Source organism: Pleomorphomonas koreensis DSM 23070 (assembly GCF_000425185.1).
Classification (GTDB): domain Bacteria; phylum Pseudomonadota; class Alphaproteobacteria; order Rhizobiales; family Pleomorphomonadaceae; genus Pleomorphomonas; species Pleomorphomonas koreensis.
In genome coordinates this window covers 111,852-210,737 of record NZ_AULH01000009.1, presented here as the reverse complement: position 1 = coordinate 210,737, position 98,886 = coordinate 111,852, and the positions used below count along the sequence as shown (strand labels likewise).

Below are 98,886 nucleotides of genomic sequence, written 5' to 3'. Positions count from 1 at the left end.
TACATGACCTTTCCCAGGCAGCACTGGACCAAGCTTCACAGCACAAACCCCATCGAACGTCTCAACGGCGAGATCAAACGACGGACAGAGGTCGTCGGCATCTTTCCCAACGATGACGCAATCGTCAGACTCGTCGGGGCGCTGCTGCTCGAACAAAATGACGAGTGGGCCGTCCAGCGGTCCCGCTACATGACACTTGAGACCATCGCCACGATGAGCGATGATCCGCTCATCAGCCTGCCAGCGGCAAGCTGACACGTTCCCGGCTCTGTCCGGAAGGCACGGCGAGCGCCGAAGCTACACCACGCCCTGGGACACGATCCTGCCTTGGAACACAGGTGATCCACATCGGAGACTTCAATCTGAAGGTTGATGCCCCTTCCAAATGGATATTCCAGCAGGGCGGTACGAAAACGCCGCCCCGGTCCCTGCGCTTCCTGCAGCATCAAATGCACCTCGCCGCGCAAGAGATAGGCAAAGCGCTCTTCCGGCCTTTCGGCATGGATCCGGAAGCCGAGAACCGTTTGATAGAAGGACAGGGAACGGTTCAGGTCGGAAACATCGAGTTCCGGAACGACGGGTGGAGTGACGGATGTCATTTCGTATTCCATCTCCGAGCCATGCGATCATGGATCAAAAGCCAAATCGCAAGCCATGACCACCCCCTTCCCTCCCGGCCTTGACGCCGCCATAGATTGGTCCCACACAATCGGCTTCGGGCGGGCCAGAGCCGCCCCATCGCAGGACCCTCCGTGCCCCACCGTTCCCAAGAGCTTGCCCGCATCGAAGCGGCGACCGACGCGGCGATCCGCCTTGCCGCCGATCACATTCGGCGGGGCGATCTCGTCGCCTTCCCGACCGAGACCGTCTACGGCCTCGGCGCCGACGCGACGCGCGGCGAGGCCGTCGCTGCCATCTACGAGGCCAAGGGCCGGCCCTCCTTCAACCCGCTGATCGCCCATGTGGCCGGTGTCGACATGGCCGCAACTCTGGTCGATTTCGATCCGCTGTCGCGGCATCTGGCCGAGACCTTCTGGCCGGGGCCGCTGACGCTGGTGCTGCCGGCGCGGCCGGACTGCCCGGTTTCCTCGCTGGCCACCGCCGGTCTCGACACGCTCGCCGTGCGCATGCCAGCGCACCGGGTGGCGCTCGACCTGATCGTCGCCGCCGGCGTGCCAATCGTCGCGCCGAGCGCCAATGTCTCCGGCCACGTCAGCCCGACCTCCGCCGCCCACGTCTATGGCGACCTCTCCCGCCGCATTCCGCTGATCCTCGACGGCGGCCGCACCGAGGTCGGCCTCGAATCGACCATCCTGCAGGTGCAGGGCGGCATTCCCTATCTGCTCCGGCCGGGCGGGCTGGCCCGCGAGGAGATCGAGGCGGCGGCCGGCCTCACCGTTGTCCGCTCGGAAGGCGACCCGTCGGCCGCGCCGGTGGCGCCCGGCATGCTCGCCTCCCACTACGCCCCCCGCGCCCGCGTGCGACTCGACGTGCATCGCGTCGAGCCGGGCGAGGCGCTGCTCGCCTTCGGCGGCGCGCCGGTCCGCGGCGTCGGCGAGGCGGCGCGCGTCCTCAACCTCAGTCCGTCGGGCAACCTGCGCGAGGCGGCGGCCAACCTGTTCGACATGCTGCGCCGCGTCGACGGCGACGACATTTCCGGCATTGCCGTGGCGCCGATTCCCGCCAATGGCCTCGGCGAGGCGATTCGCGACCGTTTGACCCGGGCGGCGGCGCCGCGCGACCGGAACGGCTTCGGTTCCTGATCGTTCCGTTGCGGAATCGGAACGCCGGTCTCCCGCTGGCCGGCGCGCGGCATACCGCCGTGGTCGAAACTCGGCATCGCCGCCAGGGAAGCTGCACGCCTTCTCGACGCCTACATCCATCTGACGGCCCGGCTGTCCGTCTCCGGTTGGCACACCGCTAAGCCTTCCCGCCACTTGACGGCGCGGCGCCGGCGGGGTCCTCTGTCTCCGGATTTTCACGGACACCAGAGGCGTCCCTCCGGAGACCGTCGCACCTTGCGGACACTTTTTCTGAGCCACCCGCGCTATCGCGACCACCTTGCCCCGCCCAACCATCCCGAGCAGCCCGAGCGCATTGCCGCCATCGAGCAGCGGCTGGAGGGCGAGGCGTTCCAGCATTTGATCCGCGATCTGGCACGGCCGGTCACCGACGAGGAGATCCAGCGCGTCCATCCGGCCGCCTATGTCGACCACATCCGCATCCAGGCGCCGCACGACGGCCTGATGTCGATCAGCAACGACACCATCCTGTCGAACGGCACCTACGAGGCGGCACGGCTGGCGGCCGGCGCCGCCTGCCTTGCCGTCGACGAGGTGATGACCGGCCTCGTCGACAACGCCTTTTCCGCCGCCCGGCCGCCCGGCCACCACGCCAGCGCCCGGCACGCCATGGGCTTCTGCTTCTTCAACCATGCCGCCGTCGCCGCCCGCCATGCCCAGGCGGCGCACGGCGCCGAGCGCGTCGCCATCGTCGACTTCGACGTCCATCACGGCAACGGCACGCAGAACATCTTCCAGGCCGACGCAACGGTGTTCTACGCCTCGATCCATCAGGCGCAGTTGTTCCCCGGTACCGGCGAGGCGTCGGAAACCGGCGCTGCCGGCAACATCCTCAATGTGCCGCTCAACGCCGGCGCCAACGGCGCCGTGGCGCTCGCCGCGTTCAACGATCGCATCCTGCCGGCCGTCGCGGCCTTCCGTCCCGACCTCCTGGTGCTGTCGGCCGGTTTCGATGCGCATTTCCGCGATCCGCTTGCCGATCTCAACTTTGTCGAGGGCGATTATGCCGTCCTCACCCGCGCACTGATGGAGGTCGCCGACCGCGTCTGCGGCGGCCGCATCGTCTCGCTGCTCGAGGGCGGCTACGACATCGACGCGCTCGGCCTGTCGGCCGCCGCCCATGTGTCCGCGCTGATGGGGCATTGAAAGGTGCGAAGAACGTTGACCGGCGGGGAGAGGAATTGCGTTTACTTCCGGCTGCCGCGAGTCCTCGCGACGGCGCCCGACGTTTTCGCCCTGCCCTGCCGGACGACGATTTTTACCGTGCGATCGATGATTTCTGCATTCCGCTGGTGGCCGCCGCGCCAGTAGGCAGGCGTTCCAGGCGACCGAACAGCTTTTGCTTAAATTGCCGTTAAGTTTTTCTTGCTATTGTCAGGTGCTTTGCAGAGAGCTGAATACTTGTTCAGCTTTTGACCATGATGAGGGGCAAAGCAAATGTCGCATTTTGGTCACGCCTCTGAAAATCTAGTCCGACGTAGTGGGAAACCCGAAGCGTGCGAATGCTGCCTGCCCTTGTTCGGCCTCATTCGCGGGCTTAATATATGACCGTCGAAGGCGTGATTTAAACACGACGCTCCCGAACGAATACATAATACAAACCACGTATCCCGGTGACCGGGCAGGACGGAACCCAGATGGTCAAGCAGGCTGACGCTGTCAACAAAGGTCAGATCCAACAAGGCAGCGAAATCGAACTCGATGCTCAGTATCATGAGATCGGCATTCCCGCGGTGAATGCTGCCGCGCGCGCCATGCGCCGCCAGGTGCAGCAGAAGGACTACACGACCGGTCAGCAGACCGCGCCGATGTTCTCTTACGAGGACTGATCGATCGGCTTTCCGGGGCCGGCGCCCTCCGTGGCCGGCCCGGCGGGCGACTTTCTTCCAGCTTGGTCCGAAGGCTTGGCGCGATTGGCCGTCTGCGGCTTGTCGCGTGAGGTGGGTTTATGCCCTCGGAACACAGGCGGACGACTACGAAAACGGCCGGAGCGGCGTGCTCCGGCCGTTTCGCTTTCAGGCGGCGGGTGATCCGCGGTCCCGTGGTCAGCCGCCGTGGCCGGCCTTGCCCATCTCGCCGCCGTCCATCGGCATGGCGCCATGGCCGCCGGTCTTGTGGCCCTTGGCCGTGGCGTCGATCGCCTCGACGGCGAACTCCACCGGCACCTCGCCGGCCTTCTCGAACACCAGCGAGCCCTTCACCTTGGCGCCAGCCTCGAGCGGGGCGCTCAGTTCCATGAACATCAGGTGGTAGGAGCCCGGCTTCAGCTCGACGGTGCTGCCGGCCGGGATGTCGAGGCCGCCGTCGAGCTTGCGCATCTTCATGACGTCGCCTTCCATCTTCATCTCGTGCACCTCGGTGCGGCCGGCCAGCGCGAAGCTGCCGCCGATGAGCTTGTCCGCCTCGCTGCCGGCGTTGACGATGGCGACGAAGCCGCCGCCCATCTCGGCGCCTTTCGGCGTGGCGCGCGTCCACGGATGCTTCAGGGTCAGCTCCCCGGCCTTGAACTCGTGGGCGACGGCCGGTTCGGCCGCGAAGCCCGAGACGGCGGGCAGCGCCGCGAGGAGGCCGGCAACCAGCGCGGCGCGGAATAGTTTGCGGGAATTCTGCAACATGGGAAACCTCTGTCATTGACGGCCGATCGCCTGTGGCGCCGGCGGGCCGGCGCTTCAGGCCGGCGCGATGCACGCGAAGACGGCCTCCGCATCCTGTGGCGTGGCCGGTATCGGTCAGGCGAGGCGGGGCGGCGCCCGTTGCGGCGGCGGCTCGCCCTCGGGCACGAGGCGGACGGTCGTCGTCGCCAGGATGCGGCGCAGCGGCAGCACGACCTCGACCGGCGCAGGCTGCGCGGCCGCCTGTGGCGGAAGGCCGGCGGCGGGAACCAGGCAGCAGATCAGGCAATCGACCGATACCGTGGACTTTTCCGGCTGGTCATCGGCGGCCTGCGGCATCGCGGAACAGAGGGAGTGAACGATCACCGACGGCGCAGACGCCTCGGCGCGGACCAGCGCGACCGGCACCAGCATCGGCAGCAGCAGCGTGTAGGCCAGCAGGACGCGCAGCACGTCGCGTCCCAGTCCCGCCAGTTCCCGTCGCCAGCCGCCGCGCGCCATGCTCTCCTCGCCTCTCCATCCGACGAAACACTTATCAGATCGCCTAGGCGGCGCAAGGCTGCAACGGCGCGGAAAGCCCGAGGGGCGGCGGCCGACGCGGAACAGAAAACAGCCGGGCAATCGCCTGAAGACCATTGCCCTGTGCAAGGATAGGCGGGAAAGACTCGACCGCCGCCGTGCCCCCGTATAGACAGACGAACGGCGGCGCTTTCCTTCGGGGGAGACGCGGCCGCATTCGGAGACATTGCCCATCGCCAAGCGAACCGGCCTCGCGAAGGCCGGAGATTCCGGACGTTGCCCATGCTCAACGCCTTCCATCCCGTCGGCGACAAGCTCGAGTACGCGCCCAACTGCGGCGCGCTGGTGCCGGATCAGCACACGCTCTGGATCGACCTGATGACGCCGACGCGCGACGAGGAGCTGGCGGTGGAGCGGTTCATCGGCGCCGAGCTGCCCACCCGCGCCGAGATGGAGGAGATCGAGCCGTCGAGCCGCCTTTCGGCGGTGAACGACGTCCTCTATCTCACCGCCGCCCTGCCCTGCCGCGCCGGCGGCAACGATCCGGGCATCACCGTCGTCACCTTCGTGCTCACCGAAAAGCACCTCGTCACCGTCCGCTACGACGAGCCGGGCACCATCCCGCTCGCCATCAAGAACGTGACGACGGCGGGCGCCAACGTGACGACCTCGCACGGCGCGCTACTCACCATCCTGGAGGCGGCCATCGACCGGCTCGCCGACGTCATCGAGCAGTCGGGCGCCCGCATCGAGACCATTGCCCGCCGCGTGTTCGAGGACGATTCGCGCACCTCGCCGACCGGCGACCGCTACAAGAGCTCGCTGAGGCGCATCGGCCGCGAGGGCCTGCGGCTCGGCCATTTCCAGGAGAGCCTGATCTCGCTCTCCCGCCTCCTGCTGTTCCTCACCGCCAAGATGGAAGGGACGCGCTACTCCAAGGAGGATGTCGCCCGCCTGAAGCCGATGAAGAGCGACGTCACCGCGCTGGCCGACCATTGCCGCGGCCAGGAGGAGCGCATCACTTTCCTGCTCGACGCGACGCTCGGCCTGATCTCGATCCAGCAGAACGACACCATCAAGATCTTCTCGGTTCTCGCGGTGATCTTCATGCCGCCGACGCTGGTGGCCAGCTTCTACGGCATGAACTTCAAGTTCATGCCCGAACTCGACTGGAGCTACGGCTATGTCTGGGGCGTCGCGGCAATGATCCTGTCGGCGGCCGGCACCTATGGCCTGTTCCGCTGGAAGCGTTGGCTGTGAGCGGCGCGAAACCGGGGGACAACGCTGCCATCGGTTGATTCAGATTAAGGTTGCATCCACGGGGCTGCTAGAACGGGATGTCTTCGATATCCGGGGAACATCCATGTCCATCCCATTGAAGCAACTCGCCATCGGCGCGTTCGCCGTTCTCTTCGCCATGGCCGGCGTGGCTCGGGCCGAAACCTTCACCAAACTGACGCAGCAGGGCTACACGCTCGGCAAGCTCACCACGGGAAGGTCGGGCCTGCCCGGCTGGATCGCTTCGAACGGCACAAAGCAGTATTTCTGCAAGATGAACGCCTACCGCGCCTATGTCGGCACGACGGGCATGATCATCTTCTCGACCAGCGGGCGGCCGATCGAGGTGAACCGCACCATCTACGAGGCGGGGACCGGCGGTTTCGATCCGACGGTCCCACAGTTGAGCGACCTCAAGGCGGGCCGTGTCAAGCCGGCCGCCGTCGGCAACTGCCTGCCGCTGTCCTGATCCGGTCGCAGGCGACATTCGCAGGGCCGGAAAGAAAATCGAGGCGGTTGCGCCGGGCGGGTCTGCCGGAGTTTAAAATTGCCGTTACTAGGATTTGTCCGAAAGACTTGAAAACGCCTGATGAAAATTGCTTGCCGCCAGATCGCCGCCGGTCAACCGCCTCGATGAGCCCGATCGTCTCGGGACCGCCGTTTCATCGCATGCGGCGCGACGGATTCCTATGGCTTACTACGTAATGGCGCGGAAATGGTCATTCCGTGCCACGCATCCCGCAGCCCGTGTCACCGCTTCTCAGGTTAAGGAAGACGGCCGCCGGGTCAGCGGCCGGCGCTGCCGATCCAGCGCGTCCATTCGGTCTCCGGCAGGGCGCCGGCCACCTCGGACAAGCTGCGGCCGGTGGCGGCAAGCTGCCGCACCTCGCGCGGCGACAGGCCGTATTCGCGGCGGAACGCCCGGCTGAAATTCTCGGCGTTGGCAAAGCCGTGGGCGCTGCCGATCTCCGAAATCGTCAGGTGCCGCCACTCGGGCGCGCGCAGCGCCAGCAGCGACCGTTGCAGCCGGCGGCGATTGACGTAGGTGGCAAAGCCGCCCACCGGCTCGAACAGCCGATAGGCCTTGCGCCGCGACAGGCCGAAGGCGGCGAGCACGCCATCGAGCGTCAGGCCGGGATCGAGCAACCGTTCCTCGACATGCCGCCGCACGGCGACGAACTGCGCCAGATTGACGCCGGCCATGCTGCGTTCGTCGACATGGCCGTTGATGGCGGCGGCGGCGAGGTCGAGGAGCGGCGGCAGCGCCGCCTCGGCCTCGCGGCGCGACATGCCGTCGATCTGGCCCTGGAAGCTCTTCAGGCTGTCGCGGAACAGCGATACCAGCGGCAGCCCGGCCGGAATGACGCGCATGTGGACGCCGTCCGGGCCGTCGAGCCGCGGCGTCATCAGCCGGCGCGGCACGACGAGGCTGATCTGGTCGTGGTCGCTGGTGGAGGTCGCCAGCGGCTGGGCCATGTCGATGACATAGAGATCGCCCTCGCCCGCCACCTCGGCATTGCTGCCGCGCGTGGCGCTCTGTCCGCGCAGGTAGAACTGCAGCAGATAGCCGTCCATGCCGTCGCGGGCGATCTTGTAGCGGGAGCGGTCGAAATCCTGCGCCGTCGCCTTCAGCCGGCCGAGCGCCACCTCGCCCATGAAGGCGGCGTCGACGCTGGCGAAAAAGCCATCCTCGACGCCTTTCCGCGAGCGGGAATCGAAGATGACGCCGATCGCCTCGTTCCAGGTCGGCAGGGCGAGATGGGCCGGCAGGGCGCGGCTGTCGAAACGGGACCGCAACAGCTTCGGTTCGGGCGAAACGGCGCTCATCTGGGATTGGCGCTCCGGTCGGCAAAAAGGAACCGATAATCGGGGCAAATACTTACAGAGAATTCGGCCGGATGCAAGCAGGCGCCCGGCGGAAACGCCGGGGGCCTGTCGCCTTTCGCCATTCGCGCGAGCGGCTTACCCCACCCTGAGGCGATATTTCGCAAATCCCTCGCCGGCGTCGCCGACCTTCTCCACCGTTACGCCGGCCGGCACGGTGTCGAGCGTGGCGTTGGGCGAATCGGGGAACACGAGGTTGACGCCGTCGGGCAGTTTGGCGATCGACCAGTTGCCGTCGGCCGACGGATCGATCGTCTTGTTCTCGACGATGTAGCGGACGATGACGTCGCGGTTGGTGTCCGGTCCCTGGAACACCACCGTCGAGCCGTCGGCGCCGGGGAAGTGGCCGCCGCCGCCGGCCCGGTAGTTGTTGGTCACCACAAGGAATTCCTGGCCCGGTTCGACCGGCTTGCCCTTGTAGGCGAGATCGACGATGCGGTGGGCATCCGGCGCCACCAGCTTGCCGTCGTTGTCGTAGCGCTTCGCCTCGGTGACGTCGATACGGTAGGTGACGCCGTCGATGACATCGTAATTGTAGGAGGGGAAGGACGTGTCGATCAGCGCCTGCTCGTCCGTCCTGGTCGGATCGATGCGGTTGAAGATGCCGGCCGAACGCTCCAGCCACTCGCGCACCTGTTCGCCGGTGACCTTCACGATGCGGATGGTATTCGGATAGAGGTAGATGTCGGCGACATTCTTGATGGCGATCGGCCCCTTGGGCACGAAGGTATAGTAGTCCGGCCCGGACCGGCCGCCGCACTTGAAGGGCGCCGCCGCCGACAGGATCGGCAGGTCGGGCAGGCCGGCCGCCCTCGCCTGCCGGGCGCCGTACCAGAGTTGCGCCTGGGAGACGATCTGCACCGACGGATCGTCGGCGACCAGCGCCCAGTAGCTCGATATGGCGGCCGAGGTCTCGCCCACCGGCCGGCGGACGTAGTCGAGCGTCGCCTCGTGGTCGTCCTTGACGGCGGCGAGCACGGCCGGCACGGCATCGACCTTGGCGAAGATCTTCTTGTCGGCCGTGCGCTCGTAGATCGGCCGGGCCTCGACCCGGAAGCCGCTGACCTTCCAGCCGTCGCCGGCCTTGGCCAGATCGAGGTCGATGACGCCGAGGTGACTGCCCCAGAAGCCGGGCATCACCGCCGGCACGCCATTGAGCGTGCCCTTGTCGATATCGGCGCCGTCGATGCCGGCGAAGTCCTTGCCGGGGAACACCAGATGCTGGTGGCCGGTGAAGATGACATCAATGCCCGGCACCCTTGAGAGGAACAGCGCGGCGTTCTCCTCGCGGCCCGCCCGCTCGCCACCGGCGATGCCGGAATGGCAGAGCGCCACCACCACGTCGGACTGCTGACGCAGCTCCGGCAGGTATTTTCCGGCGGCATCGACGATGTCGATGGTGGTGGCCTTGCCGTCGAGGTGGTCCTTGTCCCACTCGGCGATCTGCGGCGGCACGAAGCCGATGACGCCGATGCGCAGCACGTGCTCGGCGCCGGTCGAGTCGGTCACCTTGGCGTCGAAGACGCGCGTCGGTTCGACCAGCGGCGTGCCGTCGGTCTTCAGCACGTTGGCGCAGACCACCGGGAACTCGGCGCCGGCCAGCGCCTTGCCGAGGAAGTCGAGGCCGTAGTTGAACTCGTGGTTGCCGAGCGTGCCGCAGAGATAGCCGAGGCCGTTCATCGCCGCGACGATCGGGTGCTTGGCGCCCTCGGGGATGCCCTTCTCGTAGGCGACATAGTCGCCGAGCGGGCTGCCCTGGATCAGGTCGCCGTTGTCGAACAGGATCGTGTTGCGCACCTCGTCGCGGGCGGCGGCGATCAGCGCCGCCGTCTTGGCGAGGCCGACGGTGTCGTCCGCCTTGTCGCGGTAATAGTCATACGGGTAGACGTTGACGTGGAGATCGCTGGTCGCCATCAGCCGCAGGCGGATGGCCGGCTCTGCGGCGAGGGCGAAACGGGGCGCGAAGGTGGCGAGCGCGCCGGCGGCGGTGGCCAGCAGCAGGTCGCGGCGGCTGAGACGGTGGATCGGCATGGCGGCGAGTCTCCGGGATTGACGGCTTGCCGTCTAGCCAACGCTCTTGTCGTTGCCGTGACAAGGGCCGAGATGCCGGGCCAGCTGAAATCACCGCAAATCTTCGAGCCGCCGCTTCTGCCGGCCGTCGGCGTCGAAGTTGTCCGGCCTCAGCCATGCCTCGAAAGCGGCCTTCAGCGCCGGCCATTCGCCGTCGATCACCGAGAACCAGGCGGTATCGCGGTTGCGGCCCTTGTTGATCACCGCCTGCCGGAAGGTGCCCTCGTAGGTGAAGCCCAGCCGCTCGGCCGCCCGCATCGACGGCGCGTTCAGCGCGTTGCACTTCCATTCGTAGCGGCGGTAGCCGAGGCCGTCGAAGGCGTTTTTCATCAGAAGATACTGCGCCTCGGTGGAGACGGCCGACCGCTGCATCAGCGGCGACCAGGTCACCCAGCCGACCTCGATGACGCCGTTCGCCGGATCGATGCGCAGATAGGCGAACACACCGACCGCCTTGCCGCTCGCCTTGTCCACCACCGTGAAGAACAGCGGGTCCTCGGAAGGGATGATCGCCCCGATCCAGCCGGCCAGCTCCGCCTCGGTGGCGAAGGGGCCGACGCCGAGATAGGTCCACATGCGGCCGCTTGCATCAGTCGAGAAGGCGGCGAACAGGTCGGGGACATGGTCGAGCGACGGCGGCTCCAGCCGCACCGTCCGGCCGTCCAGCACCATTCGCGACGGCCGGGGACGCGTCGTCCAGCCTTCGACCACCGGTCCGACTGGCGCACTGCCGCCATCCGATTCCAGAATGCCCATCACCCGGCCCCCCAAACCCAGCTACTTGCCGACGGCGCCGGCCAATTCGACCCGGTCGCGGCCGAGCGCCGCCAGCACCGCCTGGACGATGCCGCGCGCGTCGAGGCCGGCGGCGGCATACATGCGCTCCGGCTTGTCGTGATCGACGAAGGCGTCGGGCAGCGTCAGGGCGCGGAAGCGGAAACCGCGGTCGAAGCGGCCGTCGTCGATCAGCGCCTGCGCCACCATGCTGCCGAAGCCGCCGGCCGAGCCTTCCTCGACGGTAACAAGCAGTTCGTGGTGGGCGGCGAGCCGGCGGATCAGCTCGCGGTCGAGCGGTTTCGCAAAGCGCGCGTCGGCCACGGTGGCCGGCAGGCCGAAGGTGGCGAGTTCCTCGGCCGCCTTCAGTGCCTCGGCAAGGCGGGTGCCGAAGGACAGGATCGCCACCTTGCCGCCGTCGGCGACAACGCGGCCGCGGCCGATCTCCAGAATCTGTCCGCGCGCCGGCATATCGACACCAACGCCCTCGCCGCGCGGATAGCGGAAGGCGATCGGGCCGCCATCATAGGCCACCGCCGTCGCCACCATGTGGCGGAGTTCCGCCTCGTCGCCGGGCGCCATCACCACCATGTTGGGCAGGCAGGCGAGGAAGGCGGTGTCGAAGGCACCGGCGTGCGTGGCGCCGTCGGCGCCGACAAAGCCGGCCCGGTCGATCGGCAGGCGGACGGGCAGGTTCTGCAAGGCGACGTCGTGCACCACCTGGTCGTAGGCGCGTTGCAGGAAGGTCGAGTAGAGGGCGCAGAACGGCTTCAGGCCCTCGGTGGCCATGCCAGCGGCGAAGGTGACGGCGTGCTGCTCGGCGATGCCGACGTCGAACATGCGGTCGGGGAAGACTTCGGCGAACAGGTCGAGCCCGGTGCCGGCCGGCATGGCGGCGGTGATGCCGACGATGCGCTCATCGCGCCGTCCCTCGTCGACCAGCGTTTCGCCGAACACGCGGGTGTAGCTCGGCGCGTTGGCTTTGAGCTGCATCTGGGCGCCGGTGACCACGTCGAAGCGGCCGACGCCATGATACTTGTCGGCGGCGGCCTCGGCCGGCGGGTAGCCCTTGCCCTTCTTGGTGACGACGTGCAGCAGCACCGGCCCGTCCTTGGCCTTGCGGACGTTGCGCAGCACCGGCAGCAGATGGGAGAGATTGTGCCCGTCGATCGGGCCGACGTAGTAGAAGCCCAGTTCCTCGAACAGCGTGCCGCCGGTCAGGAAGCCGCGGGCGAATTCCTCGGCCTGCTGCGCCTTCTGGCGGAGGCTGCGCGGCAGGTTGAAGGCGAGCTGCTTCATCGCCTCGCGCAGCGTGAGATAGGTGGGGCCGGAGACGAGGCGGGCCAGATAGGCGCTCATGGCGCCGGTCGGCGGGGCGATCGACATGTCGTTGTCGTTGAGGATGACGACGAGGCGGCTGTCCATGGCGCCGGCGTTGTTCATCGCCTCGTAGGCCATGCCGGCCGACATGGCGCCGTCGCCGATGACGGCGACCACCTGGTTGTCCTCGCCCTTCAGGTCGCGCGCCACCGCCATGCCGAGGCCGGCCGAGATCGAGGTGGAGGAGTGGCCGGCGCCGAACGGGTCGAACGGGCTTTCAGAGCGCTTGGTGAAGCCGGAGAGGCCGCCGCCCTGGCGCAGCGTGCGGATGTCGCCGCGCCGGCCGGTCAGGATCTTGTGCGGATAGGCCTGATGGCCGACGTCCCAGATCAGCCGGTCGCGCGGGGTGTCGAACACGGCGTGCAGCGCCACCGTCAGCTCAACGACGCCCAGCCCGGCGCCGAGGTGGCCGCCGGTCACCGATACCGCGTCGATCATCTCGGCGCGCAGCTCGGAGGCAAGCTGCTCCAGCTCGCCGAGCGAGAGCAGCTTGAGGTCGTCGGGCGACGACAGCCTGTCGAGAAGCGGGGTGACGGGACGCGGCAATCCGAATAATTCCGTGAAACTACGAGGGTGAATGCCTCTCCCCTCAAATATCAGTCAATCACAGTCACTTCAATTCGCGATGCCGGTTATCGGCGCCGATTGCGGCAAATGCGCGAGCGGCCTTGCGAATTTCGCCGGCGCCTCACTCGCGATCGAGCGGCTCGGTGCCGGCGGCCGAGCCGTCGCCGGCGATGCGGATCTTCTCCACCTTGGCCTCGGCGGCCTTCAGGAGGCCGTCGCAGTGCTTGCGGAGCGCGTCGCCGCGCTCGTAGATGGAGATGCTCTCCTCGAGCGGCACCGAGCCCTGTTCGAGGCGGGCGACGATGCCTTCCAGTTCCTTCAGCGCCTGCTCGAAGCTGAGGGCGGCGACGTCGGTGGCTTGGGTCATGGCGGCGGCCTTTCGTCGGTCAGGGATAGAGGCGGGTGCGTGTCCAGCCGCCGTTGCCGTCGGGCAGGAAGCGGACGCGGTCGTGCAGGCGGAACATCCCGTCGCGCCAGAATTCGATGGCCGTCGGCGACGCGCGCAGGCCCGACCAGTAGTCGGGACGCGGCACGGCGCCGACGCCGAACTTGAAGCCCCATTCGGCCACCGCCTTTTCAAGGGCGAAGCGGCTTTCGAGCGGGCGCGACTGCTTCGACGCCCAGGCGCCGATGCGGCTGCCGCGGTCGCGACTCTGGAAATAGGCGTCGGCCTCCTCCTTCGCCACCGCGGAAACGGTGCCGCGCACCCGCACCTGGCGCTTGAGGCTTTTCCAGTGGAACAGCAGCGCCGCCTTGCCGGTCTTCAGGATCTGCTCGCCCTTGGCGGAGCCGAAGTTGGTGTAGAAGACGAAGCCGCGCGTGTCGAAGCCCTTCAGCAGTACCATGCGGGCGTCCGGCATGCCGTCCTCGTCAACGGTGGCGAGCGCCATGGCGTTTGGATCGTTGGGCTCGCTTTTCTCGGCTTCCTTCATCCAGGCGACGAACAGCTGGTACGGCTCGGAAGCCTCGGTGAAGTCGGGTTCGGTTGCGGACATCTCTCGTCGGCGCCTCGTCGTGCTGTCCGGCCGGCGGCCAGATTCGCGCCAGCATCCGACCGGCATATAGCCTCATCCCGGCCGGCGACAACCTCCGATCCGGTCCGCCGAAAAGATTTTGTCAAAACGATCCGGCCCGTATAATGGCTCACTCTGGAACGGACCGTGATCGGGCATTACATGCTTGGCAGACCAAGGGCGCCGTTCGGCGCCGTCATCCAATCGAGAAGGGCCAACCCGCATGCGTGATCCGTATGAGGTCCTGGGCGTGCCCAGGAGCGCCGACGAAGCAACGATCAAGAAGGCTTATCGCAAGCTTGCCAAGCAGCATCATCCCGATGCCAACAAGAACGACCCGCGTTCCAAGGAACGCTTCTCCGAGATCACCTCGGCCTACGAGATCGTCGGCGACAAGGACAAGCGCCGCCAGTTCGACGCCGGCGAGATCGGCGCCGACGGCAAGCCGCGCTTCACCGGTTTCGAGGGCTTCGGCGGTGCCGGGGCCGGCGGCGGCATGGGCGGCGGCGGTTTCCGCCAGGCCGGCGGCCGCGCCACCGACGACATCCTGCATGACATCTTCGGCGACGCCTTCTCCAACTTCGCCAGCGGCTCGGCCCGCGGCACGCGCGGCAGCCGCCGCGGCGGCTTCTCCGGGTTCGAGGGCTTCTCGACCGGCGGCGCGGCCGGCGCTGGCGCGGCATCCGCCAAGGGCGCCGACGTCATGGTGACCGCCCGCGTCCGCCTCGAGGACATCGTCGGCTCCGGCAAGGTGCGCGTCACGCTGCCCAACGGCAAGACGCTCGACGCCAAGATCCCGGCCGGCTTCGAGCCGGGCCAGCAGCTCCGCCTGAAGGGCCAGGGCGGCGAGGGCACGCCGCCGGGCGACGCCATCGCCATCCTGGTCTACGAGCCGCACGCCCTGTTCCGGCCGGACGGCTACAATCTCCGCCTCGACCTGCCGGTGACGCTCGACGAGGCGGTGCTCGGCGGCAAGGTGCGGGTACCGACGCTGGAGGGCGCCGTCGACATGACCATCCCGGCCGGCGTCACCGGTTCCAAGGCGTTCCGCCTGCGCGGCAAGGGCTTGCCCGACAAGGGCGGCGTGCGCGGCGACATCTTCGTCACGCCGCGCATCGTGCTGCCGGACGGCGCCGATGCCGGCCTCGAGAAGCTGATGGAGCGCTGGCGCGAGATGCGGCCTTACGACGTGCGCGGACCGGAATTCTCCTCATGAGCCGTCTGCCGCCGCTGCCGCTGCCCCCGGCACGCGGCGCCCGAACCGCGCGTTTCTTCGCCAGTCTTGCCGTCATGGTGATGGTGGTGGGAATCGCTTCCCGCCATCTCGACTTCATTTCGAGCGGCAGCATGTATGGCGCCGTGGGCGCCGGCCTGCTGCTTGGCGTGCTGGCGATCGCCATACTGGCGGTGACGTTTCGCGACATCTGGCGCGAGGGACGACGGGGAGCGGGCAGCGCCTTCGGCACGCTGCTGCTGATCATCGTCGCCTTCTCGCCGCTGATCGGCGCCGTTGTCGCCTATGTCGCCTACCCTGCCCTCGACAGCGTCTCCACCGACACCGACGATCCGCCGGCCCCGCCGGCCGGCTTCTCGCAGGTGGCGCTGCCGATCGACCTGCGCGCCCGGCCCGACGAGGCGGCGGCGTTGCAGGACGACGCCTATCCCGACCTGACGACGCAGGCGGCCGATCTCTCCACCGTCGAGGCCTATGCCCTCGCCCGGCAGACCGTTGATGATCTCGGCTGGCCGATCCGGCTGGCCGAGGAGCCTGACACCGAGGCGGCGAGCGGCCGCATTGAAGCGGAAGCGCGGTCGCTGGTGCTCGGCACGCAGGAGGACGTCGTCGTTCGCATCCGTCCCGGCGACGGCGGCAGCCGCATCGACATCCGCTCGCTGAGCCGGGTGGCCATGCCCGACCTCGGAGAGAACGCCCGCCACGTCGGCGACTTCATCGCCCGCTTCGCCGAGGTATCGCGGCGGCAGGTGAACAACTAGAGCATTTCCGGTGAAATCAGGTTCACCGGAAATGCTCTATCTATTTGTTTCGACGCAATTCCGGACGCAAAACCGGTTCCCGCTTTTGCTGGAATTGCTCTAGCAGCGGCTCAGCCGGTCGCCGCTCCGTCTCACCAGCCCCCGCTCTTCCAGCCAGTCGGTTTGAGCCTTGACCGAGGCCGCGGCGGCATCGGCGAGCGCCGGATCGAGGCCGATGTAGACGGCGGCGACGATCTCGCGAAGGGTTCTCGCCTTACTGTCGAGCGCCCTGAGGATGGCCGCCTCGCGCGCCAGACGATGGCGCTTCAGTTCCTCGACGCGAGCCAGCCCGTCGGTCACCGGGCCGCCGTGCCCCGGCAGATAGGTGCGGGCGCCGACGCCCACGAGGCGATCGAGCGAGGCCATGTAGTCGGCCATGCGGCCATCCGGCGGTACTACGACGCTGGTCGACCAGGCCATGACGTGATCGCCGGAAAACAACAGCCCCAAGCCGGCGAGATCGAACGACAGATGGCCAGCCGTGTGGCCGGGCGTGGCGATCGCCTGGAGCAGGCCGGCCGTCGTCTCCACGGTCTCGCCGTCGGCGAGCACCCGGTTCGGTCGATAGGGCGAACGGCCGGCGGTGTTGGGCGCCGCGCCGACCACCTCGGCGCCGGTCCGCCCGGCCAGCTGGCGGGCGGCGCCGCTGTGGTCGGCATGATCGTGGGTAACGACGATGCGGCGGATCGATCCGCCGGCCACCGCCATCAGCTCATCGACATGCGCCGCATCGTCAGGACCGGGATCGACGACGGTGATCTCGCCCTCGCCGAGGAGATAGCAGTTGGTGCCGCGGAAGGTCAGCGGCCCGCCGTTGCGGGCGGTCAGGCGCCGGACGCCCGGCGCCACCGGCTCGGCGACGCCATGCACGGGATCGAAATCGGCGACCGGCTGACCGGCGCTCATGCCGCCCTCCCCGGCTGGCAACCCGGGGCATGGCATGGCGCGCCATGGTCGCCCACGCGTGCGAGTGACTCCCGTTGGTGTCGCATGAGTCGTCCTGACTCCTCCTGAACCGACATGGACCAGCGCCCGACTGTCGCCGCCGCGCCGCAGCCGGCATTCAAGCTGCCGAATATGGCCGGGCCACGCTTGCATTTCCAGACGAACTGTCCCAAACCGATTCAAAATACAAAGTTCATGGAAACGCCGTAGAGATTCGCGACCTTCCGCGTCGTGACATCCATGCCGGTTGACGTCGGCGCGACCATCGCGACGGTCCGGCCGGCAGACATTGCCTTTTTGCCCGCACGCGAGTTCGATCCTTGACCAAGACCTTTGCCCCGCTCGTCTCGCTCCTGGCCGGCGTTGCCTTCCTGTTGTGCGGCAACGCGCTGCTCGGCACGATGATCCCGCTGCGCGGCCTCCACGAGCATTTCACGCCGGTGATCATCGGCCTGATGGGGTCGTCCTACAATCTCGGCTTCGTGGTCGGCTGCCTCGCCTGCCCCTATCTCATCCTGAGGGCCGGCCACATCCGCGCCTATTCGACGCTGGTATCGCTGGCCGCCGCCACCACGCTGATCCATCCGATGGTGGTCGACCCGCTGGTGTGGATCGGCGCTCGCGCCATCACCGGCTTCTGCCTGGCCGGCCTCTACCTGATCATCGAGAGCTGGCTCAACGACCGCGCCAGCAACGACAACCGCGGCCTGATCATGAGCGTCTACATCGTCGTCAACTTCCTGACGACCACCGCCGGCCAGCTGATGGTGTTGCTGTCGCCCATCGAGCATTTCGAGCTGTTCGCCGCCGCCTCGCTCTTGGTGTCGCTGGCCGTGGTGCCGGTGGCGCTGACCACCTCGGCGCAGCCGGCGCCGATCGCCATCGTGCAGTTCCGGCCGCTTCGTCTTCTGAAGATCGCACCGGTCGGCCTCACCGGCACCTTCATGATCGGCATCGCCAATGGCGCCTTCTGGTCGCTGGTCACCGTATTCGCCATCGGGCGGGGCATGTCGCCCGGCGGCGCGGCCGTCTTCCTGTCGATCGCCGTCATCGGCGGCGCGCTGATGCAGTGGCCGGTCGGCCGGCTGTCGGATGCCGTCGACCGTCGTCTGGTGCTGGCCGGGGTGATGGTGCTGTCGGCGACCGCCAGCCTGTTCACCGTATTGCTGCCGTTCGGCATCAGCGGCCTGTTCGTGATGGCCTTCCTGCTCGGCATGGTTGTGCTGACCAGCTACTCGGTGGCCGCCGCCCATGCCTATGACCGCGCCGAAAAGTCGGCCTATGTCGAGATGGCCACCGGCGTGCTGCTGGCCAACGGCGTCGGCGCGGTGTTCGGGCCGCTGATCGCCTCCTTCGCCATGGAGCGCTGGGGCGACGGCTCGCTGTTCGTGTTCATGGCGATCGTCGAGCTGATGCTGGCCGGCTTCATCGGCCTGCGCTGGCGCATCCGTCCGTCGCGGCCGGACGACCCGAAGGAAACCTTCGAGATCTTCTCCACCGCGCCGGTCGGCGGCGCCATTCCGCCGGAAGCGCCCTCGCCAGACGATCCCATCCTGCAAACGCCGGTGGTGCCGGCTCCCGGGTCGCGAGAACCGGCCGAAGCCGATTCACCCTGACGGGCCTTGCCAAAGTCCGGCTTCTCCCGCACATCAGCGGCATGGCAAAGACCCGCCTCGATCAGCTTCTCGTCGCCCGCGGCCTCGCGGACAGCCGCGCCAGGGCGCGCGACGCCATTTTGCGCGGCCACGTCACCGTCGGCGGCCGGCTGGCCGACAAGCCCGGCCTCAGCGTGGCCGACGATGCCGACCTCGCCATTACCGATCCGGCCGGCGCCTATGTGTCGCGGGCGGCGCTGAAGCTCATCGCCGGCCTCGACCATTTCGGCTTCGGCGTGGCGGGCCGCGACTGCCTCGACGTCGGCGCCTCCACCGGCGGCTTCACGGAGGTGCTGCTCGAACGGGGCGCCGCCCGCGTCGCAGCGCTCGACGTCGGCCATGGCCAGTTGCATCCGCGCCTCGTCGACGACCCGCGCGTCACCAATATCGAGGGCCTGAACGCCCGCGACCTCGCCGCAGGCGACCTGCCCTTTCCGCCCGAGGTGATCGTCTCCGACGTCTCCTTCATCTCCCTGACCCTGGCGCTGCCGCCGGCTCTGGCGCTCGCTCGCCGGCCGGCGGTCGGCGTCTTTCTGGTCAAGCCGCAGTTCGAGGCGGGGCGGCAGGCGATCGGCAAGGGCGGGCTCGTCGACGAGACGACCGGCCGCGATGCGGCAAACCGTGTCCGCGACGCCCTGGACGGCCGTCACGGCTGGCGCGTCCACGATCTCATCGCCTCGCCCATCCTCGGCGGCGACGGCAACCACGAATATCTTCTCGGAGCCAGCCTTGACTGAACTTCTGATCGAACGCCTCGGCCATCGCGGCGATGGCGTCGCCACCGCCGCCGACGGCCGGCCGCTATTCGTGCCCTACGCGCTGGCCGGCGAGACCATCGAGGCCGACATCGAGGGCGGCAGCGCCCGGTTGACGCAGGTCGTCGCCGCCTCGCCCGACCGCATCGATCCGGCCTGCCGGCACTTCGGCACCTGCGGCGGCTGCCTGCTCCAGCATCTCGCCCCTGCCCCTTATGCCGCCTTCAAGCGCCAACTGGTGATCGACGCGCTGGCCGACCGTGGCCTGGCGCCTGAGGTCGGCGAGGCGCGCGTCGTGCCGCCGCAGTCGCGCCGCCGCGCCACCTTCGCCGGCCTCATGGCCGGCCGGCGGCCGCTGGTCGGCTTCAACGAACGCGGCAGCCATCGCCTCGTCGCCATCGAGGAGTGTCCGGTGGTGAGGCCGCAGCTTCTCGACGCCCTGCCGGCGCTGACCGCTCTGACCGGCCTCGTCGCGCCGAGGAAGGGCGGGCTCGACCTTTCCGTGACGCTGACCGCCGGCGGTCTCGACGTGGCGGTGGCCGGCATCGCCGCCCGCGACGTCGAGCGGCTGCGCCTGCCGCTGATCGAGCTTGCGGCACGCTTCGACCTCGCCCGCCTGTCGGCCGGCAACGAGGCGATCGTCGAGCGGCGGCCGGCCGCGATCGACATCGACGGCGTTGCCGTGACGCTGCCGCCGGGCGGCTTTCTGCAAGCCTCCGCGGAGGCCGAGGCGATCATGGGCGAGCTGGTGACGGCCGCCATGCCGCTGAAGGCGAAGCGCGTTGCCGACCTCTTCTCCGGCGTCGGCACCTTTGCCCTGCGTCTTGCCCGCCAGGCCGAGGTGCTGGCCGCCGAAAGCGAAGCCGGCGCCGTGGCGGCGCTCGACCGGGCGGCGCGCGGCATGACCGGCCGCCACCGCATCACCGCCGAGCGGCGCGACCTCGCCCGCCGGCCGTTCGTCGAGAAGGAGCTGGAGAAGATCGACGCCGTGGTGTTCGATCCGCCGCGCGCCGGCGCCGCCGAGCAGAGCCTGTGGCTCGCCCGCTCCAAGGTGCCGACCGTCGTCGCCGTCTCCTGCAATCCGGCGACGCTCGCCCGCGACCTCCGCACCCTGGTCGACGGCGGCTACCGCATCGAAACCGTCACGCCGGTCGACCAGTTCCTGTGGTCGAGCCACGTCGAGGTGGTGGCGGTGCTGCGGCGCTGACGCATCGGCCCGACCGGCGGTACCATGGCCCGGCTGTTGCCGGGCCACCGATGCGTCGCAGGGTCAGGCCAGCGCTTCGGCCGGATCGAGATAGGCGAGGCCGAGGGCGTCGCTCACCGCCTTGTAGGTGATCTTGCCGGCATGGACGTTGAGGCCGTGGGCGAGATGGATGTCGTCGCGGCAGGCGTCCTTCCAGCCCTTGTCCGCCAGCGCCAGCACGAAGGGCAGCGTGGCGTTATTGAGCGCGAAGGTCGAGGTGCGGGCGACGCCGCCCGGCATGTTGGCGACGCAATAGTGGACGACGCCGCTCTCGATATAGGTCGGCGCCGAATGGGTGGTGGCGCGCGAGGTTTCCGAGGCGCCGCCCTGGTCGATGGCGACGTCGACGAAGGCCGAGCCCTTCTTCATCGAAGCGATCATCTGGCGGCTGATCAGCTTGGGCGTGCCGGCGCCCGGCACCAGCACCGTGGAGATGACGAGATCGGCGCCGGCCACCAGTTCGGCCACCGTGTCCCTGTTGGAATGGGCGGTCTTGATGCGCACGCCGAAGGTGGCGATGGCGCGGCGCAGCGCGTCGATCGAGTTGTCGACCAGCGTCACGTCGGCACCCATGCCCAGGGCGACGTGGGCGGCGTTGGTACCGGCGACGCCGGCGCCGAGGATCGCCACCTTGGCCGGCGCCACGCCGGCGACGCCACCGAGCAGGATGCCCATGCCGCCGGCGGCGTTCTCCAGCGCGGCGGCGCCCACCTGCGGCGCCATGCGGCCGGCCACTTCCGACATCGGCGCCAGGAGCGGCAGCGAGCCGTTCGGCGCCGTCACCGTCTCGTAGGCGATGCAGGTGGCGCCGGACTTCATCAGGTCCTCGGCCTGCTCCGGATCGGGCGCCAGATGGAGATAGGTGAACAGCGTCTGCCCCTCGCGCAGCTTCCGGCGCTCGACGGAAAGCGGCTCCTTCACCTTGACCACCATGTCGGCCTTGGCGAAGATTTCGTCGGGCGTGTCGACGATGGCGGCGCCGGCCGCCGCATAGGCGGCGTCGTCGATACCGATGCCGGCACCGGCCTTCTTCTCGATCATCACCTTGTGGCCGGCGGCGACAAGCTCGCGCACCGACGACGGCACGAGGCCGACGCGATCTTCGTGGTCCTTGATTTCCTTCGGCGTACCGACAAGCATTTTTATGTTCCCCTGCAGGTTTTGCCACCGGGTTATTGGCCCCGGTTCGGCATGACGCATATTTGGCCAGCCTTGGCGCAATTTCTTGCAGAGATTCGGCAGACCGGCGAGGAAAATCGGCATAAAATTCGGCCGTCTGCCCCTTGAAACGCAGGAAATTCAACACATGCGCCTCGACGCGACGGATCGTGCGATCCTGACCGCCCTGCAAGACGATGCCCGACCGACAAATGCCGAACTGGCGGATCGGGTTCACCTCTCAGCTTCGGCCTGCCTGAGGCGCACGCGCCTCCTTGAGGAGAGCGGCCTGATCGCCCGCTTCGTCGCCCTCCTCGATCCGCGGATCGCCGGCGTGCCCGGCACCGCCTATGTCTCGGTGACGCTCGACAGCCAGGGCCGCGCCGCCCTCGATCGCTTCGAGGCGGCGGTGCGCGCCATCCCGGAGATCACCGAGTGCTATCTCCTCGCCGGCCAGCACGACTATCTGCTGCGCGTCGTCTATCGCGACGCCGGCGACCTCGAACGCATCCACAGCGAGATCCTGACGCCGATGCCGGGCGTGGTGCGCGTGCAGTCGCAACTGACGCTCCGCACCGTGAAGCGCTCGACCCGGTTGCCGATCTGAGAGCCGTCAGACGCCGACCGCCCCGAACCGCAGGTGCATCCCCGCGTGCCCGGCCGGGCTGGCGCGGCCGTCGAGCACCGTGCGGCCGTCCTTCAGGATCAGCCGGTGGCCGGCCCGGTCGGCGACGGCGGCGATGTCGGCGAGCGGATCGCCGGCAACGACGACGATGTCGGCGGCAAAGCCCTCCCTCAGCCGGCCGCGATCGTCGAGCCGCAGCAGGTCGGCGGCGGTCGCCGTGCCGGCCTTCAGCGCGTCGGCCGGCTTCATCCCGGCGCTTACCATGTGGAACAGCTCCCAGGCGGCATTGCCGTGCGGATTGAAGGGCGTGCCGGTGTCGGCGCCCATGGCGATGCGGCCGCCGGCGTCGTAATAGGCCTTGAAGGACTTGCGGTGGCGCTCGGAGGCCCAGCGCGCCTTCTCCATCGCCCACTCCGGCACGCCGCCGGCGTTGCTCGCCAGGAGGCGCTGGAAGGGCATCAGCGTCGGCACCAGCACGACGTCGCGCGCCAGCATCTCGTCGATGCACTCCTCGTCGAGCAGCACGCCGTGCTCGATGGAACCGACGCCGGCCCGCACGGCGTTGAGCACGCCGGCCGGCGTCATGGCGTGCGAGGCGACCGGCCGGCCGAAGCGGCGGGCCTCGTTCACGCCGGCGGTCATCTCCTCGCAGGTGAACTGGGCGTGCTCCAGCCGGACGCCGGGGGTCAGCACGCCGCCGGTGGCCATCAGCTTGACGCAGTCGCAGCCGGCGTGAATCTGCTCGCGCACCGCCTTCACCACCTCGTCGGGGCCGTCGGCCTGACGGGCGATGAAATAGTTGGTACCGCCGGTCATGCAGATGAACTTGCCGGCGGCGCGCACGGTCGGGCCGAACACCCGGCCGGAATTGAAGGCGTCGCGCACCCGCAATTCGACATGGTCGATGCCGCCAAGATCGCGCAGCGAGGTGACGCCGCCGGCCAGCGACGCCAGCGCATTTTCGAGGCAGCGCAGCGTCAGCTCGACATGGGAGATGCCGGTGACGGCGGCGGCCGGGTTGAGTTCGCCGCCGAGCACCAGATGGGCGTGGCAGTCGATCAGGCCGGGCAGGATGGTCATGCCGGCGGCATCGATCGTCGGGCCGGCATAGCCGGCGAAAGCGGCGCCCGGCGCGATGCGGGCGATGCGGCCGCCCTCGACGAGCAGCGCATGGCCAGCCGGCAGCAGCGCCTCGCCGTCGAAGATCGCCCCGTTGATGAACAGCATCGTCAGCCTCCGGGGATTCCTCAGCGCAGCGGGAACGGCAGGGCACCGTCGCGGCCGGTCTGGGCTCTGTGGCGCAGCTTGTGGTCGGCCAGCACCAGCGCCATCATCGCCTCGCCCACCGGCACGGCGCGGATGCCGACGCAAGGGTCGTGGCGGCCGCGTGTCATCACGTCGACATCCGCTCCGGCCGCCGACACCGAGCGGCGGTCGGTGAGGATCGACGAGGTCGGCTTGACGGCGAAGCGCGCCACCACCGGCTGGCCGCTTGAGATGCCGCCAAGCACGCCGCCGGCGTGGTTGGAGCCGAACAGGATGGCGCCGTCATTGCCCATGCGCATCTCGTCGGCGTTCTCCTCGCCCGACAGCATGGCCGCCGCGAAGCCGTCACCGATCTCGACGCCCTTCACCGCGTTGATCGACATCAGCGCCGACGCGAGGTCCTGGTCGAGCTTGCCGTAGACGGGGGCGCCCCAGCCGGCCGGCACACCCTCGGCGACCAGTTCGATCACCGCGCCCACCGACGAGCCGGCCTTGCGCACGCGGTCGAGATAGGCCTCGAAGCGGGGAACGGCGGCAGCGTCGGGGCAGAAGAACGGATTGTTGCCCACTTCCTGCCAGTCCCAGTTGGCGCGGTCGATTTTCTCGGTACCGATCTGGACAAGGGCGCCGCGCACCGTCACACCGTCGATCACCTTGCGGGCGACGGCGCCGGCGGCGACGCGTGCCGCCGTTTCGCGGGCCGACGAGCGGCCGCCGCCGCGATAGTCGCGGATGCCGTATTTGAGGTCGTAGGCGACGTCGGCGTGGCCGGGGCGATACTTGTCGCGGATGTCGCCGTAGTCCTTGGAGCGCTGGTCGGTGTTGCGGATCATCAGCGAGATCGGCGTTCCCGTGGTGACCGGGCCGCCGGTGCGGTCGTCCTCGAACACCCCCGACAGGATCTCGACGAGGTCGTCCTCGCGCCGCTGCGTCACGAAGCGCGACTGGCCCGGCTTGCGCTTGTCGAGGAAGCCTTGGATGAACTCGGCCGTCAGCGGCAGGCCGGGCGGGCAGCCGTCGACGACGACGCCGAGCGCCGGGCCGTGGCTCTCGCCCCAGGTGGTGATGCGGAAGAGGTGGCCGAAGCTGTTGTGCGACATCGGAGGCCCTGCGGAAAGGGATGCGGCGCCCGCCGCGATGATCGGGCGCGACGATCTGGAATTTCTCTTATGGGGCGCGAGCGCTGCCGTCAAATGCGGGAGACTTTGCCGGCCGGCCGTGCCAGGGTGGCGCGGTCGAATCATCCATTCTCCAGCCTTGCCCATGCCCCGCGCCGCCGCCCTGTCCGCCGATCTCCTCGCCGGCCTCCTTCCCGAAGCCTGCGACCGCCGCATGGAGGAGGACTTCGTCCGCCGCTGGGGCGGCCCGGTGGCCGGCGTCGATGAAGTGGGGCGCGGGCCGCTGGCCGGACCGGTGGTGACGGCGGCGGTGATCCTCACCGACGCGCCGCTGCCCGACGGGCTGATCGATTCCAAGCAGTTGAAGCCGGGTGTCCGCGAGCGGATGTACGAGGCGATCTGTCGCGACCATGTCGTCGCCGTCGCCTCGGCCTCGGCGGCGCGCATCGACGCCATGAACATCCTCGCCGCCAATCTCTGGGCGATGGAACGGGCGGTGCGGTCGCTGGCGCTGCGGCCGGCCGGCGTGCTGGTCGACGGCCGCGACCTGCCGGCCGCGCTGACCGCCGCCGGCTACCGGGGCGCCGCCATCGTCAAGGGCGACGCCCGCGTCGCCGCCATCGCCGCCGCGTCGATCGTCGCCAAGGTGACGCGCGACCGCATGATGGCGCTCTACGCCGCCGAATTCCCCGGCTACGGCTTTGCGACCAACGTCGGCTACGGCTCGGCCGAGCACCTCCGGGCGCTCGGCCAACTCGGCCCGACGCCGATCCACCGCAAGAGCTTCCGCCCGGTGCGCGACTGCATTGAGGCGCGCGGGGCGGGACAGCGGCCATGAAAAAGGGGCCATGCGGCCCCTTGTTCCTTATCGCCCGAAGACAACGGCGGCTCAGCCGAAGTGCGCCTTCACCTCGTCGATGCCCTTGGAGATCAGCTCGGCGGCGACCTCGCCCTGCGCCTTCTCGGCCAGGAGCTTGCGCGAGGCGGCAATCGCCATGTCGATGGCCACGGCGCGCACCTCGGAGACGGCCGCCGCCTCGGCGTGGGCTATCTTCAGTTCGACGGTGCGGGTGCGATGCTCGATCAGCTCCTTCAGCGCCACCTCGGCATCGGCCGTCATGCGCTTGGCCTCGGCCTCGGCATGGGCGATGATCTCGGCGGCGTCCCGTTCGGCAATGACGCGCTTCTGCTGATATTCGGCGAGCAGCGCTTCGGCTTCCTTGCGCAGCCGCTGCGCCTCGCCGAGTTCGGCGGTGACCGCCGCCGCCCGCTGGTCGAGCAGGCGACCGATCCGGCCGAACACGCCGAAATAGGCCAGCACGCCGAAGAACAGGATGAGACCGACGAAGGCCCAGGTGGTGTTGTCGAACATCGAGACCTCCCTCAGTGCCGGCCGGACGAAACGGCGGTAACGGCGGCGACGGCCTCGTCGCGGCTGATCCTGCCCATCAGCGCCTCGACGACCGCCTCTGTCGTCTCGGTGGCGATGATCGCGACGTGATCGAGAGCGATCCTCTTGACGTCGTCGATATGCTTCTCGGTGTCGGCCAGCTTGTCGTTGAGCAGCGCCTCGGCGGCGTGGCGCCGGCCGTCGATCTCGTGGGAGACCCTGGTGCGCGTCTCATGGGCGATGGCGTTGGCCTTGGCACGGGCGGCGGCCAGCGCCGCCTCGTAGGAGGCGATGGCAGCGTCGGTCTCGGCCTTGGCCTTCTCGGCCTCGACGAGATCGCTGGCGATCCTGGCGGCGCGCGCCTCCAGGATGCCGGCGATCTGCGGGATGACCTTCTTCGACATCAGGACGTAGAGCGCGATGAAGACGATGGCCAGCCAGAACAGCTGCGAGGGGAAGGTCGACGGGTCGAAGGGCGGGAAGGTGCCGCCGTGCTCGCCGCCTTCGTGGGCCACCGTGGCGACGGCGTCCGGCGCATGGCCGCCTTCCGTCGGGACGGTCGCTTGTTCCTGTGCGTTGGCTTGGCTGATGAACCAGGTCATCGGCGCTCGGGCTCCCATGGCTGAAAACATCGAGACGGCGCCCGGCGGGTGACGTTCACCTCGCGAGGCGCCGGCTTCATCTCGACCGGCGGGCCACGGAGGCCCGCCTCGGCATCGTCCGGTCAGACGGCGTAGAGCAGCAGCAGGGCGATCAGCAGCGAGAAGATGCCGAGCGCCTCGGTGACGGCGAAGCCGAAGATCAGGTTGGTGAACTGACCCTGGGCAGCCGACGGATTGCGCAGCGCGCCCGACAGGTAGTTGGCGAAGATGTTGCCAACGCCCACGCCGGCACCGGCGATTCCGATCGTGGCGAGACCAGCGCCGATGTACTTTGCGGCTTCAGCTTCCATTGTAACGCTCCTTGAGAAAACAAAGACCTGGGATGGGTTCGATGGGGTTGAGCTTCGTCGATCCGCTCTCAGTGCCCCGGATGCAGGGCGTCGTTGAGGTAGATGCAGGTGAGGATCGTGAAGACATAGGCCTGGAGGAAGGCCACCAGGAATTCGAGGGCGGTGAGACCGATCACCATGATCAGCGGCAACAGGGCGCCGAGGAAGCCGAAGGCGCCGAGGCCGGTCAGCGTCACCACGAAGCCGGCGAACACCTTGAGGGTGATGTGGCCAGCCAGCATGTTGGCGAACAGACGGACGGCGAGGCTGAGCGGCCGCGACAGGAAGGAGATCACCTCGATGGCGGTGACCAGCGGCAGGATCAGCACCGGAATGCCCTTGGGCACGAACAGCTTCAGGAAACGGGTGCCGTTCTTGTAGAAGCCGTAGATGGTCACCGTGAAGATCACCAGCAGCGCCAGCGCCGCCGTGACGACGATGTGCGAGGTGACCGTGAAGAAGTAGGGAATCATGCCGAACAGGTTGGCGACCAGCACGAACATGAACAGCGAGAAGACCAGCGGCAGGAAGCGCAAGCCCGCCTCGCCGGTGGTGTCGCGCAGCGTCTTGACGACGAATTCGTAGGACAGCTCGGCCACCGTCTGCGCCCGGCCGGGCACCACGGCCCGCGACGAACTGCCCCACAGCAGCACCAGCGCGATGACGGCGAGCGTCAGCACCATGAACAGCGAGGAGTTGGTGAAGGAGACGTCGTAACCACCGATTTTGATGTCGACGAGCTTATGGATGCCGAACTGATGGATGGGATCGGTTCTTACGTCAGCCACCTTGTTGAAGCTCCCTCGCTCGATCTCGCCCGCGCCGGCCCGCCGGGGCCGGAAAATTCACTCGTCGTCCGTCTTGCCGCTGGTTCCGCCCGAAAACGGATCGGCCGCCCTGCCCGTCGAACGCAGGATGTTGAGCACGCCGGCAGCGAAGCCCAGCAGCAGAAAGACGATCATGCCCCAGGGCGACGTGCCGAAGAGCTGGTCGATGGTATAGCCGATCACGAAGCCGACGATGACGCCGGCCACGAACTCGGAGCCGATCTTCATCGCCTGTCCGAAGCCGGAAAACCCCGGCCCTCGCGGGCCGCCACCCTGAGGTTCGGACGGAGCGCGCCGCACATTGGCCAGCTTCTCTCCCAGCGCCTTCAGGCGGGGATCGCGGCTGGCCTCGTCCGGCCGTTCATCATCCTGACCCATCGGCGGCATCCTCGAAAGCGTGGTCGCCAAGGCCCTGCTAGATCGGGGTAATCCCTGATTTGGCCGGCACCATAGTGTTCACACGGATGCCTGTCAAGATTGCCAGCGGACCATACATTTCATTGATTTCCATACCATTTCCCGAACCGGAACCATACCCCGCACCCCACTAAGACCTTAGTCGACGTCGGCGTAATCGATTAAGCTGCCTTCGCCTCGCAACAGCGTGGAAAAGCCCGGCCCGCTTCAACTCGCCTCGCGGAAGGATTCGGCGGTTTCCAGATCGACGGACACCAGCTGCGACACGCCGCGCTCGGCCATGGTGACGCCGAACAGCCGGTTCATGCGCGCCATGGTGATGGGATTGTGGGTGATCACCACGAAACGGGTCTCGGTGGAGCGGGCCATTTCCTCAAGGAGGTCGCAATAGCGCTCGACGTTGGCGTCGTCGAGCGGCGCATCCACCTCGTCGAGCACGCAGATCGGCGCGGGATTGGTGAGGAAGACGGCGAAGATCAGCGCCATGGCGGTCAGCGCCTGCTCGCCGCCGGACAAGAGTGTCATGGTCTGCGGCTTCTTGCCCGGCGGCCGGGCGAGGATTTCGAGGCCGGCCTCCAGCGGGTCCTCGGCATCGACCAGCTGCAATTCGGCGGTGCCGCCGCCGAACAGATGCACGAACAGCCGCTGGAAATGAGCGTTGACGATGCCGAAGGCGTTGAGCAGCCGCTCGCGCGCCTCGCGGTTGAGATTCTGGATGCCCTGGCGCAGCCGGCGGATCGCCTCGATCAGATCCTCGCGCTCGTTGACCAGCGTATCCAGCCGCTCCTCCAGCTCGGCCTGTTCGGTCTCGGCCTGGAGGTTGACGCCACCGAGCTTGTCACGCTCGACACGCAGGCGTTCGAGGCGGGTCTCGATGCCGGCGACATCCGGCAGCGGCGCCGCCTCGTCGATCTCGGCGAGCTGGCGCAGGGCATAGATCGGTGCGTCGAAGCGGTCGCGGATCTCGCCGGCATATTCCTCAAGCCGCTGTTTGACGGCGGAGAGCCGCTCCTCGGCGCGTACCCGGCCCTCGCGGATGGTCGAGAGGCGCGAAAGCGCCTCGGCGGCGGCGCGGTCGGCGTCGCCGGCCTCGATCTCGCGCGCCCGCAGACGGTCCGACGCCTCGGTTGCCGCCGTCTCGGCCTCGCCGATCGCCCGCATCAGGCCGCGCCGGGCCTGGACGATCTCGTCGGGGCGGTCGATCAGCTCGGCCCGCTCGTCCTCGACCTGGGCGAGACGGTCGTCCAGCTCGTCGAGATGGGCGGCGGCGCGACGGACGCGGTCGCCCCAGCCGGCCCGCTCGCGGTCGATGGTTTCCCGGCGGCGGCCGCGCAGTTCGCCCTCGCGGCGGATCAGGTCGACGGCGGCGCGCGCCTCGGAGAAACGGGCGCGCATCTCGGCCGCGTCCATGCGCAGCGCCTGCACGCGGACAGCCAGTTCGGCGGCGTCGGCGAGGTCGGCGTAGCGCTCCTCGGCCTCGGCCTTGCGGGCGGCGAGGTCTTCGGCGTCGATCGCGAGGCGTTCGCGCTGGCCGGCGGCGGCGGCGCGGCGGGCCACCGTTTCGGCCAGAGCCCGCTCGGCGAGCAGCAGGCCGTCGCGGGCGGCGGTAGCGGCGCGTTCGGCCGCCTTCACCGCCTCGCGGGCGGCGCGCTCCTCGGCTTCGGCTTCGCGCAGGCGCGCCTCAGCGCCGTCGAGCACCAGGCGACGGGCGGCGCAGAGGCCGGCTGCCGTGTCGCGCAGGGCGTCGATCTCGGCAAGGCGGTTACGGGCGGCAAGGCGGCCGGCGGCGATGGTCGGCGCATCGGCGGCGGCGGCATAGCCGTCCCAGCGCCAGAGGGCGCCGTCGAGCGTCACCAGCATCTGGCCGGCAGCGAGCCGCGGCTGCAGCCGCGCTGCCTCCTCGGCCTTGACGACGCCGATCTGGCGCAGCCGGCGGCGGATGAGGTCGGGGCCCTCGACATATTTCGACAGCGGCGGCACGCCGTCGGGCAGCGGCGGATCGTCGGCGCCATCGCCGGGCATGGTCCAATAGGCCGGGGCGCGGTCGTCCATCGGCGCCTCGATGTCCTCGCCGAGCGCGGCGGCCAGTGCCGTCTCGAAACCCTTCTGCGGCGTCAGGCGATCGACCAGCGGCGGGAACAACTGGCCGTGCTCGATGTCCAGCATCCTGGCCAGCGTGCGCGCCTCGGTGTCGAGCTTCTGCAACTCGCGCTCGGCCTCGGCGAGCGGGCCGGTGGCGGCCAGCCGTTCCGCCTCGGCGGCGGCGCGGCCGGCCTCGGCGGCGGCGACCGCTTCCTCGGCCTCGAATACGCCGGCGGCGGCATATTCCACCTCCTCGCGGGCGGCGGCGATGGCATCGTCGGCGTCGAGCCGGTCGTCGAGTTCGGCAAGTTCGGCGTCGAGCGCTTCGAGGTCGCCGAGCATGCGGTCGAGCCGGACGCCGGCCTCGCGGATTTCGCGCTCCAGCGCGCCGCGCAGAGCGGCTGCCTCGGCCTCGGCGGCGGTGGCGGCGGCAAGATCGGCGTCGACGGCGGCGAGGCGGCCGGCGATGTCGGCGACCTGCGCCTCGGCCTCCGCCCGGCGCTCCTCCTCGGACAGCGCTTCGGCGGCCAGCGCCTCGGCCTCGTCGGCAAGGGCGGCCAGCCGCTCGTCGTTCTCGGCCACCAGCGCCGCCTCGCGGGCGCGGTCGCGGGCGATCTCCTCGGCGCGGCGGGTGAGTTCGGCCAGCCGCTCGCGGGCGCGCCGCTCCTCGGCTTCCGATTCGGCCAGCGCGATCCGGAGCCGTTGCAGCGCGGCGGCGGTCTCCACCGCCCGGTCGCGCAGCGCCGGCAGCTCGGCGGCGACGATCGCCTGCCGGCGCACCGCCTCCGTCTGGGCGGACTGGGCGTCGGCGACGGCGCCGAAGCTGTCCTTCATCTGCGCCTCGGCCTCTTCCACCTGAGCGGCGAGGTCGCCGAGCCTGAGGAAGCCGACGGTGGCCTCGGCCTTGCGGATGTCGGCGGAGAGGTTGCGGTAGCGCGCCGCCTGCCGGGCCTGTTTGCGCAGCCCTTCGAGCCGGGCCTCGATCTCGCGCAGCACGTCCTCCATGCGCGTGAGATTGGTCTCGGCGGCCTTGAGGCGCAGCTCGGCGTCGTGGCGGCGGGAATGCAGGCCGGAAATGCCGGCCGCCTCCTCCAGAATGGTGCGGCGCTGGGTCGGCTTGGCGGCGATCAGTTCGCCGATCTGGCCCTGCCGCACCATGGCCGGCGAGCGGGCGCCGGTCGAGGCGTCGGCGAACAGCAGTTGCACGTCGCGGGCGCGCACCTCCTTGCCGTTGATGCGGTAGGCGGAGCCGGACTGCCGCTCGATGCGGCGGGTGACTTCGAGGAGGTCGGCGTCGTTGAAGGCGGCCGGCGCGGTGCGCTGGTCGTTCCTGAGCACCAGCGTCACCTCGGCGGCATTGCGGGCCGGCCGCTTGCCGGAGCCGGAGAAGATGACGTCGTCCATGCCGGAGGCGCGCATCGCCTTGTAGGAGCTTTCGCCCATCACCCAGCGCATGGCTTCGACGAGATTGGACTTGCCGCAACCGTTGGGTCCGACCACACCAGTGAGGCCGGGTTCGATGACGAACTCGGAGACATCCACGAAGGACTTGAAGCCCTGTATCTTCAGCCGCTCGAACTGCATCGGTGTTCCGCTTCGTCGCCACTCTATTCGTAGAGTGGGGCCGGACGATGGACCACCATATCATGAAGGCCGCGACACCGCCCCGGCAAGAGGCACGGCATCGCGGCCTTGTTGATATCCGCCCGTTATCACCAGATCAGAGCAGCGCGTCGATCTTGGCCGACATCTCGTCGACCGACAGGAAGCCCACCTCGCGCTTGCCGTTGATGAAGAAGGTCGGCGTGCCGGTGATGCCGAACTCGTCGGCGCCGCGCTTCCTCGTCTCGTTGATGGCGTCGAGCAGCTTCTGGTCGGTCAGCGTCGCGTCGAAAGTGGCGGGCGAGTAGCCGAACTGCTTGGAGACGTTGCGCAGGCCGGTAAGCGGGTCCTCGACGAAGGCCCATTCGCCCTGCGTCTTGAACAGGCGCGATACCACATCGAAATACTTGCCGCCCGGCGCGTTGCGGGCCAGCATGAAGCCGGCGGCGGCCAGCGGATCGAGCGGGAACTCGCGCAGCACGAAGTACACCTTGCCGGTGTCGATGTACTTGGCCTTGATCTCGTCGAAGGTCTTGTTGTGGAAGTCGGCGCAGTGGCTGCAGGTCATCGACATGTACTCGACGATCTTCACCTTGGCGTCGGGGTTGCCGAGCGCCATGTCGGGCAGCACGCCCGGCTTCATCAGCGCGGTCTCATCGACGGTGGCTGACGGCTCCTGGGCAAGGGCGAGGCCGGGGAAGGACGCCAGAAGGGCGAGCCCTGCCGCGGCAACGGCGGTGGTCACAAGGAAGCGGCGGCGGTTCAACATGGCGTTCCCTTTCGGATAACCGGTCCCATCGGTCCGTCATTGGCGGCAAATTATGGCAAGGCCGCGTCATTGGAAAGAGGATGTTTTTCGGCCCGCTCAGCGGCGGTCGCCGGCAACGGCGCGGCCGAGCCGCTCGACCGCCGCCTTGAGGCCGTCGTCGGCGATGCCGGCGGCGAGCGTCCGTACCTTCGCCTCAGCCTCCGGGGAGAGCGGCGCCGGCTTCGGCCGCGGCTTCGGCCCGACCTTGACCGGCGGCAGTTGCAGCGGCCGGATACGGCCGACGACGCGGTAGCCGAAGAAGGTGTTGATGCGCTCGATGATCAGCGGCGCCTCCAGCGACAGACGCATCGCCGCCGCGCCCGAGCAGCGCACGGTGAGCACCGCCGGCTCGTGCGTCTCCTCTTCGATCAGCCCCTTGGGCCGGCGCGGCCAGGTGAGCTGATCGGGCGCCGTGGTGTCGGCATAGGCGGGGCCGACGATATCCGGCCAGTGGGCGACGAGGTCGAGCGTGGCGAAGCCGCGCTTGCGGCAGGCGGCACCGAGCGGCGCGGCGATGATGTCGGCAAGCGGCCGCACCCCTTTGTAGACGAAAGCCGGTTTCTTGAGGCGCGCCATCTGGTATGGAACCTCCATCGTTCCCGCTCAGGCTCAGGTTATCCCACATGCCGGCGCCGTCCGCCACCGCCCTTCTCGACTGGTACGACGTTCATGCCCGCCGCCTGCCCTGGCGGGTGCCGCCGGAGGAGCGGGCGCTCGGCGTCGTGCCAGACCCCTATCGCGTCTGGCTGTCGGAGGTCATGCTGCAACAGACGACGGTCGCCGCCGTCAAGGGCTATTTCCTCGATTTCCTCGAACGCTGGCCGACGCTTCCCGATCTCGCCGCCGCGCCGCGCGAGGCGGTGATGGCCGCCTGGGCCGGGCTCGGCTACTACTCGCGCGCCCGCAATCTCAAGGCCTGCGCCGAGGCGGTGGCGCGCGATCACGGCGGCCGCTTTCCGGAGACGCCGGAGGGCCTCGCCGCCCTGCCCGGCATCGGTCCCTACACGGCGGCGGCCATTGCCGCCATCGCCTTCGACGCGCCGGCCGCCGTGGTCGACGGCAACGTCGAGCGGGTGGTCGCCCGCCTCAACGCGCTGGAAACGCCGCTGCCGGACGCCAAGCCGGAGATCCGCCGTCTGACCGCGACGCTGACGCCCGACGTCCGGCCCGGCGACTTCGCACAAGCCATGATGGACCTCGGCGCCACCATCTGCACGCCGAAGCGGCCGGCCTGCGCCCTCTGCCCGTGGTCGGAACCCTGCCTCGCCCGCCGGCGCGGCGATCCCGACACCTTCCCCCGCCGCAAGGCCAAGGCCGAGCGGCCGACCCGCCATGGCGTCGCCTTCGTCGCCCGCCGCCACGACGGCGCGCTGCTGGTGCGCCGCCGCCCCGACAAGGGCCTGCTCGGCGGCATGCTGGAGGTGACGGGCGGCGACTGGCGTGAGGGCGCCGCCCCCGAGGCCACGCCGCCGTTTGCCGCCGCCTGGCGGGACGCCGGCACGGTCGAGCATACCTTCACCCATTTCCATCTGGTGCTGTCGGTGCAGGCGGCCGAGGTCGGCGACCGGCCGCCGCCCGACGGCTGCTTCTGGCTGGCCGCCGCCGACGTGGCCGGCGAAGCACTGCCCACGGTGATGCGGAAGGTGGTGGAGGCGGCGACGGGCAAGCCGGCACGAAAAGCTGCGGCACGCCCGGCAAGCGGGCCGAAAAAAGGCAGCAGCAACCGCTGAGTGGCGGAAATCCGCCAATTTGCGACCATGGTCGCATGAATGTTTACTTGGAAATTAACGGCTTCGGTGTCATATTTATTGATATAGGGGCATGGCCCGAAAGTCATTTGATCGGCCGGCACCGGGTTGGGCTAACCCGATGCGGAGAGGTTGGACGGAAGCGATTTTCAAGGGCGGGAAAGCCCGGACGCCGAACGGCATGGGTTAGTACAAGTGCCGAGTTTCGGTCATCGGTAAAAGAAATGGCTCTCTGACCGGTTCGGAGGGCCTTCTTTTTTGCCTCGGCGTGCCCTGCCGGCTCAGGCACCGGCGGCGGCGAGTTCGCCGCGGATGCGGCCGCGCAGCTCGTCGATCAGCACCAGCCTATCCTTTTCCTCGACATGCCAGTAGGTCCAGCCGTTGCAGGCTTCGAGCCCTTGCAGCGCGGCGCCAACCTTATGGATCGAGCCGGCAATGGCTCCGGCGGCGATCGAGCCGTCGGCGCGGACGATGGCGGCGTGCCGGCGGCGGGCGTCGTGGAGCTTGTCGCCCGGCCGGATCAGTCCGGCCTCGATCAGCGAGCCGAAGGGAATGCGCGGCTCGGCCCGACGCGGCATGACCACGGCAAGACCGTCGTCGGGCGCTCGCTCGACCGAGGCGATGCGCGCTTTCGCGAACTCGGCATAGGTGCTGTCGCGCTCGATGCCGACGAAGTGCCGGCCGAGCTTCTTCGCCACGGCGGCCGAGGTACCGGTGCCGAGGAAGGGATCGAGCACCACGTCGCCGGGCTTGGACGACGACATCAGCACGCGCCAGAGCAGCGCCTCCGGCTTCTGGGTCGGATGGACCTTGTCGCCATCGGCGGTCTTCAGCCGCTCGCCGCCGGTGCAGATCGGCAAGAGCCAGTCGGAGCGCATCTGGAGATCGTCGTTGAAGGCCTTCATGGCCTCGTAATTGAAGGTGATGCCCTTGGCCTCCCGGTCGCGCGACGCCCAGATCAGCGTCTCGTGGGCGTTGGTGAAGCGCTTGCCCTTGAAGTTGGGCATCGGGTTGGCCTTGCGCCAGATGATGTCGTTGAGCGTCCAGAACCCGAGGTCCTGCATGATCGCTCCGACGCGGAAGATGTTGTGGTAGGAGCCGATCACCCAGAGGGTGCCGGAGGGCTTCAGCACGCGGCGGCAGGCCATCAGCCAGGCGCGCGTGAAGGCGTCATAGGCCGAAAAGCTCTCGAAGCGGTCCCAGTCGTCGTCGACGGCGTCGACCTTCGACTGGTCGGGACGGGTGAGGTCGCCGCCGAGCTGCAGGTTGTAGGGCGGATCGGCGAAGATCAGGTCGACCGACGCCTTGGGCAGGCGCTCCAGCGCGGCGACGCAATCGCCGACGATGACGCTGTCGAGCCAGTCGGGCGCCGATGCGGCAGGGGAGTGGAGAGAAACCTCGGACGACGACGTCCGCCGACGCAGAACACTCATGGCTCTCCCACTCCGACGCAAAACAGACAGGTGGGGGTCTACACGCCCCTGCCGGAAACCAATCTCCACCGGCAGGGTAAATTCGAAGTTAAGCGGCGGAAGTCGCCATTGATTAATTATTTCAATGGTTTGTTAACCTTGCAAACGGCGCCGGCCGCCGCGGTCCTCCGCTCACTCCCGCCAGAGGAAGTCGCGTTTCCCGATGGGCATGCCGAGATGACGCAGGATGTCGTAGGCGGTGGTCAGGTGGAAATAGAAGTTGGGAACGGCAAAACCCTGGAGATAGTCGATCGCCGGCATCTCCAGCGTTTCATGGCGCATCTTCAGCGTGACGGTCGTCGCCTCGCGGCCGTTGACGGCCTCGGCCGGCACCGAAGCCACGAAGGCCAGCGTCTTGTCGATGCGGGCGTAAAGCTCGGCGAAGCTCTCTTCGGTGTCGGGGAAGGAGGGAACGTCGAGGCCGGCGAGGCGGGCCATGGCGCCCTTGGCATGGTCGGTGGCGATCTGCACCTGCCGCTTCAGGTCGAACATGTCCGGAGCGAGGCGGGCGCCAAGCACCGCCTCCTCGGAGAGCCCGCGCGCGGCATATTCCGCCTCGCCGATCTTCAGCAGATGGACGAGGGACTTGAGGCGCGCGGTGAAGACCGGCGCGGCGATGGCGTGAAGTTCGATGGTCATGGGGTTCCTTCCGGCTGGACGGGAGGCTTCTGTCCGGCGCCCCGCGTTCGCAAGCGTGTCTAGCCGGCGGCGCCACGGCGCACCAGTCAACTCTCGGAGAGGATGTCAGCCGCGCTGGCCGGTGAGCCCGGCGACGAGACCGACCGGCAGGCGCACGGCGAGCAGCAGCGCGGCCAGCGCGCCGGCAAGGCCGCCACCAGCCACCGTGTCGCCCTGGCCGTCGGCGATCACCCGCACGGCCGGCGCCCTGAGGCGGACGAGGCGGCGACGCCCGACGCGGCGGACCAGATCGACGCCGGCCAGACCGTCGCGCCGGCGGAAGCCGCCAAGCTCGCGGAAATAGGCGCGGGAAATGATCAGCCCTTGGTCGGGATGGGTCATGCCGGCACAGCGGCCGAACAGCCGCCGCAGGTAGTATTTCAGGCTGCCGCCGAGCGTGTCGTCGTCGGAGGCGAGGCGGAAGACGGCGGCGAAGCGGGCATCGCCGTGCCGGAGGCGGCGCTCGAACGCTGCCTGGAAGTCATTCTCCCAGCCGGCGTCGAGCAGTACGCCGGGGCGCAGGAACATCAGGAACTCGCCACGCCGGGCGGTGGCAGCGCCAATGGCGCAGCGCGCCCAGGCGCCGCCGGTGCCGGAAATCATCTCGCAGCCGGTCCCTTCGGCAACGAGGCGGGTCTGGTCCTCCGAACCGCCGTCGACCACCACCACCTCGCGCACGGTGCCGTCGGCGGCGCCACCGATCAGCGTCGAGAGGGTGCGAACGAGGGCTTCCTCGCTGTTCCGAGTGGGTATGATGACCGAGATCATACTTTCGTTCTAGCGGGTTTCACGGAGAAGCGCGAGCCCGTCCGAATGCGGAGCCGGTTTTTGTTTCCGGCATCGATCACCGATGGGCTTCCGCTCCCACTCTGTCTTGCGCGGGAGCGGCGAGGCGCCCGCTCCGTCAGGCCGGCGCACCATACGACGCCGCGGATGCCGGACGCCGCGGCTTCGGCAATCCCCTTCACAGGCCGATTCGCCGGTGGATGCACCGAAGAATGTTCTTGACCTGTTCCCATATGCGCATAAGATCAAATCATGAACATCGCCTGTCAGCACCCTCTTGAGCCCCTTCTGACGCCGGAGATCGCCGACGCGGCGGTCGCCGCCGCCCGCCGGCGCGGCCGGGGCGCCGGCATCAACCCATCGGGCCGCTTCGAGGCCTATGCCCGTACCGTGTTCGACGACGGCTGGGGCGACGGCGAGGAACTGCCGCCGTTCCGGACGACGGTGCAGACCGAGCAGGCTCGTTCGGTGATCACCCGCAACGACAGCCCGGACATCGCCTTCGACCGTTCGCTCAATCCCTATCGCGGCTGCGAGCACGGCTGCGTCTACTGCTACGCCCGGCCGAACCACGCCTATCTCGGCCTGTCGCCGGGGCTCGATTTCGAGAGCCGGCTCTATGCCAAGATCAATGCCGCCGAGGTGCTGGAGCGCGAACTGGGCGCGCCGTCCTACCAGCCGAAGGTGATCGCCATCGGCACCGCCACCGACGCCTACCAGCCGATCGAGAAGGAGCAGAGGATCACCCGGCGGGTGCTCGAAGTGCTGGCCAAGACCCGGCATCCGGCACTGATCATCACCAAGTCGGCCCTGGTGTTGCGCGACCTCGACATCCTGCAGCCGATGGCCGCCGAGGGCCTCGTCAAGGTGGCGATCTCCATCACCACGCTCGACCGCCGGCTTGCCCGAGCCATGGAGCCGCGCGCCTCCAGCCCGCAACGCCGTCTTGAAGCCATCCAGAAGCTCAGCGCCGCCGGCATTCCGGTCGGCGTGATGATGGCGCCGGTCATCCCGGCGGTCACCGACAGCGAGATCGAGCGCATCCTGGAGGCGGCCCACACCTTCGGCGCCCGCGAGGCCGGCTACGTGCTGCTGCGCCTGCCGCTGGAAGTGTCGGAAATCTTCCGCGAGTTCCTGCTGCGCGAGCTGCCCGACCGCTACCGGCACGTCATGAACGTCCTGAAGTCGATGCGCGGCGGCAAGGACTATGACGCCGAATGGGGCAAGCGCATGCGCGGCACCGGTCCCTACGCCTGGCAGCTCGGCCGTCGCTTCGAACTGACCGCCAAGCGCCTCGGCCTCAACAAGCAGCGGCTGAAGCTCGACACGACGAAGTTCCTGAAGCCCGGCAACGGTGGCGTGCAGCTCAGCCTGTTCTGAGGAAGGACGCGGGTGGGTGCCGCTCGTCATGCGGCGGGTAACGGCATGGCGGATTGTTGCATATAGGCTTTCTCCGTCATGGTCCGCGCTGGATGGACCATCCCGGGACGAAAAGGCGCCCTGCATCGGCGCGGCAATCCATCCGTCCCGAGATTCTCCGCTTCATGCGGAGGACGGCGGGATTTATGCGCGCTTTTCGGCACCGAGCCCGCCAAGAGGGAGCGCTTCCGGCAGCAGTTCCGCGTCAACGCCCTTGACGCCCCTCCCCGTCCCCGACACTTCTGAAGTCGGGTGGATGATCGGCGGGAGACGAGGATGAGACTCTTCGGCGGCGGTGCGGCAGAATTCGACTGGAAGGAGCTGAAGGCGCCTGAGATCGACGACTTCGAGGCGATGGCCGCCGAGGCCTATGCCGCCCTGCCCGCCGACTTCCGGGCGCTGACCGGCGAGATCGAAATCCGCGTCTCCGACTTCCCCGACGAGGACGTCGTCAAGGAGATGGAACTCGAAAGCGACTTCGACATCCTCGGCCTGTTCGTCGGTACCGGCCTCGCCCACGATGCCGCCGTGCCGGAGACCGGCCGCCTGCCCAACCGCGTCTGGCTCTATCGCCGCCCCATCCTCGACTATTGGGCCGAGCACGAGGAGAAGCTGGGCGACATCGTCAGCCATGTGCTGGTCCACGAGATCGGCCATCATTTCGGCCTCAGCGACGACGACATGTACGGCATCGAGGACGAGACGCCGTGACCGACACGCGCACCTTGCGCATCCTCGAACCGGCGCCCGGCGTGTTCGCCTATTATGACGGCCGCGTGGCGGGCGTGCGGCTGCATTCGCCGGCCGACAACTGGCTCGACGACGGCGCCTACGCGCTCGGCATCGCCTCCTATGCGATTGTCGGCGGCAACGAGGCCGTCGTCTTCGACAGCCACATCTCGCTCGACCATGCCCGCCGCGTCCGGAGCCATCTCGAAGGGCTCGGCGTCAGCCGCTTCACGCTGGTGCTCAGCCACGCCCACGACGACCACGTCGCCGGCAACGCCGTGTTCGCCGACGGACCGATCGTCGCCCATCGACTGACGCGCGAGGCGCTTCTCGCCAACCGGGACAAGCTGGAAAGCGCCGACCCGCCGATCAAGCCGCTGGTGCTGCCGACGGATATCTTCGACGACGGGCTGACGCTCGCCGCCGGCGGCCGCACGGTCGAGGCGCTGCATTTTGCCATCCACAGCGCCGACGGCGTGGTGCTGCGGCTGCCCGACGCCGGCCTGCTCCTGGCCGGCGACGTCGTCGAGGACACCGTCACCTACATCTCCGAGCCCGAGCACACGCCGACGCATATCGCCGAACTCAGCCGTCTCGCCGCCCTGCCCGTCCGGCGCATCCTGCCGGCCCACGGCGACCCGCAGCGCATTGCCGCCGGCGGCTATGACGTCGGCCTGATCGATGCCAACCGCGACTATCTCCGGCGGCTCGTCGCCGGCGAGGGACGGGACGGCGCGCCGCTCGCCGCCTTCGTCGCGGCCGACATCGCGGCCGGCCGCATCGGCTATTTCGCGCCCTACGAGGCGGTTCATCAGGCCAACATCAAGGCGCTGGCGGCGGTCGGCCTGTAAGCCTCAGCCCTTCAGGGCGCTGGCGTTCTCCGTCACCCAGGCGGCGACGCCGCGGGCCGGATGGCCAGTCAGCGCCGGCACGTCGTCGGTGACGGCAGCCGCCCAGCCCTCGCGCACCGGATGGAAGATCGAGGCGAGGAAGCGGGCATAGACCTCGGGCACGCCGGCGCCCATCAGGTTGTCGACGAAGGCGTCGTCGTCGATCGCCACATAGGTGACCGGCCGGCCGATTCCCGAGGCAATCAGCGCGGCGGCCTCGGCATAACCGAGCGCTTCCGGCCCAGTGAGGTTGAAGGCCCGGCCGTCGAAGCGGTCGCTGGTCAGCGCGGCCACGGCGCTGTCGGCGATGTCCCGCACGTCGATGAAGCTCGACTTGCCGTCGGCGGCCGGCAGGGCGATGACGCCGCCGGCGTCGATGCCGGCCTTCCAGAAGGTGAGGAAATTGTCGGTGAACCAGTTGGGCCGCAGGATGACGTAGGGAACACCGGATTTCTCCAGCGCGATCTCCACCTGGCGGTAGGGAATGGAATCGTCGGCGTCGACACCGAACACCGACTGGAACACCACCTTGACGCCACGCGTTGCCGCCGCCTCGATCAACGGCAGGAGCAGCGCCTTCGCTTCGGTGTAGCCGGTCGGCAGCAGGACGAAGGCGCGGTCGACGCCCTCGAAGGCGGTCGGGAAGGTCATGGGGTCGACGATGTCGAACACGACGCCTTCGGCGCCCTCGACCGGCTCGCCACGGCGCGACGCCGCCTTGACGGCCTCGCCCCTGGCGACCAGCGCCTTGACCAGCGGACGCCCGACGTTGCCGGTGGCGCCGAGAACCAGAATCTTGCCAGCCATATCGAAACTCCTTAGTATCAATTGGAAACCTTGTTTCGCTCCGGAACATAGTCAATCCATGAAACCACGAAAAGAAGGCACTTTCCGGTCACCTGGTTTCCCCATGGAAACCGCCGGCAGCACGAGCATGACCTATCCTTACGACGTCTTCGACGACCGCTGCCCGACGCGCATGATGCTCGACCGGCTGGCCGACAAATGGGCGCTCCTGGTGCTGGACCGGCTGGACGGCGGGCCGGTGCGCTTCAACCGCCTCCGGCGCGACGTCCGCGGCATTTCCCAGAAGGTGCTGTCGCAGACGCTGAAGCGGCTGGAACGCGACGGGTTGGTCGATCGCACCGTCCACCCCACCGTGCCGGTGAGCGTCGAATATGCCCTGACGCCGCTCGGCCGCACGCTGACCGAGACGGTGGCCGCCTTCGCCCATTGGGCCGAGCGCAACATGGATGCCGTGCTGACCGCCCAGGCCGCCTACGACGCGGCCGCCGCCGGTTGAGGCTTTCTCGGCGGTGCCGTCCATGCTATCGCCGGACATCCCCGGAGAATTCAGCATGCGCGCCATCTTCTACGAGCTTTTCGGCCGGCGGCCGGAGATCCGCACCCTGCCCGACCCGACGCCGGAGCCGCACGGTCTGGTGCTGAAGGTGGAGGCGTCGGGCATCTGCCGGTCCGACTGGCACGGCTGGATGGGCCATGATCCAGACATCGCCCTGCCGCACGTGCCCGGCCACGAGTTCGCCGGCCGCGTCGTCGCCGTCGGCCGCGACGTCCGCCGCTTCCGGCCGGGCGACCGCGTCACCATGCCCTTTGTCGCCGGCTGCGGCCGCTGCCCGGAATGCGCCTCGGGCAACCAGCAGGTCTGCCGCAGCCAGACGCAGCCGGGCTTCACCCATTGGGGCTCGTTCGCCGAATATGTCGGGGTCCACAACGCCGACGACAACGTGGTGGCGCTGCCCGACGACATCGACTTTTCGACCGCCGCCAGCCTGGGCTGCCGCTTCGCCACCTCCTTCCGCGCCGTGGTCGACCAGGGCCGGGTGCGCGGCGGCGAGTGGGTGGCGGTACACGGTTGCGGCGGCGTTGGTCTCTCGGCGATCATGATCGCCGCGGCGATGGGCGCCAACGTCGTCGCCATCGACATCGCCGACGACAAGCTGGCCTTCGCCAGGACAATCGGCGCGACGGCGGTGATCAACAGCCGCGTGACGCCCGACGTGGTCGGAGCCATCCGCGACATCACCGGCGGCGGCGCCCATCTCTCCATCGACGCGCTCGGCCACCACGTCACGGCCAGGAACTCCATCCTCGGCCTGAAAAGGCGCGGCCGGCACGTGCAGGTCGGCCTGATGCTCGGCGACGACGCCGAGGCGCCGATCCCCATGGCGCGCATCATCGGCTGGGAGCTGGAGGTCTACGGCAGCCATGGCATGCAAGCCTGGCGCTATGACGACATGCTCCGCATGATCGCCGCCGGCAAGCTGGCACCGCAGAAGCTGATCAACCGCAAGGTCGGGCTCGAGGAAGCCATCGATCTGCTCGTCGGCATGGACCGCTCGCCGGAGACCGGCATCAACGTCATCACCGAGTTTGGCTGAGGGCCGGCGAGGTTATCCAGTCTGAGGTAGTCCGCACCGGGACGGAGCCTTGTCCTGCCCGAGATGGGCCGCGCAGGCGGACCATCTCGGGCAGAAAAGGACGCTCCACCGCCCAATCCGAAAACCACCCTCGGCATGAGTCCGGCCGGCGAACCGGGCGGGTCCGTGCGTCAGGCAGCCCCGAAGAACGCCGGGTGGAAGGCTATCTTGCCCCACGCCGGCACGTCGATGAAGGCGAGCGCTTGCACATAGAGGTCCGGCACGCCGTCGCAGACGAGGCCGGGCCGCGCGGCGAAGCCGAAGCGGCAGTAGTAATTGGGGTCGCCCACCAGCCCGATGCCGTCGGCCTTGCCCTTGAGGCGGTCCAGGCCGGAGCGGACGAGCGCCGATCCGATTCCCTGGCGCTGGACGTCAGGGCGCACCGACAGCGGCCCGATGCCGAACCAGGTGCCGGGCATGTCGGTGGCAAGCGGCGAGAAGCCGATGTGGCCGACCAGTTCGTCCCTGCCGTTGATGGCGACCAGCGACAGCGTCAGCGCGCCAGCTTCCCGCAGGCGGTCGATGATCGCCGCCTCGCTGCCGTCGGAGTGAGGTTGGTTGACGAAGGCTGCCGTGGTGACGGCGGCGATGGCGGCACGGTCGGCCGCCGTTTCGCTACGGATGATGAGAGTCAATTTGGCTTTCCGGTTTCAAGACAAGGCACCGCGGTCGCGCGCCGGCGGCCGCGTGATGAAGGCGTGCGTCACCGCCACCCCGGCCCCGAAGGACCGGACGCGGTTCAGCCCGCAATGTCCGAATTGGAAAACCTATCTGCCATGCCACCCGTCTATCAGAACGGGATATCGTCGTCGAGGTCGGACGAGAAGTTGGAAGCCGGGGCGCCGCCCTGGCCGCGTCCGCCGCCGCCCGAACGGGCGGGCGCCCGCTCCATCGGGCCGGACGAGCCGTAGTCCGAGCCGCCCTCCGAATAGTCGCCGCCTTCGCTGCGGCCGCCACCCTCGCCGCGGCCGTCGAGCAGCGTCAGCTCGCCGCGGAAGCGCTGCAGCACCACCTCGGTGGAGTAGCGCTCCTGGCCGGACTGGTCGGTCCACTTGCGCGTCTGCAACTGGCCCTCGATGTAGACCTTGGAGCCCTTCTTGAGATACTGCTCGGCGATCTTGGCGAGGTTCTCGTTGAAGATCACCACCGAGTGCCACTCGGTGCGCTCCTTGCGCTCGCCGCTCGTGCGGTCGCGCCAGCTTTCGGAGGTGGCGATGCGCAGGTTGACCACAGCGTCGCCCGACCCCATCCGCCGCACCTCGGGATCGCGCCCGAGATTGCCGATCAGGATGACCTTGTTGACGCTGCCTGCCATGGCTTTGTTCCCTCAAATTCGACGCTTTCGGCCTGACGCGTCGACGCGCCAAGCCGGCCGGGCTGTCCGCCGGCGATAGAAGGGCACGTTATCGCCGGCCTTGCCGCCGCGATACCCCGGCCCGGCCGGCCTGCCGCCTTTTCCACAATGAGAAAAGGGCTGGCATCCGCCCCTTGTTCCTGATACGTTCTAGACGTTTCAAAGGAAGGTCGCAACAGGAATCAGAGGGCTTCAGCAACTCCGCCGCCAGCCCGGCGGCATGGCAGCCGCGCGCGCCGCCGTCTTGCCGATCGGCGGCCGATCCTGACAGGATGCGTCAGCAGACCCGGACTAGAGCTTCTTGCCGGTGAACGGACTTCTCCGAAAAGGGCGTATACTTTTCGGCCGATGCCCCGGTGTGACCGCTCGCCGGTCATGAAGGCGTGGCACTTGGGCGGGCCGTTCGGGGCGCGCTCCGGGGTGCGGCATCTCGGGCGTGGAACGCCGGGCGCGGTAACGGCGTTGCCGATGCGGCAGGGTTTGCGGCGCCGGATGGCGGCGTGGCATTTTCGCCTTCTTCGGAAGGCGCGACAGGGACGACGACAGAGATGGCGATGAAGCCGACCAGCATTTTCGATCAGGCGCGGCGCTCCCTTTCGGTGCGCGGGGCGCGCGAGCACAATCTCAAGAACATCGACGTCGACCTGCCGCGCGACAGCCTGATCGTCATGACCGGCCTTTCCGGCTCGGGCAAGTCGTCGCTCGCCTTCGACACCATCTACGCCGAGGGCCAGCGCCGCTACGTCGAGAGCCTGTCGGCCTATGCCCGCCAGTTCCTCGACATGATGCAGAAGCCGGACGTCGACCAGATCGATGGCCTGTCGCCGGCCATCTCCATCGAGCAGAAGACCACCTCGCGCAATCCGCGCTCGACGGTGGGCACCGTCACCGAAATCTACGACTACATGCGCCTGCTCTACGCGCGCGTCGGCATTCCCTATTCGCCGGCCACCGGCCTGCCGATCGAGAGCCAGACGGTCAGCCAGATGGTCGACCGCACACTGGAGCTGCCCGAGGGCACCCGCCTCTACCTCCTGGCGCCGATGATCCGCGGCCGCAAGGGCGAGTATCGCAAGGAATTCGCCGATCTCCAGAAGAAGGGCTTCCAGCGCGTCAAGGTCGACGGCAGCTTCTATCCGATCGAGGAGGTGCCGGCCCTCGACAAGAAGATCAAGCACGACATCGACATCGTCGTCGACCGGCTGGTCGTCAAGCCGGACCTTGCCGCCCGCCTCGCCGACAGCTTCGAGACCGCCTTGCACCTCGCCGACGGCATCGCCGTGCTGGAGCTGGCCGACCTCGCCGAGGGCGAGAGCGAGCCGCGCCGCATCACCTTCTCGGAGAAGTTCGCCTGCCCGGTCAGCGGCTTCACCATCCCCGAGATCGAGCCGCGCCTGTTCTCCTTCAACAATCCGTTCGGCGCCTGCCCCAAGTGCGACGGCCTCGGCACCGAGCTGAAGTTCGAGGCGTCGCTGGTGGTGCCCGACGACAGCCTGTCCCTGCGCGGCGGCTGCGTGCTGCCCTGGGCGAAGACCGGCGCGTCCTCGCCCTATTACGCGCAGACGCTGGAAGCCATCTGCCGTCATTTCAAGGCGTCGATGACCACGCCGTGGAAAGACCTGCCGCAGCGGGTGCGCGACGTCATCCTGACCGGCTCGGGCGGCGAGGAGATCGCCTTCACCTATGACGACGGCCTCCGCACCTACACCACCAAGAAGCCCTTCGAGGGCGTGGTCGGCAACATCGAGCGGCGCTGGAAGGAAACCGACTCGGAGATGGTGCGCGAGGAGCTGGGCCGCTTCCAGTCCGACCACCCTTGCGACGCTTGCGGCGGCTATCGCCTGAAGCCGGAGGCGCTGGCCGTCAAGATCGCCGGACTGCACATCGGCGAGGTCACCAACATGTCGATCCGCGAGGCGATGGGCTGGTTCACCGCCCTGCCGGACAGGCTGACCGACAAGCAGAACGAGATCGCCGTCCGCATCCTCAAGGAGATCCGCGAGCGGCTGCGGTTCCTCAACAACGTCGGTCTCGAATATCTGACGCTGTCGCGCGCCTCGGGCACGCTCTCCGGCGGCGAGAGCCAGCGCATCCGCCTGGCCAGCCAGATCGGCTCCGGCCTCACCGGCGTGCTCTACGTGCTCGACGAGCCGTCGATCGGCCTGCATCAGCGCGACAACGACAAGCTGATCGAGACGCTGAAGCACCTGCGCGACCTCGGCAACACGGTGATCGTCGTCGAGCATGACGAGGACGCCATTCTCGCCGCCGACTACGTGCTCGACGTCGGCCCCGGCGCCGGCATCCACGGCGGCGAGATCGTCTCCGAGGGTACGCCGGCCGAGATCATGGCCGATCCGGCCAGCCTCACCGGCCAGTATCTTTCCGGCGCGCTGGCCATCCCGCTGCCCGACAAGCGGCGCAAGCCGCAGAAGAACAAGTATATCCGCGTCGTCGGCGCCCGCGCCAACAACCTCAAGGACGTCACCGCCGACATTCCGATCGGCCTGTTTACCTGCGTCACCGGCGTCTCCGGCGGTGGCAAGTCGACGCTGCTCATCGACACGCTGTTCAAGGCGGCGGCGCGGCGGCTCAACGGCGCCCGCGAGCAGGCGGCGCCGCATGACCGCATCGAGGGGCTGGAGCTGCTCGACAAGGTGATCGACATCGACCAGTCGCCGATCGGCCGCACGCCGCGCTCCAACCCGGCCACCTACACCGGCGCCTTCACGCCGATCCGCGACTGGTTCGCCGGCCTGCCCGAAGCCAAGGCGCGCGGCTACGGCCCCGGCCGCTTCTCCTTCAACGTCAAGGGCGGCCGCTGCGAGGCCTGCCAGGGCGACGGCGTCCTGAAGATCGAGATGCACTTCCTGCCGGACGTCTACGTCACCTGCGACGTCTGCAAGGGCCACCGCTACAATCGCGAGACGCTGGAGGTGCATTTCAAGGGCAAGTCGATCGCCGACGTGCTGGACATGACCGTCGAGGAGGCTTGCGACTTCTTCCAGGCGGTGCCGGCCATCCGCGACAAGATGACGGCGCTGCGCGACGTCGGCCTCGGCTACGTCAAAGTCGGCCAGCAGGCGACCACGCTGTCCGGCGGCGAGGCGCAGCGCGTCAAGCTCGCCAAGGAGCTGTCGCGCCGGGCCACCGGCCGCACGCTCTACATCCTCGACGAGCCGACCACGGGCCTGCACTTCCACGACGTCGCCAAGCTCCTGGAAATGCTGCACGAACTAGTCGAGCAGGGCAACACGGTGGTGATCATCGAGCACAATCTCGAAGTCATCAAGACGGCCGACTGGCTGATCGACCTCGGCCCGGAGGGTGGCGACGGCGGCGGCCGCATCGTCGCCGCCGGCACGCCGGAGGAGGTGATGAAGGTGGAGGCGAGCTATACCGGCCACTATCTCCGCGACCTCCTGGACCGCCGGCCGCAGCGGCGCAACGCCGCGGAGTGAGGCCAGCGGGTTGACTTCAGGCGCCGGCTCGGCCTCTAGTCCGGCCGGACAAAGGGGGAGCCATGCCGTCGCTCTATTTCGCCGCGCCGCTGTTTTCGCAAGCGGAACTGGATTTCAACGCCCATCTGGCCGCCGAGATCGAGAAGCTGGGCATCTCGGTGTTCCTGCCGCAGCGCGACGGCATCGAGCTGGTTCCCGGCTGGGTGGAGATGACGGCCGAGGAGCGGCAGGAGACCATCTTCCGCATCGACAGCGAGGCCGTCTACGCCTCCGACATCCTGCTGTTCGTGCTCGACGGCCGGGTGCCCGACGAGGGGGCCTGCGTCGAACTGGGCCTCGCCCACGCCCACCGGCAGGCGACCGGCGTCCGGCGGACGATCGTCGGCCTGATGACCGACCGGCGCGTCGCCAGCCGCGACGAGCGCCTCAACGCGATGATCGCCGGGGCGCTCGACGAATTGCACGACGACATTCCGGCGGTACTGGCGGCGCTGCGCAGGCTGATCGCCTGAGCGGCGACAGGCCCAATCGGGGGAGGATAGAGACCATGCATCTTTTGCCCGACCTCGGCAGGCGCACGCTGGTGATGGGCATTCTCAACGTCACGCCCGACAGCTTTTCCGACGGCGGCCGCTTCGCCACCCTCGAGGCGGCGCTCGCCCAGGCTCGCCGTCTCACCAACGAGGGCGCCGACATTCTCGACGTCGGCGGCGAGTCGACCCGGCCCGGCGCCACCGAGGTGTCGGAGGACGAGGAGATCGCCCGCGTGCTGCCGGTGATCGAACGCCTTGCCGGCGGCGATTTTCCGCCGGTTTCCATCGACACCTACAAGGCCGGCACGGCGGAAGCGGCGCTTCAAGCCGGCGCGGCCATCGTCAACGACGTCTGGGGCCTCCAGCGCGAGCCGGACATCGCGCGCGTCGCCGCCGCCCACGGCGCGGCCGTCGTCGTCATGCACAACCGGGCCGACGTCGATCCGGCGATCGACATCGTCGAGGACATGAAGCGCTTCTTCGGCCGCTCGATCGACATCGCCCGCACGGCCGGCATTGCCGACGATCATATCGTGCTCGACCCCGGCGTCGGCTTCGGCAAGAGCTTCGAGCAGAACCTCCAGGCGGTGGCGCGGGTCGGCGAGTTGAAGGCGCTCGGCTATCCGCTGCTGATGGGCACCTCGCGCAAGCGGCTGATCGGCGCGCTGATCGGCGCCGACCGGCCGGTTGCCGAGCGGCTCCACGGCACGATCGCCTCCAACGTCGCCGCCATCCTCTGCGGCGCCGACATCGTCCGCGTCCACGACGTCGCCGCCCACCGCGACGCCGCCGCCGTCGCCGACGCCATCAGGAAGGAGATGCGATGAGCGACCACATCCGAGTCCACCGGCTCGCCGTCTTCGCCCGCCACGGCGTGCTGCCGGAGGAGGCCGTGCTCGGCCAGCGCTTCTTCCTCTCGCTCGACGCCGCGGTCGATACCCGCGCCGCCGGCCGAAGCGACGACCTGACCAGGTCGGTGTCCTATGCCGACATGGCCGACCTTGCCGTCGGCATCGCCACCACGCGCCGCTTCAACCTCCTGGAAGCGCTGGCCGAGGCGATCGCCGCCGACATCCTCGCCCGCTTCCCGCTTATCGAAGCGATCACCGTGCGCATCGACAAGCCGTCGGCGCCGGTGCAGCAGGTGCTCGACGGCGTGTCGGTGGAGATCACACGGAGCCGCGCCGATGGCTAAAGCGGCGCTCAGCCTCGGCGGCAACATCGGCGACGCCCGCGCCACCATCGCCGCCGCGCTCAAGGAGCTGGAGGCGGCCGGCGTGCACGTCGTCGCCCGTTCGTCCGACTACCGCACCCGCCCCTGGGGCAAGACCGACCAGCCGGACTTCACCAACGTTTCGGCCGTGGTGGAGACCGCCCTCGCCCCGCTCGACCTCCTCGCCACCTGCCTCGACGTCGAGCGCCGGCTCGGCCGCATCCGCCACGAGCGCTGGGGGCCGCGCCTCATCGACATCGACCTGATCGCCTATGACGGCGTGCGCATGGACACGCCCGAGCTGACGCTGCCGCACCGCCATGCCCACGAGCGCGGCTTCGTCCTGATTCCGCTTGCCGAGATCGCGCCGGACCTCTTGATTGGCGACAGCACCGCCGCCGAGCTGGCGGCCCGATTCGCGGACGATGCCGTCGAGCGGCTGTGACGGTGCCCGGAGGCTTGCCATGACCATTCTTCAGGTGTCCGTCGCCACCGCCGACGAAGCGCGGGCTGCCATCGCAGCGGGCGCGACGGCGCTCGTTGCCGCCGCCCACTCCGGCCCCTCGCCCGCCCCGGTTTCCGCCGATGTGCTCAGCGCCATCGTCGAGGCGGCGGACGGCAGGGCCGAGGTGGCGGCGTTCGGCGGCGATCTCGCCCCGGACGGCCTCGCGAACCTCGTCTCGGCCGGCGCCGACGCGCTGGTGCTGCCGGTGCCACAGGGCGACGCCGGCCCGGCGCTGCTGTCGCAGGCCGGCCGGACGCTGGCGACCAAGACAAAGCTGGTCGCCGCCTTTCCGCCCGAGGCGGGCCCTGACTTCGAGCTGGTGCCGGTGGCGGCCATGGCCGGCTTCTACGGCGTCTGGCTGGCGGCGCCCGAGTCGGCCGGTGCCCTGACGGAGGCCGTCGAGCTGGCCGACATCGCCCGCTTCGTCGCCGCCGCCCGCCGCGCCCGGCTGGCGGTGGGCCTTGCCGGCGGCCTGCGCGTCGTCGACGTCGGCACGCTGCTGCCGCTCCGGCCCGATCATCTCGGCTTCCGCGCCGCCGTGTCCGAGGACGAGGACCCGGCGCGACCGCTCGATCCGGCGCGCGTCCGCGCCGTCGCCGCCGCCTTCGCCATCCACTCGGTCCGCCCCGCGCCGGAGGCTTGAGTCCTACCCGGAACGTGCCGGGACGCGCCGGATGGCGAGACCCGGAGCCACGCGAAGGTTGAGCTTGGCGGGCAACGGAAGCGCGAGAGGTCGAAGCCGGACGGTTGTCTCGGGAGAGATCGGCGCAGGCTCTCCGGGCCTTTGTTCGCGCATCGGATTTTCCGAAAAGCGCATATGCCTTTCGATCCGATGCGTCTCAGGCGATCCAGCCGCTTTCGAGCGCCGAGGCCCATTCCGGCCGGCCGGCCTCGCGGGCAAGGCGGACGACGTTGGCGGTGTCGTAGGGCACGGCGTGATGCACCACCGCCCAGCCGGCGCAGCGCTGCTCGGCGATGGCGTAGCGGGCTTCCGGCGCGCCGACCTGCATGACGTGCAGCGGCGCGTCGTCGGTATAGCCCTGCAAGCCGACGCTGCCGGGATTGACCACCACGGCGCCCGACTTCAGCCGGACGATGCGCGGCACGTGGGTGTGGCCGCAGAGCAGGAGGCTCGACGGGCCGATGGCCGTCGCCGGCGCGCGGGCCTCGACCGCGTCGCGGTCGGCGAGCCGCATGCGGCCGCCCTCCACCGTCTCCAGCCAGTATTCGAGGTCGGAGGCCGGCGTGCCATGCCAGGCGATCACCGGTCCCACGGTCAGCGAGGCCGGCAGGCCCTTCAGCCAGGCGATGTGGGCGCCGGAGAGCTGGTCCCAGGCGTGGGCGTCGGACGGCCCCATCCGGTCGCGCGGCGTGGTCACCAGGGCGCGGTCGTGATTGCCGGCGATGCAGGCGATCGGCGCGGCCATCAGCATGTCGGCGGTGCGCCGCGCTTCCAGCGGCCCGGAGAGATGGTCGCCGAGGCAGACGGTGGCGTCCACCGAGCGGCCGGCGAGGTCGTCGAGCACCGCCGTCAGCGCGTCGGCGTTGCCGTGGATGTCGGAGAGGATGGCGATGCGCATGAGGCTGTCGGGTCGTCCTGGAGCTGTCCGCAAGCCTTAGCGGATTCGTCTCCTCTCTCCAACTCTCCGCTGACGGGGAGAGTCGGTTCCCTGCCCGCGATGGCCTGCCTTTGCGGGCGAAAGGAAGCTCCTTTCATTCCTCTGCCATGGAGACCAAAAAAGCGGGCCTCGCGGTCACCCGCGAGGCCCCGATGTCGATCCGATGCGAAGCCGCCGTCTAGGCCAGCCGCGCCAGCGCCTCGCGCACCTTGTCCAGCCGCTCGGCATAGCCGTCGCGCTTGGCCTTCTCCTCCTCGACCACCTCCTCGGGCGCCCGCGCCACGAAGGCGGCGTTGCCGAGCTTCTTGTCGATGCGCTCGATCTCGCCGATCAGCTTGGCCTCCTCCTTGCCGAGGCGGGCGCGCTCGCCGTCGAGGTCGACGACGCCCGTGAGCGGCAGGGCGATGACGCCGTCGGCGGTGACGATCTGCGCCGACTGGCCGGGCGCCGCGTCGGCGGTGGCGGTCTCCGACACGCGGGCGAGGCGCAGGATGGCCGGCGTGTGCGTCGCAAGCCAGCCCTTCACCTTCTCCGAGGCGCCAACCAGCACCAGCGGCAAGAGCGTCGCCGGGGCGACGTTCATCTCGGCGCGCACCGAGCGGATTTCGGTGATGACGCCGATCAGCCAGTTGATCTCGTCGGCGGCGTCGGTGGTGTCGCGGCTGCCCTCCGGCCAAGACGTCAGCACCAGGAGGTTGTCGCGGGCCGGGCCGGTGTCGCCGGTCTTGGCCCACAGCTCCTCGGTGATGAACGGCATGAAGGGATGCAGCACCTTCAGGATCTCGTCGATCACCCAGGCGCAGGCGGCGCGCGTCTCGTCCTTGGCCGGGCCATCGTCGCCGGTCAGCACCGGCTTGGTGAATTCGAGATACCAGTCGCAGAAGGAATTCCAGACGAAGCGGTAGATGGCGCCGGCCGCGTCGTTGAAGCGGTAGGCGTCGAGCGCTTCCGACACCTCGGCCACCGTCTTGCGCGCCTCGGTGACGATCCAGCGGTTGAGCGTCTCGCTCACCTTGTCGGGATCGAATCCGGCGACGCGGACGCAGCCGTTCATCTCGGAGAAGCGGACGGCGTTCCACAGCTTGGTGGCGAAGTTGCGGTAGCCGCCGACGCGGCTGGTCGCCAGCTTGATGTCGCGCCCCTGGGCGGCCATGGCGGCCAGCGTGAAGCGCAGGGCATCGGCGCCGAACTCGTCGATCAGGTTGAGCGGATCGATGACGTTGCCCTTCGACTTCGACATCTTGGCGCCCTTCTCGTCGCGGACGAGGGCGTGGATGTAGACGTCCTTGAAGGGTTCGGTGCCCATGAAATGCTTGCCCATCATCATCATCCGGGCGACCCAGAAGAAGATGATGTCGAAGCCGGTGATCAGGACATTGGTCGGATAGTAGCGCTTCAGCTCCGGCGTCTCGTCGGGCCAGCCGAGCGTCGAGAACGGCCACAGCGCCGACGAGAACCAGGTGTCGAGCACGTCCTCGTCGCGCCAGATAGGCATCCATTTCGGACCATTTTGTTTATTCTCATCAGCAATAACTTGGTCGACAAGTCGACCCATTTGATCCGCTGTCCGGCATTCAACGATCCTAATATCATCTCGGCTGTATTCAGCTTGGGCCTTTTGGATGGCTTCCGCCTCTGACGATGCGACGAATATCTCGCGTTTATCCCACATCTCCTGGATGCTCTGTGTCGCCTTGCCTGTCTTTTTGTCGAAAAGACAAGGTCCGTACCAAGCAGGAATCTGATGGCCCCACCAGAGCTGGCGCGAGATGCACCAGGGCTGAATGTTCTCCATCCAGTCGTAATAGGTCTTCTCCCAGTTCTTCGGAACGAAGTTGGTACGGCCCTCCTTGACGGAGGCGAGCGCCGGCTCGGCCAAGACCTTGGCATCGACATACCACTGGTCGGTGAGGAAGGGCTCGATCGGCACGCCGCTGCGGTCGCCATGCGGCACCTGATGGACGTGCGGCTCGATCTTGTCGAGAAGGCCGACGGTCTCGAAGGCGGCGACCACCAACTTGCGCGCCTCGAAACGATCCTTACCGTCGAGTAGGTCGACGATCTCAACAAGCTCGGCCGATGTAGGAAGTCCCGCCAAGAAGCCCGCATTGCCCTTGAGCAGCATCGCAGCTTCTTCATCGAGGATGCTGACCGGCTTGAGGCCATGGCGCTTGCCAACCTCGAAGTCGTTGAAATCGTGGGCCGGAGTGATCTTCACCGCGCCGGTGCCCTTCTCGGGATCGGAATACTCGTCGGCGACGATCGGGATCAGCCGGCCGACCAGTGGCAGCTTGACCTTCTTGCCGACGATCGCCTTGTAGCGCTCGTCGGTCGGATGCACGGCGACGGCGGTGTCGCCCAGCATGGTCTCGGGCCGGGTGGTCGCCACGACGATGTAGTCGCGCGTCTCGAACTCGGTCGGCTGGCCGGCTTCATCGAAGGCGATCGGATGCTGATAGGTGACGCCGTCCGCGAGCGGATAGCGGAAGTGCCAGAGATGGCCCTTCACCTCGGTCTGCACCACTTCCAGGTCGGAGATGGCGGTGAGCAGCTTGGGGTCCCAGTTGACGAGGCGCTTGTCCTTGTAGATCAGCCCCTCGCGGTAGAGCTGGACGAACACCTTCAGCACGGCCTTCGACAGGCCCTCGTCCATGGTGAAGCGCTCGCGCGACCAGTCGCAGGAGGCGCCGAGGCGCTTCAACTGCCCGACGATGGTGCCGCCCGACTCGGCCTTCCACTCCCAGACGCGCTTGACGAACTCGGCGCGGCCGATCTGGCGGCGGTGGAGCTGCTTCTCGGCGAGCTGGCGCTCCACCACCATCTGCGTGGCGATGCCGGCGTGGTCGAGGCCGGGCTGCCACAGCACGTCGAGGCCGCGCATGCGCTGCAGGCGGACGAGGATGTCCTGCAGCGTGTTGTTGAGCGCATGGCCCATGTGCAGCGAGCCGGTGACGTTCGGCGGCGGAATGACGATGGTGAAGGTGCCCTTGCCCGGCTCTTTGCCGGCGCCGGCGGCGAAAGCCTTGGCGTCTTCCCAGGCCCTGGCGATACGCGGCTCGACGTCCGCCGCTTCAAATGTCTTTTCCAGCATGATCCGACGTCTTTTTCCTGTCGTCTTGGGGTGTGCGACGGTTAGCCGCTGCGCCCCCGAAAATCAACAAGAAGCGCCCTTTCCGCCGTCAAAAGCGGTCGATCTCCACCCACCGCTCCGCCACCCGCCGCATGGAAGCGGCCGTGACGCGGCCATCGCGGAAGCCGATGTCGCGCAACATGTGGTCGTCGAGGTCGTCAACGTCGCCGGCCCGCGCGGCGAAGGGCAGCCGCAGGACGGCGAGCACCGCAGCAAAGGCGGCAGAAAAGCCGGCGAGCGGACGGCCGCGCCGGATCTCGGATCGATCCACGCAAGTCATGGTCATACCCCTTGACGGTTTGATCTGTCGGTGGCCAATCTCCCATCAAAAGCCGAGCCGTTCCAATCGAACCTCCGTCTCCACCCATAAGGAGAGCTTATCCATGAAGCCGGCCCGTCCGATGCCGCTCAACGCGCTCCGGGTGTTCGAGGCGGTGGCGCGCCTGATGAGTTTCACCCGCGCCGGTGAGGAACTCGGCATGACCCAGACGGCGGTCAGCTATCAGGTGAAGCTGCTCGAAGGCGTGCTGGGCGAACTCTTGTTCCGGCGGCTGCCGCGCCGGATCGAGCTGACGGAGGCCGGGAAACGGCTGGCGCCCAAGGTGGGCGAAGCCTTCGCGCTGCTCGATGAGGCCATGGCGTCGGCCAAGACGGCGGTCGACGAGCAACTGGTGATCAACACCACCGCCACCTTCGCCGCCCACTGGCTGGCCCGCCGCATCGGCAACTTCCAGCTTGGCGCGCCGCACATCGCCGTGCGCATCGTCACCGAAAACACGCCGATGGACTTCTCCCGCGACCCTGGCGACGTCGCCATCCGCTTCGGCAAGGGCGACTGGCCCGGCCTCGTCGCCCATCGCCTGATGGAGATCGACTTCGCGCCGATGCTCAGCCCGTCGCTGCTCGATCAGGCCGGGCCGCTCCGCGCGCCGCGCGACCTCCTGAAATGCAAGCTGATCGATCCCGGCGACTCCTGGTGGCGGCTGTGGTTCGACGCCGCCGGCGTGCCCGACGCCGACCTCGAAGGGCGGCAGCGCAACCTGTTCGGTTCGCAGACGCTGGAGGCCAGCTCGGCCATCGCCGGCCACGGCGTCGCCATCCTGACGCCGGCCTTCTATCGCGACGACCTCGCGGCTGGTCGGCTGGTGATGCCCTTCGACCTCGTCTGCCGCGACGAGGCCATCTACTGGCTGGTCTATCCCGAGGGAAGGCGCAGCCAGCCGAAGATCCGCGCCTTCCGCGACTGGCTGCTGGCGGACATCGAGCGGCATCCGCCGTGACCGCCATCTTCCGTTAACAACATTTCTTGCGGATTTCCGCGCCTGGTTGGGGCGGGTGACGCGTTTAAAGCTGCAGAGGGAGCTTTCCCCGGAGGCAGCGATGTCGTCGATTTCCGCCCTGACCAGCAATACCAGCAGCCTTGCCACGCTGTTCGGCACTTCGAGCAAAGAGACATCGGCCACGTCGGCCTTCGCGGCGCCGGAGCCCGGCAGCGAGACGACCGGCTCGATGGGCAGCAACGCGCTGTCGTCCGGCAGCGGCTTTGCCGCTCTCGACGGCGACATGCAGACGGCGCTCCTGTCGCTTCAGGAAGAGATGGGCGGCACCGGCGCGGCCACGATGCCGCCTCCCCCGCCGCCGCCGGAATCGACCGGGGAATCGGACTCTTCCAGCACCGAGGCAACCGCGACGACCGCCAGCGACAGCGCCTCGACCGACAGCACGGCCTCGACCGACGAGGCGTCGTTGTCGGGCGGCACTTCCGGCGCCTCGGGTGCCGGCGAGAGCAAGGAGGTGATCAGCACCACCTATCTCGACAATCCCGACGGCAGCACCACCATCACCGTCAGCTATTCCGACGGCTCGACCAGCGTCACCACCACCGGCGGCGAGGGACAATCGGCCCCGGCGCCGGACGCGCCACAGTCGAACCTGCCCTACAGCCTCGGCAGCGGCGCCGCCGGCAGCACCAGCCTGTCGCAGACGGTGAGCAACCTCTACGCCTCCGTCGCCAACAGCACCGCCTTGGCGTCGGCGGCCGGCGTCGCGGCCTGAGAGAGTGGAAACAGCTCAGCCGGCCGCGGCGCGCGGCCCCAGCAGGATGATCGCCGCGCCGATCAGACAGACGGCGACGCCCGTCAGGTCCCAACGGTCGGGCGCCTGCCGCTCCACCGCCCACAGCCAGACGAGCGAGGCGGCGATGTAGACGCCGCCATAGGCCGCGAAGACGCGACCGGCCGCGGCGCTGTCGATACGCGTCAGCACCAGCGCGAACAGGATCAGCGACACAATGCCCGGCAGCGTCCACAACATGGACCGGCCAAGCCTGAGCCATGCCCAGAAAGCGAAGCAGCCGGCGATTTCCAAGACAGCGGCAACAAGCTGAAGGAGGATCGACCGCACGCCGCTCAGCGTCCGCGCGACACGCGCTCGATCTCGGCGCGCACCAGCCGTTCGACGATCACCGGCAGGTTCTCGTCGAGCCAGGCGCGCAGCATCGGCCGCAGCATTTCCTTGACGAGGTCGTCGAGCGTGCGGGCGTTGGCGGCCAGCACCGTATGGCTCAACTGGCCGAAGGCGGACTGCACGCTGGCGGTGGCAGCCGCCGATACCAGCGGCTCCTCGGGCTCGACCTCCCGCTCCGGCGCCGGACGGGCGCGCGGCGCCTCGGCCCTGGGCGGCTCGGGCTTGCGCACCGGTTCGGGCGCCGGCTCGGCGAAGGCCACCTCGGCCTCGTCCTCCTTCAGACCCTCCACCAGTTCCAGCGTCTCTGCGTCATCGACGGTGGCAACATCCGCGAGATCAAGCACTTCCGGCTCGTCGTCGGCATCGTCGACGTCGATCTCCGGTTCGGCCTCGTCGTCATCACCCGACTGGGCGAACAGCTTGTCGAGGTCTTCTTCGGAAATATGCTCGTCGTCGGGGGCCGGCTCGGCCATGGTTTCGACCTCCGGTTTGGCAGCCGCCTTGGCCGGAGCAGCCTTCGGCGCCGCCTCCTTGCCTTCGGGTTCGTCGGCAATGATCCGCCGGATGGAAGCCAGGATTTCTTCCATTGAAGGTTCGGCGGACGCTGCTGCCTTGGCCATTGGTCTCACTCCGGGCGGGTCGCCCCGCCTCTCTACTCCGATCGAGGCCCGCTGCCGCACGACGGCCGGCAGCGGATCCGGGGCGCACGGCCCGGCGGAACAGTCCCCAGCGGCCGGACGACGGGCCTGATTCGACTTCCAAAGTATAGATTAGTTAACGCGGCTGAAAACGGTCGCGGCCGGAAATCCGGCAGTTATCCCCGGCGCCCGGCCGCATGGGGCGTCGAATGCCCGGAGAAACCCGGCCCGCCGCTCCCCCATCTTGGTCAAAGATCGAAATCTTCCGAGAAGTACAGGCGCTTCTCGGCCCGATGCTTCAGCGATCAGCGGCCGTCCGGCGTGCGCAGGCCGATCCACTTGTCGCGGACCTGCTGGTAGTGGTGCTCGGGCCGGTAAGCGGGCACGCTCAGACCAAGGCGCTCGCGATCGAGACGGCCCATGGCGGCGACCACGGCGTAGCTCGCCACAACGAGCTGCGCCTCGGCGCCCACCTCCGACAGTCGGGCATTGATCAGCGTGCTCTGGGCGTTGAGGACGTCGAGCGTCGTCCGCTGGCCGACCTTCTGCTCCTCAACGACGCCTTCCAGCGCCAGCCGGCTGGCCGTCACCGACGCCTGAGCGGCGACGATCTGCGCCTTGGCCGATTCGAGCGTGCTCCAGGCCTGGGCCAGCGCCGCGTCCACCGACATGCGGGCCGCGTCGATCTGCAGCTTGGCCTGACCAAGCTCCTCCTTGGCCTGCCGAACGGAGGCATACTCGCCGCCGCCCTGGTAGATCGGAATGGACAGCACGGCGGCGACCGACGCGTCGAGCGAGCGGACGCGGTCGGCACCGGTTGCGTCGGTGGACGATCCGGCGAGCGTGCTGCCGATCGATCCCTGCAGGCCGAAGGTCGGCAGCAGCGCGCCTTCCTGAATCGCCACGTTGTAGGAGGCGGTGTCGGCATTATAGATCGCCGCGCGGATGGCCGGATGCTCGGTGCGCGAGGCATCGACCGCCGCCGTCATCTTGGCTGGCAGCAGCTTGGAAATGGGACCGGGGTTGCGGAGGCCCTTCGGCTCGTGACCGACCACCTTGACGTAGTTGGCGCGGGCGGTGAGCAGGTCGGCCTGCGCCACGCTGACCGACGACGTGGCCGCGGCCAGCGCCGCCTGAGCCTGCGACACGTCGGTGCGGGTGCCCTCGCCCACCGAGAAGCGGTCGTTGGCCGCCCGCACCTGCTCCTGAAGGAAGGCGACGTTCGACTGCCGGAGGTCCAGCACCTGGCCCGACAGGATGACGCTCATGTAGGCGGAAGCGGTGTCGAGCAGCGTTGCCTGCTCCTTGGAGCGCAACTGCTCGCGCGCTGCCTTGACGGCGGATTCCGCCCTGTTGACGCCGTTCTCGATGCGGCCGCCGGCATAGATCGGCTGGATGATCTTGATGTCGGCCTGAACGGAGCCGGTGTTGGTGTAGTTATCCTGCCACATCCCGGTGGGGTAGATCCGGGCGCGAGTGTTATTGGCGGAGAACCCGGCCGCCAGGTTGCCGGTGATGGTCGGCCGGCCCTGGGCCAGCGCCTGCGGCACGTATTCGTCGGCGGCGCGCGTTCCCGCTCTCTGGGCGTTGAGTTCCGGATTATTGGCGTAGGCGGAGGACATCGCCTCCGTCAGCGATTCTGCCGAGGCAGCGCCCGACAGGACGACGGCGAGACAGAACGCGGCCGACAGGTACAGGGAGGGACGGAACGCCACGACACACCTCATTTTCATCGCCCACCGACGCGACAGAGCCGGCGGCCGGCGCCAAATCTTCTCACGCCCCGGTGAGAAGGCCGGCCGATCGCCACATTCATCAACAAACGGTTAATCGTTCGGCGCTGGACTATAGCCCATGAGCGGACGAACGGAAGCGCGGCCGGCGGCGCGGCGACGAATTCAGTCAAATCAGTGCACAGAAATCACAGTGCCCCAACAAGACCATCCGCGCCGCTTTACGCTGGCGGACGGCGGAACACGGTCACGCGAATCGTACCACCAAAGGAAAGACTAGAAGGCAAAAGCCTCGGCCGGGCGGAATCCCGGCAGCAGCGGCAGCGAGGCGTTGAATAGCACGCGGCCGGAAACCCCCGCCTCGCTCCGCGTGTAGAGCTTGGCCCGGGCGGCATTGCCCTCGCCCTCGACGAGCAGCAGCCGGCCGCCCTTGGCGAGCTGGCCGGCGATCGCCTCGGGGAACACGGCGACGGCGCCGTTGAATAGGATGACATCGAAGGGCGCGGCATTCGGCACGCCGCCAGCCAGCGGCGCTTCCACCACCGCCACGTTGGCGAGGCCGGCGAGCTGTCGCCGGGCAACGGCGGCCAGCGCCGCATCCTCCTCCAGCGCCACCACCGAGCCGGCGAGGCGGGACAGCACGGCGGCGCCGTAGCCCGAGGCGCTGCCGATCTCGAGCGCCTTGTCGGCCGGCCCGATGCCCGCGTGTTGCAACAGGCGGGCGAGAATCATCGGCTGGATCAGCACGCGCGGCGTCCGGCCGTCACCGAGCGGCAGGTCGCGATCGAGATAGGCGAGCGGCTTCTGGCCGTCCGGCGCGAAGTCCTCGCGCGCTACGTCCCCCATCGCGTCGATGATGCGGAGATCGGTGACGTCGTTCGGCCGAACCTGGCCGTCGACCATCTTGGTGCGCAACTCCGGAAAATCGATCATGGATCAGAAGTCCCCTGCCGGAAGCCCATGCTGGTCTCTCCAATAGCCGCCGCCCTTCCCCGAGACAAGGGCCTCTACGCAGCTTTGCGGAGCATGGGAATGGCGACGCCGGAACGAGCGGCGAAAGTCCCAACGGAATCAATATCATTTTTGAAGACTGGAGGCCACGGAGGGGCTACTATAATTGAATATTATCAACACATTAGTCCAAAGTGAGAAATGAAAATCTCACTATGAACTAAAACGGTTTTCGTTGTCGGTTTTCTCACCTTTGGCTTTGCCGGCACCAAGGACCTAGAAACCAAGCACTGTCCGAATCGGTCCGCGGTGGCTGGAAAAATAGGTGATCAGCCAGAGCATCCATGTAATGGGCCAGATCGCAGCGAGGAAGACATCGACCGTCAGGCTGAGCAGGATTTTGATGAAAGGCGAAGCGCGACCGTGCCAGGTGTCGACGACTGATATGATGTATGTGACCGGCCACATGATCATAAACGCGAGGCCGAGCGGGATAGTGATCGATTGGCTCTTTCTCAACCCAGCAAGAAATGCGCGCCGTCTCCATCTAGGCGTTCCGTCCATGACTGGTGTAGCTTGAGTCGTAATTCGAGCTTTCGCACACGATCCAAGTTCTCCAATGGCAATCATGAAGGGGAAATAAACGGCAATTCCAAGTAATATTCTCTCTATATTTGCATGGTACCCGTCAATTGTCGCCACATAAATTGACAAAATTAAAGCGAGGAGTATGAAAATTACAAGTCTCATCCCTCTATTCACGAAAGAACAAGTAAGAGCTATCATTAGCAACAACGTTAATATACTGCCATTATTTACTGTATTGTTAATGTAATCTAATCTCATACCCCACAATACCGTGTTATTGTATTCAGCGGGAGGAAGAGAACTTCTTTGCGCTTCAAGCTCCCGCCATGCAGCGTCCCAATCCGTCGCCATTGCGTCACCCCACCAGACCCACCTAAAATTGCATGATTCATCCTTCTCTCCCCGCTTGACAAGCGATTCCTTCGGGTGCACCGTCTGATCGTTCGGCCAAGGTCTGAAACCCGAGGCGGAACCATATCACCAGGGGCGGCAACGCCTCCGCGAACGGCGCATCCTGATATCCTCTGCGATGCTTCCGGGAGCCATGCGCGCATGTCCAGGGCTTCGGCCTAAAGGCGCATGGCACGTCGACCTCTGGCGATGTGTTTCAGCTCCCGGAGCCTTCGGGCTCCTAGCCAGAGGATGCCGCAATGGGTGACCAACCCAAAATCGTCGCGCTCGCTTTTGAAGACAAGCTCGTGCGCACCATCATGATCGACGGTGAACCGTGGTTCGTCGGCCGCGACGTGTGCCGAGTGCTCGAAATCAAGAATGAAAGCGACGCGCTTTGCCGCCTGGATGACGACGAACGACAGGATGGGGTCGCTATTGCCGACCCATTCCCCACCGAAAGGGTCGGCAATAGCGACCCTTCTCGTGGTGGTCGAGGCTATGCCACCATTGTCTCCGAGGCCGGCGTCTTCCGCCTCATCTTCACATCCCGCAAGCCGGAAGCCGAGCGCTTCAAGCGCTGGCTGGCGCACGACGTCCTTCCCGCCCTCCGCCGCACCGGCACCTACACCCTGCCCGGCCGGCAAGACGAAGCCGATCCCGCCGACGAGTTGCCGGCCCGGCGTGCCTCCGGCGACCACGTTGCCGAACTGACCGCCAAGACGGCCGCCGTCCGCGAGGCCCGTATCCTGATGGGCCGCGCCTTCGCCGCCCGCGTCTGGCGCGAGCTGGACATGCCGGCCGCCGGCGACATGCGCATGCCGCTCGCCTCGGTGTCGCCGCTCATTGAGGAGGAAGCCTTCGCGATCCTCGTCGATCTTCTCTCGGCACCGGACAGGGACGGCGTCATCATCGGCGACCAGATCGCCCGCGCCGTCGAATTGAAGCGCTCCGATCTGGTCGAGCCGCTTGGCCTGAAGCTCGTCTGGCGCCTTGCCGGCCGTGCCGTGCCGGAAGGTGCCCTGTTCGTCGCCAATCGGGCGCCGGCCATCACGCACGCCTTCGCCGGCACCGCCCGCGAAACCGACGCCGCCCTCAGGCTGCGCGACCTGCCCGGCGCTGCCGCCGGCACCGCCCGCATTGCCGCCATCGGCTACAACGGCCGGGGCACCGTCGTGCCGCCGGACCAACTAGACCTTGCGCTAAAGGAGGTTGCGTGCTCGCCGGATAGCAACCAATCGCCGTCCACAACTGCCTCGTTTGTAAACGAGGTGTATCCATGAACACGCAAGAAATCTGCGCGGCTGCAATGGGAAGAACGCTCGCCGAAATCATCGATCTCGGCGAAACGCTCTACATCGAGAACCAGCGCATCAGCCAGGCGGCCAAGCTCCTGCTCCGCTCGATCGAGAGCGGCGGCTCCCGCCAGGACAACTTGACGGTCCAGCTCATCCGATCAATCCGCGATACGGCCGATCATTGCTGCCGCGTGATCGAGGGGCCGCGTTGACCTCAGATATCCCGCGCCGGACGGGCGGCGCGGGACTTGACACATTGTTTCTTAATGCATACTCTAATGATACAACATTGGAGGTCACCCATGGCAATCTATGGCTACGCCCGCGTCTCGACCGTCGATCAGGACTGCGCCGTGCAGATCGCAGCGTTGCGGGCGGCGGGTTGTGAGGTCATCCGCTCGGAGCAGGCCAGCGGCACGTCGCGCGATGGCCGGCCGGAGCTGGAGACCCTGCTCCAGTTCGTGCGCGCCGGCGACGTCCTGGTGGTCACCCGCATCGACCGTCTGGCCCGCAGCATGAAGGATCTTCAGGACATCGTGCACGAGTTGAAGCGCAAGGGCGTCTCGCTCAAGGCGACCGAACAGCCGGTCGACACCTCGACGGCCGCCGGCAAGGCATTTCTCGATATGCTCGGCGTGTTCGCGGAATTCGAGACCAACCTGCGCCGCGAGCGCCAGGCCGAAGGGATCGCGGCCGCCAAGGAGGCCGGCGTCTACACCGGCCGCAAACCGTCGATCGACGCCGGCAAGGTGAAGGACCTTGCCGAACAGGGGATCGGTCCCAGCGAGATTGCCCGGCGCATGGGGATCAGCCGAGCCAGCGTCTATCGCGCCCTCGAAGCGATGAACAACTGAGCCTGCGGCATCAACGCTGCCCTCTATCCATGCTGGCGCGGAGGTAACTGATGTCGGTGCGGATTGCGGCGAGATCAGCCGCAACCCGCGCCATGTCGGCTTGGCTCAGCTTGAGGTCCGCCTCGACTGAGCCGATGCGCCGATCGTAGGATTGCACCGTCGTCATCATGCCGCCGGCTGCCGTGAGGATGGCGGCAACCGCGAGAATATTCGAGAACGTCACGTGATCCCACCACCTAGGGGGTTGATTGGATATCATCTCGCCTTCCTGATCATTTCGTCGTTGCCGAGGATCTTCCTCAGCGCGCTCGGATCTTCGTTGGCGAGGCAGACGGCAGCGGCGGGCTTGAGCGGCGTGACCACCTTGAGGCCGGCATTGCCCTCAGGGCGCGCCGCCGCGCACGCTGTCACAGAGATCGCCGCCGCCAGCGCGGCGGCAGAGCTGATGAGGCGAGAGCCCGTCGAGGCTTTCATCGATCCTGTTCCTTTCCTCGTAGGCGCGCAGGGACGCCCGATCGGACTTGGCTTGCTCGTGGTGCTGACCAGCGGCAAACAGCCACCAGGCGGCCAGCAGCGCGGCAACAGCAGCCAGTCCGAACAGGATCGATCGGCCGTTCATCTTCAGGAGGGTAGAAAGGACGGCAAGGGGCATGTCACACCCCCGCCTCGCGGGCCTTCCTGGCGTAGCGGCTGCGCTGCCAGATCACCCAGGCGGCGAGCACGCCGAGCACCAGCACGATCGGCAGGGCCACGCGCCAGTCGAGGCCACTGAAGGCGGCAATGCCGCCGGTCGCCGCGCTGGCGAGGGAGGCGACGTTGATGGTCGACAGCGCCATGGGCTTGTCGAGACCGGACACCGTCGCCGGCGCCTTGGGTTTCTCGGGCGTCAGCGGCACGGCCGTCGCCGGATAGGCCGTGTTGTAGGCGTCGAGCGCGATCCGCGCCCAGGCGAGGCGCCGATCCGTGTGCGCCACGCCCGGCCTCTCGAACGCCATCTCGAACGCCTTGGTCTTGGCCTCAAGGCCGAGTGCCGCCGACACCTTGCCGACGGTCGCCCTTTCGCTGGTCGCGAGTTCGTGCGCCAGGAAGCCGATGTTCGCCGAGGGGCCGGCCGGGTCGAGGCCTTCCTCCCGGCACCAGGCCTCGAAGGCCCGCCGGCGGGGACCGGTCCACTGAAACCAGCCGAAGCCGCCACGGCCGGCGATCGGCTTGACCTCCTGAAGCTTGGTGAAACCGAGGCTTTCGTGACCCCCATTGCCAAAGGCAGCGGCGGCATCCTCGACAGTCCAGGCCGGCACCAGACGCATGAGCGACTTCATGGCGCTTGGGACAATCGATCTGAAGTTCTGTTCGGCGGCGTTCATATCTTTGCCTCTCTGTCGGAACCTGAGCGCGTCCCTCCCGGAAAGGTCTCGTCGGCTCACCCCGGCCAGCCGGCGTTGATGTCGATGGCGTCGAGCGCGGCGGCATCCCCGGCCGCCAGCGCAGCGTCCTTGAGGTCGCGCCGGCGCTGGACGATCGCGGCGTAGTAGGCGCCGACGTCGGCGGCGAGCGTCAGGCCGGCGGCCGGCGTGGCAAGCGGGATGCGGATGTTCTCGGCGCTGATCCAGCCGCGCGAGTACGATGCCGGCCACGACACGGCACCGCTGGCGGCCGCCGTTGCAGTCGCCGCCATGGCGGTCAGGTCGGCGCGGCTGCCGGCATCGAGGGCGACATGCAGGCCGCCGTCGACCGGCGCGCCGGCGGCGAGCAGCGCATCGGCCGCCGTCGTGATGGCCGATAGCTTGGCCGCGCGAAGATCGTCGAGGGAGGGCTCGGTGATGTCGTCTTCGTGTTCGGTCACATCTCCGCTCGTGACATCGATCTCCAAGCGCATCGTGATTACTCCCAGAAAATAGTGATCGATCCGGCGGTAAAAGTATTGGTCCCTCCGGTGGTCGTGATGCGGATGCGGTCAAGGACGCCGGCCAGATCTTTGGAGCCACCAGCGCAAGCCACATACGCCTTGCCGTTCTCCGCAAGGAGGCTGCTGAGCACCCACTCGTTGCCTGTCCGATTGATCAAGGTGCAGATGCCCGTCGCAGCTTGCGCCACATCTTCCCACGTCACGGCGAAGCCGGTTGTGACCGTATAAATGCCGCCGCTCGAGTTCGCGCCGCCGGCATGCATCATGACACCGGCATATCCGGTAGCCACAACAGCGCCGGCCCCAAGTTGCAGGATGATCTGCGCCGAGCTGGCGGAGGTCGTCACCCCTTTCAGGGCAAGGGTGATCTTTCGCGCCGTGCTCGGAATGCCGACGAAGTCGATTGCAGTGCCCGACGTCGTCGCAATCGTTGCGCCACGGACCAGGGGCGCCGGCAGGCCCGTAAGTTGCGACCCGTCGACCGCCGGGAGTTTGCCAGCCCCATCGAGCGCCAGCAGGTTGTTGGCCGCGGTGCCGACGACACGGCGGGCGAGAGCGGCGAGATTTGCAGCAAAGCTCATGCGTAGGCCTCCACCGTCCAGCGCCAGCCGGCGAGCGTCAGAGTTGTGGCCACACCGGTTGTCTTGTGTGGAATTTGGAGTTGGAGATTGCTGGTCGTGCGCACGTTAATATTCGTCGCATCGCACCACACCGCGCCATAATAGTACGTGAAAGCGTTCGGCGCCGGCATGACGAAATCAACACTATCACCGACAGCGAACCCGGCCTCCGCTGTTTTACAGACCAAATGCCATCTCAGCATTTTGGGTGCGACGCCGAAACCATGCGGTATCGTGAACAAGGCGGCGGCAGTCCATGCCTGCTCTGCCGACGAGAAAGACTTTGTGAAGATCAGGCCGGTCAAACGCGAGCCGTCGACGGCCGGGAGTTTTCCGTCACCGCCGATTTTCAGGACTTGATTTGCACCGGTGCCGGCATCGAGCACCGCCGCAGTGCCGAGACCGAGATTGTTCCGCGCGACTGCCACGTTGCCGAGGTCGGCAAGGTTGGCGGCGGAGGTCAGTGCGCCCGCGACCTCGAACGAGCCGATCGCCACGCCGGCGATGCGATCACCAGCGGCCGCCGGCGTCGTCAGTGTCAGCGTTGACACGGCAATCGTATAATCGGCGCCGCCCCCGACGAGCCACGCGCCATTCAGGGAGACGATGCAGTGGGCCGGCGACGGTGACATCCCGAGGTCGAATACCGTCTGCCCGGCGGCGGCCGTGAAGGCGAGCGGCGTCAGCGCATTTTGCAGATCGCCCAGCCCGAGGTTTTCAAGCGCCTGCGCTCGCTGCCCTGGAGATAGGTCCTGCTCGTCTTCGTAGGAGACGTACCCCTCGACCGACGCCGCAGCCGCCTCGGCGCGGTCGGCCGCCTGAGTGGCCCCCGTTACCGCCCCCAGCGCAGCGCCAGCGGCGGCACTTGCCGTCCCGGCTGCATTCACGGCCGCCGTCCGGGCCGCGTCGATCTCGGAGGCCGTTGGCCCTGCGATGGCGCCGCCGTCGCCGTCCGAGACATACACTGCCCCCTCGGGCACGCTTGATGCGCCGCCGGCGACGACGATCGACGCCGCGTCGATGTCCTCGACAAGCTGCGACAGCTCGGCAACGCGCATGGCCGACCGGTCGAGCGCGGCGGCATGGCCGGCGGCGTCATAGGTGTCGGTCGCCGTCGGATCGTAGTCCTGCGTCATGGGCGTATCGCGCTCAAAGGACACGGTACCCGGCATCGCTGGGAAGGCCCCGAGCGGCACGACCGTCGCCACGCCGCCGACCGACAGCACGACGGAGTAGTGCAGTCCAAGGGTGAGCTGCTGGCTGTCGCCGCCCGCCGGCGTCAGGCTGACGACGAGCTGTGACCTCTCCAGCACTTGGATGCCGGTCGGAAACTCGGTCTCGGCGCCGGTCCAAAGGGCGGTCGCGCGTACAACGATGGATGTGACGGTCATCGGGCATCTCCGATCAGGGACGGCATGCGGCGAGGCGCGGGCTTGCCGGGCGCCCACCAGAAGCGCTGGCCGGCCTCCTTGGCCGCCTGCTTCTCGATCCGCTGGAAGCGCTCCGGGGTGCGCGGGTCGATCTGAAGGGCGAGCTGGTCGACAACCGCCCGCTGGAAGGCGAGGCGCGTCTGCCAGAGGGTGGAGCCGGGCATGTAGCGGGCGAGCACATAGAGGCCGTCGCCGGCGAAATGCGTCTCCTCGCCCTTCGCCCAGAGCTGGGCGTTCTTGATCAGCCAATCGCCGAGCACGGTCTCGACGGCGCCGGCCTGCGGGCCGACGATGGTCGTCGCCCACGAGTTGCCATAACGGGTTTGGTCCGCGAACAGGAAGTCGCCGAAAATGCCGAGGCCGCCGCCCTGGAGAATGGCGGCGCCGATCGTCTTCGCGTCAGTGGTCGGCAGCGGATCGCGGCCGTTGGCGACCTGCTTGGCCTGAAGCGCCAGAAGGCCCATGACCGACATCAATCCGAAGCTGCCGGCGGCATGGCCGAGGCGCCGGCCGTCCCATCCTCGGGCGAAGGCCCGCATCATGTGGGAGGTCACGAATGTCGCCGTGAAGCTCTTGTAGAGCGAAACCGCTCGGCGCGTCTCGCCGCCAAGCGTGCCCGGCTGGCTCTTGCCGAGCAGCAGGGCGCGGGTCAGCGCGTCGCTCTCGATCACCGCGTAGGTCATTTCCGTGTCGACCATGCGGGCGATCGAGGCGGCCACCCGGCGCGCGTCCGTGCTGCCGATCGCCGCCACGTCCATGTGGCGGATGAACTTCGCTCCCGGTCGGGGCTCGAAGGGCGTGGCCTTGCCGACCAGCTTCCAGCCGGCATCGCCGATGCCGTAGCGCTGGAGCGTATCGCGAAAGGCCGGCGAGAGATCGCCCCAGGCGCGCCCCGCATCGTTGGCGAGCTTCGCCTGGAACTCCATGCCGAAGGCGTTGCGGAGGATCGCCGTCCAGCGCCGGAGGCCGGATGCGCGAATGACGGCGCTCGATGCTTTCGCGGCCGTGCCGCTGCGGATGGCCTCGCCCATGAAGCGGTCGCCGGCGCCGACCGTGCCGGCGATGCTGTCGGCGATGAAGCCGTGCTGCAAGGCATCGATCTCGGCGCCCGGACGGCCCATGTCGGCGACGGCACGGGCAAGCGTTTTGACGGCGGAAATGTCGTTGAAGCGCGCCGTCATGGCGAGCAGCGCCGGATCGGAGATCGAGGAGATGATGGCCGATCCGAGCTGCGAGGAGACCAGCCAGGAGCGCATGTCGCTCATGGCGTTGGCGACGCCTTCATGCACCGGCCGGTTGGCATCGCCGGTTACCACCTGGCTCCACAGGGCGTTGATCTGGTTGCGGCCGACTTTGACGGTGTCGCCGATCCCGAGGTTCTTCTTGACCGTCTTCACGAAGCCTTTGGTGTCGGCCATCGAGCTTTCCGAGGCCAGCCGGCCGGCCTCGCGGTCGAACAGGCTGTCGATGTAGCGCTTCAGCGCCGCCGGGTTCGGTCCCAGCACTTCCAGCTTGGCAATGTCGGACGCCATGCCATCGATGTGATCAAGCATGGCCTGGTAGACCGACTGGTGACCGCCGAAGGCATTGGCATAACCCATCCAGCTATCGGCGTCCTTGAACAGCAGCACGCGGGCATCGGCGCGCGTGTTCGCGAGGGCCGGCCGCCCTCTGACGGCCGCGCTCGGCCCGCCATCCATCCCCTCGTTGACGATGCTGTCGAACACCTGGTCGAGCAGCTTGTCGAGCTTGCCGGGGCTGAGCGGCCGTCCTGTCGCAAAGCTCACCATCCTGTCCCGGTCGAGCAGCCTCTTGGTGTAGGCCTTCCACTGGTCGCGGCCGGCCGTGCGCACCTTGACGGCGTCATGGCTGGGGTTCGCCAGGCGCCAATCCTGACGGTAGGGTATGGCGCCGCCGGCCTTGTTGAAGGCGATCCGAAGATGCTCGGCCGTCTTGGTCCATGCCTCCGCTGCGGCGCGCGCCGCGCTGTTGCCGGTCGCCAGTCCGTAAAGCTCGCGCAGCACGTCGCCCTCGAAGGCGGTCTCTGCCTTGAAGCCGAGCATTTTCGGCCGCATCGTCTCGATCGCTCCGGCGAACATCGCATGCGCCTCGGCTCTGATGCGATGGCCGGCCGCCACCACGTTGTCGAAGGTCATGCCGATCTCGAAGGGATCGCGAACCAGCATCGACCGGATGGCGGCGGCGAGCGGCAGCATCAGGAAGGTCGGCGCCTTGCCCTCGGCCTTCAGCTCGCCGACCGTCTTGGTATAGGCGGTCACCCGCCGCAGCACGGCCGCCTGCGCCTTGGCCGTCCCGAAGGCGATCTGCGCCTTGCGCGCCGCCTCGGCGGCCGCCTCGTCGGCCGTCTCGATGGCGGCCTTGCGCATGGCGTCGCGCGCTGTGTCGCCGGCCGCCTTGAAGTTGGCCTCGGCTTCGTCGAGCCAGTCGAGCAGCACCTTCCCCTTTTGGGGATCGACGGCGCCGGAGGTGATTTTCGCGGTGAAGCAGAAGCGGGGCGAGACCATCAGCGAAGTCCGTTCTTGATCAAGCAATCGGCGAACTCGGCCGCCACGGCCGCATCGGCGTCGATCTCGTCGAGGAGCTGGCGTGCGGTCACCCTGCGCGTCGTGCCATCGGCCGCATCCAGCTCCAGCTCCAAGTCACCGACCTCGTCGACCAGGCGCCGCAGGTCCTCGTGGGCGGCGCGGCCCGCCTCGACCTGTTCGGCGAGGTGCGGCGAAACCTCCCGCCGGGTCGGCGCGGTTTCTTCGCCGGAGGGACTTGACATTCTGGATTTTTGAGACTCAGTGCCTATATCAGGCTCACGGGAGACACCTTCCATGTCGGTGACGTTCTGCAATTGGGACTGGCGGCCGGCCGTGCTGCTCAAGCCCTCGTTTCGGGCTTTCGCCGTGCTCGATCGCGGTGAGGACTGGACCGAGGTCGATGCGCCCGACGTGTCCCACACGGCGGCCGTGTTGCCCGAAGCGCGCTGGCGCGAGGTGTTCGAGCCCGAATTTGGCGAGCTGGACACGTCGAGGTTCACCCAATCCGAGCCCGCCTCGCGCGAAGCCGCCGAATAGAGTTTCAGCATTTCTTCATCGAGCGCCGTCCGCTCGGCCGCATCGGTCGATATGCGCTGCCGTTCATAAAGCGCATGCCCGCCGGCCCTCTTGGCCGCCAGCATATGCGGTTCCCAAAGCTGGATTTCGCCCACAGTGCCGTCAGGGAAGCGGATCAGCACCTTTCGGTCCACATAGCCCTGTTCGGTGCGTATCCACCCCTCGTCCAGCACCTCGAAGCGTCGCGCCAGTTCGTCCACGATCCTGTCGGCCTTGGCCGGCGTGTCCACGATGAAGCCGCCGCGCACGATGTCGGTAAGCTGGGCGGTCGACTTGTAGCCCTTGCGGAGCATCTTCTGCTCGGCCGTCTCGCGGGCCTTGATCTTCGCCGCCTTGTACTCGACGCCCACCGCGCCGGCGATCTCATGGCCGGCAGCCGTGAGTTCTTCCTGCCGCGCCGGCGCCACGGCGTAGAGCGCATCCATGTCGCGCGCCGGGGCATCGGCGAAGAAGCTCGCCCGATCGGCGGCGCGGCCGGGGGACCGGACAGCAGCAGGAGCGATGTCCTCGATGTCGGCGCCGGCGATCTTCGCGGCCGCGAAAGCCGCCCGAGGCGTCACCTCGAAGCCGAACAGGTCGGGGCCGTCGCCGGCGCGCAGCGCCGATCGAAACAGGGTCCGAAGCCGCTCGGCGACCTTTTCCCGGCCGGCCGCCACCGTCAGGCCGTCGTCGTGGAAGAACAGCCGCACGGCGTCGGCGACGCTCTCGCGCACCGCACCATGCTCGATGTCGGTCTGGGCAAGGAGCGCCGTCACCGGCTCGCCCGTCTGGCGGGCACGCTCGACCAGACGCCAGGCCTCGACAACGTCCTTCGTCGGATCGGAGAACGACAGCCGCCCCTCGGCGGCGGCCTGGCGCAGGCGGGCGGCCAGCGGCGCCGTGTCGCTCATGGCGCCGATGATCGCCCGCGACGTCGGATCGATGGTCTCGTAGAGGCTCTTGACCACGTCGGGCGCCTCGAAGCCGCGTTGCACCAGGGCGGCGGTCAGGCGATCGGCGCCGGCCTGCGACAGGTAGCCGTCGGCCGTCACCAGGTCGCCCATTTCCTCGGGCGTCGCCATGCGCTGAAGCGCCTTGCGGGCGAAGCCGGCGTTGCGTGCCTGTCCGGCCTCGCCGCCGGCAAAGGCGTCAAGCACTTCGGGCGTCAGCACCTTGGCATCGGCCGCTGCCTGTTCCGAGGCGGAAAGCCGCGCGGTAGCCGTCCGGTTAGCCTCGACGGCAAACGCCTGCCGCTCGGCCGGCGACAACTCGGTTTCGCGGACGCGCACCAGGACGGGTTCCCTCATGCCTTTCGCCTGGCTGAAACCCCGATCGGCCAGTTCCTTGCGATAGGCGTCGGCCCGCTCGGGCACGCGGGCGTAGGCTTCGCGGATACCAAGCACGCGGCCATTGCCGCTCTCGACAACGGCGTCGGGGCCGACGACCGGCGCGCCCTCGCGAGCGGTCGGGGCGTCCATCAGGAGGCGCGGATTGAGGTTGGCGGAGATCTCCGCGATCTGTGCCTGGCTCGCCGGCCGCGTCCGGTCGCGCGGCTGGAGGTCCGCCGGAAACAGCGGGTTCACGGCGCCGGCCGTGTCATGGCTGGTGATGAGCTTGTCCGCCTCGATCAACTGCCAGCGCGTCGCGAGGCTCCGGCCGTCGCCCCAGACGATTTCGTTGCGCCTGAGATTCGGCAGGTCGGCGACCGAGGCCAGCGGCTGGCCGCTGTCGATCGCCGCCCGCGCCATCGCCTCGCCGTCGAGCGCGACGACCGCCGATCGGGCGTCGGGCATGCCGGCCGCCGGCAGGTCGCGGGCCTCCTGGAAGCGGGCGACGGCGGCCGCATCCTGCGGCGACAGCGCCGACGGCGACGCTTCGGCCGGCCTCGGCGTGCCCGTCCGCGTGTCGAAGCGGTGCATGAGGCCGCCGGCGGCGCCGCCGATGGCTCCGGCGAGGCCGATCGACAGCGCTGCTTCGCCGAACGAATACTCGCCCCCGAGCTGCACGCGGTCGTGCTGCATGACCCCTTGTTCGAGGGCTTCGGTGCCGGCGTTGATAGCCGCTTCGCGGCCGATGCGAGCGATGAGGCCGACGCCCTTGCCGGCCGGAATAGCCATCGAGGCGAGGTTGATCGGATCGGCCACATTGGCGGCGAGCCAGCCGGTCCACGCCAGGGCGTTGGCGCTGAGGCCGTAAGTCCGCGCACTTGCGTCGGACAGGCGGCGCTCGTGTTCGCGCCACAGCTCCGAGGCGCGGGCGCCGACATCGATGTGCGGTTCGATCGCCTTTCGCTGGTCTTCCGGCAGCGTGGCGATGGCGCGGGCGAGCTTGACCGTGGTGGGGACGTCCATGTCTCCCGTGTGCCAGAGGCCGGATGTGTCGGAACCCATGGCCTGCGCGGCCCATCCCATCAATTCCTGGCCGGTCGCTTTGCGGAAGGCGGACGTCAGCTCGTTGGCCGCCTGATCCTTGAACCTCGCGTAAGTCGTCGGCCAATCGACGCTGTTCCAGCCGGCGCCGACGAAGGCGTCCCAGTTGGAAATCGGCGCTTCGGCCGGCGGCACCGCGTTGCGGCGGGCGATCGTCTCCGCCCATGCGGCCTCCCAGGAGGTCATTTCCGCTCCCCCGTCTGCCACACCGGCTTGTACTCGTAGACGAAGCGCTCGCGCAGATCGTCGAGCGCCGAGAAGTCGAGCATGAGGGGGGCGCCACTCCGGTTGGCGGTCATCACCGGCCGCAGATCGCTGCCCTGCGGCAGATAGACGCCGTAGACCGAGCCGCCCAGCGACATCGGCCGAAGTATCGCATTGTGGCGCAGAAACGCGGCATCGAAACGATGGCCGCCAGGGCCGAAGGCGCCGCCGGCGGCCTTAAGATCATCGTCGGTCAGGCTCTCGAACAGGCCCGAGAAGCGCAAAGCCGACATACCCTGCGGCGCCGGCACATAGGCCTCATTGATGCTGGTGAAAGAGCCCGTCACCTTCTCGACGGCCGACTGATAGGCGTCGGCATCATGCTCGCCAAACAGGGTCTCGCCCACGGCGCGGTCGGCGACGTAGATCGCCGTCGCCGCGTCGGCGATCGTCGCCTGGACGGTCGGGGGGTAGGTGTCCGGCGCGAGGCGCCCGAGCGTGTCGGCGAGGCCGTCCTTGATCGTCTCGGCCTTGGCCTTGACGTCGGGCAGCGCCATCAGCTCCTGCCCCCGGAATATCTGCTCGGCAATCGCCGGCCGATCCTTCCCCACCAGGCCGGCGACGATCATCATGTGCGCCTCGGCGCCGTCGGCCATCTGCTCGACGGCGCCGGTGAAGGCCCGGCCGTCCATCGCCCGCGCCAGGCCGGCCACGAACTCGGCCTTGCCGCCGCTGTCGAGCTTCGACCAGCGATCCTTGACGGCTCCAAGCTCGGCCGCCTGGAACGGCTTCACCGGCGCGCCGAGATAGGCGGCGGCCATGGTCGCCTGCTCGCCACGGCGGGCAAAGGCCGCCTGGAACTGTGATGATGACGGCGGGGCATCGTAGACAAGCGGCATCGTCTGGAGCCGGCCGGCGCGCACCGCGACGGAAACCGGATCGCTGTCGCGGTTCTTGGCAATCTCCGACGACACGGCCCTCATGGCATCGAGGCGCAACTGCTCGACTGGTGTCACCACTGGTGCCGTCGCCAGCCGGCTTTCTTCGGCCGACAGCGCTTCCTCCAGCGCGCTCGGCGGCATGCGCCAGGCGCTCGCGACGAACGGCGCGACCTGTTCGGCTCGGTTCAATTCCCGGAGCTTCAGCGCGCTTGCGCTGTCACCGGCCGCCGCCGCCGTCGCCAGCGTCTGTTTCGTCGATGCGATCAGCGCCGGGTCGGCGGCATAGCCGGCACCGTAGAGTTTGGCGATGTCGCCGGCGTCGTCGCGGGAAATAGCCGCGAGGTCGAGCAGCGCGCTTCTTTCCGCCGCTCGGTCAGACTTCTGCTTGTCCGACCATGCGCTTTCGGCGCGGAACCGGCCGGTCGCTGACAACGTCGAGCCCATGGGCTGCCCGAGGCGGCCGAATACGCTGCGGACATAATCGGCCGTTTCGGTGATGGGGATGACGGAGGCGAACTCCTCGGCCGTGAACGCCGGCCCGAAGCGGCGCACCGCCTCGTCACGCCAAGCGGTCGCGCGAGGCATCTTGTCGTTGCCGGGGCCGGCATTGTAGGCCGCGAGCGCCACGGCCACGTTGCCGTCGTAGCGGTCGAGCAGCCCTTGGAAATAGGTAAGGCCGATGCGGCGGTTGAGATCGGCGTCGGTGAGCAGCCTGGACTTCAGGGCATGATCGTCGAGCGCGGCTACATCGGCAAGTCCCATCTGTCGGGCAACCGATCGCGCGGTATCCGGCATGAGCTGGGATACGCCGAGCGCACCCTTTGGGCTAACCGTATTAACCCGCCCACCGCTCTCCTGTGGGATGACCCCCCGGTCAAAAATCCAACTGGCGGTGCCACCATCACGGACACGTCCGATCGCTCCGAAGCTCGATCGATCGTCTCCGGCCCGGATGCCGGCGAGCGTCTGCTCCTCCACGGCGGCATCGGCGCTCGCAAGGTAGCGCTGGCGGTCGAACGGGTCGATCGTGCCGAAGTTGGCGGGGTCGGACAGAAGGGCCTTGGCCTTGGCCGGATCGGTGCGGATCAGCTCCAGCACGGCGCCCTGCTCGGTGGTGGCGCGGAAGGTCAGCTTGCGCTGCTGCGCCTGGACGGGCGTGATCAGGCCGGTATTGGCGAGGCCATCGATGGCCTTGTCCCGATCGGCCATGATCGCCTGCCGTTCGGCGTCGGAGGCGGCCGAGCCATAGCGCTTGAAATAGCTCTGATCGGCCACGTCGAGGTTGGCGACCGCCGTCGAGGCCTCGTTGCTGCGGGCCGCGCCATGCACCGCGCCACGTGCCGCGATCGACTGTCGCTCGAAATCGAAGCCAAGCGCTTCCCGCTCTCGCGGATCGGTCACCATGTCGAGCGCTTCTTGCCGCAGCCTGGCTTCCGCGCTTGCAAATTCGGTCGGCGCCACCTTGTAGTCCGGGCTCTCGCTCCACTTGGTTTGCAGCTCGTCGAGGCCCTTAAGATAATGCGAGCGGGCACTGATCCCTTCCGAGCCGTCGCGGAGCTGCTTGTTGTAGTCGGCAACCCGGCCGACCGCCTCCGCTAGGTTGGAGACGGCGCCGCCGAACGAGGCGAGGCCGCGCCCTACGGCGTCGGCGGGCTGGATGACCGGCATCCGGCCTGGGCCGGGCGGCGCGACCTGCGACTGATAGGTGGGTGCCGGCATGTCACGAAATCCGGAGCGGGTTGGTGGTGTCGAAACTCGGGGTGCCGTAGCTCGCGCCGGGCAATCGGAAGGTGCCGCCGACCGCCTTGCCCGTCGACGGCGTCGCATGCAGGCCTTGCCACTGGTAGAGCGAGGCGCCGGCGTTGAGCATGGTGGTGGCCGCGCCGAAGATGCCCGACATCATCGCCTGCTTGGCCTGCCGGTCGTAGTTGGCCGCGTCGACGCGGTAGGTGGTGGCATCGCGCACGGCGCCGTAGCGGGTCAGCAGCGCGTCGACCTCGCCGACCGCCGCCGTGTTGGCGGCAAGCACCACCGGCGAGCCTACGGTCGGGTCGAGGCCGCTCGACGCGAAATAGCTCTGCTGGCCGCCGAGCACGCCGGCGACATCGCGGCGGATTTCCTGCTCTTGGTAGGCACCCTGGGCCAATGCAAGGTCGGCGTTCTGGCGCGCCATCTGCGCCTGCATCTTGGCGGCCTTGGAGTTCTCGACGCCGGTCATGATTTGACCGGCTCCCGAGAGCAGCGCGCCGCCGATCATCAGCGCTTCCACGCACATCAGCCAGTCTCCAGCATCAAGTCGGGCGACATGCCAATCAGGGTAAACGGCAGCGCGGTATCGCAGACCAGTTCGATCGAGAGTTCATCGCCCTCTGGCGCCTCGCAGATCACCCAGACGCCGCCGGTCTTCAGCGCCACGGCCTTGTCCGGCTCGCCGGCCCACGGGACGACGATCGGTTCGGACGGGCCGCCGTTGATCGAGACGGTCCCGCCGGCGCTTTCGTACATCTCGACATAGACGTGGGTCGCCCGCTTGCTCTCACCCTTGCTACTGCCCTGCTGGGTCATCATCTCGAAGGGCAGCGTCTTGGCGCGGGCGACGATCGGCAGGCCGACGACGATATGCGAGGCCGGCCGGCTCAATGCGATCCTGCCGCCCGACACGGTCGGGCGCGCCTTGCGCTCGCCGCCGTCGGCGAAGACGACGACGGTCTGGCCCTCAAGGTGGTCGAGGCCGGATAGCTCGGTCACCGGCGCACCGGCATATTCAAGGCCGCTGTCGACGAACCAGGCGCCGGTGGCGCGCAAGTCGTCGGGATCGACGGCGTCGAAAAAGATTTGCAGGATTTCGAGGTAGCGTCGCGTCATGCCGGCGATCTCGCGCCGCACGATCATCCAGAGTTCATGCACCGTCGTGTCGGCCGACCGGATCGAGGTGACGTCCTCGACCACGCCGTTGGTGAGCACCTGGCGCTGCCAGCCCACCACCTTCTCGGCCGGCATCCACGTCAGCGTGCCGAACGTCCCGTTGGCGAGGCGCACCCAGACGGTACGGTGCGGATCGCGCTGGTAGGCAAAGCCCTCGGCGCCGGGCTGGAGGATGTGGCCGGCGTAAATCGAAGGTTCGACCGTGTTGAGCTTTTCGGTAAGGCGGTCGATCTCGGTGAAGTGGATGCGCCGCCGGCTCGATCCGATGAACAGCACACCGCCGTCGACCATCAGCGGGATATGCCAGGCCGATCCTTCCGAGCCGTCCGGCAACGCCCGGATTTTGCTCTGGTCGCTGAGCGGATCGGTCGAAGACGAGCCGCGAATCTGCCACTCACCGTCGGCTGTGCCGGCGACGACGCCGCCGGCCGGCACCGCCCACTGGATATCGACCAACGAGCCATCCGGCGAGGCGAGCCGCCCAGACAGGGAAGACGCAGCCGTATCGTCGACCGCGAAGGAAAAATAGTCGCCGGCATAGGTCAGCCACCACTCGTCGCCGCGCGACCAGAACATGCGCTGGTCGATCTTGCGGAGATTGTCGGGCCAGCCGCGCACGTCCGACCAGGCTGCCTCGAACCAGCGATAGGTGGGCGAGGCGAACAGCGTGCCGGGCACAGCGGAATAGGCGGTCACCTTGGCGACCGTCGCCGACACCACCTCGGTGATCCGGACATGGCATTGGCCGGAGTGGAGATACTTCCACCGCGCCTTGCCGTTGCCGGAGGTCACCTCGCCTTCAATGTGGGTCGGCGCGTTGGCACCCGAGTTGACCGGGCCGTTGGTGCATTCATAAACACGACCCCCAAAGCGTCGTTGGGCGCCCATCGGCACGTTGTCCTCAAGCGCCAGCCAGGCCGGGACGCTGTCGAGCGTCGGCTCGTCGATGCGCCAGAGCGAGCCGACGTGCCCGGCCGCGAAGGTCGCCTTGTTTGCCGTCACCGTGAAGGACGATCCGGCCTGGGCCGAACAGGCGAAGGTCCACGTCTTGTCGATGTTTTGGAGGCGGTAGGGACCGTACCCCTGATCGTAGGCCGCAAGGCTCCAGTCGGTTGGCCCCCTGCGCACGAGCTGGCGGGGCGAAAAGCCCGAACAGGCGAGAAACACCACGTCGACGCTCTGCGCGTAGCGGATGTTCCCGAGGTCCGCCTCGCCGTAAGGGAGTCCGCCGAGCGTGTAAGGTGCGCCCCCGGCGAGGAGATAGCCGGTAAGGCGGGCGATGCGCATGGTACCGGCGTTGACCACCAGCACGGCCTGATCGTCGTTGCCGGCTTTGAAGGGGATGAGCAGGCCCTTCTTGCTCTCGTCGAGAAGGGGAGCGGCGAAACGTGTTCCCGGCCGGCGCGTGATGCCGCGCTGGGCGACGCCGACGAAATTGACGATGCGGGCAAGCCCGGTCTGCGACTTGTCGAGGTCATAGGCGGCGCGGAGAAGCGGCGTGATCTCGCCGCCGGCGAAGGAAACCTTGTCGATGATCATCTGCGCCTCGCGGATATCCACGACGTGGTTCGGCTGATCTGCGACGGCGCCCGCTCGCGGGCGTCGTTGCGCTTGGCTTCGGGCAGCATCTCGGCCGCCACCTGGTGCGCCCTGTTGGCGGCGCTCGCCGACCGGGTGCATTGCGGCGCGCAGGCCTCGGCCAGGCGAGCGACGAAGATCTCCGTGAACTCGGGATTCCAGCGGATGGGATCGACGACGCGGCGGGTGATGTTGACGAGCGGCGCTTCGGCCGCCGTGTCGAGGTAGCGCACCAGCGGATCATCGGGGCCGCTGGCGCTGACGACGGCCCATTCGTCGGCTTCGAGGCCGGGAACCGAGCGGACGGCCAGGCAGTCGTCGGGCAGGAGATAGCGGTGGGCGAATGGCGCGTCGGCCGGGATGCTGGCGAGCGGCACGGTCACCTGCCGCGTCGCGAAATTCCACGCGGTTTTCTTGAGCAGGCTGTCACGGATGATGCCGAAATGCCGCACCACAACCCTTGCCGCCGTTCGCGCCTCGTCGAAGGAACTCAGCGCGGTCACTCCGATCAGGGAGAGGGCGGCGTTGGCGGCGTCGAGTTCGGTCGCGATCGGCGGCAGGGCCATGGCTACGCCCCCTTGGCCGGGCTTGCCTCGACGGCCGCCGCCAGTTCGGCGACGAGGCCGGCCAGCTCGCGGACGGTGTCGGAACCGGCCGCGAAGGGGTTGGCGTCGAGCCGTTCGAGGATCAGCGCCGCCCGGCCGGAGACCGACTTCGGGGCTTCCTGCTCGGCGGTGGTCTTGCTCTTGTCGGTCATGGCAACATCCTCAGCGCAGGTCGACGAACGGCAGCACGAAGTGCAGGAAACCGCCGCCGGTCACGGCGGTGTTGCAGGTGAAGACGATATCCAGCTCGCGGGCCGGATCGGTCGCATAACCGGCGAGCTGCCAGACCCGCTTGACGAGGTCGGCAATCGCAACGGACAGCAGCGGGTTCTTGGTGGCCGCCACCGCGAAGGTCTGGGCGTTGATCAGCGCGTTGGCGGCATTGGCGCCCGGCGCCGAGCCGAAGCCAAGGGAGCCGCTGGTAAGGCCGGCGATGGCCTCATGGGTCATGAGGCCGATCGGCAGCAGGATAGCCGACGAGGCGATCTTGCCGAGGAAGACGACGCTGCCGGCGTCGTCGCCGGCGGCGAGCTGGACCGAACCGTTGATGACGCGCATCGGATTGCCGCGATAGATGGCGAGCGGCTGCTTGAAGGTGCTCGGGTCGGGATAGCCCTGGGCGAATTTCACGTTGACGGACACGGCCGCCTCCTGGGTCATGAGGATTGGGGGAGATCGCCGCCGATCAACAGGCCGGCGGCTGGCGGAGCCGTCAGGGCTCCAGGCAGTCGATCATGATGACCTTGCCGTTCTCGCCGCGCGTCGCACCGAACCACTCCTCCAGGTAGGCCTGGACACGGAACTTCTTCTGGGGGTTCCGCTCCATCTGAGTGGTCAGCGGGTCGAACTCGGCATAGTGCATGCCCGACTTCACCCAGAGCGGGCAGCGCCGCTGCTTGGCCGTGCCGTTGGTCGGCAGGTTCTGATCGCGCACGAAGTTGATGCCGGCAAAGCTCACCACCTGCTGGCGCGCCGTGTCGAGCACCGCCTTGTCGCGATAGTCCTTCGACGTGTACTGCAACAGGTTGTAGAGCTGGTTTTCCTGCTTGGCGCCGATCGACATGGCGATGACGTCGCGTTCGAGATCGACTTCGTTCGCGGCAAGGAGTGTGATGGCGTAATTCAGCTTCTCGATGGTGATGCCGGAATTCGCCGCCGCGCCGCTCGCCACGTAGTTGACCGGGACGAAGTTGTAATCGGCGGTCAGCGTCAGCGCCTCCGACGAGGTGCCGTCCTGGCCGACGAGACGCGGGCCATAGAAGGACTGGCGAAGAATCGAATCCTCGCCGCGCGCGATGGCGGCGGCGCCGGTCTGAACATAGGTCGACGTGTAGTCGGTCATGTTCTTGACCTGGTCTTCCTTCTCCACCAGCTTGCCCCATTCGACCTGGCGGGGCTTCATCCAGGTATCCTCGACGCTGCCCTCGATGGCCGGCGTGTCGCCGCCACGGGTACCGTCGATGATCGCCGTTTCCTGCCCGATCACTTCGATGGCGAGGGCGACGCGGCCCTTGAGGTTCGGCTGGAAGGTGAAATAGTCGCGATAGCGGGAACGCTTCTGCTGCAACGCAAGCGTGACGTTTTCCTGGTATCCGACGCGCTGCGCGTCGGTGATGGGACCAAAGGCCATAGCCGGAGGCTCCGAGCGAAAGGAACACTGAGGGGTTCGTTTCGGCGAAGGTGCGGCTGATCACCCTTGCGGGCTCTGGCGGGCGACGCCTGTCGTTTAACGCCTGCGGTCGGCGGTCGCGGTAACGGGAGCGACGCCCGGACGGGCAAGGGACACGGACCCAAGGTGCGGTCGGTTATCAGCGAGAAGCGCCGCCGTGCTTGACACCATGGCTGCTCCAACGCCGCCATGGTGTCAAGGGGTTGCCCGCGAAAATCACCCTTTGGCGATGATCTCCAGCAGACGCTGGCGCGCTTCCTTCGCCGCTTGGTGCGAAGGGTGCGTGGCATCGCCGAGGGCCTTGACGTGGCCGGCGTCGGCATTGAGCCGCTGTAGCTCCGCCTTGGCGCCGGCGGCCGTCAGCGCGCCCGCACCGGCCGCCTTCGGATCGACGAGCTTGTCCTCGCCCATCATCGTGCCGATCCGGTGGAACAGCTTGACCAGGCCGGGCGAGCCGGTGAGCTTTTCCAGCGCCGCCATGTCGTCGACCGGCACGCCAAGGGCACGCGCCGCCCGCTGGCTAAGCTCGCGGTTCCGGGCTGCATCGGCGCCCCATTCCTTGTCGAGCGCCGCGTTGAGGTCGGCCGTCGCCTTGGCGCCCTGGACGCCGGCCTGCTCGTAGGTGCCCTTGATGTAGCCGAGCATGTCGGACAGGACGGCCTGCGCCTGCGGCACTGGCACGCGCGCCTTGTGAGCCGCGTCCGCGAACGCCTGCTCGAAGGCGTCGTTGTACTCGCCGAACCCTTTCTTGACGTCCTCGGGCGCCGTCACGCCGTAGGCCTTGCGGTCTTCGGTCCATCCGAGGTCTTTCCAGCCGTCCCACTCGGCGAGCTTGTCGGCGGCCGGCCGCGACAGCACGTTGCGATCGCGCGCAACGTGGTCGGCATGCATGCCGGACTTCAGCGCCGTGTTGATGTTGTTGAACTTCTTGTCGCTGATCCACTTCGCGGTGTCGGGATCAAGGCCCTCGATCTTCGAGTACCAGGGATCGGCGGCAGGGGCATTGTCCATCGGCGCCGGATCGGCAGCAGAGGGATTGCTGGCCGGAGGGTTGTCATTGTTCGGGAGGTCGGTTTCACCGCTCATCTCTTGCGTCCTTTTCGTTCCGCTCCAGCCAGTTCCACAACGTGGTGGGGCTTTCGCCGGCGATCTTGATGATTTCGAGCGCGAGTTGTCGGCGTCCCTCCGCGACGGCCGATGAATAGGGATCGCCGGGCACATGCGACGTGGTCCACACGCCGCCGCGCAAGGCGAGATCGGCCAGGAAAAGCTTCTGTTCCCCGACCGTCATGTATTCCTGCAAAAGCAGGACGCGGTTCTCCCGCTGCCGCCAAACCGACATCCACCACCGGATGGCGTTGGTGATCATCGGCCGCCTCCTTTTCCGGCCCGTTCGCCGCTGAGGGTTGCCGCCTGGGCGGCATGGGCAGCTTCGGCCGCGATGGCTACGGCCTGGCCGGTCTGGTCGAGCGCCTGCTGCTGCGCAACCTGTCCCTGGCGTGCCTGCCGGACCTCGGTGACGGCCTTCGCGTCGCGAAACGCCTGCGGTGCGGCGCCGTAGGCGTCATGCAGCACAGCCGCCGATCCGTCGATATCGACGTTGTCCATGGCCGTCGGGTCGAACTGCGCGAGGCTGGCGACCGCCTGCACCCATTGCAAGGTGGCACGGCCGAGGCCGGCCTTCATCGCCTTGGCGAGCGGCGAGACATACTCGATGGACAACATCCGGCCCTGAAGCTCGGGCGGCAGCGGCGCGATCTGGCCGGCTCGGGACAGCATGCGGTAGCGGCGGCCGATAAACGGGCTGAGGCCGTAGGTCTGGATGCGGACGAGGTTCGGGCCCATGAGGCGCAGCTTTTCCTCCTGGAAGCCGAGGAATTCGGTCGCCGTCATCTGCGGCCGGTTCACGAGCTGCATCAGTCCGAAATAGAAGGCTTCCCGGATCGAGTTCCGCCGCTGCTCGGACTGCTGCATGGACAGGCGCACGTCGGTGCCGCGGCTGAGGTGGTCCATCAGCTTTTTGCCCTGGTCGTTCATGGTGCCGTAGAGCAAGGCGTTCGGGGCGATATCGGCGGCCGTCAGCACGCTCTCGTCGTTGACCAGCACCGGCGGCTCGGCTGCATATTGCGCGGCGACAATGTGGCTCCTCTCCATCTCCTGGAGCATGGCGGTATCGGGCTTGGCGAGATGGCCGGGTCCGGTCGGATAGGCGCGGCCGGGCCGCCGGTTCCACTGTGGGACGAAGTAAGGGAATTCGTGGTATCCGGCCGTCCGTTGCCACCCCTTGATGTCGGGTGAGCAGTAGATGGACGAAAAGCTCATGCCTTCGGGGCCGAGCCGCCCATGTCGCACGTCCGGGTTGGCGCTGACACCATGGATGATCAGATAAGTGCGGGCGTCGTCGATATCGGCCGGCGCCTCGGCACCGAAGCGTTGCTTCACCTGCCGGCCCTTCAGGTAATATTTCCGGTGCAACGTGTCGACCATGCCGAAGGCGTCGACGTCGATATAGCACTGACCGATCGGCAGCACGCGGTCCATGATCCGCTGGTTGCCGATGTCCTCCTCCGAGTGCATCACCGACCAGCCCCAGGCGCCGACGTCGCCGAACCAGGCCGGCGCCTCCGCATAGAAGCAGGAGACCGCCGGCGACAGCGACGCAGCAAGCAGCGATGTCGTCGAGGACAGCCAGCGCTTGACCGAACCCCACTTGTCCAGGTCCTGATCGCCGGTCGAGAGGCCGAACCAGGCGTCCATGGGGTTGGTCGCCTGGGTGAACATGCCGCCGGCGAAAGCGTCGAGGGCGTAGAGCTGGGTGGCGTCGAACAGGTCGTCATAGGCGGGCTTGCGTTTGTTGTCGCCTGCCGACATGCCCACCTGGTCGGGCCGCATCAGCCGGGCGATTTCCTCCCATTCGGCTTCCTCGGGCCGGCGTTCGGCTTCAAGTTCTTCCTGGCGGGAAGTGACGGCGGAAGAGTCGAGCATGGCGCCTCACTGACCGAGCAGGGTCTTCGTCGCCGGCGTCGCCGTCGCGAAGGTAGAGGGGGAGAAGATGGTCGAGGCAAGGCCGCGCAGACTGGCGAGCTTCTGTTGCTGCCGTTCCGACGCCTGCCGCGCCTGTTCGCCGTCCTTGCCGGCCTGAAGCGTCGCCTCAAGCTGGGCGTTCGCCTTCTGCTGGGCGGCCAGGGCGTCCTTCATGCCGCTGTCGCCACCGAAAATGCACATGGTCAATCTCCTTCGTGCGATGGTGCGGCAAAAGCCGGTTCGGGGTTCAGCCAGGCGTAGGTCACGAATGTTTCGCCATGCTTGCCGACCAGCGGATGCCGCCCTTCGGGCCGGAAGCCTAGGCGTTCCAGCCATCTTCGAGCGACGGTGTGTCCCTCCCAGCATCGACATTCCGCGCGATTGACGATCGCCGGCAGTACCCGCCCGATGCCGTCCCGCTTGGCCCACCTGGTGGCCGCGAGAGCGATCTCCGGCCACCGATCGGTCGCCACCATGTAGACGCTGCCAACGCGCGGCGAGGTCAGGCCACCCCCGATCAGTGCCACGGCGTATCCTTCCGATGTCGCAAGGCAGAGATCGGCGACGCGGCTCGCCCGGCTGGCGATCATCGCTTCGGCGATCGAGGTCGAGCTACCCTCGAAGCGCACCGCATCGACCTCGACCAGGTCGCGGGCGCGCAAGGCGTGGATCACCTCGAAAATATCATCGTCATCGGCGTAACGAACGATCATCACGACCTCCGGAGGGGGTTGTAACGCTCGCCCTGCCCGCGCGCCTGGGAGCGACGACGCTTCTTCTCGGCTGCGATCTCCGATCGCCGGCGCCGCGCCTCCGCTGATCCCAACAGGAGGCAGCCGTATTGCAGGCCGTCGTGAATGTGGCTGTCGAAGGTCTTGCCCACCGATGACACATCATCGGAACCGGCCAGCTTGCGGTACTGGTAGGTCTGGTTGAAGCCACGGCGCAGTCCCTTGCACGAAGGATCGAGCAGGAAGCCGGGCCGGCCGTTATCGAGCATGCGCGTCAACGGCTCGCGCACCGCCTCCCATCGCGTGTCAGGCTCGTTGGTGCTGGCTGCGCGGACGGGAATACCCAACGCGGCTTCGAGGCGCGATCGCGGCGAGCCGTCTTCGGTGTCGTCGCCGGCGCACATCGCCGGATCGCAGCGAACGACGAACTCACAGCCCGGAAACCGCCGCTCCATCAGCGCCAGCATCTGCCGGGCGAGCGAGGTTTCCGAGGCATGGGTGCAAGCAATCTCGGCGAGCACTGCCACCTGCCCGTCCGGTCGCTCCTGCATGAAAACTGCTGCCGGCGTCAGGCCGCCATCGACGCCGACAATGATCGGCAGTTCCTTGAAATGCCCCAAGGTGACCGGCGACAGATGAAGATCGTCGTTGAACTCGGGATAGACGACCGAAATTCCGCGCGTAAAGCCTGGCAGGCTCATGATGAATTTTCGTATCCACCACGGCCGATGCGCGTTGAGCTTTGCCTGCTGGAGCCAGTAGCCGGCGCCCATCGCCCTGAGGTTCTCGGCGTTCGGCGCAAAGCCGGACGGCTGCTTGTAGAGCCGGTATCCGGGCTTCAAGTCCTCGAAAAAGTCCCGGTAGACCCAATCGGTCACGCTCGGCGCGTTCATATCGCCGAAGATGCGGCCGCCACGGCCGATCAGCTCGCGCGCCGGGTCTCGGCCGACGCGGCCAACCAGCATCGTGAACAGGTCTTCCGGCAGCGTGTCCATCTCGTTGAGCCACACGTCGGTGTATTCGAGGCCCTTGAGATCGTCAGGGTTAGCTTCGTCGCCAAACGCGCGGAAGCGGCCAACCAGTTCGATCGGCCCCCAGCGATCTTCAAATCGGATCGTGTGTTCGGCAGCGCGGGGCTTGGCGCCTTTCCAGCTTCCGAGGCTTTGCGGCAGCAGCTTCCACCAGCTCGGGATGGTCGCGTCCCAAAGGTTGTCGTATTTCTGGCGCCAGACGCCGAGCACATAGCGCCGCAGCGGCCGACCACTCTCGTCCTTCGTGGTCGGGCGGATGCGGGTTGCTTCCAGAATCGCCTTCTTGACGCTGCCGGTGGTTTTCGCCGATCCCATGGGGCCGACGATGCCGATCACGTCTTCGGTCGCCATGATGTAGGCATCCGACACCGGCCCGGCCGACGAGAAGATATCCGGCACCTGGGCTTTCAGCACATCGCCCAGCGACCCGAAATCGGTCTGGTCGATGGCGCTCATGCCTCGCCTCCCCGAACCCCGGCGCCCTGGAACCCCGGTCCCGCTGCATGGCCAAACCCGGTTCGCGATCGGGAACGGCGGTTGGCGGAAGGCCGGACAATCCTTGCCGAGGGGTGACGAAACATTTTTGTTTCTTTTTTCGGGTGGGTGGGGTGGCCGGCCACCGGGGGGGCGGGTTCCGCCATTTCGGGCCGCGTGGCGCCAGCGTGACGCGCCGGCCGCCTCACTGTCTCAATAGAGTATGCCACGGCGGCGAGATGTCTCATTTGCCGTTCTCCAACCCATTTGAGACGGGGTTCGCTGTTTCTTCATCCCGTTCCGTTGGCGTATACCCAAGTGAGACGGACCCCGTGCCCGGCTCGGGAGCCGACACCGTTACGCCGACCTCCTTGGCGTCGAGGTATTCCCACGGCGGCCGATCAGGAGAGACGCCAAGCGACGCGCCGCCGCCGAACACCATGTTGATGGTCGGCACGGCGTTGCCGGCCTCGTCGGTCGCCGCGAGGTTCGGCAGCACAAGCCCCTGAAGGGTGTCGGCGAGCATGCGCTGCCGGTCGAAGGCCTCCAGCTTGGAGCACCCGAGATAGGTCGCAAGCTGTTCGACCGTCATGGTGAGCCAGGAAATCTTCCAGATCACCGGGTTCTTGCCCCGGCTGAAGATGAACTCGCGAAGCTGGCGCGTCGCGAGATTGGTCGCGCCCTTCGGCCGACCGGCCTTGCGCTCCCGCGCCTCGGCCTCGGCCACAATCTGGTCGCGGACCGCGCCATCCGGGATCGGCGGTGCGAAGAGACCAAGCTGTTCGCCCTCGGCCGCCGCCTTCACCTCGGCGACTTCCTCGGCGAGACCCCGCGCAATCTCCCTCTGGAGACCCCTCTTGCCGCTGTTCTGGTCAGCCATGACGGCCACCGAACAGGCAAGAGCTTGATTTCTCGGGATATTTAATCGTCTCGCAACAGCCGCAACAGCAACCGGCGAGTGAATGTTGCAAACTTAATTTTTTAAGTGATTGATATATATATCTATATTCTATTCTTGCAACATTGCAACACTCGCAACGCCCCACGCGCGCGTATAGCATCCTCCGCGCCGTTATGCGCAGCGCGCAGTAAGGAAGTTTCCATATGTGCGCGCGAGCCGTTGCAGGCGTTGCAGCGTTGCAGGTTTCCGAATTCCTCTTATAGATCAGATACCTAAAAATACGCCCCGCAGTTTTTAGTGTTGCAGAAACCGTTGCAGGCCGTCGCGACCGTTGCAGGATACCGAATTCATCAAGGAAATTAATGGGTTGCCCGAACCCGCCTCCCGGCGCCGCCACCTTCGCGTTTATTCCTGCCCGATCAGCACCAAACCGTGCCGAATAGACCGCGCGCTTTCCGCTGTGACCAAACGGGTTCAGGGGCGAGGCAGGAGGCCCGCATATCCGCCGTTTCCGTCTTGGCGTCATGGTCTTCGCCTCATCTGTCGATCTGGAGCAACGTTCGCGCCGGTATCGACCAGCCGCGACCGCCGAGGGCGCGGGAGTTCACCGGCCGGGCTCCCAGACGCTTCATGGCCTGCGCCCAGCCGCCGATCGTGCCCGGCAGGCCGTACCAGGTGGTGCCGTCGAAGATGCGCCTCAAGCCCTCGGACTGGTTCGGCAGGGCGACCGTGGTCGGTGGTTCGTCGGCGCTATGCCACTTCTGGGGTTGCGCCTTGTCCGGCCTGCCGGTGACGTAGACGCCATGGGCGCGGAGGGCGTCGCGAGCCTGATCCGCCGTGCACGGCGCCTGCCGCTCGTCCCAGGTACCGCCCACCGCCGCGATCACCAGTTCTTCGATGGTCATTCGTGTGCCGCCCCGGAACACGTCGAGCGGAACGGACAGGATGTGGTTGAGCATGGCCTGCGCGTTGCTCACCTCGGCCGGTGCCTCGCCGCCCTTGGTCACGTGCAGGGCGTCGGCGAGCATCGAGCGCATGTCGGATGGGCAAATCTCGTCGCCGCGCATGAGATCGAGGAGGGCGAACACCGTGCCGTAGACGTCCTGTCCGCGCGCCGTGTGGCCGCCGGCGGCGAGCGCCTGGCGATACACGGCAAGCGTCTCGGGCCACCGGGTCCACTGGCCAACGATGCGGGCCTTGAGCATGGAGCCCCACAATCGGAGCTGCTTGACGTCCATCACCAGCGCCGGCCGATCGCCGAGCGGCTGAAGCTCCAGCACCACGAAGCGGTTGACGTCCTGGCCGAGCAGCGGCGGGATGATGATCGACCCGAAGAAGAACACCGACTGCGCCAGGAAGGCCGTCGCGGTATGGTCCGAGGATCCTCGGAGCACGAGGCCGCCCTTGGCTGCAACGCGGGCCAGCTTCACCAGCTTCTGAACCCTGTCCGAGTTCGGGTCCGGCTCGCTCTCGTCGAGCAGGATCGGCCGCGTCGAGAAACCGAGTTCGGACCAGATGCCGGCGGCGGTCGGATCGGTCGACGTGACGAGGGTTTCGGGGCCGTACAGGTGCTCCAGCAGCTCCAGCAGCGTCGACTTGCCGTCGCCGCTGTCGCCGGTGATCCACCCGTGCGGTCGCCACTTCAAGGCGCCGCCCATGAAACCGGCCGCCCACAAGCCGAGCACCAGCAGAGAGCCGAGCCGGTGACCGCTACCGTCGTGGTCGATCAGTGTTCCGGTCTCGTCTGCCTCGTTGGCCCAATTCCACGTGTCGAGGAGCGCAAGCACCGGTTCGGTGCACTCCGCAGCCGGCGCGATGGCGTCGGCCGGCCGGACCACGGGTTGCTGAGCCGAATAGACCTTGTCGCCGTAGAGGCCCGGCTTCTTCCACTCACCCGCGAGCCAAACAGCGTCGCCGACATGCAGCACCAGGCCGCCGTCATCGTCGAGCCAAGCACCGAGGCCACGCACCCGGCGTGTCTCGACGAACTTGCCGCGCGCGGCGGCGGCCGTCATCAGGCTTTCGCTCGCCTGGTCGACCTTCCACCCGGTTTGCTGGCGCGTCGTCTCGTTGAACTTCGGGAACACCTGCCAAAAGAAGTCGATTCGGTCTTCGGCGAGAGCACGAAGACCGTTGGCGTTGTGCTCGGCCGCCTTCAAGGACAGGATTTCGCCGGAGGGTTTCAGGTAGTAGTAGACCGCGCCGAGCTGGCCGACCGGCACGATCGGGCAGGCCTCCGGCAACGGCTTGATCGGGTCTTTCCGGCGCTTCCAACCGTCGTCTTCCGAGGCGTCGTCGGCCGGCGCCGGCGACGGAGGCAGGTCGGGCTCGCCTTCAGCTGTCTTGCCCCGCCGCTTGGCTTTGCCTTTGGTCTTCGGAAACAGGATGTCGGTCATCTCGTCGTGCGAGATGCCTTCGGCCCGGCTGATCTTGCGCGCGAAGTCCTCGCCCTTCGATCGAGCGAGGTTGCGGTAATATTCGTCGCGGACGCGCTTGTCCTTGCTGTCCGGTTCGGCACGATCGGCCGCTGGCTGCTCGGTTGGCGCCGGCGCTGCTGCGTCCGCTTCCGCTGGCGGCGCCTGGTCGGCACCTTCGGAACTGGCGAGGAAGTCGGCTGAGGAAAATGCGTCGCGGATGCCGGGTAGCGGCGGCGGCGTGGTCATGCCACATCCCCTTTCATCGCCTCGCGAGCGGCGGCGCATTCGGCGCGGTATTCCGCCTCGGCATAGGCCGTGAAGTCCTTGAAGATGCCGGGCGCCCAGACCTCGCGGAGCTTGATGCCCCGGCGGCCGAGCCGATCGGCCGCCCGCTCGAAGGCCTCGACGGCCTCCGGCGGATCGCCCCGGTGGCGGTGCCAGTAGATGCCGCCGATCTGCGGCGGCAGCACGATGCTGCCGAGGTTGGACAAGCTGACGGCCGCGAATGTCCTCATCTCAGGCAGCGCGATCGCCATGGCGACGGCATCCTCGATCCCCTCGGCGCCGGCGATCCACTCGCCGGCCGGCGCCTCGGCGATGGGCTTGCCGCTGTCGCCGCGCCAGACGGGCACGATGCCGCCCCGAAACTCGGAATATGCCTGCTTCGCGCTGCGAAGATCGGTCGCCTTGCGCATGCCGCCGGCGCCGTCCGGTTCAAGGAAGATGCGATGGATGGTGAGATGACCGAAGCCGAAGCGGATGATCTGGCCGATCAGCGCCGGCCGCGTCCGGCCCGTGGTCCGGAAGGTCTCCGGACAGGCAAGGGACGGATGATAGCGCAGCGCGTTGAGCGCACCCTTGCCGTCCTGGCGCGTCCGGAGATGCCACACGGGCAACCCTCGGCCGACCAGATAGCGCTCGGCCGGCGAGCCGAACAGCGGCTCGGCCTCCAGATAGCGCCGCTTAGATGCGCGGATCAGATCGGCGGTCTTCTTCGCCGCCTCGGCGCTGCGTTGCTGGCTGGCCTGCCGCGACCGCCGCTCGGCCGCATGCCTGTCTTCCCGGCTCATGCGGTCGATGCCGAGCCAGTCGATCGCCCACTTGATCGCCTCGCCTATCTCGCCGTCGCACCTGGTCGCCGGCGCCCTGGCGATCAGCGTCAGCAGGTCGCCGCCCTCGCCGGACCGGAAATCCTTCACCCACCCTGCCTTGTTGCCCTGGAAGCATATCCGGAGGGCCTGCCCCTCGCCGCCGTCCCATCCGTCGATCAGGAAGTTGTTCCCCTCGACGGAGGCCTCGGGAAAAAGATGGAGCACTAGGCTTTCGACGCGATCGAGCAACCGCTCCTTGAGCGCGTCGATGGAAATGACGTAGCTCATGACGGTCGCCACCCCGGAAACGGTTCGGTGGCCTGCGGATGATCTGGACCGTAAAGCTTGCGGGTCTGGCGCATCACGTCGAGGCACATGCCGTCGATGAGCTGGCGGCGCGCGGCGACCGGGTCGGCACGGACCATCTTGGCGATCTTGCCGGATACCTTGTACTTGTCCGGAGCCCGCCGCAGCACCTCGCGGATTTCCGGAGGGAAGCCATCGTATATCCGGAATTCAACAACAAGGTCGCAGGAGACGCCCTTGGAATTCCCGATCATGTCGCCCCCCGCTCGCAGATGATCGCCTCGCGGATCGCAGCATAAGCCACCCGCCAGCCGTCACGCGGAGCATCGCCGTGGGCATTGGCGTAGATCACGATGGTGTCGATGAGCACGGTGATATGGTGCGCGTTGGTATCGATCGCCCGTCGCCTGAGGTCCTGGATCTGATCGAAACGCCGCCACCAGTCGCGGTTGCTGCCGCCCTCCGGTGCGCGAAAGCCGGTGACCGGATCGGTCACGAGGTCGCCGATGTCGCGGACTTCGGCGAACAGCGTCATGATGCCCTCCCGAGGTGCCCGGCCGCGCGGACGCGGCCGGGCTGCGCTTGGGAGGGAACTCCGGCGGTAGCGGGGTGGCCCGCCGGCCTCTCGCGGGTGCGCTCACTCCCGCGAAAGCTCGTAACGGGCGGCCGATCGGCCGCCCTCTGTTGTTCCAGCCGCTCGAGCGCGGCGAGGAGCCGTTGCCACTTCGGCCAGGTCGGGCAGGCCTGAGCGTTGAGCCAGCGGCTCATCGTGCCCGTCCCAAGACCGGCCTCCTGCGCAATTCGATAGGGAGCAAGGCCGAGGGCCTTGCCGCGCCGAAGCACCATGTCCATGTCAAAGGGACTGTCCATGAACGGATACATCGAGGATTTGCGCTATCGCGTCAACTCCACAAACGAAATATCGACCATTGCTCATTCGGGAAAACACTCGCCCATCAACGGAATGGAGCGAGGCTATGAGCAAGACCGACGTTCAGGATGACTATTTGCGCGAATTCCGCTTGTGGATGAACCACCACATGGCGCGCCAGAAGCTCACGCTGAACCAGCTCGCCAAAGCCACCAACATCGGCGTAGCAACGGTCTATCGCCTGCTTGACGAAGCAAACCCCTCCGTCCCGTCGCTGCCGACCGTCTATGCCCTGGAGCGACAGTTCCAGGACAAAGCCCCGATCTATGGCGGCGATGTCGAGTATTTCAGCAAGGACGAGGCGATACCCGTTCCGGAAGAAAATACACAGCATTTCAAGCTAATAGACGGCCTTGGTCTCTGGAAGATCACCTCGGATGCCCTGAATGTGCTCGGCATCCGCAAGGGGGATTTCATGGTCGTCGACATGAACCGCAAACCGGAGCACGACCAGATCGCGCTCGCTGAAGTGCGAGACTGGGACCGCGCGGAACCCTACATGATCTTTCGTAGGTATTCGGCCAATCCGCTACCGATGCTCCTTTCATCGTCGACTTGCGTGGACATTCCCAACGAGCATTTGCTGGATGGCCGGGGCGTCACAATCGTAGGCGTCGTTGTCGGTTCGTACAAACCGCTCGCCACCATCTAGGCTTGACATTTATCCGTTTGTGGGAAAATCTCTTCTCGCTCTTAACGAGAGGGAACCCACAATGGCACTTATCAAGACGCCTAATCCGGATGACGTCGCCCTCGGCGCCGCCATCCGGCAACGCCGCATGCTCCTCGGCATTTCCCAGGAGAAGCTTGCCGACCAGCTTGGCATCACCTTCCAGCAGGTCCAGAAGTACGAGAAAGGCGCGAACAGGGTTTCCTGGTCGCGCCTGGTGCAGGTCTCCAAGGCTCTGAACTGCTCGATCCCCGAGTTGATGGGCCTCGCTGCGGAAGACAACTCACTCGCCGGCGTCGTCGACGCCGACACTCTATCCGTTGTTCGCACCATGCAGGCGACGTCGCCGGAGAAGCGCGTCACCATCCGCCGCATCGTCTTCAACCTCGTGGAGGGCTGACCATGCGAGACGAAGCCGAAAACTGCCGCGACGCTCTGGGCGAAAGCCGTGCGCTCGTTGCCGGCATGGCCGGTCCGCTACCCGAACTCGCCGTACGGGTTATCGACCGCCTGGCGCCTGTCATCGTCGACCTGATCGACAGCGAGCCCGAAGCGACCTGCCCGCATTGCCTGGCAATGATCCTTGAAAAAATGGTGGCCTCGCCGGCCCTCGCCGTCCTGATGCGCGGCTTCAAAACCAGCGAGAGGGGGGAAGCCCTCAGGTCGATCGTCGAAATCAAGGCGAGCGCGCTCGGATTCGACTGCCGGGACGTCACCGACGAGGCCCGATCCATCGATCTGTCGGGAGGGCTGCACTGATGGTCACCAAGATCGAGATAAGCTTCCCGTTCGACGCCGACCTGCGCGATCCGGACAGGATCGAGCTGTTCCGATTGGCCGAACGCCTCTGTAACCGCCATATGGACGCGCACCCCACGTCGCGGGCGTTCGTGCACCGCACCGAATACACCGAGGCTCGCGCCACCTACACGGTGGCCTGCGCTCGCGCCGGCGTCTCCAGCACGGGCGCCGTGCTCGCGGTCAAGCTGCCGCTGCTGGGCGACGGCGCATGAACGTCGCCCTCATGTCCCCCGAAACGGCAACCGTCCTGTCCCAGGTATCGGTTGCCCTGCTCGGCGTAGCGGCCGTGGTGGCCGCCTTCGTCGTCACAGCCGTCGCCCTGTCGACGGCCCTCTACATCCATCGTTCGCGGGCGGCTATCGCCCGTCATCGCTTCGGAGAGATCGATGTTCGCAAGCCCCGATAGAGCTACCGGCGACGGACTGGCGGCGGCCGCCGCAAGTCCGTCGCCGACGCAGATCCGCCTGCTCGAAAGCCTCGGCCGGCCCGGCCACGTCTGGATGGTCGATCGGACCGGACAGGCCAAACGCAAGGGCGAGCGCGCTTTCGAGCGCCCCACCGTCGAGAGCTGCATCCAACGTGGCTGGGCGCAACGCAAGCTGATCGGCGGCCATTGGGCGCTGATCCTGACCGGCAAGGGCGCCGAGTGCGTCGAGGCCGCCAGGGCGCGGCGGGAGGCGACCGATGGCCGGTAGTGTCAACAAGGTGGTCCTTCTCGGCCATCTCGGCCGCGATCCGGAGATCCGCAGGAACGCGGCCGGCGATCCGATCGCCAACCTTCGCATCGCCACATCCGAGACCTGGCGCGACAAGGACAACGGCGACCGCAAGGAGCGCACCGAGTGGCACTCGGTGGTGATCTTCAACGAGAACATCGCCAAGATCGCCGAGCAGTACCTGAAGAAGGGCTCCAAGGTCTACGTCGAGGGCCAGTTGCAGACCCGCAAGTGGACCGATCAGGCCGGACAGGATCGCTACAGCACCGAAGTGGTGCTCAAGCGCTTCCATGGTGAGCTCGTGCTGCTCGACGGCGCCGATCGCCGGCCGCCGCCCGATCCCGACGACTACGGCACGACCAGGTCGAAGCCGGAAGGCTCGGGCAACAGCTACGCCGACCAGCGCAATTCCGAAAAGCCTTACCGGCCGCCGGCCGATCTCGATTCGTCCTGCGGTGACGACATCCCGTTCTAGGAGGACCCCATGGTCAAGACGATAGACTGGCAGGAGCTGGCACGCCTCATCGGCGTGGTGGAGGGCAAGCTGGCAGCTCTACCGAAAGACACAGGCAGCGATGCGCTCGCGCTTTTCCATTTCCGCGCCGACGAGGTGCTGAAAGAGCTGACGAAGGAGGAGGGTGCGAAGACTGGCGGTAGCAGATGGGACGTCGATCGACTGTCATTGGGCGGTATCACGTCGACCTGCACCTATGGCGCCGCCGGCGTCATGAACAATTGGCTAACGGCCGCGCGCCGCCAGTTGGAGGTGCAACCATGATGTACGCTGGTCTTTTCCGTTACCGGCCCATGACCAAATGGTCCGTCAAGCGGGCCTTGCGGCGGACCAAGAGCCGTGTCGCGGATGCCCAGGCCGCCCTGTTCGATATCGCCAGCGTTTGGGCCGGCGTCGACCAGGGCACGGTCAACGAGGCCGAAGAGTGGGCTCGTTCGCTGGAAACATGGATGGCCGACGTCGAGGAGATGATCGCCGAAAGGCAGGCCGCCGGCGAGGAGATCGGCCCATGAAGGACAAGCGTTTCGTCTACGGCGCTCGCTGCTGCTGGTTCGGGTCCATTTCCGAGGTCGGCCACACCAACATCGGCCTGCCGTGCTGCCCGCATTGCGGCTCCGTCCTTTACGAGATGCCCGACGAGGCCACCTGGTGGGACGGCGTCGACCGCTACGAGGCGGCCGGCCATCTTGGCTACCGGGCCATGGTCGAGTGGATGCGCGGCAAGCACTTCCGCAGCCCTGATGAGGGTGCTGCCGCCTATGCCGCCCACATGCGCGACGTCAAGACCGACTGATGCTTCGCCCTGCCGCCGGCGCCGCCGGCGGCAACACCAAGCACCAGGAGCAGGAGACCCACGTGCCTGACATCCCCGACGACATCATGCACACCGCCAGGACCGTTGCGCAGACCCTGCTCGGTGAACTCTCGCGCTGCATGGCGCTGGAGGCGATCGCCAAAGCGATCCTCGCTGAACGCCTGCGGTGTGCCGGCATCATGAAAGTGCAGATGGAGAGGCAACTGCCCGCCGTCGCAGTCAAGACGTTTCAACTCTCAGCGGCGATCGCCCGCAAAAAGGCCGCGCACGCTTATGACGACTGCGAATGCCTCGGTGGCATGGACCCGGAAACCGGTCAGCAAGAATGTTCGCTCGAAGCGCGGGGCGGGGACTGCCTCTGCCAAGTGGCCGCGAACATGGCCGACGAGATCGCCCGCGCGATCGAGGCGACGCGGTTCGGATCGATGAAGGAAACCTGACCATGCAGGAAGTCCGCGCGAAGTCGATCCTCCCGTTGTCGCTGCCGCCGCGCGGACTGTCGCGGCTCGAAGCCGCCGCCTACATCGGCATCTCGCCTACCAAGTTCGATGAGTTGGTCTCCGACCGTCGCATGCCGACCCCGAAGAAGATCGATGGCCGCTACGTCTGGGACATCAGGCGCCTTGACGCGGCCTTTGATCGGCTCCCTGATAGGGACGGAGGCGACAACCCAGAGGATCGGTGGGGCGATCTCGCCGTGTGACCATGGAAATCGTGAAACGCTATCGCCACGTCCACGAGGACGTCGACCGGCACGGTAACCCCCGCATCTATTTCTGGCGCGGCAAGGGGCACAAGCGCATCCGCATCCGAGCGCTGCCCGGCACGGAAGCATTCGACGCCGCCTATGCCGCCGCTTTGGCTCAGGATACGTCCACAGGCGCGTGCGTTGCCAAGCAGAGGATCATCCAGCCCGGTACATTCCGCTGGCTCTGCGCCCGCTATATCAGCGAATGCGCCGACTTCCTGCGCTGCACCGAGGAAACCCGAAGGGTCCGCCGCCGGGTGATCGAAACCATGCTGCTGGAGCCGCGCAAGCCGGGCTCGACTGACCTGTTTGCCGATTTTCCACTGAACAGGCTGACGGCTCAGGCGATCACCATCCTGCGCGACCGCAAACGCACGGCGCCCGAAGCCGCCAACACTCGCCTCAAGGCCCTTCGCCAACTGTTCGCCTGGGCGTGCAGCCTCCCCGACAGCGGCATGGCTTTCAATCCGGCGCGTGACGTCAAGTTTTTCCGCACGGCCACCGAAGGACATCACACCTGGACGCGGGACGAGGTGTATCAGTTCATTGCGCGTCACCCGCTTGGCACCCGCGCTCACCTTGCCATGTCGATTATGCTCTACACCGGCGTGCGCATTTCCGATCTGGCGCAGATGGGGCCTCAGATGCTCCGCGACGGCTGGCTCTATTTCATAGAGACCAAAGGCCGCACGCGAATCGTCAAGCCGCGCGAAATCTTGGTGCTCCCCATCCTACAGGAGGCGATCGACGCTCACACGTTCGGGCACCTGCATTTCATGGTGACGGCCTACGGTAAGCCGTTCTCGATCAAAGGCCTAGGCCAGTGGTTCAAGGATCGCTGCATCGAAGCCGGCCTGCCACATTGCTCCGCTCACGGACTGCGCAAAGCTGGCGCCACGATTGCCACCGAAAATGGCGCCACCGAACAGGAGTTGATGGCGATATTCGGATGGGAGACCTCCGAACAGGCAGACGGCTACACGCGCAAAGTCAACAGGCGGAGACTCGTCGCCAGGTCGATTCACAAGATACGCCTGGACGAATGAGGAACGATTCCTTTCTCACCTGACGGCCGGGTGGAGGCCGGTGAGAAAGAAAAGGACGAAAAGTCCAATGATTTCAATATCGTTTTTGATTGCTGGAGGCCACGGAGGGAATCGAACCCCCGTGCACGGATTTGCAATCCGCTGCGTCACCACTCCGCCACGTGGCCTCACGGAGAAGGGTTCATAAGGGAGGTCAGCGGCCTAGACAAGGGGCCACTTGACGAAAATGCATCGCCGGCCGGCCCTGCGGTTGCGTTCTCGCGAATATATCGTTTACCGGCGCGGACTTGGCGGCATTTGGCCGGTCCAAAAGCCAATCGCGACGCGACAAGCGCCTGCAACCTGAGACAAGCTTACGTCGAGTCGTTCGCCTTCGACCAAAGGATGGATCATGGACCAGAGCCGATCCGCCGTTCCCGCCACCATCGAACCGTTTCCCGGCGCGATGCCGGAGGCCGGCATCCGACGCGTCGTGTCGGTTGCCGCCACCTATCGGCTGGACTGGTAACGGCCGCCTTCCATCGGCGCCCGGCGCGGCGCGCCGGGCGGTGAGCGTCAGCCGGCAGCCGCGAATTCCACCGGAGCCGCAAAGGCGCCCTCGCCGGCGAGATGGCGGGCCGCCGCCCGCTCGGCTTCGGCGACGGAACCGTAGAACTGGCCGTCGAGATCCCACACGTCATACTTGACGGCGACGAAGCGAACCTGATCGCCGGCCGGCGCGGCAACAGCCACGGCCTTTCCGGCCACTTCTATGACAATTGGCTTGGACATAATAAATTTCTCCTGGCCTGACGCCGGTGGCGAGACCATCATCCTGTCGATTACGTTTTTCGTGAGAAGTGTCAGATGCTCAGCAAAGACACGTTCGCCATTGGCGTTTCGAGCCAAGATGATTGGGGCGGATCGTCGAACGGCATACATTCGTGCGCGCGATCCGCGTGAGCGAAATGTCTGTCATTTTGACCTCCTTTCCCAAGGGCAGAAGAGCGTTGCTCTCCAGGACAAACCGATAGCGATCAACAACGACCGAAATATGACGCCATCAGGTCGACTACCAGTCGTATTCCGACGACGCCGCGAACCATCGCGCCTGTCCTGCAATCAACCTGCCATAAGTGGAGGCGGCACTCCAGAAACGAAATATCAAAGTGGGGAACAATCACGTGAACGAATTGCCGACAATTGGCACGAATGCCACAGCGGCAAGCGCCCCGACGGATGTCGGCTGCCGCTGACGTTCTTGGTTCACGCATCGGATCGACCGCAGCAGCGGATGCTTTTCCCGGTCGGATGCCTATGCCGAACCGGTGCCCTTTCTCCGCCACCGGTTGTAGCGGCGCAGCACCCAGACCTCGGCGCGGCGGCGCAGGCGGCGGGCCAGCGGCGAGTCCACCGAGAGGATGACGAGACCGACCGGTATCATCCAGAAGCCGACCACCGGCAGGAAGCCGACAAGTCCCATGGCGACGAATGCGAACCCCAGGCCCATGCGGAGAGGCCGGCTTCTCGGCAATGGCACCGTCCGTCCCCGGAACTTCACATGAGCCAT

At 67.5% G+C, this 98,886-nt stretch carries 106 protein-coding genes and 1 tRNA gene; 43 read left to right on the top strand and 64 right to left on the bottom strand.

The genetic code is table 11. The features are described from left to right. The coding region (locus H512_RS0109240; RefSeq protein ID WP_026783215.1) for an IS256 family transposase at window positions 1–255 on the top strand (255 nt) is incomplete at its 5' end. On the opposite strand, the gene H512_RS27885 is transcribed toward H512_RS0109240, so the two are convergent. Continuing rightward, window positions 186–599: a VOC family protein gene (locus H512_RS27885; RefSeq protein WP_156899436.1), complete on the bottom strand. Its 414-nt coding sequence runs from the start codon at window positions 597–599 to the stop codon at window positions 186–188. The two genes, H512_RS0109240 and H512_RS27885, sit on opposite strands and share 70 nt — an antisense overlap. A gap of 153 nt (window positions 600–752) precedes the next feature. Between H512_RS27885 and H512_RS0109235 the strand changes: the two genes are divergently transcribed. The 3 genes from H512_RS0109235 (at window position 753) to H512_RS0109225 (ending at window position 3,631) form a co-directional block, all read left to right on the top strand. Further along, on the top strand, window positions 753–1,763 hold the full coding sequence (locus H512_RS0109235; RefSeq protein WP_036790799.1) for an L-threonylcarbamoyladenylate synthase: 1,011 nt from the start codon (window positions 753–755) through the stop codon (window positions 1,761–1,763). A 255-nt stretch (window positions 1,764–2,018) separates the two neighbouring features. Beyond that, window positions 2,019–2,948 carry a histone deacetylase family protein gene (locus H512_RS0109230; RefSeq protein ID WP_026783213.1) on the top strand — a complete coding sequence of 310 codons (930 nt, stop codon included), beginning with the start codon at window positions 2,019–2,021 and terminating at the stop codon, window positions 2,946–2,948. A 491-nt stretch (window positions 2,949–3,439) separates the two neighbouring features. Then, window positions 3,440–3,631 (top strand): hypothetical protein, encoded by a 192-nt coding sequence (locus H512_RS0109225; RefSeq protein WP_026783212.1) that lies wholly within the window; start codon window positions 3,440–3,442, stop codon window positions 3,629–3,631. 216 nt (window positions 3,632–3,847) lie between these two features. Here H512_RS0109225 and H512_RS0109220 read toward each other — a convergent pair whose 3' ends face one another. Then, the gene (locus H512_RS0109220; RefSeq protein WP_026783211.1) at window positions 3,848–4,417 is read right to left on the bottom strand and encodes a copper chaperone PCu(A)C; all 570 of its coding nucleotides are present in this window, start codon (window positions 4,415–4,417) and stop codon (window positions 3,848–3,850) included. 114 nt (window positions 4,418–4,531) lie between these two features. After that, window positions 4,532–4,915, bottom strand: a complete 384-nt coding sequence (locus H512_RS0109215) for a hypothetical protein (protein WP_026783210.1) — start codon at window positions 4,913–4,915, stop codon at window positions 4,532–4,534. A 300-nt stretch (window positions 4,916–5,215) separates the two neighbouring features. Here H512_RS0109215 and H512_RS0109210 point away from each other — a divergent pair, with 300 nt between their 5' ends. Then, window positions 5,216–6,193, top strand: coding sequence for a magnesium transporter CorA family protein (locus H512_RS0109210; RefSeq protein WP_026783209.1), 978 nt, complete (start codon window positions 5,216–5,218; stop codon window positions 6,191–6,193). Between the two features lie 103 nt (window positions 6,194–6,296). Then, on the top strand, window positions 6,297–6,680 hold the full coding sequence (locus tag H512_RS0109205) for a hypothetical protein (protein WP_036790796.1): 384 nt from the start codon (window positions 6,297–6,299) through the stop codon (window positions 6,678–6,680). A gap of 317 nt (window positions 6,681–6,997) precedes the next feature. On the opposite strand, the gene H512_RS0109200 is transcribed toward H512_RS0109205, so the two are convergent. The 6 genes from H512_RS0109200 to pdxH all read right to left on the bottom strand — a co-directional run bounded on the left by H512_RS0109200 (window position 6,998) and on the right by pdxH (window position 13,881). Further along, the gene (locus tag H512_RS0109200) at window positions 6,998–8,038 is read right to left on the bottom strand and encodes a helix-turn-helix domain-containing protein (RefSeq protein ID WP_026783207.1); all 1,041 of its coding nucleotides are present in this window, start codon (window positions 8,036–8,038) and stop codon (window positions 6,998–7,000) included. 135 nt (window positions 8,039–8,173) lie between these two features. Next, window positions 8,174–10,126 (bottom strand): bifunctional 2',3'-cyclic-nucleotide 2'-phosphodiesterase/3'-nucleotidase, encoded by a 1,953-nt coding sequence (locus H512_RS0109195; RefSeq protein WP_026783206.1) that lies wholly within the window; start codon window positions 10,124–10,126, stop codon window positions 8,174–8,176. Between the two features lie 90 nt (window positions 10,127–10,216). Beyond that, window positions 10,217–10,921, bottom strand: a complete 705-nt coding sequence (locus H512_RS0109190; protein ID WP_026783205.1) for a GNAT family N-acetyltransferase — start codon at window positions 10,919–10,921, stop codon at window positions 10,217–10,219. A 21-nt stretch (window positions 10,922–10,942) separates the two neighbouring features. Beyond that, window positions 10,943–12,865: a 1-deoxy-D-xylulose-5-phosphate synthase gene (dxs, locus tag H512_RS0109185; RefSeq protein ID WP_026783204.1), complete on the bottom strand. Its 1,923-nt coding sequence runs from the start codon at window positions 12,863–12,865 to the stop codon at window positions 10,943–10,945. A 142-nt stretch (window positions 12,866–13,007) separates the two neighbouring features. Continuing rightward, window positions 13,008–13,253, bottom strand: coding sequence for an exodeoxyribonuclease VII small subunit (locus H512_RS0109180; protein WP_026783203.1), 246 nt, complete (start codon window positions 13,251–13,253; stop codon window positions 13,008–13,010). Window positions 13,254–13,272: 19 nt separating this feature from the next. Next, entirely contained in the window at window positions 13,273–13,881 is a 609-nt protein-coding gene (gene pdxH / locus H512_RS0109175; protein ID WP_026783202.1) for a pyridoxamine 5'-phosphate oxidase, read from the bottom strand. Window positions 13,882–14,122: 241 nt separating this feature from the next. Here pdxH and H512_RS0109170 point away from each other — a divergent pair, with 241 nt between their 5' ends. Together H512_RS0109170 and H512_RS25735 are read left to right on the top strand one after the other, a co-directional pair. After that, window positions 14,123–15,115, top strand: a complete 993-nt coding sequence (locus tag H512_RS0109170) for a DnaJ C-terminal domain-containing protein (protein WP_026783201.1) — start codon at window positions 14,123–14,125, stop codon at window positions 15,113–15,115. After that, window positions 15,112–15,894 (top strand): DUF1499 domain-containing protein, encoded by a 783-nt coding sequence (locus tag H512_RS25735; RefSeq protein WP_026783200.1) that lies wholly within the window; start codon window positions 15,112–15,114, stop codon window positions 15,892–15,894. Before H512_RS0109170 ends, H512_RS25735 begins: the two co-directional genes overlap by 4 nt. A 99-nt stretch (window positions 15,895–15,993) precedes the next feature. On the opposite strand, the gene H512_RS0109160 is transcribed toward H512_RS25735, so the two are convergent. Then, window positions 15,994–16,839 (bottom strand): MBL fold metallo-hydrolase, encoded by an 846-nt coding sequence (locus tag H512_RS0109160; RefSeq protein WP_026783199.1) that lies wholly within the window; start codon window positions 16,837–16,839, stop codon window positions 15,994–15,996. A gap of 359 nt (window positions 16,840–17,198) precedes the next feature. On the opposite strand from H512_RS0109160, the gene H512_RS23270 reads away from it, so the two are divergent. The 3 genes from H512_RS23270 to H512_RS0109140 are packed head-to-tail and all read left to right on the top strand — an operon-like array spanning window position 17,199 to window position 20,495. Next, window positions 17,199–18,494 carry an MFS transporter gene (locus H512_RS23270; RefSeq protein ID WP_084798391.1) on the top strand — a complete coding sequence of 432 codons (1,296 nt, stop codon included), beginning with the start codon at window positions 17,199–17,201 and terminating at the stop codon, window positions 18,492–18,494. A gap of 41 nt (window positions 18,495–18,535) precedes the next feature. Beyond that, window positions 18,536–19,270 carry a TlyA family RNA methyltransferase gene (locus H512_RS0109145; RefSeq protein ID WP_026783198.1) on the top strand — a complete coding sequence of 245 codons (735 nt, stop codon included), beginning with the start codon at window positions 18,536–18,538 and terminating at the stop codon, window positions 19,268–19,270. Continuing rightward, a complete protein-coding gene (locus H512_RS0109140) occupies window positions 19,263–20,495 on the top strand; it encodes a class I SAM-dependent RNA methyltransferase (RefSeq protein ID WP_026783197.1) in 1,233 nt (410 codons plus the stop codon). The genes H512_RS0109145 and H512_RS0109140 overlap by 8 nt, the downstream gene beginning before the upstream one ends. A 63-nt stretch (window positions 20,496–20,558) precedes the next feature. Here H512_RS0109140 and ald read toward each other — a convergent pair whose 3' ends face one another. Then, complete coding sequence (gene ald, locus H512_RS0109135) at window positions 20,559–21,674, bottom strand: alanine dehydrogenase (RefSeq protein WP_026783196.1); 1,116 nt, start codon at window positions 21,672–21,674, stop codon at window positions 20,559–20,561. A 166-nt stretch (window positions 21,675–21,840) separates the two neighbouring features. On the opposite strand from ald, the gene H512_RS0109130 reads away from it, so the two are divergent. After that, entirely contained in the window at window positions 21,841–22,299 is a 459-nt protein-coding gene (locus H512_RS0109130) for an Lrp/AsnC family transcriptional regulator (protein ID WP_026783195.1), read from the top strand. A 6-nt stretch (window positions 22,300–22,305) separates the two neighbouring features. On the opposite strand, the gene H512_RS23265 is transcribed toward H512_RS0109130, so the two are convergent. Both H512_RS23265 and aroC read right to left on the bottom strand, forming a co-directional pair. Further along, on the bottom strand, window positions 22,306–23,544 hold the full coding sequence (locus tag H512_RS23265; protein WP_053239709.1) for a metal-dependent hydrolase family protein: 1,239 nt from the start codon (window positions 23,542–23,544) through the stop codon (window positions 22,306–22,308). Between the two features lie 20 nt (window positions 23,545–23,564). Beyond that, entirely contained in the window at window positions 23,565–24,683 is a 1,119-nt protein-coding gene (gene aroC, locus H512_RS0109120) for a chorismate synthase (RefSeq protein WP_026783194.1), read from the bottom strand. A 163-nt stretch (window positions 24,684–24,846) separates the two neighbouring features. On the opposite strand from aroC, the gene H512_RS23260 reads away from it, so the two are divergent. After that, entirely contained in the window at window positions 24,847–25,539 is a 693-nt protein-coding gene (locus tag H512_RS23260; RefSeq protein WP_053239708.1) for a ribonuclease HII, read from the top strand. A gap of 51 nt (window positions 25,540–25,590) precedes the next feature. On the opposite strand, the gene H512_RS0109110 is transcribed toward H512_RS23260, so the two are convergent. The 8 genes from H512_RS0109110 to H512_RS0109075 all read right to left on the bottom strand — a co-directional run bounded on the left by H512_RS0109110 (window position 25,591) and on the right by H512_RS0109075 (window position 33,394). After that, window positions 25,591–26,073 carry a F0F1 ATP synthase subunit B family protein gene (locus H512_RS0109110; RefSeq protein ID WP_026783193.1) on the bottom strand — a complete coding sequence of 161 codons (483 nt, stop codon included), beginning with the start codon at window positions 26,071–26,073 and terminating at the stop codon, window positions 25,591–25,593. 11 nt (window positions 26,074–26,084) lie between these two features. Beyond that, complete coding sequence (locus H512_RS0109105) at window positions 26,085–26,693, bottom strand: F0F1 ATP synthase subunit B family protein (RefSeq protein WP_036790793.1); 609 nt, start codon at window positions 26,691–26,693, stop codon at window positions 26,085–26,087. 122 nt (window positions 26,694–26,815) lie between these two features. Further along, entirely contained in the window at window positions 26,816–27,043 is a 228-nt protein-coding gene (locus H512_RS0109100; RefSeq protein ID WP_026783191.1) for a F0F1 ATP synthase subunit C, read from the bottom strand. Between the two features lie 68 nt (window positions 27,044–27,111). After that, window positions 27,112–27,870, bottom strand: a complete 759-nt coding sequence (locus H512_RS0109095) for a F0F1 ATP synthase subunit A (RefSeq protein WP_026783190.1) — start codon at window positions 27,868–27,870, stop codon at window positions 27,112–27,114. Window positions 27,871–27,927: 57 nt separating this feature from the next. Then, complete coding sequence (locus H512_RS25730) at window positions 27,928–28,287, bottom strand: AtpZ/AtpI family protein (protein WP_053239707.1); 360 nt, start codon at window positions 28,285–28,287, stop codon at window positions 27,928–27,930. Window positions 28,288–28,533: 246 nt separating this feature from the next. Continuing rightward, window positions 28,534–31,992 (bottom strand): chromosome segregation SMC family protein, encoded by a 3,459-nt coding sequence (locus H512_RS0109085; protein ID WP_026783189.1) that lies wholly within the window; start codon window positions 31,990–31,992, stop codon window positions 28,534–28,536. A 136-nt stretch (window positions 31,993–32,128) separates the two neighbouring features. Further along, window positions 32,129–32,779, bottom strand: a complete 651-nt coding sequence (locus H512_RS0109080) for a DsbA family protein (RefSeq protein ID WP_026783188.1) — start codon at window positions 32,777–32,779, stop codon at window positions 32,129–32,131. Window positions 32,780–32,875: 96 nt separating this feature from the next. After that, entirely contained in the window at window positions 32,876–33,394 is a 519-nt protein-coding gene (locus tag H512_RS0109075; RefSeq protein ID WP_026783187.1) for a DUF721 domain-containing protein, read from the bottom strand. Window positions 33,395–33,441: 47 nt separating this feature from the next. Here H512_RS0109075 and mutY point away from each other — a divergent pair, with 47 nt between their 5' ends. After that, window positions 33,442–34,548, top strand: a complete 1,107-nt coding sequence (gene mutY, locus H512_RS23250; RefSeq protein WP_053239706.1) for an A/G-specific adenine glycosylase — start codon at window positions 33,442–33,444, stop codon at window positions 34,546–34,548. A gap of 299 nt (window positions 34,549–34,847) precedes the next feature. Here mutY and H512_RS0109065 read toward each other — a convergent pair whose 3' ends face one another. The 3 genes from H512_RS0109065 to H512_RS0109055 all read right to left on the bottom strand — a co-directional run bounded on the left by H512_RS0109065 (window position 34,848) and on the right by H512_RS0109055 (window position 37,484). Then, entirely contained in the window at window positions 34,848–35,999 is a 1,152-nt protein-coding gene (locus H512_RS0109065; RefSeq protein WP_026783186.1) for a site-specific DNA-methyltransferase, read from the bottom strand. A gap of 171 nt (window positions 36,000–36,170) precedes the next feature. Then, window positions 36,171–36,677 (bottom strand): DUF1993 domain-containing protein, encoded by a 507-nt coding sequence (locus tag H512_RS0109060; protein WP_026783185.1) that lies wholly within the window; start codon window positions 36,675–36,677, stop codon window positions 36,171–36,173. A gap of 105 nt (window positions 36,678–36,782) precedes the next feature. Further along, window positions 36,783–37,484 carry a glycosyltransferase gene (locus H512_RS0109055; protein ID WP_026783184.1) on the bottom strand — a complete coding sequence of 234 codons (702 nt, stop codon included), beginning with the start codon at window positions 37,482–37,484 and terminating at the stop codon, window positions 36,783–36,785. Window positions 37,485–37,754: 270 nt separating this feature from the next. On the opposite strand from H512_RS0109055, the gene H512_RS0109050 reads away from it, so the two are divergent. The 3 genes from H512_RS0109050 (at window position 37,755) to H512_RS0109040 (ending at window position 40,501) form a co-directional block, all read left to right on the top strand. Beyond that, entirely contained in the window at window positions 37,755–38,882 is a 1,128-nt protein-coding gene (locus H512_RS0109050) for a PA0069 family radical SAM protein (protein WP_053239705.1), read from the top strand. Between the two features lie 315 nt (window positions 38,883–39,197). Further along, window positions 39,198–39,632, top strand: coding sequence for a metallopeptidase family protein (locus tag H512_RS0109045; RefSeq protein WP_053239704.1), 435 nt, complete (start codon window positions 39,198–39,200; stop codon window positions 39,630–39,632). Next, a complete protein-coding gene (locus tag H512_RS0109040) occupies window positions 39,629–40,501 on the top strand; it encodes an MBL fold metallo-hydrolase (protein ID WP_026783181.1) in 873 nt (290 codons plus the stop codon). Before H512_RS0109045 ends, H512_RS0109040 begins: the two co-directional genes overlap by 4 nt. Before the next feature lie 3 nt (window positions 40,502–40,504). Here the strand turns inward: H512_RS0109040 and H512_RS0109035 are convergent, their stop codons facing one another. Then, entirely contained in the window at window positions 40,505–41,347 is an 843-nt protein-coding gene (locus H512_RS0109035) for an SDR family oxidoreductase (RefSeq protein ID WP_026783180.1), read from the bottom strand. 127 nt (window positions 41,348–41,474) lie between these two features. Between H512_RS0109035 and H512_RS0109030 the strand changes: the two genes are divergently transcribed. Together H512_RS0109030 and H512_RS0109025 are read left to right on the top strand one after the other, a co-directional pair. Then, entirely contained in the window at window positions 41,475–41,843 is a 369-nt protein-coding gene (locus H512_RS0109030; RefSeq protein ID WP_026783179.1) for a winged helix-turn-helix transcriptional regulator, read from the top strand. A 55-nt stretch (window positions 41,844–41,898) separates the two neighbouring features. Further along, window positions 41,899–42,942 (top strand): zinc-dependent alcohol dehydrogenase family protein, encoded by a 1,044-nt coding sequence (locus H512_RS0109025; RefSeq protein WP_026783178.1) that lies wholly within the window; start codon window positions 41,899–41,901, stop codon window positions 42,940–42,942. 170 nt (window positions 42,943–43,112) lie between these two features. Here the strand turns inward: H512_RS0109025 and H512_RS0109020 are convergent, their stop codons facing one another. Then, entirely contained in the window at window positions 43,113–43,616 is a 504-nt protein-coding gene (locus H512_RS0109020) for a GNAT family N-acetyltransferase (RefSeq protein WP_026783177.1), read from the bottom strand. A 155-nt stretch (window positions 43,617–43,771) separates the two neighbouring features. Next, window positions 43,772–44,296 (bottom strand): single-stranded DNA-binding protein, encoded by a 525-nt coding sequence (locus H512_RS0109015; protein WP_026783176.1) that lies wholly within the window; start codon window positions 44,294–44,296, stop codon window positions 43,772–43,774. Window positions 44,297–44,889: 593 nt separating this feature from the next. On the opposite strand from H512_RS0109015, the gene uvrA reads away from it, so the two are divergent. From uvrA to H512_RS25725, 6 genes are all read left to right on the top strand, one after another. After that, window positions 44,890–47,796 (top strand): excinuclease ABC subunit UvrA, encoded by a 2,907-nt coding sequence (gene uvrA / locus H512_RS0109010; RefSeq protein ID WP_026783175.1) that lies wholly within the window; start codon window positions 44,890–44,892, stop codon window positions 47,794–47,796. A 62-nt stretch (window positions 47,797–47,858) separates the two neighbouring features. After that, window positions 47,859–48,308, top strand: a complete 450-nt coding sequence (locus H512_RS0109005) for a nucleoside 2-deoxyribosyltransferase (protein ID WP_026783174.1) — start codon at window positions 47,859–47,861, stop codon at window positions 48,306–48,308. A 35-nt stretch (window positions 48,309–48,343) separates the two neighbouring features. Then, window positions 48,344–49,156, top strand: a complete 813-nt coding sequence (gene folP, locus H512_RS0109000; RefSeq protein ID WP_036790788.1) for a dihydropteroate synthase — start codon at window positions 48,344–48,346, stop codon at window positions 49,154–49,156. Continuing rightward, window positions 49,153–49,524 (top strand): dihydroneopterin aldolase, encoded by a 372-nt coding sequence (gene folB, locus H512_RS0108995; RefSeq protein ID WP_026783173.1) that lies wholly within the window; start codon window positions 49,153–49,155, stop codon window positions 49,522–49,524. Before folP ends, folB begins: the two co-directional genes overlap by 4 nt. Continuing rightward, window positions 49,517–49,987, top strand: a complete 471-nt coding sequence (folK, locus tag H512_RS0108990; protein WP_026783172.1) for a 2-amino-4-hydroxy-6-hydroxymethyldihydropteridine diphosphokinase — start codon at window positions 49,517–49,519, stop codon at window positions 49,985–49,987. The genes folB and folK overlap by 8 nt, the downstream gene beginning before the upstream one ends. A gap of 19 nt (window positions 49,988–50,006) precedes the next feature. After that, window positions 50,007–50,690 carry a (5-formylfuran-3-yl)methyl phosphate synthase gene (locus H512_RS25725; protein ID WP_053239702.1) on the top strand — a complete coding sequence of 228 codons (684 nt, stop codon included), beginning with the start codon at window positions 50,007–50,009 and terminating at the stop codon, window positions 50,688–50,690. Between the two features lie 196 nt (window positions 50,691–50,886). Here H512_RS25725 and H512_RS0108980 read toward each other — a convergent pair whose 3' ends face one another. From H512_RS0108980 to H512_RS23240, 3 genes are all read right to left on the bottom strand, one after another. Next, complete coding sequence (locus tag H512_RS0108980) at window positions 50,887–51,627, bottom strand: metallophosphoesterase family protein (RefSeq protein ID WP_026783171.1); 741 nt, start codon at window positions 51,625–51,627, stop codon at window positions 50,887–50,889. Between the two features lie 217 nt (window positions 51,628–51,844). Then, window positions 51,845–54,757 (bottom strand): valine--tRNA ligase, encoded by a 2,913-nt coding sequence (locus H512_RS0108975; protein ID WP_026783170.1) that lies wholly within the window; start codon window positions 54,755–54,757, stop codon window positions 51,845–51,847. Window positions 54,758–54,845: 88 nt separating this feature from the next. Next, the gene (locus tag H512_RS23240) at window positions 54,846–55,076 is read right to left on the bottom strand and encodes a hypothetical protein (RefSeq protein ID WP_156899435.1); all 231 of its coding nucleotides are present in this window, start codon (window positions 55,074–55,076) and stop codon (window positions 54,846–54,848) included. 103 nt (window positions 55,077–55,179) lie between these two features. Here H512_RS23240 and H512_RS0108965 point away from each other — a divergent pair, with 103 nt between their 5' ends. Together H512_RS0108965 and H512_RS0108960 are read left to right on the top strand one after the other, a co-directional pair. Continuing rightward, window positions 55,180–56,076, top strand: coding sequence for a LysR substrate-binding domain-containing protein (locus tag H512_RS0108965; RefSeq protein WP_026783169.1), 897 nt, complete (start codon window positions 55,180–55,182; stop codon window positions 56,074–56,076). Between the two features lie 100 nt (window positions 56,077–56,176). Next, the gene (locus H512_RS0108960; RefSeq protein WP_026783168.1) at window positions 56,177–56,851 is read left to right on the top strand and encodes a hypothetical protein; all 675 of its coding nucleotides are present in this window, start codon (window positions 56,177–56,179) and stop codon (window positions 56,849–56,851) included. 15 nt (window positions 56,852–56,866) lie between these two features. Here the strand turns inward: H512_RS0108960 and H512_RS0108955 are convergent, their stop codons facing one another. The 5 genes from H512_RS0108955 to H512_RS26920 form a co-directional block, all read right to left on the bottom strand. After that, window positions 56,867–57,199, bottom strand: a complete 333-nt coding sequence (locus H512_RS0108955) for a YnfA family protein (protein WP_026783167.1) — start codon at window positions 57,197–57,199, stop codon at window positions 56,867–56,869. Between the two features lie 5 nt (window positions 57,200–57,204). Continuing rightward, a complete protein-coding gene (locus tag H512_RS0108950; RefSeq protein ID WP_053239701.1) occupies window positions 57,205–57,849 on the bottom strand; it encodes a PopZ family protein in 645 nt (214 codons plus the stop codon). A gap of 356 nt (window positions 57,850–58,205) precedes the next feature. After that, window positions 58,206–59,615, bottom strand: coding sequence for a TolC family outer membrane protein (locus H512_RS0108945; protein WP_053239700.1), 1,410 nt, complete (start codon window positions 59,613–59,615; stop codon window positions 58,206–58,208). Window positions 59,616–59,909: 294 nt separating this feature from the next. After that, complete coding sequence (locus H512_RS0108940) at window positions 59,910–60,566, bottom strand: protein-L-isoaspartate O-methyltransferase family protein (RefSeq protein ID WP_026783164.1); 657 nt, start codon at window positions 60,564–60,566, stop codon at window positions 59,910–59,912. Between the two features lie 294 nt (window positions 60,567–60,860). Continuing rightward, window positions 60,861–61,523 carry a hypothetical protein gene (locus tag H512_RS26920; protein WP_156899434.1) on the bottom strand — a complete coding sequence of 221 codons (663 nt, stop codon included), beginning with the start codon at window positions 61,521–61,523 and terminating at the stop codon, window positions 60,861–60,863. Between the two features lie 299 nt (window positions 61,524–61,822). Here H512_RS26920 and H512_RS25720 point away from each other — a divergent pair, with 299 nt between their 5' ends. The 3 genes from H512_RS25720 (at window position 61,823) to H512_RS0108920 (ending at window position 63,714) form a co-directional block, all read left to right on the top strand. Next, complete coding sequence (locus H512_RS25720; protein WP_053239699.1) at window positions 61,823–62,845, top strand: BRO-N domain-containing protein; 1,023 nt, start codon at window positions 61,823–61,825, stop codon at window positions 62,843–62,845. Further along, complete coding sequence (locus tag H512_RS0108925; RefSeq protein ID WP_156899433.1) at window positions 62,842–63,072, top strand: hypothetical protein; 231 nt, start codon at window positions 62,842–62,844, stop codon at window positions 63,070–63,072. The genes H512_RS25720 and H512_RS0108925 overlap by 4 nt, the downstream gene beginning before the upstream one ends. Before the next feature lie 90 nt (window positions 63,073–63,162). Next, window positions 63,163–63,714, top strand: coding sequence for a recombinase family protein (locus H512_RS0108920; protein WP_026783161.1), 552 nt, complete (start codon window positions 63,163–63,165; stop codon window positions 63,712–63,714). 10 nt (window positions 63,715–63,724) lie between these two features. Here the strand turns inward: H512_RS0108920 and H512_RS0108915 are convergent, their stop codons facing one another. From H512_RS0108915 to H512_RS0108785, 26 genes are all read right to left on the bottom strand, one after another. Next, entirely contained in the window at window positions 63,725–63,973 is a 249-nt protein-coding gene (locus H512_RS0108915; RefSeq protein WP_026783160.1) for a hypothetical protein, read from the bottom strand. Between the two features lie 123 nt (window positions 63,974–64,096). Next, window positions 64,097–64,366 (bottom strand): hypothetical protein, encoded by a 270-nt coding sequence (locus tag H512_RS0108905; protein WP_026783159.1) that lies wholly within the window; start codon window positions 64,364–64,366, stop codon window positions 64,097–64,099. A 1-nt stretch (window position 64,367) separates the two neighbouring features. Beyond that, window positions 64,368–65,033, bottom strand: a complete 666-nt coding sequence (locus tag H512_RS25715) for a phage tail tip lysozyme (protein WP_156899432.1) — start codon at window positions 65,031–65,033, stop codon at window positions 64,368–64,370. A gap of 101 nt (window positions 65,034–65,134) precedes the next feature. Beyond that, entirely contained in the window at window positions 65,135–65,557 is a 423-nt protein-coding gene (locus H512_RS0108895; protein ID WP_156899431.1) for a DUF4376 domain-containing protein, read from the bottom strand. Window positions 65,558–65,595: 38 nt separating this feature from the next. Beyond that, window positions 65,596–66,201 (bottom strand): hypothetical protein, encoded by a 606-nt coding sequence (locus H512_RS0108890; RefSeq protein WP_026783157.1) that lies wholly within the window; start codon window positions 66,199–66,201, stop codon window positions 65,596–65,598. Beyond that, the gene (locus H512_RS0108885) at window positions 66,198–67,631 is read right to left on the bottom strand and encodes a hypothetical protein (RefSeq protein ID WP_026783156.1); all 1,434 of its coding nucleotides are present in this window, start codon (window positions 67,629–67,631) and stop codon (window positions 66,198–66,200) included. Before H512_RS0108885 ends, H512_RS0108890 begins: the two co-directional genes overlap by 4 nt. Then, on the bottom strand, window positions 67,628–70,195 hold the full coding sequence (locus tag H512_RS0108880; protein ID WP_026783155.1) for a hypothetical protein: 2,568 nt from the start codon (window positions 70,193–70,195) through the stop codon (window positions 67,628–67,630). The genes H512_RS0108885 and H512_RS0108880 overlap by 4 nt, the downstream gene beginning before the upstream one ends. Next, entirely contained in the window at window positions 70,195–73,386 is a 3,192-nt protein-coding gene (locus tag H512_RS0108875; RefSeq protein ID WP_026783154.1) for a hypothetical protein, read from the bottom strand. Before H512_RS0108875 ends, H512_RS0108880 begins: the two co-directional genes overlap by 1 nt. Then, window positions 73,383–76,064, bottom strand: a complete 2,682-nt coding sequence (locus H512_RS27455) for a transglycosylase SLT domain-containing protein (RefSeq protein ID WP_026783153.1) — start codon at window positions 76,062–76,064, stop codon at window positions 73,383–73,385. The genes H512_RS0108875 and H512_RS27455 overlap by 4 nt, the downstream gene beginning before the upstream one ends. A 1-nt stretch (window position 76,065) precedes the next feature. Beyond that, the gene (locus H512_RS0108865; protein ID WP_026783152.1) at window positions 76,066–76,620 is read right to left on the bottom strand and encodes a hypothetical protein; all 555 of its coding nucleotides are present in this window, start codon (window positions 76,618–76,620) and stop codon (window positions 76,066–76,068) included. Continuing rightward, complete coding sequence (locus tag H512_RS0108860; RefSeq protein WP_026783151.1) at window positions 76,620–78,809, bottom strand: phage tail protein; 2,190 nt, start codon at window positions 78,807–78,809, stop codon at window positions 76,620–76,622. The genes H512_RS0108865 and H512_RS0108860 overlap by 1 nt, the downstream gene beginning before the upstream one ends. Next, a complete protein-coding gene (locus H512_RS0108855; RefSeq protein WP_026783150.1) occupies window positions 78,806–79,414 on the bottom strand; it encodes a phage connector family protein in 609 nt (202 codons plus the stop codon). The genes H512_RS0108860 and H512_RS0108855 overlap by 4 nt, the downstream gene beginning before the upstream one ends. A 2-nt stretch (window positions 79,415–79,416) precedes the next feature. Continuing rightward, the gene (locus H512_RS0108850; RefSeq protein ID WP_026783149.1) at window positions 79,417–79,605 is read right to left on the bottom strand and encodes a hypothetical protein; all 189 of its coding nucleotides are present in this window, start codon (window positions 79,603–79,605) and stop codon (window positions 79,417–79,419) included. A gap of 10 nt (window positions 79,606–79,615) precedes the next feature. Continuing rightward, window positions 79,616–80,095, bottom strand: a complete 480-nt coding sequence (locus H512_RS0108845) for a hypothetical protein (RefSeq protein WP_156899430.1) — start codon at window positions 80,093–80,095, stop codon at window positions 79,616–79,618. Window positions 80,096–80,165: 70 nt separating this feature from the next. Then, a complete protein-coding gene (locus H512_RS0108840) occupies window positions 80,166–81,083 on the bottom strand; it encodes a phage capsid protein (RefSeq protein WP_026783147.1) in 918 nt (305 codons plus the stop codon). Between the two features lie 255 nt (window positions 81,084–81,338). Beyond that, the gene (locus H512_RS0108835) at window positions 81,339–82,208 is read right to left on the bottom strand and encodes a hypothetical protein (RefSeq protein WP_026783146.1); all 870 of its coding nucleotides are present in this window, start codon (window positions 82,206–82,208) and stop codon (window positions 81,339–81,341) included. Beyond that, window positions 82,198–82,491, bottom strand: coding sequence for a Bbp19 family protein (locus tag H512_RS0108830; protein ID WP_026783145.1), 294 nt, complete (start codon window positions 82,489–82,491; stop codon window positions 82,198–82,200). Before H512_RS0108830 ends, H512_RS0108835 begins: the two co-directional genes overlap by 11 nt. Next, window positions 82,488–84,107 (bottom strand): portal protein, encoded by a 1,620-nt coding sequence (locus H512_RS0108825; RefSeq protein WP_026783144.1) that lies wholly within the window; start codon window positions 84,105–84,107, stop codon window positions 82,488–82,490. Before H512_RS0108825 ends, H512_RS0108830 begins: the two co-directional genes overlap by 4 nt. 6 nt (window positions 84,108–84,113) lie before the next feature. After that, the gene (locus H512_RS0108820; RefSeq protein ID WP_026783143.1) at window positions 84,114–84,347 is read right to left on the bottom strand and encodes a hypothetical protein; all 234 of its coding nucleotides are present in this window, start codon (window positions 84,345–84,347) and stop codon (window positions 84,114–84,116) included. Between the two features lie 2 nt (window positions 84,348–84,349). After that, window positions 84,350–84,859, bottom strand: a complete 510-nt coding sequence (locus H512_RS0108815; RefSeq protein WP_026783142.1) for a GNAT family N-acetyltransferase — start codon at window positions 84,857–84,859, stop codon at window positions 84,350–84,352. Next, window positions 84,859–86,364 (bottom strand): hypothetical protein, encoded by a 1,506-nt coding sequence (locus tag H512_RS0108810; RefSeq protein WP_026783141.1) that lies wholly within the window; start codon window positions 86,362–86,364, stop codon window positions 84,859–84,861. Before H512_RS0108810 ends, H512_RS0108815 begins: the two co-directional genes overlap by 1 nt. Window positions 86,365–86,626: 262 nt before the next feature. Beyond that, entirely contained in the window at window positions 86,627–87,262 is a 636-nt protein-coding gene (locus H512_RS0108805) for a hypothetical protein (RefSeq protein WP_026783140.1), read from the bottom strand. A gap of 557 nt (window positions 87,263–87,819) precedes the next feature. Beyond that, the gene (locus H512_RS0108800; RefSeq protein WP_026783139.1) at window positions 87,820–89,946 is read right to left on the bottom strand and encodes a hypothetical protein; all 2,127 of its coding nucleotides are present in this window, start codon (window positions 89,944–89,946) and stop codon (window positions 87,820–87,822) included. Continuing rightward, window positions 89,943–91,079, bottom strand: coding sequence for a DUF7146 domain-containing protein (locus tag H512_RS23220; RefSeq protein ID WP_053239697.1), 1,137 nt, complete (start codon window positions 91,077–91,079; stop codon window positions 89,943–89,945). Before H512_RS23220 ends, H512_RS0108800 begins: the two co-directional genes overlap by 4 nt. Next, a complete protein-coding gene (locus H512_RS0108790) occupies window positions 91,076–91,351 on the bottom strand; it encodes a hypothetical protein (RefSeq protein ID WP_026783138.1) in 276 nt (91 codons plus the stop codon). The genes H512_RS23220 and H512_RS0108790 overlap by 4 nt, the downstream gene beginning before the upstream one ends. After that, window positions 91,348–91,632 (bottom strand): hypothetical protein, encoded by a 285-nt coding sequence (locus tag H512_RS0108785; protein WP_026783137.1) that lies wholly within the window; start codon window positions 91,630–91,632, stop codon window positions 91,348–91,350. Before H512_RS0108785 ends, H512_RS0108790 begins: the two co-directional genes overlap by 4 nt. A gap of 442 nt (window positions 91,633–92,074) precedes the next feature. Between H512_RS0108785 and H512_RS0108775 the strand changes: the two genes are divergently transcribed. The 13 genes from H512_RS0108775 to H512_RS0108715 all read left to right on the top strand — a co-directional run bounded on the left by H512_RS0108775 (window position 92,075) and on the right by H512_RS0108715 (window position 97,337). Beyond that, window positions 92,075–92,680 carry a helix-turn-helix domain-containing protein gene (locus H512_RS0108775; protein WP_026783135.1) on the top strand — a complete coding sequence of 202 codons (606 nt, stop codon included), beginning with the start codon at window positions 92,075–92,077 and terminating at the stop codon, window positions 92,678–92,680. Between the two features lie 61 nt (window positions 92,681–92,741). Beyond that, window positions 92,742–93,098 carry a helix-turn-helix domain-containing protein gene (locus H512_RS23215; protein ID WP_053239696.1) on the top strand — a complete coding sequence of 119 codons (357 nt, stop codon included), beginning with the start codon at window positions 92,742–92,744 and terminating at the stop codon, window positions 93,096–93,098. Between the two features lie 2 nt (window positions 93,099–93,100). Continuing rightward, on the top strand, window positions 93,101–93,457 hold the full coding sequence (locus H512_RS0108765) for a hypothetical protein (RefSeq protein ID WP_026783134.1): 357 nt from the start codon (window positions 93,101–93,103) through the stop codon (window positions 93,455–93,457). Further along, window positions 93,457–93,711 (top strand): hypothetical protein, encoded by a 255-nt coding sequence (locus H512_RS0108760; RefSeq protein WP_026783133.1) that lies wholly within the window; start codon window positions 93,457–93,459, stop codon window positions 93,709–93,711. Before H512_RS0108765 ends, H512_RS0108760 begins: the two co-directional genes overlap by 1 nt. Then, entirely contained in the window at window positions 93,708–93,905 is a 198-nt protein-coding gene (locus tag H512_RS0108755; RefSeq protein WP_026783132.1) for a hypothetical protein, read from the top strand. Before H512_RS0108760 ends, H512_RS0108755 begins: the two co-directional genes overlap by 4 nt. Next, window positions 93,886–94,194, top strand: a complete 309-nt coding sequence (locus tag H512_RS0108750) for a hypothetical protein (RefSeq protein WP_026783131.1) — start codon at window positions 93,886–93,888, stop codon at window positions 94,192–94,194. Before H512_RS0108755 ends, H512_RS0108750 begins: the two co-directional genes overlap by 20 nt. After that, entirely contained in the window at window positions 94,184–94,690 is a 507-nt protein-coding gene (gene ssb, locus H512_RS0108745) for a single-stranded DNA-binding protein (RefSeq protein WP_026783130.1), read from the top strand. Before H512_RS0108750 ends, ssb begins: the two co-directional genes overlap by 11 nt. A 9-nt stretch (window positions 94,691–94,699) precedes the next feature. Further along, window positions 94,700–94,993 carry a hypothetical protein gene (locus H512_RS0108740; RefSeq protein WP_026783129.1) on the top strand — a complete coding sequence of 98 codons (294 nt, stop codon included), beginning with the start codon at window positions 94,700–94,702 and terminating at the stop codon, window positions 94,991–94,993. 29 nt (window positions 94,994–95,022) lie between these two features. Then, the gene (locus H512_RS0108735; protein WP_156899429.1) at window positions 95,023–95,241 is read left to right on the top strand and encodes a hypothetical protein; all 219 of its coding nucleotides are present in this window, start codon (window positions 95,023–95,025) and stop codon (window positions 95,239–95,241) included. Then, window positions 95,238–95,522: a hypothetical protein gene (locus H512_RS0108730; RefSeq protein WP_026783127.1), complete on the top strand. Its 285-nt coding sequence runs from the start codon at window positions 95,238–95,240 to the stop codon at window positions 95,520–95,522. Before H512_RS0108735 ends, H512_RS0108730 begins: the two co-directional genes overlap by 4 nt. Then, the gene (locus H512_RS0108725) at window positions 95,522–95,983 is read left to right on the top strand and encodes a hypothetical protein (RefSeq protein WP_026783126.1); all 462 of its coding nucleotides are present in this window, start codon (window positions 95,522–95,524) and stop codon (window positions 95,981–95,983) included. Before H512_RS0108730 ends, H512_RS0108725 begins: the two co-directional genes overlap by 1 nt. 2 nt (window positions 95,984–95,985) lie before the next feature. Further along, a complete protein-coding gene (locus tag H512_RS0108720; RefSeq protein WP_036790778.1) occupies window positions 95,986–96,246 on the top strand; it encodes a transcriptional regulator in 261 nt (86 codons plus the stop codon). Between the two features lie 2 nt (window positions 96,247–96,248). Beyond that, the gene (locus H512_RS0108715) at window positions 96,249–97,337 is read left to right on the top strand and encodes a tyrosine-type recombinase/integrase (protein ID WP_026783124.1); all 1,089 of its coding nucleotides are present in this window, start codon (window positions 96,249–96,251) and stop codon (window positions 97,335–97,337) included. A gap of 93 nt (window positions 97,338–97,430) precedes the next feature. Here the strand turns inward: H512_RS0108715 and H512_RS0108710 are convergent. The 3 genes from H512_RS0108710 to H512_RS23210 form a co-directional block, all read right to left on the bottom strand. After that, window positions 97,431–97,504 (bottom strand) — tRNA-Cys (locus H512_RS0108710). A gap of 388 nt (window positions 97,505–97,892) precedes the next feature. Continuing rightward, window positions 97,893–98,108, bottom strand: coding sequence for a hypothetical protein (locus H512_RS0108700; RefSeq protein WP_026783123.1), 216 nt, complete (start codon window positions 98,106–98,108; stop codon window positions 97,893–97,895). A 523-nt stretch (window positions 98,109–98,631) separates the two neighbouring features. Then, window positions 98,632–98,826, bottom strand: coding sequence for a PGPGW domain-containing protein (locus tag H512_RS23210; RefSeq protein WP_245585376.1), 195 nt, complete (start codon window positions 98,824–98,826; stop codon window positions 98,632–98,634). Window positions 98,827–98,886 lie beyond the last annotated feature (60 nt).

What these genes read in the sequence shown, in the direction of transcription:
- H512_RS0108765 (WP_026783134.1), top strand. Translation starts at nt 93,101, where the DNA reads ATGCGAGACGAAGCCGAAAACTGCCGCGACGCTCTGGGCGAAAGCCGT.
- H512_RS23260 (WP_053239708.1), top strand. Translation starts at nt 24,847, where the DNA reads ATGCCCCGCGCCGCCGCCCTGTCCGCCGATCTCCTCGCCGGCCTCCTT.
- H512_RS0109210 (WP_026783209.1), top strand. Translation starts at nt 5,216, where the DNA reads ATGCTCAACGCCTTCCATCCCGTCGGCGACAAGCTCGAGTACGCGCCC.
- H512_RS0109195 (WP_026783206.1), bottom strand. Translation starts at nt 10,126, where the DNA reads ATGCCGATCCACCGTCTCAGCCGCCGCGACCTGCTGCTGGCCACCGCC.
- H512_RS0108925 (WP_156899433.1), top strand. Translation starts at nt 62,842, where the DNA reads ATGAACACGCAAGAAATCTGCGCGGCTGCAATGGGAAGAACGCTCGCC.
- H512_RS0108805 (WP_026783140.1), bottom strand. Translation starts at nt 87,262, where the DNA reads ATGGCTGACCAGAACAGCGGCAAGAGGGGTCTCCAGAGGGAGATTGCG.
- H512_RS0108725 (WP_026783126.1), top strand. Translation starts at nt 95,522, where the DNA reads ATGCTTCGCCCTGCCGCCGGCGCCGCCGGCGGCAACACCAAGCACCAG.
- H512_RS0108700 (WP_026783123.1), bottom strand. Translation starts at nt 98,108, where the DNA reads ATGTCCAAGCCAATTGTCATAGAAGTGGCCGGAAAGGCCGTGGCTGTT.
- H512_RS0108740 (WP_026783129.1), top strand. Translation starts at nt 94,700, where the DNA reads ATGGTCAAGACGATAGACTGGCAGGAGCTGGCACGCCTCATCGGCGTG.
- ald (WP_026783196.1), bottom strand. Translation starts at nt 21,674, where the DNA reads ATGCTTGTCGGTACGCCGAAGGAAATCAAGGACCACGAAGATCGCGTC.
- H512_RS0108920 (WP_026783161.1), top strand. Translation starts at nt 63,163, where the DNA reads ATGGCAATCTATGGCTACGCCCGCGTCTCGACCGTCGATCAGGACTGC.
- H512_RS0108800 (WP_026783139.1), bottom strand. Translation starts at nt 89,946, where the DNA reads ATGACCACGCCGCCGCCGCTACCCGGCATCCGCGACGCATTTTCCTCA.
- H512_RS0109205 (WP_036790796.1), top strand. Translation starts at nt 6,297, where the DNA reads ATGTCCATCCCATTGAAGCAACTCGCCATCGGCGCGTTCGCCGTTCTC.
- H512_RS0109180 (WP_026783203.1), bottom strand. Translation starts at nt 13,253, where the DNA reads ATGACCCAAGCCACCGACGTCGCCGCCCTCAGCTTCGAGCAGGCGCTG.
- H512_RS0108975 (WP_026783170.1), bottom strand. Translation starts at nt 54,757, where the DNA reads ATGCTGGAAAAGACATTTGAAGCGGCGGACGTCGAGCCGCGTATCGCC.
- H512_RS0108815 (WP_026783142.1), bottom strand. Translation starts at nt 84,859, where the DNA reads ATGATCGTTCGTTACGCCGATGACGATGATATTTTCGAGGTGATCCAC.
- H512_RS0108850 (WP_026783149.1), bottom strand. Translation starts at nt 79,605, where the DNA reads ATGACCGACAAGAGCAAGACCACCGCCGAGCAGGAAGCCCCGAAGTCG.
- H512_RS0108965 (WP_026783169.1), top strand. Translation starts at nt 55,180, where the DNA reads ATGAAGCCGGCCCGTCCGATGCCGCTCAACGCGCTCCGGGTGTTCGAG.
- mutY (WP_053239706.1), top strand. Translation starts at nt 33,442, where the DNA reads ATGCCGGCGCCGTCCGCCACCGCCCTTCTCGACTGGTACGACGTTCAT.
- H512_RS0108830 (WP_026783145.1), bottom strand. Translation starts at nt 82,491, where the DNA reads ATGATCACCAACGCCATCCGGTGGTGGATGTCGGTTTGGCGGCAGCGG.
- H512_RS0108825 (WP_026783144.1), bottom strand. Translation starts at nt 84,107, where the DNA reads ATGCTCGACTCTTCCGCCGTCACTTCCCGCCAGGAAGAACTTGAAGCC.
- H512_RS0109080 (WP_026783188.1), bottom strand. Translation starts at nt 32,779, where the DNA reads ATGTTGAACCGCCGCCGCTTCCTTGTGACCACCGCCGTTGCCGCGGCA.
- H512_RS0108730 (WP_026783127.1), top strand. Translation starts at nt 95,238, where the DNA reads ATGAAGGACAAGCGTTTCGTCTACGGCGCTCGCTGCTGCTGGTTCGGG.
- H512_RS0109215 (WP_026783210.1), bottom strand. Translation starts at nt 4,915, where the DNA reads ATGGCGCGCGGCGGCTGGCGACGGGAACTGGCGGGACTGGGACGCGAC.
- H512_RS25735 (WP_026783200.1), top strand. Translation starts at nt 15,112, where the DNA reads ATGAGCCGTCTGCCGCCGCTGCCGCTGCCCCCGGCACGCGGCGCCCGA.
- ssb (WP_026783130.1), top strand. Translation starts at nt 94,184, where the DNA reads ATGGCCGGTAGTGTCAACAAGGTGGTCCTTCTCGGCCATCTCGGCCGC.
- H512_RS0109190 (WP_026783205.1), bottom strand. Translation starts at nt 10,921, where the DNA reads ATGGGCATTCTGGAATCGGATGGCGGCAGTGCGCCAGTCGGACCGGTG.
- H512_RS0109050 (WP_053239705.1), top strand. Translation starts at nt 37,755, where the DNA reads ATGAACATCGCCTGTCAGCACCCTCTTGAGCCCCTTCTGACGCCGGAG.
- H512_RS0109110 (WP_026783193.1), bottom strand. Translation starts at nt 26,073, where the DNA reads ATGTTCGACAACACCACCTGGGCCTTCGTCGGTCTCATCCTGTTCTTC.
- H512_RS0108865 (WP_026783152.1), bottom strand. Translation starts at nt 76,620, where the DNA reads ATGTGCGTGGAAGCGCTGATGATCGGCGGCGCGCTGCTCTCGGGAGCC.
- H512_RS0109160 (WP_026783199.1), bottom strand. Translation starts at nt 16,839, where the DNA reads ATGAGCGCCGGTCAGCCGGTCGCCGATTTCGATCCCGTGCATGGCGTC.
- H512_RS0109075 (WP_026783187.1), bottom strand. Translation starts at nt 33,394, where the DNA reads ATGGCGCGCCTCAAGAAACCGGCTTTCGTCTACAAAGGGGTGCGGCCG.
- H512_RS27455 (WP_026783153.1), bottom strand. Translation starts at nt 76,064, where the DNA reads ATGCCGGCACCCACCTATCAGTCGCAGGTCGCGCCGCCCGGCCCAGGC.
- H512_RS23215 (WP_053239696.1), top strand. Translation starts at nt 92,742, where the DNA reads ATGGCACTTATCAAGACGCCTAATCCGGATGACGTCGCCCTCGGCGCC.
- H512_RS0109170 (WP_026783201.1), top strand. Translation starts at nt 14,123, where the DNA reads ATGCGTGATCCGTATGAGGTCCTGGGCGTGCCCAGGAGCGCCGACGAA.
- H512_RS0109035 (WP_026783180.1), bottom strand. Translation starts at nt 41,347, where the DNA reads ATGGCTGGCAAGATTCTGGTTCTCGGCGCCACCGGCAACGTCGGGCGT.
- H512_RS25725 (WP_053239702.1), top strand. Translation starts at nt 50,007, where the DNA reads ATGACCATTCTTCAGGTGTCCGTCGCCACCGCCGACGAAGCGCGGGCT.
- H512_RS0108750 (WP_026783131.1), top strand. Translation starts at nt 93,886, where the DNA reads ATGTTCGCAAGCCCCGATAGAGCTACCGGCGACGGACTGGCGGCGGCC.
- H512_RS23210 (WP_245585376.1), bottom strand. Translation starts at nt 98,826, where the DNA reads ATGGGCCTGGGGTTCGCATTCGTCGCCATGGGACTTGTCGGCTTCCTG.
- H512_RS0108980 (WP_026783171.1), bottom strand. Translation starts at nt 51,627, where the DNA reads ATGCGCATCGCCATCCTCTCCGACATCCACGGCAACGCCGACGCGCTG.
- H512_RS0109200 (WP_026783207.1), bottom strand. Translation starts at nt 8,038, where the DNA reads ATGAGCGCCGTTTCGCCCGAACCGAAGCTGTTGCGGTCCCGTTTCGAC.
- H512_RS0108860 (WP_026783151.1), bottom strand. Translation starts at nt 78,809, where the DNA reads ATGATCATCGACAAGGTTTCCTTCGCCGGCGGCGAGATCACGCCGCTT.
- H512_RS0108880 (WP_026783155.1), bottom strand. Translation starts at nt 70,195, where the DNA reads ATGGTCTCGCCCCGCTTCTGCTTCACCGCGAAAATCACCTCCGGCGCC.
- H512_RS23265 (WP_053239709.1), bottom strand. Translation starts at nt 23,544, where the DNA reads ATGCTGTTCATCAACGGGGCGATCTTCGACGGCGAGGCGCTGCTGCCG.
- H512_RS0109025 (WP_026783178.1), top strand. Translation starts at nt 41,899, where the DNA reads ATGCGCGCCATCTTCTACGAGCTTTTCGGCCGGCGGCCGGAGATCCGC.
- H512_RS0109145 (WP_026783198.1), top strand. Translation starts at nt 18,536, where the DNA reads ATGGCAAAGACCCGCCTCGATCAGCTTCTCGTCGCCCGCGGCCTCGCG.
- H512_RS25730 (WP_053239707.1), bottom strand. Translation starts at nt 28,287, where the DNA reads ATGGGTCAGGATGATGAACGGCCGGACGAGGCCAGCCGCGATCCCCGC.
- H512_RS0108775 (WP_026783135.1), top strand. Translation starts at nt 92,075, where the DNA reads ATGAGCAAGACCGACGTTCAGGATGACTATTTGCGCGAATTCCGCTTG.
- H512_RS27885 (WP_156899436.1), bottom strand. Translation starts at nt 599, where the DNA reads ATGACATCCGTCACTCCACCCGTCGTTCCGGAACTCGATGTTTCCGAC.
- H512_RS0109045 (WP_053239704.1), top strand. Translation starts at nt 39,198, where the DNA reads ATGAGACTCTTCGGCGGCGGTGCGGCAGAATTCGACTGGAAGGAGCTG.
- H512_RS0109005 (WP_026783174.1), top strand. Translation starts at nt 47,859, where the DNA reads ATGCCGTCGCTCTATTTCGCCGCGCCGCTGTTTTCGCAAGCGGAACTG.
- H512_RS0109030 (WP_026783179.1), top strand. Translation starts at nt 41,475, where the DNA reads ATGACCTATCCTTACGACGTCTTCGACGACCGCTGCCCGACGCGCATG.
- H512_RS0108835 (WP_026783146.1), bottom strand. Translation starts at nt 82,208, where the DNA reads ATGAGCGGTGAAACCGACCTCCCGAACAATGACAACCCTCCGGCCAGC.
- H512_RS23240 (WP_156899435.1), bottom strand. Translation starts at nt 55,076, where the DNA reads ATGACTTGCGTGGATCGATCCGAGATCCGGCGCGGCCGTCCGCTCGCC.
- H512_RS0108905 (WP_026783159.1), bottom strand. Translation starts at nt 64,366, where the DNA reads ATGCCCCTTGCCGTCCTTTCTACCCTCCTGAAGATGAACGGCCGATCG.
- H512_RS23220 (WP_053239697.1), bottom strand. Translation starts at nt 91,079, where the DNA reads ATGAGCTACGTCATTTCCATCGACGCGCTCAAGGAGCGGTTGCTCGAT.
- folB (WP_026783173.1), top strand. Translation starts at nt 49,153, where the DNA reads ATGAGCGACCACATCCGAGTCCACCGGCTCGCCGTCTTCGCCCGCCAC.
- H512_RS0108875 (WP_026783154.1), bottom strand. Translation starts at nt 73,386, where the DNA reads ATGACCTCCTGGGAGGCCGCATGGGCGGAGACGATCGCCCGCCGCAAC.
- H512_RS0108760 (WP_026783133.1), top strand. Translation starts at nt 93,457, where the DNA reads ATGGTCACCAAGATCGAGATAAGCTTCCCGTTCGACGCCGACCTGCGC.
- H512_RS0108720 (WP_036790778.1), top strand. Translation starts at nt 95,986, where the DNA reads ATGCAGGAAGTCCGCGCGAAGTCGATCCTCCCGTTGTCGCTGCCGCCG.
- H512_RS0109015 (WP_026783176.1), bottom strand. Translation starts at nt 44,296, where the DNA reads ATGGCAGGCAGCGTCAACAAGGTCATCCTGATCGGCAATCTCGGGCGC.
- uvrA (WP_026783175.1), top strand. Translation starts at nt 44,890, where the DNA reads ATGAAGCCGACCAGCATTTTCGATCAGGCGCGGCGCTCCCTTTCGGTG.
- H512_RS25720 (WP_053239699.1), top strand. Translation starts at nt 61,823, where the DNA reads ATGGGTGACCAACCCAAAATCGTCGCGCTCGCTTTTGAAGACAAGCTC.
- H512_RS0108785 (WP_026783137.1), bottom strand. Translation starts at nt 91,632, where the DNA reads ATGACGCTGTTCGCCGAAGTCCGCGACATCGGCGACCTCGTGACCGAT.
- H512_RS0109065 (WP_026783186.1), bottom strand. Translation starts at nt 35,999, where the DNA reads ATGAGTGTTCTGCGTCGGCGGACGTCGTCGTCCGAGGTTTCTCTCCAC.
- H512_RS0108960 (WP_026783168.1), top strand. Translation starts at nt 56,177, where the DNA reads ATGTCGTCGATTTCCGCCCTGACCAGCAATACCAGCAGCCTTGCCACG.
- H512_RS0109055 (WP_026783184.1), bottom strand. Translation starts at nt 37,484, where the DNA reads ATGATCTCGGTCATCATACCCACTCGGAACAGCGAGGAAGCCCTCGTT.
- H512_RS0108950 (WP_053239701.1), bottom strand. Translation starts at nt 57,849, where the DNA reads ATGGAAGAAATCCTGGCTTCCATCCGGCGGATCATTGCCGACGAACCC.
- folP (WP_036790788.1), top strand. Translation starts at nt 48,344, where the DNA reads ATGCATCTTTTGCCCGACCTCGGCAGGCGCACGCTGGTGATGGGCATT.
- H512_RS0108885 (WP_026783156.1), bottom strand. Translation starts at nt 67,631, where the DNA reads ATGACCGTCACATCCATCGTTGTACGCGCGACCGCCCTTTGGACCGGC.
- H512_RS0109100 (WP_026783191.1), bottom strand. Translation starts at nt 27,043, where the DNA reads ATGGAAGCTGAAGCCGCAAAGTACATCGGCGCTGGTCTCGCCACGATC.
- folK (WP_026783172.1), top strand. Translation starts at nt 49,517, where the DNA reads ATGGCTAAAGCGGCGCTCAGCCTCGGCGGCAACATCGGCGACGCCCGC.
- H512_RS0109105 (WP_036790793.1), bottom strand. Translation starts at nt 26,693, where the DNA reads ATGACCTGGTTCATCAGCCAAGCCAACGCACAGGAACAAGCGACCGTC.
- H512_RS0108790 (WP_026783138.1), bottom strand. Translation starts at nt 91,351, where the DNA reads ATGATCGGGAATTCCAAGGGCGTCTCCTGCGACCTTGTTGTTGAATTC.
- H512_RS0108915 (WP_026783160.1), bottom strand. Translation starts at nt 63,973, where the DNA reads ATGATATCCAATCAACCCCCTAGGTGGTGGGATCACGTGACGTTCTCG.
- H512_RS0108820 (WP_026783143.1), bottom strand. Translation starts at nt 84,347, where the DNA reads ATGTGCATTTTCGGTGGCGACAGCGGCATGAAGGACGCCCTGGCCGCC.
- H512_RS0109060 (WP_026783185.1), bottom strand. Translation starts at nt 36,677, where the DNA reads ATGACCATCGAACTTCACGCCATCGCCGCGCCGGTCTTCACCGCGCGC.
- H512_RS0109220 (WP_026783211.1), bottom strand. Translation starts at nt 4,417, where the DNA reads ATGTTGCAGAATTCCCGCAAACTATTCCGCGCCGCGCTGGTTGCCGGC.
- H512_RS0108755 (WP_026783132.1), top strand. Translation starts at nt 93,708, where the DNA reads ATGAACGTCGCCCTCATGTCCCCCGAAACGGCAACCGTCCTGTCCCAG.
- H512_RS0109130 (WP_026783195.1), top strand. Translation starts at nt 21,841, where the DNA reads ATGCGCCTCGACGCGACGGATCGTGCGATCCTGACCGCCCTGCAAGAC.
- H512_RS0108810 (WP_026783141.1), bottom strand. Translation starts at nt 86,364, where the DNA reads ATGAGCGCCATCGACCAGACCGATTTCGGGTCGCTGGGCGATGTGCTG.
- H512_RS0108715 (WP_026783124.1), top strand. Translation starts at nt 96,249, where the DNA reads ATGGAAATCGTGAAACGCTATCGCCACGTCCACGAGGACGTCGACCGG.
- H512_RS26920 (WP_156899434.1), bottom strand. Translation starts at nt 61,523, where the DNA reads ATGGCGACGGATTGGGACGCTGCATGGCGGGAGCTTGAAGCGCAAAGA.
- H512_RS0108890 (WP_026783157.1), bottom strand. Translation starts at nt 66,201, where the DNA reads ATGAGCTTTGCTGCAAATCTCGCCGCTCTCGCCCGCCGTGTCGTCGGC.
- H512_RS0108840 (WP_026783147.1), bottom strand. Translation starts at nt 81,083, where the DNA reads ATGGCCTTTGGTCCCATCACCGACGCGCAGCGCGTCGGATACCAGGAA.
- H512_RS0108735 (WP_156899429.1), top strand. Translation starts at nt 95,023, where the DNA reads ATGACCAAATGGTCCGTCAAGCGGGCCTTGCGGCGGACCAAGAGCCGT.
- H512_RS25715 (WP_156899432.1), bottom strand. Translation starts at nt 65,033, where the DNA reads ATGAAGTCGCTCATGCGTCTGGTGCCGGCCTGGACTGTCGAGGATGCC.
- pdxH (WP_026783202.1), bottom strand. Translation starts at nt 13,881, where the DNA reads ATGTCCGCAACCGAACCCGACTTCACCGAGGCTTCCGAGCCGTACCAG.
- H512_RS0109225 (WP_026783212.1), top strand. Translation starts at nt 3,440, where the DNA reads ATGGTCAAGCAGGCTGACGCTGTCAACAAAGGTCAGATCCAACAAGGC.
- H512_RS0109085 (WP_026783189.1), bottom strand. Translation starts at nt 31,992, where the DNA reads ATGCAGTTCGAGCGGCTGAAGATACAGGGCTTCAAGTCCTTCGTGGAT.
- aroC (WP_026783194.1), bottom strand. Translation starts at nt 24,683, where the DNA reads ATGTCGCACAACAGCTTCGGCCACCTCTTCCGCATCACCACCTGGGGC.
- H512_RS0108940 (WP_026783164.1), bottom strand. Translation starts at nt 60,566, where the DNA reads ATGATCGATTTTCCGGAGTTGCGCACCAAGATGGTCGACGGCCAGGTT.
- H512_RS0108855 (WP_026783150.1), bottom strand. Translation starts at nt 79,414, where the DNA reads ATGGCCCTGCCGCCGATCGCGACCGAACTCGACGCCGCCAACGCCGCC.